111 protein-coding genes and 1 pseudogene (1 of these 112 only partly in view) are annotated in these 111,728 nt (G+C 69.7%); 44 read left to right on the top strand and 68 right to left on the bottom strand.

Going from position 1 to position 111,728, the window contains the following annotated elements:
- Both IG04_RS0115415 and IG04_RS0115410 read left to right on the top strand, forming a co-directional pair.
- Positions 1-2,691: the 3' portion of a right-handed parallel beta-helix repeat-containing protein gene (locus IG04_RS0115415; protein WP_030477333.1), read on the top strand. The gene continues 594 nt to the left of window position 1, outside the view; 2,691 of the gene's 3,285 nt are visible here — the last part of the coding sequence; its start codon lies beyond the left edge, outside the window; the stop codon is at positions 2,689-2,691.
- Between the two features lie 123 nt (positions 2,692-2,814).
- Positions 2,815-5,268, top strand: coding sequence for an ATP-binding protein (locus IG04_RS0115410; RefSeq protein WP_051770028.1), 2,454 nt, complete (start codon positions 2,815-2,817; stop codon positions 5,266-5,268).
- 10 nt (positions 5,269-5,278) lie between these two features.
- Here the strand turns inward: IG04_RS0115410 and IG04_RS0115405 are convergent, their stop codons facing one another.
- Entirely contained in the window at positions 5,279-5,830 is a 552-nt protein-coding gene (locus IG04_RS0115405) for a sigma-70 family RNA polymerase sigma factor (RefSeq protein WP_036014780.1), read from the bottom strand.
- A 212-nt stretch (positions 5,831-6,042) separates the two neighbouring features.
- Here IG04_RS0115405 and IG04_RS0115400 point away from each other — a divergent pair, with 212 nt between their 5' ends.
- Together IG04_RS0115400 and IG04_RS47180 are read left to right on the top strand one after the other, a co-directional pair.
- A complete protein-coding gene (locus tag IG04_RS0115400; RefSeq protein ID WP_159460461.1) occupies positions 6,043-6,927 on the top strand; it encodes a carcinine hydrolase/isopenicillin-N N-acyltransferase family protein in 885 nt (294 codons plus the stop codon).
- 154 nt (positions 6,928-7,081) lie between these two features.
- Positions 7,082-7,513 (top strand): SRPBCC family protein, encoded by a 432-nt coding sequence (locus tag IG04_RS47180; RefSeq protein WP_051769949.1) that lies wholly within the window; start codon positions 7,082-7,084, stop codon positions 7,511-7,513.
- A gap of 3 nt (positions 7,514-7,516) precedes the next feature.
- On the opposite strand, the gene IG04_RS0115390 is transcribed toward IG04_RS47180, so the two are convergent.
- Both IG04_RS0115390 and IG04_RS0115385 read right to left on the bottom strand, forming a co-directional pair.
- Positions 7,517-8,368, bottom strand: coding sequence for a cytochrome c biogenesis CcdA family protein (locus tag IG04_RS0115390; protein ID WP_030477328.1), 852 nt, complete (start codon positions 8,366-8,368; stop codon positions 7,517-7,519).
- Complete coding sequence (locus IG04_RS0115385) at positions 8,365-8,922, bottom strand: redoxin domain-containing protein (protein WP_030477327.1); 558 nt, start codon at positions 8,920-8,922, stop codon at positions 8,365-8,367. Before IG04_RS0115385 ends, IG04_RS0115390 begins: the two co-directional genes overlap by 4 nt.
- A gap of 151 nt (positions 8,923-9,073) precedes the next feature.
- Between IG04_RS0115385 and IG04_RS0115380 the strand changes: the two genes are divergently transcribed.
- The gene (locus IG04_RS0115380) at positions 9,074-9,769 is read left to right on the top strand and encodes a DUF998 domain-containing protein (protein ID WP_051769948.1); all 696 of its coding nucleotides are present in this window, start codon (positions 9,074-9,076) and stop codon (positions 9,767-9,769) included.
- Positions 9,770-9,836: 67 nt separating this feature from the next.
- On the opposite strand, the gene IG04_RS0115375 is transcribed toward IG04_RS0115380, so the two are convergent.
- The 3 genes from IG04_RS0115375 to IG04_RS0115365 form a co-directional block, all read right to left on the bottom strand.
- Positions 9,837-10,064, bottom strand: coding sequence for a DJ-1/PfpI family protein (locus tag IG04_RS0115375; protein WP_030477325.1), 228 nt, complete (start codon positions 10,062-10,064; stop codon positions 9,837-9,839).
- A 193-nt stretch (positions 10,065-10,257) separates the two neighbouring features.
- Entirely contained in the window at positions 10,258-10,662 is a 405-nt protein-coding gene (locus IG04_RS0115370) for a nuclear transport factor 2 family protein (RefSeq protein WP_030477324.1), read from the bottom strand.
- A gap of 145 nt (positions 10,663-10,807) precedes the next feature.
- Positions 10,808-11,179, bottom strand: a complete 372-nt coding sequence (locus tag IG04_RS0115365; RefSeq protein WP_030477323.1) for a winged helix-turn-helix transcriptional regulator — start codon at positions 11,177-11,179, stop codon at positions 10,808-10,810.
- Positions 11,180-11,332: 153 nt separating this feature from the next.
- Here IG04_RS0115365 and IG04_RS0115360 point away from each other — a divergent pair, with 153 nt between their 5' ends.
- Both IG04_RS0115360 and IG04_RS0115355 read left to right on the top strand, forming a co-directional pair.
- Positions 11,333-11,701, top strand: coding sequence for a winged helix-turn-helix transcriptional regulator (locus IG04_RS0115360; protein ID WP_030477322.1), 369 nt, complete (start codon positions 11,333-11,335; stop codon positions 11,699-11,701).
- A 392-nt stretch (positions 11,702-12,093) separates the two neighbouring features.
- Positions 12,094-14,640 carry an excinuclease ABC subunit UvrA gene (locus IG04_RS0115355; RefSeq protein ID WP_245816172.1) on the top strand — a complete coding sequence of 849 codons (2,547 nt, stop codon included), beginning with the start codon at positions 12,094-12,096 and terminating at the stop codon, positions 14,638-14,640.
- Positions 14,641-14,650: 10 nt separating this feature from the next.
- On the opposite strand, the gene IG04_RS0115350 is transcribed toward IG04_RS0115355, so the two are convergent.
- Both IG04_RS0115350 and IG04_RS47175 read right to left on the bottom strand, forming a co-directional pair.
- Positions 14,651-15,085: a MarR family winged helix-turn-helix transcriptional regulator gene (locus IG04_RS0115350; RefSeq protein WP_030477320.1), complete on the bottom strand. Its 435-nt coding sequence runs from the start codon at positions 15,083-15,085 to the stop codon at positions 14,651-14,653.
- A 121-nt stretch (positions 15,086-15,206) separates the two neighbouring features.
- Complete coding sequence (locus tag IG04_RS47175) at positions 15,207-15,776, bottom strand: hypothetical protein (protein ID WP_030477319.1); 570 nt, start codon at positions 15,774-15,776, stop codon at positions 15,207-15,209.
- Here IG04_RS47175 and IG04_RS0115340 point away from each other — a divergent pair.
- Positions 15,699-16,028, top strand: coding sequence for a FadR/GntR family transcriptional regulator (locus tag IG04_RS0115340; RefSeq protein ID WP_051769947.1), 330 nt, complete (start codon positions 15,699-15,701; stop codon positions 16,026-16,028). The genes IG04_RS47175 and IG04_RS0115340 overlap by 78 nt on opposite strands.
- A 44-nt stretch (positions 16,029-16,072) precedes the next feature.
- Here the strand turns inward: IG04_RS0115340 and IG04_RS0115335 are convergent, their stop codons facing one another.
- The 3 genes from IG04_RS0115335 to IG04_RS0115325 all read right to left on the bottom strand — a co-directional run bounded on the left by IG04_RS0115335 (position 16,073) and on the right by IG04_RS0115325 (position 19,789).
- Positions 16,073-16,507 carry a DoxX family membrane protein gene (locus tag IG04_RS0115335; protein ID WP_030477317.1) on the bottom strand — a complete coding sequence of 145 codons (435 nt, stop codon included), beginning with the start codon at positions 16,505-16,507 and terminating at the stop codon, positions 16,073-16,075.
- A gap of 24 nt (positions 16,508-16,531) precedes the next feature.
- Positions 16,532-17,008, bottom strand: coding sequence for an SRPBCC family protein (locus IG04_RS0115330; RefSeq protein ID WP_036014774.1), 477 nt, complete (start codon positions 17,006-17,008; stop codon positions 16,532-16,534).
- A 90-nt stretch (positions 17,009-17,098) separates the two neighbouring features.
- Positions 17,099-19,789: a helix-turn-helix transcriptional regulator gene (locus tag IG04_RS0115325; protein WP_030477315.1), complete on the bottom strand. Its 2,691-nt coding sequence runs from the start codon at positions 19,787-19,789 to the stop codon at positions 17,099-17,101.
- A 155-nt stretch (positions 19,790-19,944) separates the two neighbouring features.
- Here IG04_RS0115325 and IG04_RS0115320 point away from each other — a divergent pair, with 155 nt between their 5' ends.
- Genes IG04_RS0115320 through IG04_RS0115310 form a run of 3 tightly spaced genes read left to right on the top strand, consistent with a single transcriptional unit; the run spans position 19,945 to position 22,688 of the window.
- Positions 19,945-21,363 carry an MFS transporter gene (locus IG04_RS0115320; protein ID WP_030477314.1) on the top strand — a complete coding sequence of 473 codons (1,419 nt, stop codon included), beginning with the start codon at positions 19,945-19,947 and terminating at the stop codon, positions 21,361-21,363.
- Between the two features lie 28 nt (positions 21,364-21,391).
- Positions 21,392-22,258 carry an SDR family oxidoreductase gene (locus tag IG04_RS0115315; RefSeq protein ID WP_030477313.1) on the top strand — a complete coding sequence of 289 codons (867 nt, stop codon included), beginning with the start codon at positions 21,392-21,394 and terminating at the stop codon, positions 22,256-22,258.
- Between the two features lie 13 nt (positions 22,259-22,271).
- Complete coding sequence (locus IG04_RS0115310) at positions 22,272-22,688, top strand: Dabb family protein (protein ID WP_030477312.1); 417 nt, start codon at positions 22,272-22,274, stop codon at positions 22,686-22,688.
- A gap of 161 nt (positions 22,689-22,849) precedes the next feature.
- Here IG04_RS0115310 and IG04_RS0115305 read toward each other — a convergent pair whose 3' ends face one another.
- Positions 22,850-24,313, bottom strand: a complete 1,464-nt coding sequence (locus tag IG04_RS0115305) for a M1 family aminopeptidase (RefSeq protein ID WP_036014680.1) — start codon at positions 24,311-24,313, stop codon at positions 22,850-22,852.
- A 236-nt stretch (positions 24,314-24,549) separates the two neighbouring features.
- Here IG04_RS0115305 and IG04_RS0115300 point away from each other — a divergent pair, with 236 nt between their 5' ends.
- Positions 24,550-25,971, top strand: a complete 1,422-nt coding sequence (locus tag IG04_RS0115300) for a M1 family metallopeptidase (protein WP_030477310.1) — start codon at positions 24,550-24,552, stop codon at positions 25,969-25,971.
- Between the two features lie 45 nt (positions 25,972-26,016).
- Here the strand turns inward: IG04_RS0115300 and IG04_RS0115295 are convergent, their stop codons facing one another.
- Genes IG04_RS0115295 through IG04_RS0115285 form a run of 3 tightly spaced genes read right to left on the bottom strand, consistent with a single transcriptional unit; the run spans position 26,017 to position 28,952 of the window.
- Entirely contained in the window at positions 26,017-26,952 is a 936-nt protein-coding gene (locus IG04_RS0115295) for a LysR family transcriptional regulator (RefSeq protein WP_030477309.1), read from the bottom strand.
- A 15-nt stretch (positions 26,953-26,967) separates the two neighbouring features.
- A complete protein-coding gene (locus IG04_RS0115290; protein ID WP_036014676.1) occupies positions 26,968-28,269 on the bottom strand; it encodes a purine-cytosine permease family protein in 1,302 nt (433 codons plus the stop codon).
- Positions 28,270-28,271: 2 nt separating this feature from the next.
- Positions 28,272-28,952: a tRNA-dependent cyclodipeptide synthase gene (locus tag IG04_RS0115285; protein ID WP_030477307.1), complete on the bottom strand. Its 681-nt coding sequence runs from the start codon at positions 28,950-28,952 to the stop codon at positions 28,272-28,274.
- Between the two features lie 187 nt (positions 28,953-29,139).
- On the opposite strand from IG04_RS0115285, the gene IG04_RS0115280 reads away from it, so the two are divergent.
- The 4 genes from IG04_RS0115280 to IG04_RS0115265 all read left to right on the top strand — a co-directional run bounded on the left by IG04_RS0115280 (position 29,140) and on the right by IG04_RS0115265 (position 32,239).
- Positions 29,140-30,072, top strand: coding sequence for a LysR family transcriptional regulator (locus IG04_RS0115280; protein WP_030477306.1), 933 nt, complete (start codon positions 29,140-29,142; stop codon positions 30,070-30,072).
- Between the two features lie 91 nt (positions 30,073-30,163).
- Positions 30,164-30,511 carry a rhodanese-like domain-containing protein gene (locus IG04_RS0115275; RefSeq protein ID WP_030477305.1) on the top strand — a complete coding sequence of 116 codons (348 nt, stop codon included), beginning with the start codon at positions 30,164-30,166 and terminating at the stop codon, positions 30,509-30,511.
- Between the two features lie 47 nt (positions 30,512-30,558).
- Positions 30,559-31,020, top strand: a complete 462-nt coding sequence (locus IG04_RS0115270; protein ID WP_030477304.1) for a thioredoxin family protein — start codon at positions 30,559-30,561, stop codon at positions 31,018-31,020.
- Between the two features lie 70 nt (positions 31,021-31,090).
- The gene (locus tag IG04_RS0115265; RefSeq protein ID WP_030477303.1) at positions 31,091-32,239 is read left to right on the top strand and encodes an MFS transporter; all 1,149 of its coding nucleotides are present in this window, start codon (positions 31,091-31,093) and stop codon (positions 32,237-32,239) included.
- A 6-nt stretch (positions 32,240-32,245) separates the two neighbouring features.
- On the opposite strand, the gene IG04_RS0115260 is transcribed toward IG04_RS0115265, so the two are convergent.
- Positions 32,246-32,872 carry an isochorismatase family protein gene (locus IG04_RS0115260; RefSeq protein ID WP_030477302.1) on the bottom strand — a complete coding sequence of 209 codons (627 nt, stop codon included), beginning with the start codon at positions 32,870-32,872 and terminating at the stop codon, positions 32,246-32,248.
- A 104-nt stretch (positions 32,873-32,976) separates the two neighbouring features.
- On the opposite strand from IG04_RS0115260, the gene IG04_RS0115255 reads away from it, so the two are divergent.
- Complete coding sequence (locus IG04_RS0115255) at positions 32,977-34,062, top strand: GlxA family transcriptional regulator (RefSeq protein ID WP_084401236.1); 1,086 nt, start codon at positions 32,977-32,979, stop codon at positions 34,060-34,062.
- Here the strand turns inward: IG04_RS0115255 and IG04_RS0115250 are convergent.
- From IG04_RS0115250 to IG04_RS0115240, 3 genes are all read right to left on the bottom strand, one after another.
- A complete protein-coding gene (locus IG04_RS0115250) occupies positions 33,970-34,815 on the bottom strand; it encodes a universal stress protein (protein WP_159460463.1) in 846 nt (281 codons plus the stop codon). The genes IG04_RS0115255 and IG04_RS0115250 overlap by 93 nt on opposite strands.
- Positions 34,816-34,878: 63 nt before the next feature.
- Positions 34,879-35,754 carry a slipin family protein gene (locus IG04_RS0115245; RefSeq protein WP_036014673.1) on the bottom strand — a complete coding sequence of 292 codons (876 nt, stop codon included), beginning with the start codon at positions 35,752-35,754 and terminating at the stop codon, positions 34,879-34,881.
- Positions 35,755-35,870: 116 nt separating this feature from the next.
- Positions 35,871-36,275 carry a MarR family winged helix-turn-helix transcriptional regulator gene (locus IG04_RS0115240; protein ID WP_030477298.1) on the bottom strand — a complete coding sequence of 135 codons (405 nt, stop codon included), beginning with the start codon at positions 36,273-36,275 and terminating at the stop codon, positions 35,871-35,873.
- A gap of 111 nt (positions 36,276-36,386) precedes the next feature.
- Between IG04_RS0115240 and IG04_RS0115235 the strand changes: the two genes are divergently transcribed.
- Positions 36,387-36,665 carry a DUF3040 domain-containing protein gene (locus IG04_RS0115235; protein ID WP_030477297.1) on the top strand — a complete coding sequence of 93 codons (279 nt, stop codon included), beginning with the start codon at positions 36,387-36,389 and terminating at the stop codon, positions 36,663-36,665.
- A 130-nt stretch (positions 36,666-36,795) separates the two neighbouring features.
- Here the strand turns inward: IG04_RS0115235 and IG04_RS43985 are convergent, their stop codons facing one another.
- The 3 genes from IG04_RS43985 to IG04_RS0115215 all read right to left on the bottom strand — a co-directional run bounded on the left by IG04_RS43985 (position 36,796) and on the right by IG04_RS0115215 (position 39,031).
- On the bottom strand, positions 36,796-37,305 hold the full coding sequence (locus IG04_RS43985; RefSeq protein ID WP_159460464.1) for a CHRD domain-containing protein: 510 nt from the start codon (positions 37,303-37,305) through the stop codon (positions 36,796-36,798).
- Between the two features lie 86 nt (positions 37,306-37,391).
- The gene (locus tag IG04_RS0115220) at positions 37,392-38,597 is read right to left on the bottom strand and encodes an NAD(P)/FAD-dependent oxidoreductase (RefSeq protein ID WP_030477295.1); all 1,206 of its coding nucleotides are present in this window, start codon (positions 38,595-38,597) and stop codon (positions 37,392-37,394) included.
- Positions 38,594-39,031 carry a membrane protein gene (locus IG04_RS0115215; RefSeq protein ID WP_030477294.1) on the bottom strand — a complete coding sequence of 146 codons (438 nt, stop codon included), beginning with the start codon at positions 39,029-39,031 and terminating at the stop codon, positions 38,594-38,596. The genes IG04_RS0115220 and IG04_RS0115215 overlap by 4 nt, the downstream gene beginning before the upstream one ends.
- A 141-nt stretch (positions 39,032-39,172) precedes the next feature.
- Here IG04_RS0115215 and IG04_RS0115210 point away from each other — a divergent pair, with 141 nt between their 5' ends.
- Entirely contained in the window at positions 39,173-40,378 is a 1,206-nt protein-coding gene (locus IG04_RS0115210; protein ID WP_030477293.1) for an acyltransferase family protein, read from the top strand.
- On the opposite strand, the gene IG04_RS0115205 is transcribed toward IG04_RS0115210, so the two are convergent.
- From IG04_RS0115205 to IG04_RS0115195, 3 genes are read right to left on the bottom strand one after another with little or no spacing between them, the layout of a single operon-like run.
- A complete protein-coding gene (locus IG04_RS0115205; protein WP_030477292.1) occupies positions 40,371-40,841 on the bottom strand; it encodes a hypothetical protein in 471 nt (156 codons plus the stop codon). The two genes, IG04_RS0115210 and IG04_RS0115205, sit on opposite strands and share 8 nt — an antisense overlap.
- Complete coding sequence (locus IG04_RS0115200) at positions 40,838-42,238, bottom strand: sensor histidine kinase (RefSeq protein WP_030477291.1); 1,401 nt, start codon at positions 42,236-42,238, stop codon at positions 40,838-40,840. Before IG04_RS0115200 ends, IG04_RS0115205 begins: the two co-directional genes overlap by 4 nt.
- The gene (locus IG04_RS0115195) at positions 42,235-42,909 is read right to left on the bottom strand and encodes a response regulator transcription factor (protein WP_030477290.1); all 675 of its coding nucleotides are present in this window, start codon (positions 42,907-42,909) and stop codon (positions 42,235-42,237) included. Before IG04_RS0115195 ends, IG04_RS0115200 begins: the two co-directional genes overlap by 4 nt.
- A 114-nt stretch (positions 42,910-43,023) precedes the next feature.
- Here IG04_RS0115195 and IG04_RS0115190 point away from each other — a divergent pair, with 114 nt between their 5' ends.
- The gene (locus tag IG04_RS0115190; RefSeq protein WP_030477289.1) at positions 43,024-43,767 is read left to right on the top strand and encodes an SGNH/GDSL hydrolase family protein; all 744 of its coding nucleotides are present in this window, start codon (positions 43,024-43,026) and stop codon (positions 43,765-43,767) included.
- 147 nt (positions 43,768-43,914) lie between these two features.
- Positions 43,915-45,555, top strand: a complete 1,641-nt coding sequence (locus IG04_RS0115185; protein ID WP_084401245.1) for a SpoIIE family protein phosphatase — start codon at positions 43,915-43,917, stop codon at positions 45,553-45,555.
- A 6-nt stretch (positions 45,556-45,561) separates the two neighbouring features.
- Here IG04_RS0115185 and IG04_RS0115180 read toward each other — a convergent pair whose 3' ends face one another.
- Positions 45,562-46,002 carry an ATP-binding protein gene (locus IG04_RS0115180; protein WP_051769943.1) on the bottom strand — a complete coding sequence of 147 codons (441 nt, stop codon included), beginning with the start codon at positions 46,000-46,002 and terminating at the stop codon, positions 45,562-45,564.
- 361 nt (positions 46,003-46,363) lie between these two features.
- On the opposite strand from IG04_RS0115180, the gene IG04_RS0115175 reads away from it, so the two are divergent.
- A complete protein-coding gene (locus tag IG04_RS0115175; RefSeq protein WP_030477286.1) occupies positions 46,364-47,173 on the top strand; it encodes an SAM-dependent methyltransferase in 810 nt (269 codons plus the stop codon).
- A 107-nt stretch (positions 47,174-47,280) separates the two neighbouring features.
- Entirely contained in the window at positions 47,281-47,649 is a 369-nt protein-coding gene (locus IG04_RS0115170; RefSeq protein WP_030477285.1) for an STAS domain-containing protein, read from the top strand.
- A 34-nt stretch (positions 47,650-47,683) separates the two neighbouring features.
- Here IG04_RS0115170 and IG04_RS0115165 read toward each other — a convergent pair whose 3' ends face one another.
- The 6 genes from IG04_RS0115165 to IG04_RS0115140 all read right to left on the bottom strand — a co-directional run bounded on the left by IG04_RS0115165 (position 47,684) and on the right by IG04_RS0115140 (position 53,230).
- A complete protein-coding gene (locus IG04_RS0115165) occupies positions 47,684-49,468 on the bottom strand; it encodes a glycoside hydrolase family 15 protein (protein ID WP_030477284.1) in 1,785 nt (594 codons plus the stop codon).
- Entirely contained in the window at positions 49,465-50,526 is a 1,062-nt protein-coding gene (locus IG04_RS0115160) for a glucose 1-dehydrogenase (protein WP_030477283.1), read from the bottom strand. The genes IG04_RS0115165 and IG04_RS0115160 overlap by 4 nt, the downstream gene beginning before the upstream one ends.
- Complete coding sequence (locus IG04_RS43980) at positions 50,526-51,107, bottom strand: copper chaperone PCu(A)C (protein WP_051769941.1); 582 nt, start codon at positions 51,105-51,107, stop codon at positions 50,526-50,528. Before IG04_RS43980 ends, IG04_RS0115160 begins: the two co-directional genes overlap by 1 nt.
- Entirely contained in the window at positions 51,104-51,307 is a 204-nt protein-coding gene (locus IG04_RS0115150) for a hypothetical protein (protein ID WP_030477281.1), read from the bottom strand. The genes IG04_RS43980 and IG04_RS0115150 overlap by 4 nt, the downstream gene beginning before the upstream one ends.
- A 142-nt stretch (positions 51,308-51,449) precedes the next feature.
- Entirely contained in the window at positions 51,450-52,145 is a 696-nt protein-coding gene (locus IG04_RS0115145) for an ABC transporter ATP-binding protein (protein WP_030477280.1), read from the bottom strand.
- On the bottom strand, positions 52,142-53,230 hold the full coding sequence (locus IG04_RS0115140) for an ABC transporter permease (RefSeq protein WP_030477279.1): 1,089 nt from the start codon (positions 53,228-53,230) through the stop codon (positions 52,142-52,144). Before IG04_RS0115140 ends, IG04_RS0115145 begins: the two co-directional genes overlap by 4 nt.
- 171 nt (positions 53,231-53,401) lie before the next feature.
- Between IG04_RS0115140 and IG04_RS0115135 the strand changes: the two genes are divergently transcribed.
- Genes IG04_RS0115135 through IG04_RS0115125 form a run of 3 tightly spaced genes read left to right on the top strand, consistent with a single transcriptional unit; the run spans position 53,402 to position 55,663 of the window.
- The gene (locus tag IG04_RS0115135) at positions 53,402-54,610 is read left to right on the top strand and encodes a sensor histidine kinase (RefSeq protein WP_030477278.1); all 1,209 of its coding nucleotides are present in this window, start codon (positions 53,402-53,404) and stop codon (positions 54,608-54,610) included.
- Positions 54,607-55,242 (top strand): response regulator, encoded by a 636-nt coding sequence (locus IG04_RS0115130; RefSeq protein ID WP_030477277.1) that lies wholly within the window; start codon positions 54,607-54,609, stop codon positions 55,240-55,242. Before IG04_RS0115135 ends, IG04_RS0115130 begins: the two co-directional genes overlap by 4 nt.
- Positions 55,243-55,273: 31 nt before the next feature.
- Positions 55,274-55,663 (top strand): MerR family transcriptional regulator, encoded by a 390-nt coding sequence (locus IG04_RS0115125; RefSeq protein ID WP_338043533.1) that lies wholly within the window; start codon positions 55,274-55,276, stop codon positions 55,661-55,663.
- A 6-nt stretch (positions 55,664-55,669) separates the two neighbouring features.
- Here the strand turns inward: IG04_RS0115125 and IG04_RS0115120 are convergent, their stop codons facing one another.
- Together IG04_RS0115120 and IG04_RS0115115 are read right to left on the bottom strand one after the other, a co-directional pair.
- Positions 55,670-56,587: an NADP-dependent oxidoreductase gene (locus IG04_RS0115120; protein ID WP_030477275.1), complete on the bottom strand. Its 918-nt coding sequence runs from the start codon at positions 56,585-56,587 to the stop codon at positions 55,670-55,672.
- 89 nt (positions 56,588-56,676) lie between these two features.
- On the bottom strand, positions 56,677-57,114 hold the full coding sequence (locus IG04_RS0115115) for an Lrp/AsnC family transcriptional regulator (RefSeq protein ID WP_030477274.1): 438 nt from the start codon (positions 57,112-57,114) through the stop codon (positions 56,677-56,679).
- 160 nt (positions 57,115-57,274) lie between these two features.
- Here IG04_RS0115115 and pdhA point away from each other — a divergent pair, with 160 nt between their 5' ends.
- From pdhA to IG04_RS0115100, 3 genes are read left to right on the top strand one after another with little or no spacing between them, the layout of a single operon-like run.
- Complete coding sequence (gene pdhA / locus IG04_RS0115110; RefSeq protein ID WP_030477273.1) at positions 57,275-58,351, top strand: pyruvate dehydrogenase (acetyl-transferring) E1 component subunit alpha; 1,077 nt, start codon at positions 57,275-57,277, stop codon at positions 58,349-58,351.
- Positions 58,351-59,349 carry an alpha-ketoacid dehydrogenase subunit beta gene (locus IG04_RS0115105; protein ID WP_030477272.1) on the top strand — a complete coding sequence of 333 codons (999 nt, stop codon included), beginning with the start codon at positions 58,351-58,353 and terminating at the stop codon, positions 59,347-59,349. The genes pdhA and IG04_RS0115105 overlap by 1 nt, the downstream gene beginning before the upstream one ends.
- Positions 59,346-60,587 carry a dihydrolipoamide acetyltransferase family protein gene (locus IG04_RS0115100; protein ID WP_030477271.1) on the top strand — a complete coding sequence of 414 codons (1,242 nt, stop codon included), beginning with the start codon at positions 59,346-59,348 and terminating at the stop codon, positions 60,585-60,587. The genes IG04_RS0115105 and IG04_RS0115100 overlap by 4 nt, the downstream gene beginning before the upstream one ends.
- Before the next feature lie 72 nt (positions 60,588-60,659).
- On the opposite strand, the gene IG04_RS0115095 is transcribed toward IG04_RS0115100, so the two are convergent.
- The 12 genes from IG04_RS0115095 to IG04_RS0115040 all read right to left on the bottom strand — a co-directional run bounded on the left by IG04_RS0115095 (position 60,660) and on the right by IG04_RS0115040 (position 71,736).
- The gene (locus IG04_RS0115095) at positions 60,660-61,676 is read right to left on the bottom strand and encodes a hypothetical protein (protein WP_245816173.1); all 1,017 of its coding nucleotides are present in this window, start codon (positions 61,674-61,676) and stop codon (positions 60,660-60,662) included.
- A 29-nt stretch (positions 61,677-61,705) separates the two neighbouring features.
- Positions 61,706-62,260 (bottom strand): RNA polymerase sigma factor, encoded by a 555-nt coding sequence (locus IG04_RS0115090; protein ID WP_030477269.1) that lies wholly within the window; start codon positions 62,258-62,260, stop codon positions 61,706-61,708.
- Between the two features lie 121 nt (positions 62,261-62,381).
- On the bottom strand, positions 62,382-63,074 hold the full coding sequence (locus IG04_RS0115085; protein ID WP_030477268.1) for a GntR family transcriptional regulator: 693 nt from the start codon (positions 63,072-63,074) through the stop codon (positions 62,382-62,384).
- A gap of 34 nt (positions 63,075-63,108) precedes the next feature.
- Positions 63,109-63,867: a DeoR/GlpR family DNA-binding transcription regulator gene (locus IG04_RS0115080; RefSeq protein ID WP_030477267.1), complete on the bottom strand. Its 759-nt coding sequence runs from the start codon at positions 63,865-63,867 to the stop codon at positions 63,109-63,111.
- A 53-nt stretch (positions 63,868-63,920) separates the two neighbouring features.
- A complete protein-coding gene (locus tag IG04_RS0115075) occupies positions 63,921-64,847 on the bottom strand; it encodes a carbohydrate kinase family protein (RefSeq protein WP_036014667.1) in 927 nt (308 codons plus the stop codon).
- Entirely contained in the window at positions 64,847-66,133 is a 1,287-nt protein-coding gene (gene melA / locus IG04_RS0115070) for an alpha-galactosidase (protein WP_030477265.1), read from the bottom strand. Before melA ends, IG04_RS0115075 begins: the two co-directional genes overlap by 1 nt.
- 3 nt (positions 66,134-66,136) lie before the next feature.
- On the bottom strand, positions 66,137-66,958 hold the full coding sequence (locus IG04_RS0115065) for a class II fructose-bisphosphate aldolase (protein ID WP_030477264.1): 822 nt from the start codon (positions 66,956-66,958) through the stop codon (positions 66,137-66,139).
- 3 nt (positions 66,959-66,961) lie between these two features.
- Positions 66,962-67,849 carry a 1-phosphofructokinase family hexose kinase gene (locus IG04_RS0115060; RefSeq protein WP_245816174.1) on the bottom strand — a complete coding sequence of 296 codons (888 nt, stop codon included), beginning with the start codon at positions 67,847-67,849 and terminating at the stop codon, positions 66,962-66,964.
- Positions 67,846-68,757 (bottom strand): SIS domain-containing protein, encoded by a 912-nt coding sequence (locus IG04_RS0115055; RefSeq protein WP_051769939.1) that lies wholly within the window; start codon positions 68,755-68,757, stop codon positions 67,846-67,848. Before IG04_RS0115055 ends, IG04_RS0115060 begins: the two co-directional genes overlap by 4 nt.
- A gap of 23 nt (positions 68,758-68,780) precedes the next feature.
- The gene (locus tag IG04_RS0115050; RefSeq protein WP_030477261.1) at positions 68,781-69,587 is read right to left on the bottom strand and encodes a carbohydrate ABC transporter permease; all 807 of its coding nucleotides are present in this window, start codon (positions 69,585-69,587) and stop codon (positions 68,781-68,783) included.
- Positions 69,584-70,471, bottom strand: a complete 888-nt coding sequence (locus IG04_RS0115045) for a carbohydrate ABC transporter permease (RefSeq protein ID WP_030477260.1) — start codon at positions 70,469-70,471, stop codon at positions 69,584-69,586. The genes IG04_RS0115050 and IG04_RS0115045 overlap by 4 nt, the downstream gene beginning before the upstream one ends.
- Positions 70,468-71,736 (bottom strand): ABC transporter substrate-binding protein, encoded by a 1,269-nt coding sequence (locus tag IG04_RS0115040; RefSeq protein ID WP_051769936.1) that lies wholly within the window; start codon positions 71,734-71,736, stop codon positions 70,468-70,470. Before IG04_RS0115040 ends, IG04_RS0115045 begins: the two co-directional genes overlap by 4 nt.
- Positions 71,737-71,909: 173 nt before the next feature.
- Between IG04_RS0115040 and IG04_RS0115035 the strand changes: the two genes are divergently transcribed.
- On the top strand, positions 71,910-72,758 hold the full coding sequence (locus tag IG04_RS0115035; RefSeq protein ID WP_030477258.1) for an endo alpha-1,4 polygalactosaminidase: 849 nt from the start codon (positions 71,910-71,912) through the stop codon (positions 72,756-72,758).
- A gap of 46 nt (positions 72,759-72,804) precedes the next feature.
- Here IG04_RS0115035 and IG04_RS0115030 read toward each other — a convergent pair whose 3' ends face one another.
- Complete coding sequence (locus tag IG04_RS0115030) at positions 72,805-74,025, bottom strand: extracellular catalytic domain type 2 short-chain-length polyhydroxyalkanoate depolymerase (RefSeq protein ID WP_084401247.1); 1,221 nt, start codon at positions 74,023-74,025, stop codon at positions 72,805-72,807.
- Positions 74,026-74,158: 133 nt separating this feature from the next.
- Here IG04_RS0115030 and IG04_RS0115025 point away from each other — a divergent pair, with 133 nt between their 5' ends.
- The 3 genes from IG04_RS0115025 (at position 74,159) to IG04_RS0115015 (ending at position 77,273) form a co-directional block, all read left to right on the top strand.
- The gene (locus tag IG04_RS0115025) at positions 74,159-74,989 is read left to right on the top strand and encodes a PhzF family phenazine biosynthesis protein (protein WP_030477256.1); all 831 of its coding nucleotides are present in this window, start codon (positions 74,159-74,161) and stop codon (positions 74,987-74,989) included.
- A gap of 185 nt (positions 74,990-75,174) precedes the next feature.
- The gene (locus IG04_RS0115020; protein ID WP_051769932.1) at positions 75,175-75,945 is read left to right on the top strand and encodes an MHYT domain-containing protein; all 771 of its coding nucleotides are present in this window, start codon (positions 75,175-75,177) and stop codon (positions 75,943-75,945) included.
- A gap of 170 nt (positions 75,946-76,115) precedes the next feature.
- Positions 76,116-77,273: an RNA-guided endonuclease InsQ/TnpB family protein gene (locus tag IG04_RS0115015; RefSeq protein WP_211257765.1), complete on the top strand. Its 1,158-nt coding sequence runs from the start codon at positions 76,116-76,118 to the stop codon at positions 77,271-77,273.
- Here the strand turns inward: IG04_RS0115015 and IG04_RS45230 are convergent.
- Together IG04_RS45230 and IG04_RS0115005 are read right to left on the bottom strand one after the other, a co-directional pair.
- Positions 77,245-77,571, bottom strand: a complete 327-nt coding sequence (locus tag IG04_RS45230; RefSeq protein WP_245816175.1) for a Smr/MutS family protein — start codon at positions 77,569-77,571, stop codon at positions 77,245-77,247. The genes IG04_RS0115015 and IG04_RS45230 overlap by 29 nt on opposite strands.
- The gene (locus IG04_RS0115005; protein ID WP_030477252.1) at positions 77,568-78,764 is read right to left on the bottom strand and encodes an MFS transporter; all 1,197 of its coding nucleotides are present in this window, start codon (positions 78,762-78,764) and stop codon (positions 77,568-77,570) included. Before IG04_RS0115005 ends, IG04_RS45230 begins: the two co-directional genes overlap by 4 nt.
- A gap of 73 nt (positions 78,765-78,837) precedes the next feature.
- Here IG04_RS0115005 and IG04_RS43975 point away from each other — a divergent pair, with 73 nt between their 5' ends.
- Positions 78,838-79,278: a helix-turn-helix domain-containing protein gene (locus IG04_RS43975; RefSeq protein ID WP_159460465.1), complete on the top strand. Its 441-nt coding sequence runs from the start codon at positions 78,838-78,840 to the stop codon at positions 79,276-79,278.
- On the opposite strand, the gene IG04_RS0114995 is transcribed toward IG04_RS43975, so the two are convergent.
- Positions 79,279-79,632, bottom strand: coding sequence for an STAS domain-containing protein (locus tag IG04_RS0114995; RefSeq protein ID WP_051769928.1), 354 nt, complete (start codon positions 79,630-79,632; stop codon positions 79,279-79,281).
- A 1-nt stretch (position 79,633) separates the two neighbouring features.
- Positions 79,634-80,251, bottom strand: coding sequence for a DsbA family oxidoreductase (locus IG04_RS0114990; protein WP_030477249.1), 618 nt, complete (start codon positions 80,249-80,251; stop codon positions 79,634-79,636).
- 73 nt (positions 80,252-80,324) lie between these two features.
- Between IG04_RS0114990 and IG04_RS0114985 the strand changes: the two genes are divergently transcribed.
- Entirely contained in the window at positions 80,325-81,338 is a 1,014-nt protein-coding gene (locus tag IG04_RS0114985; RefSeq protein ID WP_030477248.1) for a GTP-binding protein, read from the top strand.
- On the opposite strand, the gene IG04_RS0114980 is transcribed toward IG04_RS0114985, so the two are convergent.
- Positions 81,307-82,428 (bottom strand): glycosyltransferase 87 family protein, encoded by a 1,122-nt coding sequence (locus tag IG04_RS0114980; RefSeq protein ID WP_144065355.1) that lies wholly within the window; start codon positions 82,426-82,428, stop codon positions 81,307-81,309. The two genes, IG04_RS0114985 and IG04_RS0114980, sit on opposite strands and share 32 nt — an antisense overlap.
- 146 nt (positions 82,429-82,574) lie before the next feature.
- Between IG04_RS0114980 and IG04_RS0114975 the strand changes: the two genes are divergently transcribed.
- Positions 82,575-84,908: an ATP-binding protein gene (locus IG04_RS0114975; protein ID WP_030477246.1), complete on the top strand. Its 2,334-nt coding sequence runs from the start codon at positions 82,575-82,577 to the stop codon at positions 84,906-84,908.
- A gap of 16 nt (positions 84,909-84,924) precedes the next feature.
- Here the strand turns inward: IG04_RS0114975 and IG04_RS0114970 are convergent, their stop codons facing one another.
- Positions 84,925-85,110 carry a hypothetical protein gene (locus IG04_RS0114970; protein WP_030477245.1) on the bottom strand — a complete coding sequence of 62 codons (186 nt, stop codon included), beginning with the start codon at positions 85,108-85,110 and terminating at the stop codon, positions 84,925-84,927.
- Between the two features lie 197 nt (positions 85,111-85,307).
- Between IG04_RS0114970 and IG04_RS0114965 the strand changes: the two genes are divergently transcribed.
- Both IG04_RS0114965 and IG04_RS47170 read left to right on the top strand, forming a co-directional pair.
- Positions 85,308-86,336, top strand: coding sequence for a DUF1996 domain-containing protein (locus tag IG04_RS0114965; protein WP_211257764.1), 1,029 nt, complete (start codon positions 85,308-85,310; stop codon positions 86,334-86,336).
- On the top strand, positions 86,336-86,851 hold the full coding sequence (locus IG04_RS47170) for a DUF305 domain-containing protein (RefSeq protein ID WP_051769924.1): 516 nt from the start codon (positions 86,336-86,338) through the stop codon (positions 86,849-86,851). Before IG04_RS0114965 ends, IG04_RS47170 begins: the two co-directional genes overlap by 1 nt.
- Positions 86,852-86,903: 52 nt before the next feature.
- Here the strand turns inward: IG04_RS47170 and IG04_RS0114955 are convergent, their stop codons facing one another.
- The 8 genes from IG04_RS0114955 to IG04_RS0114920 form a co-directional block, all read right to left on the bottom strand.
- On the bottom strand, positions 86,904-87,194 hold the full coding sequence (locus IG04_RS0114955) for a DUF4342 domain-containing protein (RefSeq protein ID WP_051769922.1): 291 nt from the start codon (positions 87,192-87,194) through the stop codon (positions 86,904-86,906).
- Positions 87,195-87,338: 144 nt separating this feature from the next.
- A complete protein-coding gene (gene tnpB, locus IG04_RS0114950; protein ID WP_051769920.1) occupies positions 87,339-88,682 on the bottom strand; it encodes an IS607 family element RNA-guided endonuclease TnpB in 1,344 nt (447 codons plus the stop codon).
- Positions 88,679-89,254 (bottom strand): IS607 family transposase, encoded by a 576-nt coding sequence (locus IG04_RS0114945; protein WP_030477240.1) that lies wholly within the window; start codon positions 89,252-89,254, stop codon positions 88,679-88,681. Before IG04_RS0114945 ends, tnpB begins: the two co-directional genes overlap by 4 nt.
- A 67-nt stretch (positions 89,255-89,321) precedes the next feature.
- Entirely contained in the window at positions 89,322-92,246 is a 2,925-nt protein-coding gene (locus IG04_RS0114940; RefSeq protein WP_030477239.1) for a CBM35 domain-containing protein, read from the bottom strand.
- A 53-nt stretch (positions 92,247-92,299) separates the two neighbouring features.
- Positions 92,300-93,172 carry a carbohydrate ABC transporter permease gene (locus tag IG04_RS0114935; protein WP_211257763.1) on the bottom strand — a complete coding sequence of 291 codons (873 nt, stop codon included), beginning with the start codon at positions 93,170-93,172 and terminating at the stop codon, positions 92,300-92,302.
- Positions 93,157-94,116, bottom strand: coding sequence for a carbohydrate ABC transporter permease (locus IG04_RS0114930; protein WP_245816176.1), 960 nt, complete (start codon positions 94,114-94,116; stop codon positions 93,157-93,159). Before IG04_RS0114930 ends, IG04_RS0114935 begins: the two co-directional genes overlap by 16 nt.
- 3 nt (positions 94,117-94,119) lie before the next feature.
- Positions 94,120-95,481 carry an ABC transporter substrate-binding protein gene (locus tag IG04_RS0114925; RefSeq protein WP_030477236.1) on the bottom strand — a complete coding sequence of 454 codons (1,362 nt, stop codon included), beginning with the start codon at positions 95,479-95,481 and terminating at the stop codon, positions 94,120-94,122.
- A 16-nt stretch (positions 95,482-95,497) separates the two neighbouring features.
- Complete coding sequence (locus IG04_RS0114920; protein ID WP_030477235.1) at positions 95,498-97,129, bottom strand: glycoside hydrolase family 13 protein; 1,632 nt, start codon at positions 97,127-97,129, stop codon at positions 95,498-95,500.
- Positions 97,130-97,280: 151 nt separating this feature from the next.
- On the opposite strand from IG04_RS0114920, the gene IG04_RS0114915 reads away from it, so the two are divergent.
- Positions 97,281-98,306, top strand: coding sequence for a LacI family DNA-binding transcriptional regulator (locus IG04_RS0114915; RefSeq protein ID WP_030477234.1), 1,026 nt, complete (start codon positions 97,281-97,283; stop codon positions 98,304-98,306).
- 3 nt (positions 98,307-98,309) lie between these two features.
- Here IG04_RS0114915 and IG04_RS0114910 read toward each other — a convergent pair whose 3' ends face one another.
- The 4 genes from IG04_RS0114910 to IG04_RS0114895 are packed head-to-tail and all read right to left on the bottom strand — an operon-like array spanning position 98,310 to position 102,988.
- Complete coding sequence (locus IG04_RS0114910; protein ID WP_030477233.1) at positions 98,310-99,215, bottom strand: carbohydrate ABC transporter permease; 906 nt, start codon at positions 99,213-99,215, stop codon at positions 98,310-98,312.
- The gene (locus IG04_RS0114905) at positions 99,212-100,507 is read right to left on the bottom strand and encodes an ABC transporter permease subunit (protein ID WP_144065356.1); all 1,296 of its coding nucleotides are present in this window, start codon (positions 100,505-100,507) and stop codon (positions 99,212-99,214) included. The genes IG04_RS0114910 and IG04_RS0114905 overlap by 4 nt, the downstream gene beginning before the upstream one ends.
- Positions 100,504-101,784, bottom strand: a complete 1,281-nt coding sequence (locus IG04_RS0114900; protein ID WP_030477231.1) for an ABC transporter substrate-binding protein — start codon at positions 101,782-101,784, stop codon at positions 100,504-100,506. The genes IG04_RS0114905 and IG04_RS0114900 overlap by 4 nt, the downstream gene beginning before the upstream one ends.
- A gap of 10 nt (positions 101,785-101,794) precedes the next feature.
- Positions 101,795-102,988, bottom strand: coding sequence for an ABC transporter ATP-binding protein (locus tag IG04_RS0114895; protein ID WP_030477230.1), 1,194 nt, complete (start codon positions 102,986-102,988; stop codon positions 101,795-101,797).
- 133 nt (positions 102,989-103,121) lie between these two features.
- Here IG04_RS0114895 and IG04_RS0114890 point away from each other — a divergent pair, with 133 nt between their 5' ends.
- Positions 103,122-103,805 carry a response regulator transcription factor gene (locus IG04_RS0114890; protein WP_030477229.1) on the top strand — a complete coding sequence of 228 codons (684 nt, stop codon included), beginning with the start codon at positions 103,122-103,124 and terminating at the stop codon, positions 103,803-103,805.
- Positions 103,802-105,016 (top strand): sensor histidine kinase, encoded by a 1,215-nt coding sequence (locus tag IG04_RS0114885; protein WP_030477228.1) that lies wholly within the window; start codon positions 103,802-103,804, stop codon positions 105,014-105,016. The genes IG04_RS0114890 and IG04_RS0114885 overlap by 4 nt, the downstream gene beginning before the upstream one ends.
- 9 nt (positions 105,017-105,025) lie before the next feature.
- On the opposite strand, the gene IG04_RS0114880 is transcribed toward IG04_RS0114885, so the two are convergent.
- A complete protein-coding gene (locus tag IG04_RS0114880; protein ID WP_030477227.1) occupies positions 105,026-105,322 on the bottom strand; it encodes a YiaA/YiaB family inner membrane protein in 297 nt (98 codons plus the stop codon).
- A 129-nt stretch (positions 105,323-105,451) separates the two neighbouring features.
- A pseudogene (locus tag IG04_RS48110) lies at positions 105,452-105,621 on the bottom strand (trehalase-like domain-containing protein); the annotation flags it as partial.
- A gap of 260 nt (positions 105,622-105,881) precedes the next feature.
- Here IG04_RS48110 and IG04_RS0114875 point away from each other — a divergent pair.
- Together IG04_RS0114875 and IG04_RS0114870 are read left to right on the top strand one after the other, a co-directional pair.
- Positions 105,882-107,315 (top strand): sigma-70 family RNA polymerase sigma factor, encoded by a 1,434-nt coding sequence (locus IG04_RS0114875; RefSeq protein ID WP_144065358.1) that lies wholly within the window; start codon positions 105,882-105,884, stop codon positions 107,313-107,315.
- A 47-nt stretch (positions 107,316-107,362) separates the two neighbouring features.
- Positions 107,363-107,836, top strand: a complete 474-nt coding sequence (locus IG04_RS0114870) for a hypothetical protein (RefSeq protein ID WP_030477225.1) — start codon at positions 107,363-107,365, stop codon at positions 107,834-107,836.
- Here IG04_RS0114870 and IG04_RS0114865 read toward each other — a convergent pair.
- Positions 107,822-110,539 carry an AfsR/SARP family transcriptional regulator gene (locus IG04_RS0114865; protein ID WP_030477224.1) on the bottom strand — a complete coding sequence of 906 codons (2,718 nt, stop codon included), beginning with the start codon at positions 110,537-110,539 and terminating at the stop codon, positions 107,822-107,824. The two genes, IG04_RS0114870 and IG04_RS0114865, sit on opposite strands and share 15 nt — an antisense overlap.
- 155 nt (positions 110,540-110,694) lie before the next feature.
- On the opposite strand from IG04_RS0114865, the gene IG04_RS0114860 reads away from it, so the two are divergent.
- Positions 110,695-111,711, top strand: a complete 1,017-nt coding sequence (locus tag IG04_RS0114860; RefSeq protein ID WP_030477223.1) for a LacI family DNA-binding transcriptional regulator — start codon at positions 110,695-110,697, stop codon at positions 111,709-111,711.
- Positions 111,712-111,728 lie beyond the last annotated feature (17 nt).

The following is a 111,728-nucleotide window of genomic DNA, read 5'->3' as shown; positions in this document are numbered from 1 at the left end:
TCGTCCACCGATCGGCCGGGCATCGCGCTCGAGGAGGACAGCTCTACCAGGGTGATCGACACCACCGTGCGGGACACCGCGACCGGTGTCTTCGTGAGCACCCACGCCTCACCGGTGCTGGAGGAGTGCCGGATCACCAACACCACCGGTGACGGGATCACCGTGGCCGGTGGCGCGGACCCCGTCGTGCGCCGCTGCCGTACCGCGAAGACGGGCGGCGCCGGTGTGCGGGTCACCGGGCGGGCCCGCGGCTCCTTCGAGGAGTGCGAGGTGGCCGACGCGTCCGGACCCGGTATTCACGTCGACGAGGCGAGCGGCCCGACGTTCACCCGCACCGTCGTACGCGGCGGGGCATCGGTGGGACTGCTGGTCACCGGCGGCGCGACGGCCGAGTTCGACCGGCTGGAGGTCCGCGACGTCGCGGGCACCGGGGTGCGCATCGAGTCGGCGGCCAACCCGATGCTGCGCCGCGCGACGCTGGACGGCTGCAAGGCCCACGGCATCGAGGTCACCGGCAACGGCCGCGGCCGGCTGGAGGACTGCGACGTGCGGGAGGCCGGCAGGTCCGGGCTCAGCGTCTCGGAGGGCGGCAGCCCCTACGTCAGTGCGCTCCGGGTGCACCAGTCCGGCGAGGCGGGCGTGCTGATCGGCCCCGGCGGCGTCGGTTCGCTGCGGGACTGCGAGATCGGCGAGGCGCGCGGGGACGGCGTGGTCGTCTGTGACGGCGGCGAGCTGATGCTCTCCCGGTCCAAGGTGCGCCGTTCCCGCGGCCACGGAGTGCTGGTGTCGGCCGGTGCGCGGGCGAAGCTCACCAACGACGAGCTGAGCGGCAACGCCGGGGACGGTGTGCGCGTCGACTCGGCCGACGCCGTGAGCCTGGTGGACTGCGCGGCGTCGGACAACAAGGGCGGCGGCCTGCGGGTGACCGTGCCCAGTGCCCGGATCTCGGTGGAGAACCTCACCAGCAACGGCAACGGCGCGGCGGACACCGACGGCAGCACGGCGAGCGCGGAGGCCGTGCCGGACAACGCTCGGGAAGGGAACCGGCCCGAGGAGAACGCGGGTGAGGCGGCACCGCTCGCGAAACTGGAGGCACTGGTCGGCCTGACCGCGGTGAAGCACCAGGTGAAGACCCTGGTCAACCTGAACAAGATGGCGCGCCGACGACAGCAGGCCGGCCTGGTCGCACCGCCGACCAGCAGGCACCTGATCTTCGCCGGGCCGCCCGGCACCGGCAAGACGACCGTCGCGCGGCTCTACGGCAGCATCCTCGCCGAGCTGGGGGTGCTGCGCGACGGCCACCTCGTCGAGGTCGCGAGGGCCGACCTGGTCGCGCAGATCGTCGGCGGCACGGCGATCAAGACCACCGAGACCTTCACCAAAGCGCTCGGCGGCGTGTTGTTCATCGACGAGGCGTACACGCTGACCTCACAGGGCAAGGGCGTCGGGCACGACTTCGGCCGGGAGGCCGTGGACACCCTGGTGAAGCTGATGGAGGACCACCGCGACGACGCGGTGGTGATCGTCGCGGGCTACTCGCCGGAGATGACCGCGTTCCTGCAGTCCAACCCCGGTCTCGCGTCACGCTTCACCCGCACGATCGAGTTCGAGAACTACGCCACCGACGAGCTGGTGACGATCGTCGAGCAGATGTGCGCCGGCCACCAGTACCAGGTGCCGGAGGAGACCAGGAACGCACTGTCCGTCCACTTCGGACAGATGGCGCGCGGCGACGACTTCGGCAACGGCCGCGCCGCGCGCAAGGTGTTCGAGGAGATGGTGGACCGGCAGGCGTTCCGTCTCGCGAACGAGCCGGACGCGGACGACCAGAGCCTGTCGCTGCTGCTGCCCGCCGACGTTCCCGGCGGCATGAAGACCGGCGACGACGCCGCCCTGGTGACGCTGCGGTCACGGCTCGACTCGATGATCGGCCTCGCCGGGGTGAAGGAGGCGATCAGCGATCTGGTGAACCTGATCGCCACCGCGCGGCAGCGGCGCCAGGCCGGGCTGCCGGTACCCGCGATCGGCAACCACCTCGTGTTCGCCGGCGCACCGGGTACCGGCAAGACGACGGTGGCGCGGCTCTACGGCGAACTGCTCGCCGCGCTGGGCGTGCTGCAGAAGGGTCACCTGGTCGAGGTCGCCCGCGCGGACCTCGTCGGCAGGTACATCGGCCACACCGCGCACCTGACGACGGAAGCGTTCGAGAGCGCACGCGGCGGCGTGTTGTTCATCGACGAGGCGTACGCCCTGACGCCGGAGCACGGCCACGGCGGCGACTTCGGCCAGGAGGCCGTCGACACCCTGGTGAAGCTGATGGAGGACCACCGCGACGACACGGTGGTCATCGTCGCCGGCTACTCCGCCGAGATGCGGAAGTTCCTGCGCTCCAACCCCGGCCTGGAGTCCCGCTTCTCCCGGCACATCGAGTTCGAGAACTACAACACCGACGACCTGGTGACGATCGTGCACCGGATGGCCTCGTCCAACGGATACGAGTGCGCGCCGGAAACCGTCGCCGCACTGCGGGAGCACTTCGGTGGCGTGCACCGTGACGCGACGTTCGGCAATGCCCGCTACGCCCGGCAGGTGATGGAGACCATGATGACCCGTCAGGCCGGACGTCTCAGCAGGACGGGCACGCCGACCGTGCAGGAGCTGCGCCTGCTGGTACCCGCGGACCTGCCCTGACCCTGTCCCGCAAGGAGTCCGACGTCGCCAGGACACCGTCGTCGCCGTGGCTACCGGCCAGTCGAGACGGACCAGGAGACGAGCACCACCGTTCGTGGCAGGATGCCCCCCAACATCGATGACATGGTGTCCGGGGTCAGCACCTTGCCGCGGAAGGAGTTCGGCTGCGTGGGTGCGACGGCGTTCGGTGACTTCCTGCGTTTCTACCGGCTGCGCGCCTCGTTGACGCAGGAGGAACTGGCCGAGCGGACCGGGGTCAGCGTGCGCGCGATCAGTGACATGGAACGCGGCCGGGCCAGGGGTCCGCAGCGGCGAACCGTGGAGTTGCTGGCAGGCGGGTTGACGCTGACCGACGACGAGGCGGTGGAGTTCGCCGGGCTGGCTCAGGCGGGGCGACGCTCCGCTCCCCCGGACGACAAGCCCGAACCGCCCGAGACGCCCCTGGCCGGCACGGCGTGCGCACTGCCGCCGGTACTGACCGAACTGACGGGGCGGCAGCAGGAGCAACGAACGCTGGACGGGTTCGCTCTGGAGGCGGAGTCGTCAGCGCGGTCGCGGACCACGGTCATCCACGGCCCGCCGGGCGCGGGCAAGACGGCGCTGGCGGTGGACGCGGGGCATCGGCTGGCCGGGCGGTTCGCCGGCGGCTGTCTGTTCGTCGACCTGCACGGCATGGACGACGAGCCGATGTCACCACACTGCGCGATGCAGCGCCTGGTGCGCGGGCTCGGGGTGGACGAACGGAAGATCCCTGCCGACCCGGATGACCGGCTCGCTCTCTACCGGTCGTTGCTGCAGCACCGGTCGGTGCTGCTGGTGCTGGACAACGCCGCGAACGAAGCGCAGGTGCGGCCGCTGCTCGCCACCGGCCCAGGGTCGATGGTGGTGGTGACGAGCCGCAACACGCTGGTAGGGCTGGACGCGCGACATCGGGTCACGCTCGAGCTCCTGGACGTCGACGGCGCGGTGGAGCTGCTCGGCGTGATCGTCGGCGTGCGCCGGGTGGAGGCCGAGCCACAGGCGGCGCGGCGGGTGGCGGCGTCCTGCGGCGGAGTGCCGCTGGCGTTGCTGATCGCGGGCAACCGGCTGGCGAGCCGGACGCAGTGGACGATCGCTCATCTGGCCGGCCAGCTGGCCGACGAGAGACGTCGGTTGTCGGTGCTCACAGCCGGCGATCTGCAGGTGCGGGCGGCCTTCGAGATCTCCTACCACCAGCTGCACCCGGCGGCGGCGGGCATGTTCCGCCGGCTCGCCCTCGTACCGGGTGACGACACCTCCGTCGAGCTCGCCGCGGTCGTGTCCGGACTACCGGTCGATCAGGCGGAGCTGGCCCTGGAGGAGCTGGCCGACGCCAGCCTGGTAGGGCTCGGCGACACCCCGGACCGCTACACCAGGCACGATCTGCTCAGGGTGTTCGCGAGGGAGCGGCTGGAGCTGGACGAGAGTGCCGAGGACGTGCGGGCTGCCTCGGCGCGGATGCGGGACTGGCTGCTCTCGGTCGCCACGAAAGCCGCGCTGTGCTTCGACCACGACCGCCTGGAGGCCACCACCGCGGTGGACGGGCCGGACCCGGTGTACGACCGCGACTCGGCGAACCGCTGGCTTTCCAGGGAGCTGTCGAGCTGGCACGGCGCGCTGCGGGCCGCGGCCGAGTGCGGCGAGCACCGCAAGGTTCTGGAGCTGGCCCAGGCTCTGCACTGGTACTCGGACCTCCGTGGCACCGGGTCGCTGTGGCGAGAGGTGTTCACCGCGGGTGCCGCGGCGGCGAGGGAACTGGGCGACGTCCGCGCGGAGGCCGAGCAGCTGAACTACGTGTGCTGGGCGCTCTACAGCCTGTGTGGAAAACCGCGCGAGGCACTGGCGGCGCACCATCTCGCGGTGGCGGCGGCAACCCAGGTCGGCGACCCGTTGCTGGAGGCGTGGGCCCTGTACTACCGGTCGGCCATCGAACGACGGCTGACCTCACCACAGGAAGGTGTCCAGGTAGCGCGAAGATCCGTCGAGCTGTTCGAGCGGGCCGGCTACTCGATCGGCCACTATCTCGCGCTGTCCCTGCTGGGCTCGATCCTGCACTCGGCCGGCGAGTTCGACGAGGCCGTCGCGGTGCATCGGCGCAGCGTCGCCCACTACCGCGCCACGGCGGCCGCGCCGGGCAACGACGAGCTGCTGTCGATGGTTCTCACTCGCCTCGCCGAAAGCCTCACGGCGTGCGGCGACGTGGCCGCCGCGCTGGATCTGCTGGACGAGGCCGAAGGGCTGTTCGGCAAGCACGGGGTGAGCGCCGGCGTGGCACGGGTGCGGCACCTGCGCGGCTGTGCGCTGATCAAGGCGGGCCGCCTCACGGAGGCCAGGGACCATCTGCTGGCCGCACTGCGTGACGCGCGCTTCTCCGAAACCAGGGTGGACACCATGGTCCTGCTGGCGGAACTGTCCGACGAGTGCGGCGAGACCGCGCAGGCCAGGGAACATCGTGTGCGCGCGCTCGCCGAATGCGGGCGGTACGACACACCGGCCATCCGCCGCACAGCCGGCCGGCTCGCCGGCGAACTGGGCCTCGTCGTACCCGAGTCGGCCTGACCGGAACCGCTCAGCAGCCCGCTGCCGTCACGCCGTGGCCCGCGAGCGCTTCGGACATGGCGATCGTCGCCTTGTGCACGCGCGACTTCATGGTTCCCACCGGAATACCGACAGCCGCCGCCGCGCGCTGCCGCGTGCAGTCGAGCCGGTAGACCTGTTCCAGAGCCTGGCGCTGCATCGGCGTCAGCTTCGCCAGGCTCTCGTCGACCAGGCACCGGTCGACGACCTCGTCGGCGAAGTCGGCTCCGCCGGGGAGCAGGTCGAAGTCGTCGTCACCGAACACGACCGGCCGGGCGTTGTCCCGCCGGGCCAGATCGACGATCAGGTTGCGGGCCACGGTGAACAACCACGGCCGTACCGCGGCGTCCCTCACCGCCAGCAGCGTCTCGCTGTTGCGCCACGCGCGGAACATGCACTCCTGCACGACGTCTTCCGCCCGATGGGGGTCGCCGGGCAGCAGACGGCGGGCGAACCTCAGCAACGGGCCACGGTGCTCGGCGTGCAACGTCACCAGGAACGCGTTCATGGAAGCCGACGGAGCGCGGTCGGCCAACACGGTCACGGCGCCCACCTGACGGGCGGTGCTGTGGTCGCCACGGTGACCTCCCTGTGTCGATTCGGCCATTCGAACCACAAGTTGCACTGCCAGGTGAGCCCGCGGCCATGCGGAAGGACCGGCAGAACCACCGCCCGCGGTGTTCTGCAAGTCCTTCGGTATGGCCGCGCGAGGACGTCCGGTGTTGCATCGGCCTGGCAAACATGGGAGGTGACCAGGTGATCGGTGGTACCGGCTGCTCCACGACGTTCCGCGCCTTCGCCGAGGAACGTCCCGGCGCGAGGTGGCGCGAGCACGTCGGTCGCCACTGGCCGCGGCTCAGGCCCGAGATCGCCGACGACCTGCTGGCGGTGTCGTGGCGCGCGGCCGTGCTGGACTTCGAACTTCCCCACCTGGCGCCGATCTACGCGGACCTGGCCGAGGAGTCAGGCGTGCGTGACCGCGTGTTCGCCGCGTACCTCACCCACGTGGACTTGCCGCTCGCCGTCGTGAGCGGCAGGCAGGCCACCGCCGGGCGAGCGCTCGTGCGCAACCTGGAACTCGGCCTCGACCGGTACGAGTCGACGCTGTGGCTGAGCAGGTTCGGTTCGCGCCGCGTGCTGGGCACGACCTCAGGACTGTGGGGCCTGCTGGACGGGATGAACGAGGACGGGCTCGCGGTGTCGCTCACCTCGGGCGGCACGCTCCGGCACGACCTGGGCCTCAGCGGCCCGCTCCTGGTACGGCACCTGCTGGAGCACTGCGCGACGGTCGCCGATGTCGACCAGGCGATGCGCGGCTGGCGGACATCGACCACCCACGACCTCGCCGTGCTGGACGCCGGGAACAACCGCGCCGCCTACCGGGTCGCGCCGCGCACCCCCACCCGTCGCGGCCTCACCCAGCACTGGGACTCCACGGCCGAGGGATTGGCGGCGATGCTGCGTCCGCCCCGCTTCCGGACCGACTACGCCACCGGCAGCGGCACGCTCCACACCGCCGTCTACCGCCCGGCCGAGGGTACGGCCACGTTTCTCTGGCCGGACGGCTCCCGGACGTGGGGTTTCGGCGACTTCGAACCCGCCGAGATCGCGATCGAGTACCGGCAGCGCCAGCACTGGTGACTGTGCCCGCACCTCCACGGCGACCTCGCCGTCTCCGGGCAGGCGCAATCATCTGGCCCAGGCGCGTCGCCCGGAGATGGGCGATGATTCGGGGCAGACGCGCGGTGCGCCGACGCCGGTACGCCGCGGCCCTGCTTCACCGCGGAGGTGCCGCATGCCGGTTGACGTCCGGCCCGAAGTCCTCGTGCGCCGAGCGCGTTCCGACGTCGCCGCGTTCATGTTCGACCCGGCCAACGATCTCAAGTGGACCGGCGGGATCACCTCCAGCCGACCCGCACAGCCCGGGTCGCTCGTGGAGGGCGCGGCCGTGGAGCGCACGGCCCGGTTCCTGGGACGTGAGTTCGTCTACGGCTATGTCGTGACCGCACACGATCCAGACCGGCTGGTCGAGCTGAAGGTCGACCGGCCGTTCCCGATGACAGTGCGCTACGAACTGGCGGACGCACCGGCCGGCACGCTTGTCGCGATACGTGCCAGTGGTGCGCCGGGCAGGTTCTTCGGCTGGGCGACGCCGTTCATGGCGCGCCAGGTGCGCAAGAGCATCACCGCCGACCTTGAGCGGTTGCGTGCCTGTCTGGAGTCGTGAGGATCATGTCTCGCGGTTGTGGGCCTTGCGGCGGCGCACCAGGAGCGTGCCACCGGCGAGCAATGCCACCAGCGCGATCAGCGGTGGCAGTGGCCCGATGGCGGTGAGCCAGGTGACCAGGGTGTTCTGCACTGTCCCGGCCGCGTCGACGACGGGGTCCGCGGGGTCTGCGCCGCCGAGGAACAGCCGGAGTTCGTAGACCCCGTAGTAGGTGACGTACAGACCGACGAGAACCAGCAGCGCGCCGCCGATCCGGGAGATGTGCGGGAGCAGGCCGCGGGCGCGGGTGATCACGGCGGTGCTGGCCAGCGCGGTGGCCACCGCGAGAGCGGTCACGACGAGTCCCATGCCTGCGGCGTAGGCGACGAACGCGGCAACGCCTTCTCCGATGTCGCCGCCACGTAGCGAGGTGCCCGCCACGGCGAGAAAGGGACCGATGGTGCAGGACAGAGAAGCGATCGCATACGCGATGCCGTAGCCGAACATCGATCCGAGTGTGTGGTTCGGTGCGCCTTTGCGCGGCTTGGGGACCAGCAGGGCGATCTCCCGGCCGGCCAGCAGCAGGGCGCCCAGCACGAGCAGGGCCACGCCGATCACAACGGTGACGAACGGCAGATAACGCTGCACCGAGGCGAACACCGGTGCGACCACGACGCCGAACAGTCCGAACACCGTCACGAAGCCCAATGTCATCAGAGCGCTGGAACCGACCGCGCGGGCGAGCAGTTGCGCTCGGGTGCGGTCGGCCGAGCCGGTGACGACGAGGGTGAGGTAGGCCGGCAGCATGGCGAAACCGCACGGGTTGACCGTGGCAACCATGCCGGCGACCACGGCCACGAGCAGGGTCTCGGTCATGTGAGTTTGTTCAGCCGGTCGCGGAGGTCCTGCTCGGACAGCTGACTGGTGACGACCTCGACCTTGCCTGCCTTGTCGATGAAGGCGTAGGCGGGCTGGGCGGTCACGCCGAACCGCTTCCACACCGCGGCGTCCGTGTCCGCGATGTGCTGGAACGACTTGAGGTCGTACCTGTCCACGAAGCCCTGCATGGCGGGCACCTGGTCCAACGCGGCCACGCCGACGAACGTCACGGAGGAGCCGAGTTCCTTGGCCGCCTTGGACATACCGGGGGCCTCGCGCTGGCACTTGGGGCACCACGGCGCCCAGAACCACAGCACCACCGGCTTGCCTGCCAGCGCCGCGCCGGAGATCTCGGCACCGTCCACGGTCCTGGCGGTGAACCGCAGCTGTTCCGGCGCATCGGCGACTGGTCCGCTCGACGCGGTGGCCGGAGACGACGCGGAAGTGGACGGGGGCATGGGCGCCGTGGTGGGGGCAGAGCTGGGTTGCGCACCACACCCCACCAGGAACGTCATGGCGAACGCGGCGACGACCGCGCGCATGGAGAACATTCCGCTACCTTCCGTCGGCTACTGCTGGTTGAGATACTGCCCCGCCGCGCCGGGCGAAAGATGTTACGAAGTGCTGACGGTGGGAGTCTCGCGGCGGAGCGACCGAGCCGGGCACGCGGTCGCGGGTGACCGGCGCGATTGAGGAGCGAGAATGGTGCGACCGGGCGAGCTGCGACGGGAACCGTTGATCACCGCGGCGGTGCTGTGGGCGTTGGGAAGTACCTGGTACCTGATCTCAGAGGCTGTCGCGGCGTCCGCATTCCCGAACTACAGCTATACGCACAACTACATCAGCGATCTCGGCGCCGTGCGGGAGAACCCCCTCGACGGGCGACGGATCGACTCTCCCCTGGCGGAGGTCATGAACCTCGGCTTCCTGCACCAGGGCCTTTTCTTCCTGCTCGGAGCGATGTTCCTGGCCCGGGCTCTACCCGCCGGCCGCGGGCGTTCGGCTTTCCTGGCACTGGCAGTCGTGCACGCGGTCGGCAACGGCCTGGTCGGCACCTTCCACAGCGGTCACGCCGACGACGGTGCCGCGGTCTTGCATCCCATCGGAGCGGTGATGGCGATCCTCGGCGGCAACCTCGCCACCATCGCCGCGGCTCTCCTGCTCCGCGGCCACGCCCGAGCCCGCTTCGCCCGGATCGCGGGCTTCGCGTTAGGCGGCATCGGCCTCACCTCACTGCTCGCACTCGGCCTCGCCACCGCCTCCGGGACGTCCATGCTGTTCGACGACGGCACATGGGAACGCGGCTCCGTCTACGCGATCACCACCTGGCAACTCGTCGCCGCGACAGTCGTCCTCACCGCCAGATGTGCGCGGACTCGGCGCGAGCAAGACGCCTGATCGGCTACCCAGGGTCAACTTCGGCAACGTCACAACCGAGCCTCGGATCCCTTGTCGCACTGCACTCCTACCTGCGCAGGCCTGGCACGATCAGCACGTCGGCGTCCTGCGGTGACCATCCGCGCGGCGCCTCGATCCGCAGACCCCTCGACGCGGTGACCATGGTCGGCTTGGTGGTCGACACCAGCGTCGTCCGGATGGCACCGCCCATGAGGCCGGCGATGGACAGCACGTCGAAAGGCGCGATGGAGTCCAGTTCCTCCACGCCCTCGTAGAGCAGAATCTGCACACGCACCGGAGAGCGGAACGACCGGAGGTGTGTCCAACTAGGACTGAAGGTCTCCCCGACCGGTCACTCCAGACCGATCTCGGCCAGCCACTGGCTCGTGCTCCTGGGCACCAGGCCGAGCAGCCGCCGAGTGACGCGACCGTCCTCAGAACATGCCGGCCGACAGGGTTTCCGCTGTCAGCCGGCATCTCCGCACAACTCAGGCAGCGCCCCAGAAGGCGTCCTCGGACTCCGGGTCGGAGGAGAACAGCCACACCTCGGCGATCCGGTCGCCCTCGACGCGCAGCAGGTCGACGCCGTCCTGGCCCATCGTCGCGTCCTCGCGCTTGCCGCTGAAGTGGATCGGCACCGCGACCACCGTGCCGTTGACCATCAGCGGACCGGTCAGCGAGAGCTCGAACGTCCCTTCGCTGGCGGTCATCATGCCGCCGAGCAGCTGACCGACCGCTGCGCCGCCGCGGTGCGTACCGGAGAACTGGTTGGCACCCGGCTGGTGCCACACGACGTCCTCGGCGAACAAGCCGGCGACCGCGGGAAAGTCCTTGGCGGCCAACGCATCGAAGTACTTGCCCACAACCGCCAGCGGTCCGGTCGACTCAGTCATCGGAGATCCTCTCGAGAATTCGTTGCGATGGCCTAATAGTCACTATTGGTGCCCAGTTACCTCAACGTAACTGAGGACCGTTTGTGACACACGTCACAATGAACGGCGGCCACCTTCTCCCGAAAGTCCTTTGAGGACTGACAGGTCAACGGGCGGCATCGAACGCCTCGCGCGCCGCGAGGACCTCTTCGGCGTGCCGCTCCGCCCAGTCACCCAGTTCTCGCATCGGCGCATGCAGGGTGCACCCCAGCTCAGTCAGTTCGTACACGACCCTGGGCGGCACCTCAGCGTACGCGTGGCGCAGGACGAGCCCGTCGCGTTCCAGGTCGCGCAACGTCTCGGTGAGCACCTTCGCGCTGACGCCCTCGACCAGCGTCCGCAGGTCGCCGAACCGCAGTCCGCTGCCACGGCCGAGCGCGATCACCACCAGTGCCGACCACTTGTTGTCCAGCCGCGCCAGCGAGGTGCGAGTCGACCAGATCGCCGCGGACGCGGACCACTCGGAGTTCTGCGACATGGGACACATCCGTTCATCGGCTACGTTGAGGCGACCAGCCCGCTGCGGCGAGTATGGGTACTCCTGCCCGTACCTTGCCGGAATTGGCTCCACGAACCTATAGTTAATTGCGGTAACCTGCTGTCTGAACGCAACCGAGAAGGGGGTGCGGCCGTGCCCCAGCACCCCGCGTTCAACGTACTCACGGCGACCTGCCCGTCACGAACCTCGCTGGCCCGCATCGCGAACAAGTGGACCGCGATGATCGTCTCCGCGCTGGGCGGCGGCAGGCTCCGGTTCTCCGCTCTTCGCTCCACTGTGGACGGAATCAGCGGCAAGGTGCTCACGGACACGCTGCGAGACCTGGAACGCGACGGACTCGTCAGCCGTCATGTGTACGCCGAGGTGCCGCCCCGGGTCGAGTACGAGCTGACCCCGTTGGGGCGCACCTTGCGCACTCCGCTGCGGGCACTGAACCGCTGGGCGGAGGAGCACATCGAACAGGTGCTCGCGGCACGTGAGGCCTACGACACTCGCAGCTGAACCGCCGCCCGGCGGGACCTCATGCCGAGGGACCGTCCGGTTGGGACCATCGGGTCATCATGAACTCCTTTCCGCCGGCCCGACGTAACCTATCGGCGTAACTCGCCTGGGCGGAGCAGATCCGAGGCCGTCCGCTTGCTGCCCGCGGACGGCCGGCCCTTCGGCACGCAGCCTTCGTTCGAGAACGCCGCCTGTGCGTTCGGACGTGACCGGAGGCAAGCTGGTGCCATGCGAAAGATGTCCGAAGTGGTGATTCGGCAACGGCCGGTGAGAGCTTTCACACGATCCAGGTCCGCCAGGCCGCAGGGTTCGGCCGTCCACTGAGTATAGTTTCCTTGGAATCAAGTTCTGCGGAATACTCATGGCCAGCCAGCCGGAAGGAAGTGATGCTGATGGACGACGGCGATCAGCCTGTGGCGATCGAGGTGCACGGTGCGCGGGTGCACAACCTGCGGAACGTCGACGTCACGGTGCCGCTGCGCAAGCTTGTCGCGCTGGCCGGGGTGTCGGGGTCCGGCAAGTCGTCGCTGGCGATGGGAGTCCTGTACGCGGAAGGGTCCCGGCGGTACATCGAGGCGCTGTCGACCTACACCCGCCGGCGGATGTCGCAGGCCCCGCGAGCAGCCGTCGACAGCGTCAGGCACGTCCCGGCCGCGCTGGCTCTGCGGCAGCGCCCTGGTGTTCCCGGCGTGCGCAGCACGTTCGGCACGTCGACCGAGCTGCTGAACGTCCTGCGCTTGCTGTACTCCAGGCTTGGTTCGCACTGCTGCCCGAACGGTCACCGCCGGCAGCCGACGATCGACGTCGCCCTCAACCTCAACCTGACCTGCCCGGTGTGCGACGTCTCGTTCTATCCGCCGGGCGCGGAGTCGCTGGCCTTCAACTCCGATGGCGCGTGCCCGCACTGCACGGGTACCGGGGTCGTCCGTGAGATCGACGAGGAACGCCTGGTCCCCGACACCTCTCTCACCATCGCGCAAGGGGCGGTGGCTCCGTGGTCCATGTTCGGCCTGACGGTGACGCCACAGGTCATCGCGGAGTTCGGGGTACGCGCCGACGTGCCCTACGCGGATCTGACCGCCGAAGAGCGCGACATCGTGATGCACGGTCCGGCGGAGAAGCGGCACATCAGCGTCCCGTCCAAGAACGGCAAGCTCTTCGAGCTCAACTTCACCTACCGCAACGCCCGGCAGGCCGTCCAGGAAGCACTGGACAACGCCACCAGCGAGCGTGGCCTGAACCGGGTGAACAGGTTCATCAGTACCCAGGGGTGCCCCACCTGCCACGGCACGCGACTCAGCGAACAGGCACGAGCGTCCCAGGTCGACGGGATCAACCTCGCCGGCGCCACCGCCAAGACCCTCGACGAGCTCGTCTCGTGGGTGCCCGGGATCGAGAGCACCCTGCCGCAGGACATGGTCCCGATGGCGAGGAGCATCGTCGCCCAGCTGCTGCGGACCGCGCGCCGCCTGGTCGACCTGGGCCTCGGCTACCTCAGCCTCGACCGGGCGTCCTCGACGTTGTCCACCGGTGAGCGGCAACGTGTCCAGCTCGCACGCGCGGTGCGCAACGAGACGACGGGTGTGCTCTACGTGCTGGACGAGCCCTCCATCGGCCTGCATCCGTCCAATGTGGATGGACTGCTCGGCGTCATGCGTGACCTGCTGAAGGACGGGAACTCCGTGGTGCTCGTCGACCACGACGTCCAGGTCCTGCGCGAGGCCGACTGGCTCATCGAGATCGGCCCCGGCTCCGGCGCCGAAGGCGGGCGCGTCCTCGCCACCGGCGACGTGGCCACCCTCGCCGAGCACCCGCGGTCCCTGCTGGGCGGCTTCCTCGTCGGGCGTGAACCGGTCGTCGTGCGGCCGCAGCCGGGCAGCGACGAGGTGTTCGACCGCGGCCGCATCCACCTCTCCACGCACCCTTTGCACACGGTTCACGCCCTGGAGCTCGACCTCCCGCGGGGCCGCCTGACCGCGGTGACCGGTGTGTCCGGGTCGGGAAAGACCACGCTCATCCTCGAAAGCCTCGTCCCGGCGCTCGAAGCGGCCATCTCCGGCCGCTGGCTTCCCAGCTGGGTCAAGGCAATCGGTGCTGAGGGAATCGCCCGGGTCAACGTCGTCGACGCCACTCCCATCGGCGTGAACGTCCGCTCCACCGTCGCCACCTACAGCGGTGTCCTCGACGAGCTCCGGCGTGCCTACGCGGCCACCCCGGCGGCACAGGAGCGCGGGTTGACCACGAGCGACTTCTCCTACAACACCGGATCGCTGCGGTGTCCCCGCTGCGAAGGCACCGGCCAGGTGTCACTCGACGTGCAGTTCCTCCCCGACGTCGACATCGTCTGCCCGCAATGCCAAGGTTCCCGCTACGCCCCGGCCGCGAACGAGTACCGGCGCGGTCCGGGCGCGGACGGGATCTCCCTGCCCGACCTGCTCGCCCTCACCGTCAGGCAGGCGCTCGAACAGGTCCGGGACATGCGCCGGGTCCGCACCCGGCTGGAGACGCTCGTCGACCTGGGGCTGGGCTATCTCACCCTCGGTGAAGCCACGACCACGCTCTCCGGCGGTGAAGCGCAGCGACTGAAACTCGCGTCAGAACTCGACCGGAACCAAGCCGACGCACTCTTCGTCCTCGACGAACCCAGCGTCGGTCTGCACCCACTCGACATCCGGACGCTCCTGTCGGTGATCGGGCGCCTCACCGACAAGGGCGCCACCGTCATCGTCATCGAGCACGACCTCGACATGGTCGCCAACGCCGACTACGTCGTCGACATGGGCCCTGGCGGCGGGACGGCCGGGGGCACCATCGTCGCCTCCGGAACGCCTCGGATCCTCGCCCGCGAACCCGGCAGCCTCACCGCCCGGTACCTCCGCGACCACCTCGCCGCCGCGCAGGACGGCCGAGTGTCGCGGACAACTTCCGCGCAACGCTGAACACTCGAGGTCAAGCGCTCGCGCGGTACGCGGCGCGAAGGTCGGCGAGGGTCTTGGCCAGCTGCTTGAGCGACCGCTCCGGGAGCACCGAACCGACCCGGATCTCCAGCTCGTCGTCGAAGACCTTCGCGGCCTTGGCCACCACGCGCCGGCCGGAGGCCGTGAGCTCCACAATGGACGAGCGCCGGTCGTCCGGATTGGCACGGCGCCGGCAGTATCCGGCGGCCTCGACCCGGTCGACGACCTTGCTGGTGCCACCGACCGTGATCCCGAACTCCTCCGCCAGGTCCTGCACACGACAACCGGCACGCTCATCGAGCAGCCGCATGACCTCGAACCAGGTGAGCTGCAGGTCGCACTCCGCACGCAGGCGCGTCTCGACGGCACCCCACAGCTCGATCTGAAAACGAACCAGATCGCTGAACACCAGCCTCAGATCCGCCACAGCTTCCCCGCGCCTTCTTTCCGGTCTCGCGAGATAACGTCCACGGAAGCATATTCCATCGAACGCGAAGAGCCCGCTGACCTGGAGTTCATCCAGAATCAGCGGGCCCATGGCGTGCCGCTTAAGAGCCCTTCACCGAGAACGAGTCGAAGGTGGCCGTGCCCGAGATGCTCGCGGCATGTGACGTCCAGATCATTCCCGCGTCCTGGGTGGTGGCGACACCGGGCACGGTGACCGGATTGCCGATCCGGTGCCACACCACTCCGTCGTTCGACCAGGATCCGGTGTAGACGCTGCCGTCGCGGACCAGGACGTTGTTGGTGACCGTGATGAACCGTGAGCCTTCGTCCAGGTAGAACCCGAAGGAGTAAAGGGCAGCGGGGGCCATGCTGTCCCGGCAGAAGTTGCCGTCGATCGTCGAGCCGGGCATGGCCGACAGGGTGTAGATACAGGCCCCGTCGTTCATCAGGGTCATCACGTTGTACAGGTAGTTCTGGCTGATGTGCACGTCTTTCAACGTGGTGGGCGTCTGGTAGGGCGGGAAGTACCGGTAGGTGCCACGGGCGGCGTACTCGGGGCTGCCCGCAACGCCACCGCCGCCGACATCGCCGAGGTGGCCGCGCTCCTCACACTGCTCGACAGCCAGGTCGACCGACAGGAACTCTTCGTCGAGACCGACGTCGCCTTCCACGACCGCATCATGCGAGCCTCCGGCAACCGGCTGTCGAGGTCGATCGTGCGCACCGTCCACGCCGAAGCGCGCAAGAGCTATCGCTACTCCGGTGACCCGACGTCGACCGAGTGCCAGGTCAGCAACGACGAACATCGCGCCGTCTTCGAACACATCAGGGACAGGGACGAGGCCGGAGCGGAACAGGCCATGTCACAACACATCCTGTCGGCCTGGAGCCGTCGCCGCCCGAAGGACCGCTCCCCTGACTGAACGGCGATCGTCTCCGGCATCGTCCGTGTGATCGGCACCGGCGGCTACGACCTCGACAGGGACGGCGACGGCATCGCGTTCGAGTAGGCCGGCCGCAACATCGGCACGAACGCGTGCCGGTAGACCCAGGCCAGGTAGATCTCGACCACCGCGAGCACCACGGCGATCACCGCACCGCTGGGCTCCAGCAGCACGTGCAACCCGAAGATCCCGACCACCAGCGGCGCCAGCAGTGCCAGCGCGAGCGGCGCGAACCTGTTGACCAGCAACATGATCCCGGCCACCAGCTCGACAACCTTGATGACGGGCATGATGAACCCGCTTTCGCCGAGCGCGGTGGCGAACGCCACCGCCTCGGCCGACATGCCGTCGGTGGACTGCGACCCGATCCCGAACAATCCGGTGAACCCGGAGAACGCGAACAGCGCACCGAACAACACCCGCACGACAACGTTGATGTACTTGAATGCCTTCGTCATACGGACAAGCATCGAACCTCCAGATTACTGGAGGTAAAGATCCGTTCGCTCAGGGCGGAACGCCCTGTTCTCCGCGGCCTTCCTGAGGTGACGGAGCCAGACTGCGAGAGATTCGCCGAGGGCGGCCCGCATGCCGTCGACGTCGGCGAGCACCGGGTCTCCGTCCCAGGACTCCTCCGTGCGGACGTGCACCGACGACCCGATCACGTCGCACGTCCACAGGTGGATGCCGGTGATTCCGCTGACGGTTCCGCCCCAGAGGATCCGGCGGGGTTCCCGCAGCTGGTACACAGTGGACTCGATGTCGAGACCGGCCGTGCTCCACCGGAAGACGCTGTCTGTCCGGAGAGGACTGTCAGCGGCGGCGGAGGTGATGTCGGGTTGCCAGTCCGGCCACGAGGGCACGTCGGTGAGCAGCCGCCACACGCGCTGCAGCGGCGCGGCGACGACGGTGTCGCAGTGCACCACCACGGGTGCCTTCACGTCGATTTCGGTGATCATTCGCAGACCTTTCGGGAACGGGAGCGGCAGCCTGTCCGCGACCATGGTCATGCGAACGCGCCTCCGCTCGCGTCGGCAGGAATCACCTAGTCACCCGAGGTCGGGCATGTCCCTGAGCTGTCTGCGTGAGGTGACACCGAGCTTGCGGAAGATGCTGCGCAGGTGGGCGTCCACCGTGCGCGGGCTGAGGAACAGGCGCCCGGCCACCTCCTTCGTCGTCGCGCCCGCCGCGACCTGGCGCGCGATGTGCATCTCCTGCATGGTCAGCCGGTCATAGGTGTGCTCGGAACGGTTGCGGGCCACCTCGCCGGTCGCGCGCAGCTCGTCGGCGGCCCGCCGGGCGAACGCTTCCAGCCCGATCTCCGACAGCTGTTCGTGCGCGGTACGCAGGTGTTCGCGTGCGTCGCGACGGCGGCCCGTGCGGCGCAGCCACTCCCCGTACCGCAGGTGTGCCCGCGCGAGTTGCAGGACCAGCGGGCTACCCGTCAGGTGCTCGAGCGCCTCCCGGTAGTCGTCTTCCAGGTCACTGACCAACGCCCGCGTTCCTGCCGCGACACCAAGGGCGAAACCGGTTGCCGCAGGCTCCGTGCGCTCCAGCAGGGACTCCAGCGCTGATTTCGCGACGGCGTTCTCGCCGCACCGGATCGCGGCCTCCACCAGTTCTGGCAGGGCGATGCCGGTGAGGAAGAGGTCGCCGCCCGCCACGGCGCGGGTGGCCGCGTCCAGGGCGGCCGGGTAGTCGGCCAGGCCGTTGTACAGCACGGCCGTCGCCCAGTGGGCGTTCGCGGTCAGCTGGCCGGCAGGCCTGCTCATCACCTCGGCGACCAGGTCGAGCACCTCCTGGCGGCGGCCACGCATCGCGGCCAGGTGCACTCTCGGGTAGAGCTGCGGCAGGTCACCGACGGCGTCGGCGATCGCCTCCTCCTCGGCTATCGCGGCCATCGCCTGCCCGAAGTCGCCGGTGAACACGGCGGACAGGGCCGTCTGCGCCAGGCCGAGCCGGATCGTCATCGGTGATCCCGTGTCCCGCCCGGTCCGCACCAGCCAGTCGACGACCGTCGCGTGCAGGTCGATGTCCCACAGCTCGCCGGCGAGCACCGTGGCCAACGCGGGCGCCCGCATCCACCCGGCGGTCCCGTCGGTGTCGTCGCCGGTGAGAACCCGCCGCAGCGCCGGTATCCCGGCATGGTGCCCCTCGGTGTTCAACAGCACGAGTGCGTCGAGGAGATCCGGCGGTCCCGATGCCGGCAGCGCCACCCTGGCCGCGTCGAGCACCCGGTCCATCACTCCCGCGGCCCGTCCGACGAGGAGCCCCATCTCCAGTGCCGCCACGAAGCACTCGCGCGAGCGTTCCGGATCGGTGGCGGCGAGCCGCTGTGCTGCCCGGAGGATGAGCTCCGGCCCGCGGATGGCCCCGTCCGCGCCCTGGACGAAGGCGATCTGCCCGCGCAGCAGGTCGGTGGACGCGTGCTGGAGATCGTCCAGTGACTCGGTGTCGAGGCTGGTCAACAGCGCCGCCGCCGCGTCGGCCTGGCCGGCCGCGAGAGTGGCTCGCGCGGCCGCGAGCGTGCGCTCGGTCTGTTTGCCGGGATCGAGTGACAGCTCCGCCGCACGTTCGAGGAACGCGGCTGCGGCCGCCACTCCCCCACGCGCCTGCGCGCGCGAGGCCGACGACTCCAGTTGCGCCGCGACCTGTTCGTCCCGCCCGGTGGCGGCTTGCGCGCGGTGCCAGGCCTGCCGGTCCGGCGCGGCGACGGGGTCGGTGGCGTCGGCCAGTGCCCGATGCGCCACCTGACGCCGCTCCGGTTCGGCCGCGCGGTAGGCGGCCGAACGTGCCAGCGGGTGGCAGAACCGTGCGCGCGTGCCGAACCGCACGAGCCCGGACGTCTCGGCGACGGCGCTCGTCGCGGGCACGTCGATGCCCAGCAGCCGCGCGGCCGTCCACAGCAGACTCAGGTCGCCGGTGGGATCGGCACTCGCGAGGGTCAGCAGCAGCCGCGCGTCCGCGGGCAGTTCCGCCAGCCTGGTGCGGAAGCTCCGCTCGATCCGGCTCGCGACCGGTGACGGCGTCGGCAGCGCGAAGCCACCCGCCTTCGGCAGCTCGATCAGGGCCAGCGGGTTTCCGCGTGCCTCGGCGAGCAGGCGGTCACGCACCCGCTCGTCGAGCGTCACGGTCTTCTCCTGCGCCAGCAACGCGCGCGCCTGCGCGTCGCTCAGGCCGCCGACGGTCAAGCCGGGCAGTTCGTCCAGTCCGCGGAGGACGCCGGAGTCGCGAGCCGCGAACACCATCGCGATCGGCTCGGCCGCGACGCGTCTCGCCAGGAACGTCAACGCCCCCACCGAAGCGGCGTCCATCCAGTGCGCGTCGTCGACGACGCACAGCAGCGGACGTTCCGTTGCGGCGGCCGCCAGCAGTTCGAGCGCGGCGAGGCCGACGCGGAACGGGTCCGGTGTGCCGTCGGCCAGCCCGAACGCGACCAGGAGGGAGTCGCGGTAGGGGGCCGCCAGCGAGTCGAGACGCGTCAGGACCGGCACGCACAGCTGGTGCAGTGCCGCGAACGGCAGCTCCCCCTCGAACTCCGACCCGGACGCGCGGATCACCTGGAACTTCTCCGATGCCGCGTGCTCGGCGTGGTCCAGCAGAGCGCTCTTGCCGATGCCCGGCTCGCCGCGCAGGACGAGCACACCGCCCTCGCCCTTCTCCGCTGTGCCGACGAGGGCGAGGACGCGCGTGATCTCGTCGTGCCGGCCGACGAGCGAGCGGGAGGACGTCGTGGGCATGGTCCGAACCATAGGGGCGACGTCACCACCGCAGGACACCGGTACGAGTAGGTGATTGTCACCGACGCGAGTGGAGCCGGTTCACGAAATGGTCATGGCATCCGCCACGCGGAACCGAGACACCGACCGGAAGCCCTCTGCAGAAGGACGAGACGATGAGCGACAACACCGCAGCCACGACAGTGGGCGCAGGCCCGCGGATACCGCGCGGGGTGGCGATGGCCGGCCTGGCGAGCGCCATGTTCCTGGTCATTCTCGACGCCGCCATGGTGAACCTCGCGGGATCCACGATCCGCGAGGGCCTCGGGCTCACGGCCGCCGAGCTCACGGTCGTCGTGGACAGCTATCTGGTGGCGTTCGCCGGTCTGTTGCTGCTCGGCGGCCGTCTCGCCGACGTACTCGGTGGCCGGAAGGTGTTCCTGACCGGAATGGCCGTCTACCTCGCGGCGACGGCGTTCTGTGCGCTGGCCACCAGCAGCGGGATGCTGGTCGCCGGACGAATCGCGCAGGGCATCGGGGCCGCGATCCTGATGCCTGCCGCGCTCTCGCTCGTGCTCGCCCTCTACTCGTCTCCCGCGGAACGTACTCGGGCGATGGGCATCTGGGGCGCGGTCGCCGGTACCGGCAGTCTCCTCGGCGTCTTTCTCGGTGGCACGCTGACCCAGCTGCTGGGCTGGCAGTCGGTGTTCCTCACGCCGGTGCCGTTCGGTGTGGCCGGAGCGATCCTCGTGTGGCGCTCGGTGCCCGCGGTCCCCGGCAGGCCCGGCCGGTTCGACGCGCTCGGCGCTATCACCATCACCCTCGGGATCTCCGGTCTGGCGCTGGGCATGGTCTCCGCCTCCGATACCGGGTTCGGCGCGCCCAGCACGATCGTCGGCCTCGCGGTCGGCCTTGCCTCACTGGTGGCGTTCGTGCTCGTGGAGCGGCGTTCCACGCATCCGCTGGTCCCGCTCGGCGTCTTCCGCCGCACGCCGGTGATCACGGCGAACGTCGTGATGTTGCTGACCGGCGGCACGCTGACGAGCCTGTTCTTCTTCCTTCCGCAGTACCAGCAGGACGTGCTCGGGATGACCCCGTTGTCGGCGGGGATGACCCAGATCCCCATCGCCCTCATGATCATCGTCGGCAGCGTCGTCGCGCCACTGCTGGCCAAGCGCATCGGGCTGCCCCACGCGTTACCGGTCGGCCTGGCCGTGCTGCTCGCCGGCTTTCTGTGGCTGGCGATGGATCCGACGACCAGTGGTTTCTCGGTGAGCCTGCTGGCCGCGTTCGTGCTGATCGGGCTCGGACTCGGACTCGGGCTCGTCAACGCCACGGCGATGGGTGTCCGCGACAGCGAGGCCGGTGAGTCGGGCCTGCTCAGCGGGCTGGTCAACGCCGCGCAGCAACTGGGCGGCGCGGTCGGGCTGGCCGCGCTCGCCGGGATCGCCATCGGCGCCGCGGGCACGCACGGGGACATCTCGTTCACGACCGCGTTCTTCGGCGAGGCCGCGCTCGTCGTCATCGCCCTCGCACTGTCGCTCTTCTCCGCCGCCGGGAAACGGCAGGCCCCGGCCGTCGCCGGCACGCACTGACCTCCTCCACCGAAAGGGACGTACCACGATGAACACCCCCACCGTGCTCGTGACCGCCGCGACCGGAACCGTCGGTTCCGCACTGGTCCCCGCACTGCGCAGCCGCGGCGTCACCGTCCGCGCCATGACCCGCGACCCCGGCCGCGTCTTCCCCGGTGCCGAGACCGTCGTCGCCGACCTGCGGGAGCCGGAATCGCTTGTCGCCGCACTGAAGGGCGTCGACGCTGCCTTCCTCAACAGCCCCTCGGCACTCGACGCCGCCGCGCTCCAGATCCGGTTCGCCGACCTCGCCCGCGACGCCGGCGTGCACCGGCTCGTCCTGCTCTCCCAGTACGAGGCGCGCGCTGACTCGCCGGTGCGGTTCCTGCGCTGGCACGCGGAAGTCGAGGCCCACGTGGAGAAGCTCGGGCTCGATCACACCGTGCTGCGTCCCAACCTCTATCTGCAGGCGCTCCTCGCCTTCGCCGGCCCGATCGCGCAGGGCTGGTTCGCCGCACCCGTCGGCGACGCCGCCGTCAGTGCCATCGACACCAGGGACATCGCCGACGCAGCCGCCGCCGTGCTGACCGGCACGGGACACAGCGGCCGCACCTACACGCTGACCGGCCCCCGCGCCGTGACCCACCACGAGATCGCCGCAGCGCTCGCCGGCGCGACCGGGCGGGACGTCACCTTCCACGACACCCCTGCGGACCAGTTCGCCGCCGCACTGACCGGCCTGCTCCCGCCCTGGCAGCTCGACGGCCTCGTCGAGGACTACGCCCACTACGCCCGAGGCGAAGCCGCCGAGGTGCACACGTCCGTCACCGACCTCACCGGACAGCCCGCACGCGACGTCACCGACTTCGCCCGCGACCACGCCACCGCGTTCGCTGCCGCCGCGAACGCAAGCTGAAAGGGAAAGTCCGATGATCTACCACTGCATTCGTTTCACCCTCAAGCCCGGCGTCTCGGAGGAGGACAGGGTGGCCGGTCTCGCGCAGATGCGTGAGCACAGCAACGCCATCCCGTCCATCAGGGCGCGCGTCGTCGGCCCCGATTTCGGCGGCGAGTTCGACTATGGCGCGGTATCCCTGATCGAGGACCTCCAGGGTTACGAGGAGTACATGAACCACCCCGCGCACCTGGCCATGGACCGCGCCGGGTTGCCGCTGGTCGACAAGTTCGTGTCGTTCGACATCACCGACGATCCGGACCCGGAGATCGGCGCGAGGATCGCCGAGATCCACCGGCGCCGCTACGAGAACATGCCCGACATCGCCGGCCTGGTCTCCGATCTCGGCGAGTACTCCGGCAGCGCCGCCCCCGGCAAGCACGGACACTGACCGCGAACCGGCTTTGGCCGGCGTGTTCCCGATTCATTCAAGGACTGCGTGTGCGGATGCAGGTTGGGAAACGGCGCTGCCTGGCTACCAGCAGGGCATACAAATGCCCGCCCACCACAAGAACGACACCAAACCCCCGGCAGCCGGGTCAAGGATCAAGGTCACCGATGTCCTGACGCGAAGCGCTCGCTGTTGGCGGTGATGACGTCGTAGGACTCCGGTTTTGCCTTGCGCCCTGCGACAACTGGACCGTTGGGTCCGGCAGCGGGCCGTTCCGGGGCGTAGAGCCAGGCGTGGAACAGCCCGTCGAGATCGACGCCGGAGATGCGCTCGGCGAGCTCGGTGAACGCGGCGGTGGTCGCGGCCGTGTCGGGCTTCTGCTCGGCGGCCCAGGTGCGCAGGATCCGGAAGAACGGCTCGTCGCCGATCTTGACGCGTAGCGCCTGCAGGGCGAGTGCGCCGCGGGTGTATATCGGGAACGCCAGGTTGCTGTCCGGGTCCGGGTTGGTGGGTGGCTGCCGCCAGACCCGGTCATTCGCCAGGTGCTGGTCGTAGTAGTACTGGGCGAGTTCGGTCGCGGTGCCCAGTCCTTCTCGTTCCGCCCACAGGAATTCGGCATAGGTGGCGAACCCTTCGGCCAGCCAGCTGGTCTGTAAGTCGATCGAGTTCACCGCGTTCGCATACCACTGGTGGGCGATCTCGTGCGCGACCATCGACGCGTTCGCACCGCCCTCGAAGGCACGACCCGCGTAGATCGGCCTGGTCGCGGTGGAGACGACGGCGTAGAAACTGGAGTCGACCAGGCCGCCCTGGGCGCGGAACGGGTACGGCCCGAACCAGTCGGACAGGGCGTCGACGATCTCCGGGGTGCGTTCGACCGAGGCACGGGCCGGGGCGTTGGTCGCGCCGAGGTCGGTGCTGTACGCGTTGGTGACCGGTTGGCCGTTCGCCGCGGTAGTGGATTTCAGTTCGTACTGGCCGATCGCCAGCAGCGCCGCTGCTGTCGGTTGCGGACGCTCACCCCGCCAGGACCACTCGTCACCGCCGGGAACCGGGAGCGGCCCGCCGTACTGCAGGGCACCGTTGGATACCACCTCCACCCCGGTGGGTACGACGGCCACGAGGTCGAAGGTGGCTTGGTCGGCCTTGTCGAAGGCGCTGGGATACCACCAGGCCGAGCTCTCCACCGCGAGCGCTCCGGTCGGGGTGCGCTGCCAACCCCAGCCATCCCCGATGTCTCCCGGGTGCCTGTCGGGGTTGTCGCGATAGCGCACGACCACGACCAGGTCCTCGCCTTCGCCGACCGGCTTCTTCGGCGTGATGCTGAGCCGGCCGTTGTTCCTGGCGACCGTGGCCGGCTCGTTGTTCACCGAGACCGAGGACACGTCGAGCAGGAAATGCAGGTCGAACCCCGACAGGGCGCGGGTGGCCGTACCCAGGATCGTGGTGACCCCGGAAAGGGCGTCCGAATCGGGCCGGTAGGTGAGGTTCACGGAATAGTGCCCGATGTCGATGCCGTCATCGGCCCCTGTCCCGGCGTCCGCTGCCGTCGCGTTCGCCGTTGAGACGAACAACATCAACGCGGCAGTCGCCGCTGTCGCCCGCAAGGCGCGCGCCTTAGTCATTCCTGGTTCCTTCCGCAGGGTCAAGGACCGATGACCGCACGGTAGACAGCGCCCTGTTGACGCGAGATAAGCGTCAGTCCCCCGGTAGCCCGGAGACTTTCCAGCGGTCCTGCAACACGGAACTCAAGCGCGGACACCGTGCCGGATAACGCCCGGACATGAAGAACTGGCATTGGTACGACCGAACCGCGCGCGCACAGACTGAGGATCCCTGCCACTGCCCTGAGAGGTTTCCGATGGCTGTGCGGATTCGGCGAAAGTACTCGTCGGCCACCCTGTTGCTCTGCGGTCTGCCGCTGTGCTGTTCACTCCTGAGCCCAGCCGTGGCACACGCCGGCGACACGATCGGCTCCGACGGTTACGTGCACGTCGCGCCCAACGGTGTTGTGCTCGGCGTCGACCCCTACTACCCCACCGACGGCAACGGTGGTTACGACGTCGGCGACTACACCGTCGACCTGTCCTACGACCCGGCCTCACGTTTCCTCAGCGCCAAGGCCCTCGTCACGGCCACCACCACGCAACGCCTCAGCCGGTTCAATCTGGACCTGCGCGGCCTCACCGTGACCGCGGTGAAGGTCAACGGTGTGCCCGCGTCGTTCGTCCGGGCGAAAGCCCACGAGCTGGTGATCACGCCCGTCACCGAACTGGCGGCGGACACGTCGTTCACCGTGGAGGTCGTCTACTGCGGTCGCCCCGAGCCGGAGTACGTCCCTGGCCGGGGCGCCACCGGTTGGCGCACAACGCGTTCGGGCGGTGCGGTCGCGGCCGGCGCGCCCCATTCGGCGACCACGTGGTTCCCGGTGAACGACACCTCGGTGGACAAGGCGACCTTCCACCTCAACGCCACGGTTCCCACCGGGTGGAGTGTGGCGTCGACCGGAGTGCGCAAGTCCGTCCACAATGGAACCCACAGCTGGGTGGAGGAGGTGCCGGTCACCCCTTCCGCCACGATGATCGCCATCGACCGGTTCGCCGTCCGCGAGTCCACGCTCCCCGCGGGCACGACGGTGCTGGATGCCTTCGGGCCGGGCGCCGACACCGCACTTGCCAGGACTCTGCCCGCCGCGATGGAGTTCCTGACCGGCAAGCTGGGCGACTATCCCCTGCCTGCCACCGGTGGTGTGTACCTGCAGGACTGGTTCTACTACTCGCATCCCTCGCAGGGCCGTCCGGTACACGGCGGCTTCGCGGGCGAGTCGGCGCTGGTGCAGGCCTTGGCATCGCAGTGGTGGGGCAACCACCTCGCCATCAAGATGTGGAAGGACCAGCCGTTGGTCGACTCGTTCGCCCGGTACACGGTGTGGATGTGGGACGAGGCGAAAGGCGGGACCGCCGTCGAGCAGCATTACCAGGACGCGCTGCGCCGGGCGGGTTCGGACGCCTGGTTCTGGGGACGCAAGCTGGCTGATCCGGGAATGGGACGGGAGTTCTCGGTCACCGACAAGGGCGTCCTGATGGTGCACGCGCTGCGCAAGCACATCGGTGACGAGGCGTTCTTCACCATGCTGCGGGACTACCCCTCGATCTCGGCGCTGCTCAACCAGGGCTGGTACGACTGGGAGCTCTATACGGCAGCGGTGGCTGACAAGGACCTCACCGCGTTCTATGAGGCCTGGGTTCACGGAACGACCCTGCCACCGGCAGAGCTTCGCTGACGGCGGCGGTGTGTCCCTCCGGTTCCGGTGGGACACACCGCTTCGTCAAGCCAGGTAACGGGAGTAGACCGGCGAGGCCTCGCACTCGATCCGGTAGGCCAGCGCGGCGTCCACGAGGACGTCGCGGGCCACCCGCGCGAACTCGCTCTCCCGGTGCCACACGAGCAGGAACCTGCGTGACAGCGCGTCGTCCGCGAGCAGCCGGGCGGCGACCTGCTGGTGCCCTTCGCACGCCGCCTGCGACAACCCGACGGCACCGTTGCGCACCGCGGCCACGGTCATCCCGAACGACTCCGAAACGTACTGCACCCGGGGAGTGAAACCCTTGCGGCGGCACGATCTGTGGAAGTACTCGTGGAAACGCGACGAGTCGGGTGGGGGCAGCACCCACGGCTCGTCGGCCAGCTGTTCCAGGCCGATCACCTTGTGCCGGGCCAGCGGATGGTCCTCGCGCAGCAGCACCAGCGTCCTGTCGTGCGCCACCACCGCGAAGTCCACCGACGCGGGCGCGACCGCCTCGAACCCGGGATAGTCCTTGACCACGCCCACTTCCAGCCGCCGCTGCACCACCATCTCCACGACGAGGTCCCGGCATTCGCTGTCGAACAACGACGCGGCCGGACCGTGCGGCCGGTGGCTGTCGACGATGGCGGGCAGGTGGCACAGGACCGGCGAGCACACTCCTCCCACCCGCACGAACTCGGAGGGGCTGGTGCGGACCTCGATGTCCCGCGCCAGCCCCTCCATCATCGGCAGTACCGCGCTGATCCGGTCGAGCAGCAGTTCACCGGTGGGTGTCGGCATGACCGACGCGGTGCTGGAGCCGCGGTCGAACAGCCGTTGCCCCAGCGCGTTCTCGAGGCGCTTGAGGCTGCCGCTGACGGCGGGCTGGCTGATCCCGAGCCGCACCGCCGCTTCGGACAGGCTGCCGGTCTCGCCGATCGCCCGCACGAGCTTCAGGTGGTGGACGTCGAGCTCCATGCCGTCACTTCCCCATCAGCGGTGAGTGTCGACCCGGGATCGCGGCGCCGGCCGCATGATCCCGACCGTTTTGCCGATCGCAGCGTACAACGCGAACGCGACCACGACGGAGTTGATCGTCGGAATGCCGAACGGCACCAGGAAACCGACCGCGGTTCCGGCCGCCCAGCACACCAGCGATGCCGGGACCCAGTCCGGCGGAACGGCCGGCAGCTCCCCTCTCGCGCGCGAGGAGTCCAGCTCCGCGCGCCAGGTGCGCACCACGAAGTACTCGGCGATCATGATGCCCGCGACCGGTGGTGTGATCACCCCGATCCAGGTGAGGAACACGGTGAAGTGGCTGAGGATGCCCAGAGCGGACAGCAGGGTTCCCAGGGCGCCCAGCCACAGCGTCGCGGTCGATCGGCTGATCCTCCTGCCCAGCAGCACGTCGACGGTGTTCACCAGGCCGAGGGACGCCGAGTAGAGGTTCCAGTCGTTGATCTTCAGGATCGCCGTGATCATGATCAGCGTGCCGATCACGCCCGAGCTGGACATGATCATGCCGACCACGTCGGAGCTGAGGGCGGCGTGCGCGAGCAGCACCCCGGTCAGGCCGATCAGGTACTCGCCGAGGGTGACGCTGATCAGCGTCTGCTTCACGACGTCGGAGGGACGCCGGTTGAACCTCGTCATGTCGGGGGTCATGACGGCGCCCATGATGAACGCGCCCGCGACCAGCGTGGTGCCCTGGGCCAGGCTCAGCGCCGGGCCGGGCGGGGCCATGCCGACCAGGTCCGCAAGGTCGTGCCGGTGCAGCTCGGAGACGATCGTCCAGCCGGTCAGCAGCAGGAACGCGGGCACGGTGAGATAGGCCGTCCACGCCATGGTGTGGAAGCCCGCCACGACGATCACGGTCACCACGATGCCGCCGAGGATCGCCCACGCCCAGACCGGCGGACCGCCCATCAGCCGGTGCAGGCCGTGCGCGAACACGTCGTTCTGCACGCCGAACCAGCCGGCGAGGCTGAGCGTCACGAGCAGGCCGACCAACGCGGAACCGCGTGCCCCGAACCCGGCCCAGCGGGCCAGCACCGACGTCGACACGTTCTCCCGCACGCCCGCGATCCCCATCAGGATCGTGACGATCTCGAGCATCACCGACCCGAGCGTGATCGCGAGGACCGCGTCCCAGAACGTCATCCCGAGCCCGAGCGTGGCGCCGAGGAGGAACTGGTGGAACGCCGAAACCTGCCCGAACCGTTGCACGGCAACGGAGACCCACGACCTCCTGGCCTCGTCGGGGAGCCTGCTCAGCGAATAGTCGTCGTGTGCCACCGTCAGACCGCCTCTTCGCGAGGTGTCAGCACGACGAAACCCTGTGCTGGGTTCGGCAGCCAGGCCAGTTCCCTGGCGTACAGGCGTTCCAGGAACGCCACCCTCTGGTGGTAGGCGAACACCGAGCTGTCGACGCCCGCGATCGCCGGGGTGTCGATGAACATGGGCAGCTCCGCGAGGAAGTACCGGACGGCGCACCGCAGCTGTTCCCCGGTAGGCACCTGGCCGTCCGGCAGGCGGCGGTCGAGCACCCAGCGCGTGGCCTCCAGGCACTCCGCGGCGAAGGCGTCGTCGGTCAGGAACCACGCACCCGCGTCGCGCAGCAACTCCCGGTACCTGTCGTTGCGGGCCAGAGCGGCGCCGTCGAGCAGGTGCTCCTCCGGCTCCGGCACGCCGGCGTCGCGCAGGGCGCGGCAGATCTTGTTCACCACGTACTGGCCCTGCCGTCCGGCCTTGCGCTGCGCGCGGCCGGGTTCGTAGCCCAGTGCCTCCAGCGTGTACACGGCCGCATGATCGGGCACGAAGAAATGGAAACGCTCGAATTCCCGCATCGCCCAGCGGGCGAGTGCGGTGATGCGTTCCACCGAAAAATAACTGTTGAACGGGCTCACACCGACGCACACATGCCTGCCGCTTCGCAAAGGGGTGGCACAGTGCTCGGTCAGCGGAGTTGTCAGCAACACCGTCGACTCCGAAAGTTATATTCACAGGGGCAGGGAAATCCGGATTCGACCACTATCGGCAGAAGCAGAACCGGCGGGTACTGCCGGAACGTCATGCCGTCGCCTTATGCGCCCAACGCCCGAACGTCCTGCTCCGTTCGGCGCCGAACTGCTGACAGAACGCGTTCGGGCGTGTCTGATGAGTGACATGGAGCTCCAGGTCCGCCATCTGCGGGTGCTCGTCGCCATCGCACGAGCGGGCAGTCTCAACCGGGCGGCCGGCGAGCTGCGCCTGGCCCAGCCCGCCCTCAGCCACCAGCTGCGCCGCATCGAGCAGCTGGTGGGTGAACGGCTCTTCGACCGCGGCCCGCGCGGCGTGCGCCCGACCCGGATCGGAGAGCTGGTGCTCGCCCGCGCCGCGGCGATCATCCCGGCGTTCGACGAGCTGGACCGGGACTTCCGCCTGCAGCAGCCGTCCCCCGGCGGCCTGCGGATCGGCTGGAACGACAGCAGCCTCGTGCCCGGCCTGTTCGGGTGCGTCGAGCGGCTGCTGCCGGGCCATGAGCTCACCAGCCGCGCGGACCTGTCGCACAGCAGGCTGGTCACGCAGGTCGCCGGCGGGTGCGTCGACCTCGCGGTGGCGATGATCTGCGGTCCGCGGACGCTGGCCGTGCCGGACGGGGTGCGCGCCGAGCGGGTGGTCGTGGAGCCCTCGTTCGTGGCGCTGCCTGCCCGGCACCCGCTGGCCGCCTCGCCCGTCGTCGAGCTGGGCGAGCTGGCTCAGGAGCAGTGGATCGTGTCCAGCTGCGGCGACGGCTGCCGGGTCGTGTTCCGCGAGATGTGCCTGGCGCACGGGTTCACCCCGCGCATCGCGCACGACGTCGACGCGCTGCGGCACCGCCTGGTGTCCGGCGAGCACGGGGTGTGCCTGGTGCAGCCGACCACGCCGGAACCTCCCGGCATGGTGATCCGGCCGCTGGCCGGTGATCCGATGAAGGTGCAGCACGTCCTGCTTTGGCGCGCGGACCACCCGCTCGGCGACCGGTTCGCGGCCGTGCACCTTGCCGCCGTGGCCGTCTACGAACAGCTCGTCGCGCAGAACGACCGCTATCGCGGATGGATGGATAACGGCGTGGCATAGCGCGCTGACAGTGGGCATGGATCCCCGGCCCGGCCACACTCGGAATCGGCGCGAATTACTGCGCGAACCGTGCTGGAAAGGGATCGCTTCGATGTTGCCGTTGATCTCCCGAGAGGAACTCCACAAAGGAATCGACGCGGGCACCCTGGTGGTGGTCGACACCATGCCCGCGGGCTACTACGAGAGGGAACACCTGCCCGGCGCGGTGAACATTCCCGGATTTCCCTACGAGCAGGCGGCCGAGTTCACCGACCGGCATGCACCCGACGTCCTGCCGGACAAGGCCGCCGAGATCGTCGTCTACTGCGCCAACGTGCCTTGTCGCAACAGCGAGCTCGTAGGGGCCCGGCTGGTTCAACTGGGGTACTCGAACGTGCGCAAATACCGTGAGGGCATCGAGGACTGGGTCGGTGCCGGCCTCGCCACCATCTCCGGTTGAGCACCTGCGGTTGCCCGGAATTTTCCCTGCCTATCAAGGAGTTCTCAATGTCCCTGCTCAGGAACTGGCTACGCGCGGGCGTCGCAGCCATGGTCGTCATGGCCTCGGTGCTGCTGGCCGCACCCGCCCAGGCCGCACCGCCGGCCGGCTCGAACATCCAGATCAGCGCGGAGCACGTCATCACGGTGACGTCCGCGAACCACGCCCAGGTGATGGAGCAGTCCAGGACCAAGCTGGTCATCCTGGACTTCGGCGCCACCTGGTGCCCGCCCTGCCGTCAGCTCAAGCCGGTGCTCGAGAAGCTGGCCGCGGAGTACAACGGCCGGATCCTGGTCGGCATGGTCGACGTGGACGCCAGCCGTGACCTCTCGTCCCAGTACCGCATCCGGTACCTGCCCACGCTGGTGCCGGTGCGCAACACCGCGGAGCTCCCGGGCTCCCGCATGATCGGGTTCAAGGGCGAGGCCGCGCTGCGGACGTGGATCGACGCCCAGCTGGCCAAGGGCTGACCCCGGTCCGCCGCCCCGGCACGGGTGTCCTGCTCCCGTGCCGGGGCGGTTCCCACGCGAGAGGAATCCCTTGTCCCAGAACAGGCTGCCGTGGCGAGCGCTGCTCGCACTGACCCTGACGGTGCTACTTGGCTGCCTTTGCGAGGTGCTGCCCGCGGGGTTGCTCCTGGGCATGTCCGAGGACCTCGGGGTCTCACCGTCCGCCGCCGGACAGCTGGTCACCGTCTACGCGGTCACCACCGCGGTCACCGCGATCCCGCTGACCGCGATGACCTCCCGGCTGCCGCGCAAGCGCGTGCTGGTGGCGCTGGTGCTCGGGTTCGTCGTGACGAACCTCGTGATCGCGCTGTCTCCCGGCTATGGCGTCATTCTGGGCGCACGGGTGGTGTCCGGCGCCATCACCGGCGTGATGTGGTCACTGGTGGCGGTGTACGCGATGCGGATCGCGCCGCCAGGACAGGCCGGACGCGCGCTGGCGATCGCGATGGCGGGCACACCCGTCGGATTCGCGGCGGGAGTGCCCGCCGGCACGGCACTCGGTGAACTGGTCGGCTGGCGTTGGTCGTTCGCGGCCATGGCGGCGATCGCGGTGCCGTTGCTGTGCTGGATCCTGCTCGTGGTACCGGCGGTCACGACCGAGCCTGCCCGGCCGGCGCGACATGCCCTGCCGGTGCTGCGTCCGATTCTGGTCATGGTGTTCGTGTACTCGTTGGCACACAACATGCTTTACACGTACGTCGGTCCGGTCCTCGCTCGACTGGCACAGGCAGACCTGCTGACCACGGCGTTGCTCGTCTTCGGTATCGCTGCCGTGGGCGGAATTCTCGCCGTTGGATCCACATTGGACCGCAATCCCCGTGGAGTGCTGGGCTGGTGCCCGTTGCTGACCGCCGCCGGCATGGTTCTACTGGCGATGTCCGACGACGTGGCCACCACCCTGATGGCGTGCGCGGTATGGGGCCTGGCGTTCGGCGGCGCACCCACGGCGTTCCAGGCAGTCACGGCTCTGATCGCGGGACGAGACGCGGATCGAGCCCAATCACTGACCATCGCGGCCTGGAACGGCGCGGTGGCAGGGGGTGCCGCGGTGGGAGGAGTGGTGCTGGACACCGCGGCACCCGCATTGATCTGGACGGCCGCGGCGCTGCTGGTGGTGCCGTTCTGGGCGGCGACCCGCCTTCCCGCCGCCGTGGGGCGCGGCGCGTCCACAGGCTCCTGACACCCGTCACACGAACGCGGTTCGTCCCTGGATGGCGGAAGTACCGAGGTCGCTCTTGGGCAGCGCCTCGCCGGCCTTCACCGCGGTGACCCACGCATCGGTGGTCGCCACCGCGGCGAAGTTCGAGTGCAGCAGGACGAGCAGTGCCCCGTGCAGCTGCTCGGCCGACACCTTGCCCGCCTCGTTGGCGAGGTGGATGGCACCCGTGGCGTCGGAGAGGATCTCGGCGGCCAGGCCGAGTTCCTCGGCAGCCGCAGCGGTCGCGATGTCGCAGTTGTTCGTCATGTAGCCGACGATCGTGATCGTGTCGATGCCGCGCTCGGCAAGCCACTGCGCCACGTCGGTGCCGGCGAAGACACTGGACTTGCCCTTCGTCACCCGCTTCCAGGACGGGGTCGCACGCTTCTCGACCTCTGGATGCAGCGACCAGCCAGGAGAGCCGGCCGCGAACACGGGCGCGCCCTCAGGGAGTTCGTGCTGAACGACCACGACCGGCACGTCCTGCTGTTCGGCGACGTCGAGCGCACGGACGACATTCGCCAACGACTCCTCACGCGGTGGGTACTGGACCTGCAGAACGCCGTCGAAGTACTCCTGCTGGACGTCGATGACGATCAGTGCGCGGGTGGGCATGTGCTCTCCTCGATACCGGGACAACCTGTCGCCACCACCCTGTCTGTTCGGCATCCGGTAGCGTGAGTGGCACAAACGACCACTTTCGATGGATTCGGGCCAAAGTGCGTATCGCAGTCCACGCCTTCGACGGCATCACGATGTTCCACCTCGCGGCCCCGCTGCTCGTCTTCGGCGAGGTCGGCCGGCAGGGTCTGGCCGCCGGCTGGGAGACCTCGATCTGGACCGACGACGGCTGCGGCGTCCGGACCGCTGAAGGCCTCACGATCGAGAACGTCCACGGCCCTGACGTCGTGGACACCGCCGACTTCCTGGTCTTTCCGTCCTGGCCGAGCGATCTGCGCCCGGTCAGCCCCTGCCTCGCCGGCCTGATCCGCACCGCCCACGCGAAAGGCACCCGCGTCGTGGGTCTCTGCTTGGGCGCTTTCCCCTTGGCCGCCAGCGGGCTCCTTGACGGACGAAGCATCGTCACGCACTGGGCGGCCGCGCCCGTTCTCGCCCGGCTGCACCCCACGGTCACCGTCATCGACTCGGCGCTCTACCTGGACCACGGAGACGTGCTCACGTCGGCCGGCACAGCCTCGGCGATCGACGCCTGCCTGCACATGGTCCGCACGCATCTCGGGTCCGCCGCCGCCTCCACGGTGGCACGTCACCTCGTGATCGCACCGCACCGAGATGGCGACCAGGCTCAGTACATCGACCGGCCGGTGCCTGATCCGGGCGGTGTCGGCCACATCGGCCCGACCATCGACTGGGCACTCAACCGCCTCGGCCAACGACTCGACGTCGATCAGCTCGCCGCCCACGCCGGCATGAGCAGACGCAACTTCAACCGGCGTTTCACCGAGGCCACCGGGAACACGCCCGCCCGCTGGATTCTCGCGCGCCGGCTCGACGAGGGCAGACGTCTGCTCGAAACGACCACCTGGCCGATCTCTCGCATCGCCCGCAGCTGCGGCTTCGGCAGCGCGGTGACCTTCCGCCAGAACTTCGTCGCCGCGTACTCCACCACACCTACGTCGTACCGGCAGCGGTTCACCACGCCTCAGTCCCGCACAGCCGCCGCAAGCGGAGCGATCCCGCCGCCTTTGCCGTCAGGCGACGGCGACCGGGCAGCTCGCGTGGTGCAGAACGCTGTGACTGGTCGAGCCGAGCAGCAGGGTGACGAAGCCGCCATGCCCTCGTGAACCGAGTACCAGCAACTCGGCACCGGACGCCGCCGCGGTCAGCGTCGCGGCCGGCGCACCTGACAGGACTTCGTCGCACGCGTGGACGGAGGGGTACTTGGTCATGTGGGGTTCGAGCAGGCTGCTCAGGGTTTCCGACGCGGCCAGGTGGAGTCGCCGCAGGTCTGCCTGTGGCAGGCCGGCCATGATCTGCACAGTGGACGGGTCGAACACATGGATCGCGCACAGTTCCGCCTGACGACGATCCGCCTCGTCGAACGCGAAGGCCAGAGCGGCTTCCGAACCGGCAGAGCCGTCGACTCCGACCACGATCTTCCGCTCACGCGTACCGCCGCGACGGGTCCCCGGATCGGGCACAACGACGACAGGACACTGCGCGTGTCGTACGACCTGGTCGCTGACCGATCCCAGCCGCAACCCCCGGAAGCCACCGGCACCGCGCGCGCCGACCACGAGGAACAAGGCGTCGGCGGCGATGCGCGGCAACTGCTGCGCCGGATTCCCGCTCACCAGCCGCGCTGCCACCCGGACGTGTGGTGACCAGCGGTCGGCGTGTTCGAGGCCTTGGGTGAGAACCTCTCCGCCGAGGTCACTGACACCGCCATTGTCGTCAGCTGTTCCGGGCTGCTTGCGAACGTGACACAGGTCGATCGTGGCATCTCGCAGGCTGGCTTCCGCCAGCGCCCACTCCAACGCGAGCACGCTGTCCGGCGAACCGTCGAAGCCGACCACGACGCGGGGCGATCCAGTCATGACTTCCTCCATGGCCCAGGTCGTGGCCGTCTCGCGACGGTCCGAAGTGGATGGTTGCGCGGATCAACAGGTGGCGCGTTCGACGGTAGGTGGCACCGGGTCGACGTCGAGGATGCCGGGAGCAGGCGCCGGACGGGGAATCGTCCGGCCGTTGTGCGCCGAGGGCGCGTTCGAGGCTTCCGGCGGGGTCGCCCGCTCCAGGAAGCGGAGCAGCTCGACGGGGAACGGCAACACCAGCGTGGAGTTCTTCTCCGCGGCCACCTCGACCACGGTCTGCAGCAGCCGCAACTGCAGCGCGGCCGGGTGCTCGGCCATGGTCTCGGCGGCGCTGGCGAGCTTCGCCGAGGCCTGCAGCTCGCCGTCGGCGGTGATGACGCGGGCTCGCCGCTCGCGTTCGGCCTCCGCCTGCCGCGACATCGACCGCTTCATGGACTCCGGCAGGACCACGTCCTTGATCTCCACGCGGTCGATCTGCACGCCCCAGCCGAGAGCCGGGCTGTCGATCATCAGTTCCAGCCCCTGATTGAGCCGTTCCCGGTTCGACAGCAGGTCGTCCAGGTCGCTCTTGCCGATGATCGAGCGCAGCGACGTCTGCGCGACCTGGCCGACAGCAGCGTGGTAGTCCTCCACGTCCACGATCGCGCGGACCGGGTCGTCGACCTTGTAGAACACCACGGCGTCGACGCGCACGGTCACGTTGTCGCGGGTGATGCCGTCCTGCGCCGGGACCGGCATGGTGATGATCTGCATGCTGACCTTGCGCAGACGGTCGGCGAGCGGCAGGAGCAACGCGAGTCCCGGGCCGCGAACCCCGGAGCGCACGCGGCCGAACCGGAAGATGACGCCTCGCTCGTACTGGGTGATGACCCGGACGCTCGACATCAGCCCGAACAGGCCGATACCGGCGCCGGTGAGCAGCAGCACGGAGATCGCGTTCATGTCGTCCTCCCGATGTCTCGCAGACTAGTATCGTATCACGATATGTCGGGAATGACTGATCCAGAAAACGTTGCCACACAAAGGATGTCCGCGCGGTACGGCGGCGGGAACACGGGTCAGACGGGCGGCGTGAGCGCCGATCCCATCCGACGGAGTTCATCACGATGCAGCGTGCTCAGCTGCGCGAGCACCTTCTCCCCCAGTTTGGTCAACAGCACCCGCACGGCCCGTGCGTCGGTCGGATGCGCCGCCCGTGTCACGAGGCCTTCCCCCTGCGCCCTGTTGACCAGCTCCACCACGCTGTTGTGGCGCAGCTGCAGCCGGTCGGCGAGCTCGCGCACGCTGGCCCAGTCCCGATCCGGGAAACCCTTGAGCGCCAGCAACAGCTGGTACTGCTGCGGGGTGAGCCCGTGGCCGCGCACGGTCTCCTCGCTGAACCGGAGGTAGCTGCGGATCCCGAACCGGAACCGCGCCAGCGCCTCGAAGTCCCGCTTGGTCAGCGGCTCGCCCTCCGTCGTCATGAACTCATGACACCACGCCTTTCAGGTCCGCGGCCCTCCGACCCGCCCGACGACTTTGTATCGTGATACGATATGAGGGCGGGTCCTGCCGTGATCCGCGGGAGGTGCGTCGTGCTCAGTGATCGCGAACGCGAGGCGCTGTACGAGATCGAGCGCCGGTTCTGGGACGAGGATCCGATCCTCGCTCTTTCCCTCGATGCCGCCGAACGACGCCTGGCGCGCGACCGTCGCCGGTACGTCTACGCGACCACGGCCGCCGTGGCCGCTCCTCTCGGTTTGTTCATGCTGGCAGTAGGACTGCCGTCCGCCGCGCTGGTGTTCGCCGCGGTGGCCGGATGGGCATGGGTGGCGCGGCGCCGCCGGATCGACCAAGGCCGCCGCCACCCATGACCGCGTTCGTGCCCGGCGTCCCCGCCGTCGATGCCGGGCACGAACGCACCGACTTTCGTCCGAAGTCGAACTCGGGTACCGGTACTGGAGTGGGACGGCTGGTCACCGTCCCGCTCCAGAGCCGGATCGCCTAGCGGTGGAGCTGGCCGCGCACCGCGCCTGCCGGGTGATCCGGGTTGTGCACGTTGACGTAGAAGCGCTCCGGATGGCGGGCGATCTCCTGTGCGAGCGTCCGGCCGACCTGCGAACAGCTGGAACTGGAACCATCAGCCGGTGCTGCGAGATGCACCACCACAGGCCCGGCGGTGCCGGCCGCGCCGCGGTGGATGTGCGCGGCGGACGCGGCCTGGATGCGCTTGACCACGAGGGTGGCGCATACGTGGTCCCGCTTGACGCGGACGCTTGCGTGGCCACGACCGTCGGGATCACCCGGTCCGGGCACCTCGGCGGCGCCGGTGAGCCGGGCGCTGCGATGGACAGAGCCGAGCCCCAGGTCAAGGTCGAGACCAAGTCCGATGCCGATGTTCACGCCTGAACCGTGCGAGCTGTGGTCATCGGCTTGCGCCGCGGGCGCGAACCCGGCGAACAGGAACGCAGACACGGCGACCGGGGCGATCAGATTTCGGATGTGACGCTTCACCTGAACCTCCACGCAGAGCGAATGGTCTGTCACTCTCCATTCGCGACGGGAAGCGATCCGGATTGGCCGTCTGATCCGCGGAGTGCTCAGACCGCAGCGTCGGACAGATGTCGAACGTCGACCTGCCGCCGGGTCTGGATCAGGTCGCGCACGCCGCCGAGCCCCTCTTCCCAGCAGTTGACGTGCATTCCCGCCACCACCTCGCCGTCCGCGAGCCAGAAGGCGTGGAACGCCTTGCCGTCCACATCTCCCCTGGTGACGACCTGATCGTGACCACCAGGAGACACGTAGCCGGTGAACTCCATTCCGACGTCGTACTGGTCCGTGAAGAAATACGGCAGTTCGTCGTAGACGACCTCGTGTCCGAGCATCGCCCTTGCCGCGGCCTTGCCGCTCTCCACCGCGGTGGCCCAGTGCTCGACCCGCAACCGCATGCCGTACCTGGCGCTCGGGATGGCGGCGATGTCACCCGCCGCGTAGATGTCCGGATCGTCGGTGCGCAGGGACGCGTCGACCAGAATTCCACCGGCATCGATGGTGAGGCCTGCCTGTTCGGCCAGCGAGATGTTCGGGTGGGCACCGATGCCGGCCACCACGATGTCAGCGGGGATCTCCTGGCCGTCCGACGTGACCACCGCCGTGACCCGGTCACTCCCCCGCAGTTCGGCGACCTGGGTGCCGAAGCGGAAGTCGACGCCGTTGCCGCGGTGCAGGCCGGCGAAGAACCCTCCGATCCGTGGGCCCAGCGCGGCGTGCAACGGCGTCGGCGCGGGCTCGACCACCGTGACCGGGCAACCACGGCTTCGAGCGGCCGCGGCGATCTCCAGGCCGATCCACCCCGCGCCTGCGACGACCACCCGGCCACCGGCGTGCAGCGCCTCGCGCAGCCGATCCGCCTGGTCGATCCGGCGAAGGTGGTGCACGCCGGCGAGATCGGCACCGGGCACGCGCAGGCGCCGTGGACGCGAACCCGTGGCGAGCAGCAGTTTCGTGTAGCGAATCCGCTCGCCGCCGCCGATCTCGACCTCACGAGCCGCACGGTCCAGGCCTGTCACCGGACTACCGAGCCTCAGTTCGACCGAGTTGGCCTCGTACCAATGCTCTTCGTGCAGGTACACCCCGGCGCGTTCCCGCGTTCCGAGCAGGTAGTCCTTCGACAGCGGCGGACGATCGTAAGGCCGCTCATGTTCGTCGCCGAGCATCACGACCCGTCCGCCGAAGCCCTCCTCCCGGAGCGTCTGCACCGCATTCGCCGCGGCAAGACCGGCGCCGACGACGACGAGATCGGTCATGCGGTGCTCCCCTGCCGGTCACGCCGGGACCACACCGCGAGTCGAGCGAGCGCGAGCGCCGCCACGAGCAGGCCGAAGTCGCGCAGTGCGACGTCGAAGAAACCGGGACCGGTCACGAGGTTGACGATGATCCCGGCCAGCCACGCGGCGACCAGCAGGCCACCGAACCGCGGCGCGACGGCGACCACCAGACCCGCGACGATCTCGATCACTCCGACGGCGTACATCGCCTGCTGGGCCGTGCCCGGCACCAACCCGTCGATCCACGCCGCGAGGTACGGCGGCCAGTCGACGAGCAGGTTCGTGAACTTGTCGAGGCCGAACAACACCGGCGCGATGGTGAACACCGTCCGCAACAGCACGAACGCCTGATAGGCCGGGTCAGCGCGCAGAACACCGGACGCGGACCGACCGTGGGAGACCTCGGTAGCCATGACCTTCCCTTCTAAAAACAAGTTGAGCTGACTTTAGAACCACTTCCCTGATTTGGTCAACTCAAGTTGGTTTTAGAAGCGCGACACGATTGCGACGCCACGCCGACGGCATCCCGACATGGCGGCAGCACAGTCGGCGCCATGACGGAACCCCGGTCCACCAGGACCTCCCGGCCCACCACCGAGCGCAGACCTCATCTGCCGGCCTTGGACGGGTTGCGCGGGGTCGCGATCGCCGGAGTGGTGTTGTTCCATGCCGGCAACCTCGTGCCGGGCGGGTTTCTCGGCGTGGATCTCTTCTTCGCGCTGTCCGGGTACCTCATCACGGACCTGCTGCTGCGGGAGATCGGCACGAGCGGCACCGTGTCGTTGGTGGCCTTCTGGGGCAGGCGGATCCGCCGCCTGCTGCCCGCTCTCGTGACGATGCTCGCCGTTGTCACCGTCGTGGTCTGGGCGATCGCGCCGGACGACGTGGTGCGCACGACGCTCCGGGACGGCCCGTGGGTGCAGCTGAACCTGGTCAACTGGCACCTGCTCGCCGAGTCGGCCGGCTACTGGGACCGGTTCGGCACCGACCGGGTGTTCGAGCACCTGTGGAGCATCGCGGTCGAAGAGCAGTTCTACCTGGTGTGGCCGCTGGTCCTGGTGGTCCTGGCCCGGTGGGGGCGGCGGGTGGAGCACCGCGTGGCGATCAGCGCGGCTCTCGTGTCCGTGCTGTCACTGGGATTGATGGTCCTGCTGCTCGACACGGCGGACACCACCAGGGTGTACACCGGGACCGACACCAGGGCGTTCTCGCTGCTGCTCGGTGCCGCGGCCGCCACGCGGCCGGTGCGGGACGCGCTCGCCGGCGCCATCGGCCGGTGGGCTGGTGCCGTGCTGGTGCTGCTGGCACTGGGAACCGGGACGGCGTGGGTGCTCGCGGACGGCGCCGGCTCGGTGTGGCTGTTCACGGGCGGGCTCTTCGCGCACTCGCTGGCCGCCGCGCTGCTGGTCGCGCTGTGCGCGCAGGCTCCGGGAGCACTGGTCGCGAAAGCCCTTGCCTGGCAACCGTTGCAGTGGCTCGGGCAGATCTCCTACAGCCTGTACCTGTGGCACTGGCCGGTGTTCGTGCTGTTCCCGCCGGAGCGCGGCTGGGTCTGGACCGTGACGGCCTGCGCGGTGTCGGTCGGGCTGGCCGCGATGTCGAAGTACCTGGTCGAGGACCCGATCCGGTTCCGCGCCACGTGGGCACGGGGACGTCGCGGCGTGATCGCGTTCACGGCGGTGATGATCGCTCTCGCGATGTTGTGGCTGCTGATGCCCGTTCCGGCCGCACCCTCGATCGACATCACCCGGATCACCTGATCAACGGACAGGTCCGCTCCACATCGGACTCGGGGGTGGCCTGGGTGAAGCGGATCTGCACCTTCATGTCCCGCGCTCCCCCGCTCTGCACGTGGACTCCCAGCGTCGTGCACACGATCTGGCCGATTCCCCGCGGTGTCACCTCGTCGGCCGCCAACGGCACCATCAACCGGATCACGTCCGGCGCGGTGGTCACCACCACCCGTGGCGTCGAGACAGGTGCGATCTCCGTACGCAGGTCCGAACCGCCAGGTCCGAGCAGTAACAGGTTCAGGGCCTCGGAAACGGTGCCGAGCCGGCCCGTTTTACGCAGCTGCGGCTGGAGCTCACCGCGCGCGTCGACGAAGTAGAGCGTGACTCCCGGTGCCACACCGGTGGGTGCCTCGCCGCCGTCGTCCACTCCGGACGGCTGCACTCCGCACCCCGCGACCAGCAGCGCCACCACGGGCCAGATTCGCCTCACCGGACCTCCGCGTCCCGTGGCAGCAGCAGGACGAACCGCGCCCCGCCACCGTCGATGTTCTCCGCCGTGAGCGTGCCGCCGTGCAGACGGGCGTTCTCCAGCGCGATCGCCAGGCCGAGACCGCTGCCAGGGGTGCGGGTGCGCGCGGCGTCAGCCTTGTAGAAACGGTCGAACACGTGCGGCAGCACGTGTTCCGGCAGACCCGGTCCGTTGTCCGTGACCGCGACCCGCACCTGCTCACCGGAGGCCGACACGTCCACGCGCACGGGTGGTGCGCCGTGCCGCAGGGCGTTGCCGACCAGGTTGGCCACGATGACGTCCAGTCTGCGCCGGTCCAGCCGCGCGGACACCGCGCCGGGGGCCACCAGCCCGACCACGCCCAGCCAGTTGCGGGCGCGCAGGCAGTCGTGCACCGCACGGGTCACGTCGACCTCCTCCATGCGCGACTGGGCGGTGCCCGCGTCGAACCGCGAGACCTCCATCAGGTCCTCCACCAGCCGAACCAGCCTCCTGGTCTCGGTGATCGCCAGTTCCGCCGACTCCCTGGCGTCGGGCTCCATGCCGTCGGCCGTCATCGCCAGCACTTCCACCACCGCTGTCAACGTGCTCAGCGGTGTGCGCAGCTCGTGCGACACGTCGGCGGCGAATCTCCTGGCGTCGGCCTGCATCCGCCGCATCGCGGCCATGGACGTCTGCACCGACCGGGCCATCTCGTTGATCGTGACGGTGAGGTCGGCGAGCTCGTCGGCACCCTGCGGCTGCGAGCGCGCGTCGAGGTCCCCCGCCGCCAGCCGGCGCGCGGTGTCACGGAGATCCCGTACCGGGCGCAGCACGCTGCGCGCCGCGAGCAGCGCGAGCACCACCGCCAGCGGCAGCGCCAGCGCGGCGGTGAGGATCGCGGAGCCCGTCATGTCGTCGATCTCCTGCTCGACGGCGGTGAGGTCCCGCGCGGCGTACACCTCGATCCCGGACGGGGTCCGGGCACCGTCCAGCGCGGTGATCATGACGGGAGTGCCGAGCAGCAGCCAGGGCTTTCCCTCCGCCGTGATCCGTTGTGCCACCAACCGCTTCTGGTCGCGCACGGCGCTTCGCAGCGCGTCGGTGACAAGCGCGGAGACCGAACCGTCCGCGGATTGCATGTCCTGGTAGACCACCAGCGTGTTATTGCCGACCGCCGCTCGCAGACGCTCGAGCGCGCTCTGATCGGGAGGAGTGGCCAGCTCCGGTGCGACCGCCGCGATCTGGGCGGCGACCGTTTCGGTGAGCCTCTGCTGTGCCGACGTCACGAGGGCGGTGCTCGCCGACCCCGCCCCGGACCAGGCGACCGCCGCCGCGCCGAGCACGGTGACCAGCACGAACGCCACCAGCAACCGTGGCCGCAGCCCACGCGGGCTCATACCGGCCCGAACCGGTAGCCGAACCCGCGCACGGTCTGCACGTGCTCCGGAGTGCCAGGACTGGCCTCGATCTTCGCCCGCAACCGCTGCACGCAGTTGTCGACCAGCCGGGAGTCGCCGAGGTAGTCGTGCTCCCACACCTCCTGCAGCAACTGCTGCCTGCTGAACACCCTGCCCGGAGCGCCGGACAGGGTCAGCAGCAACCTCAGCTCGCTCGGTGTCAGTGCCACGGGCGCACCGCGCACCTCGACGGTCAACGCCGCGGTGTCGATTCGCAGGTCACCGAGCACCCGGACGCCTTCGGCGATGTTCGTGCTGCGCCGCAGCACCGCCCGGATCCGCGCGTCGAGAACCGTGGGCTGCACAGGTTTGACCACGTAGTCGTCCGCACCCGCCGCCAGCCCGCTGACCACGTCGAAGTCGTCGCCCCGCGCGGTCAGCATGATCACGGGCACCTCGCCCTGCGCCCGGATGCGACGGCACACCTCGAAGCCGTCGATGCCCGGCAGCATCAGATCGAGCACCACCAGGTCCGGAGTGGACGATCGGAACTCGCGCAGCCCGTCCTCCCCCGTGTCCGCGGTGCGCACGTCGTGACCGTGTCTGCTCAGCGCGAGCTCGAGCCCCCGCCGGACCAGTGGATCATCCTCGATGAGCAGAATCGCCGCCACGCCGTCGAGTATGGACACCACCTGCTCCGGATGGCCGGTGACAGCGCTCGCCTGCGACACAAACGCGACAAAGCGGCGGATCCCCTGGGACACGCCGGTGGCACCGTCGAGCCCATGACCAAGTCACGACGCATCGCGTTCGGCCTGACCACCCTGCTCCTGCTCACCACCGCCTGCACCGGTCAGTCGCCGGCAACCGACGCGCCCGCCGGGCAGGCACTGTCCAAAGTGCTCTTCGTCGGTGACTCCATCGCCGTCGGAGAGGCGTTGCCGCTGACCGCCGCGTTCAAAGCGAGTGGCGTCGACTTCCAGTCGATCGCCGCCGAAGGCGGTGGCAACGTCGTCGGGCCGTTCTCCGACAAGAACTGGCAGAAGCTGCCCGGGCAGCTCACCTCCGCCAAGTCCCCGGTGGTGATCTACCAGCTCACGACGTACGACTGGGGCAGCGACCAGGAACAGCGGGCAGGTTACGAGAAACTGCTTCAGACGGTGGCCGGAACCGGCGCGAAGCTGGTGTTCGTCACTGCGCCGCCGATCCGGCCCGACGACTTCTACCAGCCGCACATGGCCGAGCTCGAGCGCGCACCCCAGGTCGCGCGAGAGGTCGCCGAAGCATCCTCCGGCCAGGCGACGCTGCTCGACGCGGGCACGGTGTGGGGCAGCACCTACCAGCAGACCAGGGACGGCAAGCCGGACCGCAGCGCGGACGGCATCCACACCTGTCCGCAGGGAGCCGCACGCTTCACCGCATGGCTGCTGACCGAACTGGCCAACCTCCACCCCGGTTTCACCCCGGCCGACCCCCACACCTGGGCGAACACCGGCTGGTCCGCTGATCAGCACTTCAAGGGCTGCTGACCGGCACGTCCCCGTGGCTCCTGATCGCCGCCTGCGGCATGTCCACACAGGACGAACCCGAGCCGCTGGACACGCCGGCGCCACTCGGCACCCGCGCCCCGTTCGAGCGCGACGCCCACCAGGTGCAGTCCGCCGCAGGACGATCTGATGTGGTTGGCTGCGTATGTGAACGCCGCCGTCTCCGATGATCGCACGGGCGAGGACGAGGTCACGCTTCGTCCGGACGACGAGCGCGGGCTTCGGCTTCTCATGGCTCTGCTCGGCCCTGTGCTCGACGACGCGCCGCTGGGGTTCGCGGTGTTCGACGACACGATGCGCTACCTGTACGTCAACAGCTACCTCGCCGCCCTGCACGGCCTGCCGGTGAGTCACCTGCTCGGCAAGTCCATCGCCGAGGTGCACACGGTCGACTACGTCGTGGCGGTCCAGGACCGTCTGCAACGCGTGTTCGACACCGGCGAGGTGGACCACGACGCCGACCTCGACCTGTCCACCACGGGCGACGAGATCCAGCTGATGGTCAACCGGTTTCCACTGCGAGATCCGGCCGGAGCCGTCGTCGGTGTCGCCGTCACCGTCCAGGACGTCACGCAACAGCGGAAGATCGCCGCTCTGCTGGCGGAGCAGCAGTACCTGCGGGTGCAGGCCGACCTGGCTGACCAGCTCGAACAGGCACAGCGCATCGGCGGGCTCGGGTCGTGGGAGATCGACCTGCGGTCGGGCATGGTGTGGTGGTCCCGGCAGATGTGCCGGATCGCGGGGATGGATCACGTTCCCACCAGCCTGAGAGATGCCCTCGCACTGGTGCACCCCGACGATCTCACCATCGCCCGGCGGTACTACGAAGCGCTCTCGGAAGGCCGCGCCTCGCGAGCCGAATCCCGGATGATCCGCCCCGACGGCACCACCATCACCGTGCTGAGCGCGGGTGAACCGGTCAAGGACGACACAGGTGCCGTAGTGGCGTTGCGTGGCACCGCGGTCGACAAGACAGCGCAGCGAACAGCGGAGAACGCGGCACGGGTGGCTCGCGCCGACGCCGAAGCGGCGAAGTCCGCGCAACGCGTCGATCGCGACGCGCTCGTACGCCTCCAGCGTGCCCTGTTGCCCGCGTCCATCCCGACGATCACGGGGCTGAACGTGGGCGTGGCGTACGAGCCGGCCAACAACCCCGCGGGCATCGGCGGCGACTTCTACGACTGCTTCGCGATCGGCGACGGGTTGTTCGGGTTCACCATCGGGGACGTGGCCGGCCACGACGTCGGAGCGGCGACCACCATGGCCCAGGTCCGCGCCGCCGTTCGCGCCTATGCCGTGGAGGACCCCTCACCCGGCTCGGTGCTGCGCAGGCTCAACCGGCTCATGCTGAACGAACCGGAACTCGTCATGACGACGATGCTGTTCGGCACGTACCGCACCGCGGACAGGGTGCTCACCTACAGCAACGCCGGACATCCGAAACCCGTGCTGTGCAGGCGAAGCCACGCGTCCCGCCTGGACGATCGCCACGGACCGGCACTCGGCGCGATCGAACGCGCCGAGGACTACCCGGAGGCGTCGCTCCGGCTCGAGCCCGACGACGTGCTGGTCTGGTACACCGACGGCCTCGTCGAGCGGCGCAGCACCGACTTCGAGATCATGACCGGCCGGCTCTGCGGGATCCTGGCGGCCCGGATGCCGGCGTCCGCCGGTGACCTGCCCGCTGACCTCGTGGCGCAGCTCGTCCGGGAGGAGCAGGACGACGACGTCTGCGTGCTGACCATCATCTGCGGTTCAGAGGCCGGCTGACGCAGGTCATTCCGCAGCGCCGCACGACGTGGCCGCGGTCTCGTCCGTGCCACAGCGGACCGACGCGAACACGGTCTTGCCACCGCCGGGCAAGGGGTGTGTGCCCCACTCGAGTGAGAGGTTGTCGACCACTACGATCCCGCGGCCTCGTGTCTCGCCCAGTCGCGATCGTCCGTACATGGGTTGCGACTCCGAGGTGTCGTCCACCTCGACCGTGATCTCACACTTCGCGTTGGCGCGGAGGACGCGGAGCCTGCCGGTACCCGCTGTGTGGTCCAGGACGTTCGACACGAGCTCGGTCACCACGAGCAGGACGTCGTAGCGGTGGTCCTCGCCGAGATCCCGCAGTCTCGAGGTGAGCTGTCCACGCAACGCCGACATCACGATGCCGGGCTCGATGAGCAGGTCCAGCACCATGGACCTGGAGTCTTCCTCGACGGTCGTCATGTGGGTGCCTCCGCATGGCATGCACGGAATCCGCTTGGCACGGCTCGGCTGACGCTACCTGCGGCCTGGCCGTGCGGGTTTCATTGCAGCGGATAAACCTGTTTCGGGAGGAAGTTCCTCACAGTTGTCCTGCCCCGGTAGGGCTAGGGTCTGTATCGAAGTCTGGTTCGATGAGAGTCGCGCTTGAGGTGGTTTCTGGTGGTGCGGCCGGACGGCCCGCATACCGGTGTTGTATGTGGGCCGTCCGGCCGTGCCGCCAGGGGCCGCCTCGGGCCCGGCTATCGCGGATCAGACTTCGATACAGGCCCTAGACTGTTGTCAGATCAGTCACGGCTGCCGGTCGGGAACGAGGATGGTCAGCATGGAACGACCGGCGTGGGCGGGTCCGGAAGTCGACGTGAACAAGCCGAGTGCGGCCCGGATCTATGACGCGCACCTGGGCGGGTTCCACAACTTCCAGGTCGACCGGGACGCTGCCGCGAAGATCGCTTCGTTCATGCCGGAGTTACCGGACATCCTGCGCGCCAACCGATCGTTCCTGCGCCGTGCGGTCCGCCATCTCGTCGGCCAGGGCATCACGCAGTTCCTCGATCTCGGCTCCGGCATCCCCACGGTCGGCAACGTGCACGAGATCGCCTGGAAGGCGAACCCGGACTGCCGGATCCTGTACGTCGACGCCGACCCGATCGCGGTCTCGCACAGCCGCATGATCCTCAGCGGCATCGACAAGGCCACCGCCATCCAGGGCGATCTCCGTGATCCGCACAAGATTCTCTCCGACCCGGAAACCCAGCGGCTGCTCGACTTCTCGCAGCCGATCGCGGTGCTGATGTTCGCGGTGCTGCACTTCGTGCCGGACGCCGACGACCCGGGCGCGATCATCCGGGAGTACATGGGCGCGACGGTGCCCGGCAGTTGTCTGGCCATCTCCCACGCGAGCCTGGAGGGGTCGGAGCCGGAGAAGGCGGAGGAAGCGACCCAGCAGTTCCGGCGCAGCGTCACCGATTTCTCGATGCGCACCCGCGCCGAGATCACCAACCTGTTCGACGGCCTGGAACTGATCGATCCGGGCGTGGTCTACCTGCCTGAATGGAAGCCGGACCACGGCGACGAGATCAAGGACGCGAAGCGGACGTCCACGTTCGCCGGCGTGGCACGCAAGAACCGTTGAGCCACGCCTGACCTGAGCCTCCGCGCCACCACGACGCGGATGCAGGCACCACGGTTGAGCGATATGGTCGTCTCCGTCCAGAGTCCGCAGAGCAGACAGGCGGAGCCATGACATCCAACCCGCTGTTCGTCGTCGACAGAGAAGCCGTGGACGGCAATCTGATCCTGAGGGCAGCCGGTGAGATCGATGGCGACACGGTACGACTGCTCGACGATGCCGCGGCGAAAGCGATCGAAAGCGCCTCGGCACTGGTTGTCGTCGATCTGACCGACGTGACGTTCATCGGCTCCACCGGGTTGAACGAGCTGCTCGCCGTCACCGAGGACTGCCGCGCGCGTGATCTGACGCTGGTGATAGCCGCGCCGCCGGGCACGGTCGCGAGACGAATCGTCGAGATCAGCGGCTTGTGGGATCACCTGGCCGTCGCGGACAGCGTGTCCGAGGCCGTGAGCCGCCGACGCGAACACCGGCCATGAACAGCTTCACCTGATCGAAGGAATCCGCACGCGCTCACGACGCCTGGGTCTCCGTCGGCTTCCCGGACAGGCTGCGAGCGGTGTTGACGAGCCCCACCAGGCTGAACGCCTGCGGGGTGTTACCGAGATGCCGCCCGGTGATGACGTCGTACTCCTCGCTGAGCATGCCGACGTCGTTGCGCAGGTCGAGCAGCCTGCGAAACAGTGCCTCTGCCTCCTCCGCGCGCCCGAGGCCCCACAGCGCGTCGGCGAGCCAGAAGCTGCACGCCAGGAACACGCCCTCGGAGCCGGGCAGACCGTCGACACGTCCCTCGGCCTCGACGCGGTACCGCAGGACAAGACCGTCCTCGCACAGTTGCTTCTGCACCGCGTCGACGGTGCCTCGGACGCGGGCGTCGTTCCACGGCAGGAACCCGACGCGGGGCAGGAGCAACAGCGCCGCATCGACCGCCTGCGAGCCGTAGAACTGGGTGAACGTGCCCTGTTCCGCGTCGTATCCGCGCTCGCACACCTCGCGGTGAATGGTGTCGCGCACGTTCCGCCAGCGGTCGACAGGCCCCTCCAGGCCGTGGTGTTGCACTGTGTGCACGGCTCGGTCGAGTCCCGCCCACGCCATGACCTTGGAGTGCACGAAATGGCGGCGCGGACCGCGGACCTCCCACAGGCTGTTGTCCGGTTCGGCCCAGTGCCCCTCCAGGTAGTCCAGCAGCGCTCGCTGGACGTCCCAGGCGGTGTCCGTGACCTGGATCCCCGCCTGCCTGGCGAGGTGCAGACCGTCCAGGACCTCACCCCACACGTCGAGCTGGAACTGGTCCGCGGCGGCGTTGCCGATCCGCACCGGCGCCGCGCCCTCGTAGCCTGACAACCAGGGCAGGACCTGTTCCGGCAGCCGCCGGGCGCCGTCGACGCCGTACATGATCTGCAGCTTGGCCGGGTCGCCGGCGACCGCTCGCACGAGCCATTCCCGCCACGCACGGGCCTCGTCGACGAAACCGGTGCCGAGCAGTGCCTGCAGGGTGAACGTCGCGTCGCGCAGCCAGCAGTAGCGGTAGTCCCAGTTGCGCGTGCCGCCGAGCTCTTCGGGCAGCGAGGTGGTGGCCGCGGCGACGATGCCTCCTGTCGGCGCGTAGGTCAGGGCCTTGAGCAGGATCAGCGCCCGGCGCACCTCCGCGTCCCACCGTCCGTCGTACCGGCAACCGCTGATCCAGCCGCGCCAGTACCGCTCGGTGTCCCGCAGTGCCTGTTCGGCGTCCACGGGTTTCGGCGTCGGGCAGTGCGAGGGCGCGTAGGTGAGCACGAACGGGATCCGCTGACCCGCCCGGACGGTGAACTCCGCGTGTGTGCCCCTCTCGTCCAGCGAGACCGGCGAATGGAACCACACCGCGTCCGGTCCGGCGATCGCGGCGAGCTGGCCGTCGTGGGAGCGGATCCACGGCGCGACGTCGCCGTAGTCGAACCGAAGCTTCAGGTCCAGGCGCATCGGCACCGCTCCGGAGACGCCCTCCACGATGCGCACCACGTCGGCGGCCTCACCTCGTGGTGGCATGAAGTCGATGACCCGTGCGGTCCCGTCGGCGGTCTCCCATTCGGTCTCGAGCACCAGCGTCTCGCCCCGGTAGCGGCGGCGGGTGCACGGCTCGCCGTTCGCCGGCGCGAGCAGCCACCGGCCCGCCTCCTCGTTGTGCAGCAACGCCGCGAAGCAGGCGGGCGAGTCGAACCGGGGCAGGCACAGCCAGTCGACGCTGCCCCGGCGGTCGACCAGTGCCGCCGTCTGCAGATCGCCGAGCAGCGCGTAGTCCTCGATCAGCGCGGGTGTCACGAATTCTCCCCGTCCAGGGTGATGACGACCTTGACGTCGTCAGGAGTGGGCTCGAACGCCTCGGCGTACCGCGACAGCGGCACCCTGCGGGTGATCAGCGCGTCCAGCCAGGACTCGTCAGCGGCCACCAGCGCGTCGGCGGCCTGCCGGTAGTGACGCAGGTTGGCGTTGACGGACCCGAGCACGGCGTCGTTCTCGAGGACGAGGTCGCGGTTCAGAGCCGCGGCGTCCAGCCTCAGCGGCCGTCCGCCGGACGAAACCCCGGTGAGGCACACGATCCCGTACGCCGCGGTGTTGGCGAGGACGTCGAAGACGACACCACCGGCGCCGGTCGCCTCGATCACCACGTCCGGCCGGAGTCGCGCGGCCACCGCCGCGGCGTCCTCGTGGTGGTAGGTCGCTCCCAGCCTGCGCACCAGATCGGGCTTGGGTCCCTCGGTCACGCGGTCGAGAACGTGCACCTCCAGTCCCTGCTGGATCCCGAGCAGCGCGGCGAGCAACCCGATCGGCCCCGCCCCGGTTACCAGCACCCGGTGCGGTTCGAACCAGGCCCGCTGCCCCACCCGGCGAATTTGCTCCCACGCCTTGGCCACCACGCTGGTGGGCTCCACGAGGACGCCGACCCGTTCCAGCGTGGGATCGATCGTCACCGCGTAGCCGGCCTCCACCGACCACAGTTCGCTCGCATACCCGTCGATCTCCTTGATGCCGCGTTCGGTGTACTCGCCGTTGCGGCACATGTCGAACTCGTCATGCGCGCATGCCCCACAGGGGACAGGGTCGGGACGACGGACGACGCCCACCACGAGATCACCTGCGGAGAACCCGGAGTCCGGTCCCGCCGAGTGCACTCGTCCCAGCGACTCGTGCCCGATGACGAGGCGCTCGCGTCCGGGCGGCGACCAGCCGTACTCGCCGCGGACGATCTCCTTGTCCGTCCCGCACACCCCGACGGCCAGGCCCTGGACCAGCAGTTCGCCGTCGGCGGGTTTCGGGTCAGGGACCTCCGTCAGCTCCACGGTGCCCGGTCGTTTCGGGATGACAGTGAGAGCACGCATCAGCGAACCTCACCTTTCACCGTCGCCGGCGTGATCCGGGAAGGCGCCTCACTCGAGGCCGGACAGTTTTCCGGATGCCGAAGGCCGGTCGCGTCGGTCTCGACTTCGATCGGGACGTCGAGAGTGACGCTCCCGGCTCGCTCGAACTCGAACGTGACCGCGACATCGTTGCCTGCCCACAGCTTGCGGGTGAGATCCACGAACTCGAAGTGGTAGGCGCCCATGGCTCCGCTCAGCCGGGCGACCCCTCCGTCAGCCAGCAGCGGCAGGCGTTCCACCTGTTCCGCCTGACCGTCACACTGCTCGTCCCAGCGCATCACGATGTCCTTGGCCGCGTCGCTGCGCACATCGACCAACGTGTCCGTCTCCCTGGCCTGGTTGAAGATGGAGAGCTGCACGACCGCGTCGTCGCCCGGCTCGTAGCCGTCTCCTCCCGGAGGCGTCATGTGGATGTTGCGCAGCAGCACCTGGCCTACCTCGCCGTTGGCACCGACCGTGCCGCTCTGCAGCACGCGCTGCGGATCTCCACAAGACGCGAGTCCGAACATCAGCAGGACGACGAGCGCGGTCAACAGCTTCATGCGGATGCCTCCGTGTCAGCGCTGCCGTCGGCGTACTCGATCACGACCTGCTTCGTGTCCCCCACACCGGCCGCGGGCGACGGACGGTCCTCCGCTCCTCCGCTGGGTGAGCAGCCCGCCACCAGAGCGACGGCGATCACGATCGCCGCCATCACCGCGATCAACGCCATCGCCGTCCGACGCACCTGCTCGTTCCGCATCCCCGCACCTCCGCCGCGTTCGAGCCGCCCCACCTGGGAGTAGGGCTACCCGGCAGCGCGCAGGAGCACGTCGAGCGGGACACAACGATCGGATAAACCAATCCGGGAGGCGTCCATTCGCGGATCGCCTTCACCGCGCGCATCACCCGTTCGAGTGCGTTGGCTTCAGCGGGAGCCGGAGGTGTCCGTCGTGGACTTCGGCGACCTGATCGACCGAGGTCAGGTGGGCACGGTCGTGAGTGACCAGGACGGTGGCGGTCGCCTGCCGGTGCGTGAGGCGGGTGATGAGGCCGATGATCGCGGCGCCGCGGTCGTGGTCGAGGGCGCTGGTGGGTTCGTCGACCAGGAGGACGGTGGGGTCGTTCATCAGCGCGCGGGCGATGTTGACGCGCTGCCGCTGGCCGCCGGAGAGCTGGTGGGGGCGGCGTCCTGCCTCGGCGGTGAGGCCGACGTCGTCGAGTAGTTCCATCGCCCGGCCGCGGGCCTTGGCCGGAGAGCGGCCGTCGATCTGGGCCATGACCTGAAGCTGTTCGACCGCGGTCAGGGATGGCAGCAGGCTGGGTTGCTGAAAGACGATGCCGATCTTGTGGCGGCGCAGGTCGGTGAGTTCGGCACGGGTCATGCCGGTCGTGGTGATGCCGTCGATGGTGACGACGCCGGCGTCGGGAGTGATGAGGGTGGCGGCGACGGCCAGCAGGCTGGACTTGCCGGAGCCGGACGGGCCGATCACGGCGGTCAGGCTGCCCAGGGGGACGTCCAGGGTGACGCGGTCGAGAGCCGTCAGGCGGGAGTCACCGTCGGGGTAGGTGAGGGTGACGCCGGTCAGGTTCAGGCTCATCGAGCACTTCCCAAGGCGGTCAGCGGGTCGACGGCGGTGATGCGGCGGACGGACAGGGCAGCCCCCAGTGCGCCGAGCAGGATCATCACGGCGGCCGGGACGAACACGGTGGCAGGGGTCAGGACGAAGGGCACGGCCGAGCCGGAGACGACGGCGCCCAGGGTCGCGGCGAGGGCAGTGCCGGCGAGCGTGCCGCCGACGAGCAGGACGACGGCTTGCCCCAGAGCGTCCTTCAGCAGGCCGGCCGTGGTAGCCCCCAAAGCCTTGAGAACGGCGATGTCGCCACTGCGCTGGATTGTCCAGACCGTGAAGAAGGCGCCGATGACCAGCGCGGAGATGGCGAACAGGAAGCCGCGCATCAGTTGCAGGGAACCGTTTTCGGACGTGTAGGAGCCGATTGCGGACAGCGAGTCGTCCGTGGAGACGGTTTTCGTGCCCAGGACCTGATCCGTGGCCGCGACGTCGACGTCGGAGGTGGTGGTCAGGGCGATCACCGTCGCCACCGGACTGTCGCCGATGTCATTGGGGGGCGCGGTCTTCCTCCAGACGTCGAGGCTGGTCCAGATGACCGGGGTGTGGCTGAAGAAGGCGTCGCCTGCCACGGCGGCCACCGTCAGCTGGAGCCCCGCGAGGGTGAGGCTGTCGCCGGGCAGTACTCCCAGCTCCTCGGCGGCGGTGGTGGACAGCACCACCGAGCGCTCGTCGAGTTCGCCGCTGTCCGGTGCCAGGGTGGATCCGGGCAGGACGCCGAAAACGGAGACCCCGGTGCTTCGGTCACCGGCACCGGCCTTGGTGGTGGTGATGCCCAGCGGTTCGGCGCCGGTGACGCCGGGAGTCGCGGCCCACCGCTGCCACTGCGTCTCACTGACGGTCGAGTTGGCGTACGACAGGTCCTGACCGCCACCGGGCGCGGCGAAGGCGATCCGGTCGGCGGGCAGTCCGGTGATCGCGGAGACGTTCTGCCGGCCCAGCCCGGCGGTCAGTCCGGACAGCAGGCCGACCAGCAGGGTGATCAGCACGACGACGGTCCCCATCAGGGCGAAACGTCCCTTGGCGAACTTCAGGTCTCTCCAGGCAACGAACACGACTGCGGCCTGTCCTCTCTGAGGATGGATTCGGTGTGCTTCCACAGTCGCCGCCGACCGCCCTGTGGAGCATCTGCCCCGGGACAGCACTTCCCTGGCCGTAAGGCGGCACGCCGGTTCTATCTTTCGATGGAGGCGCCGCGGGACCTGTCTCCGTAGCCTGGAGTCACTGTGAACGCCGCCGCCCTGACCCCGACCAGCCGAGTGCTCGACTGGTGCCTGCACCTGCTGGTCGCCGGCCTGCTCGCGCTGGCGGGCGGCCGGGCCGTGGCCGACGGCAGGGCGCAGGCCGGACTGGTCGTGGCGGTGTCTGCGGTGTGCGCGCTGATCTACGCGGCCGGGCCGCTGCTGCCCCGCATCCGTACCTCACGCCGGGCCGCCGCCGGCTGGCTGGCGGCCCTGAGCGCGGCGTGGCTGGTGCTGATGGCCCTGACCCCGGACGGGGTGTGGGTCGCCTTCCCGCTGTACTTCCTCCAGCTCCACCTGCTGCCCCGCAGGGCAGGGCCGGCCGCCGTCGCCGTGACCACGCTCGCCGCGATCACCGCCTTCGCCGCCCACCAGGGCTCGTTCAGCCCGGCCATCGCGCTCGGCCCGGCCCTCGGCGCCGCGGTCGCGGTCGCGGTCGTCTGGGGATATCAGGCCCTCTACCGGGAGAGCGAACACCGCAGGCGCCTGATCGACGAACTCACCGCCACCCGCGCTGACCTAGCCCAAGCCCAGCACACCGCCGGGGTCCTGTCCGAACGCGAACGCCTGGCCCGCGAGATCCACGACACCCTCGCCCAGGGGCTCTCCAGCATCCAGCTGCTGTTGCGTGCCGCCGGACGGGCACTGCCAGACACCGCGGTCAACGCCGCCCGCTACGTGGAACAGGCACGCCAGGCCGCGGCGGACAACCTCGCCGAAGCCCGCCGCTTCGTCGCCGGCCACACACCGCCCGCGCTGGACGACACCACGCTGGCCGGCGCGCTGGAACGCCTGTGCGCCGGCACCAGCGCCCGGCACCAGATCACGGCGCACTTCCGGCCCACCGGCGAGCCGGTACCGCTGCCGACCGCACACGAGGTCGCCCTGCTCCGCATCGCCCAGGCCGCCCTCTCGAACACCGTCCGCCACGCCCACGCCGCCACCGTCGAGGTGACCCTCAGCTACCTCGGCGACCACATCGCACTCGACGTCGTCGACGACGGCACCGGATTCGACCTCGATCACCTTCCCGGCCGCGACCCCGAGCGCGGCGGTTTCGGACTGGCGGCCATGCGAGCTCGCACGCAGGCGCTCGGTGGCGCACTTACCATCGAATCCGCCCCCGGCCAGGGCACCGCTCTGGCCGCCCAGCTCCCCCTCGACCCGCCCGCCGAAACCGAGGGCCACTCGTGACCGACGCCCCCATCCGCCTGCTCCTGGCCGACGACCACCCCGTGGTGCGAGCCGGGCTCCGCGCCGTGCTGGAGACAGAACCCGGCCTCGACGTGGTCGCCGAGGCCGCGACCGCCGAGGCCGCGGTCGCCCGTGCCGCCGAGGGCGGCATCGACGTCGTGCTGATGGACCTGCAGTTCGGCGCCGGCATGAACGGTGCCGAAGCCACCGCCGCGATCACCAGCCGGCCGGGTGGCCCACGCGTCCTCGTCGTCACCACCTACGACACCGACGCCGACACCCTGCCCGCCATCGAAGCCGGAGCCACCGGCTACGTCCTCAAAGACGCCCCGCCCGAGGACCTGGCCGCTGCCGTGCGCACCTCCGCCGCCGGACGCACCACCCTGGCCCCCACCGTCGCCGATCGGCTCATGAACCGGCTGCGCACACCCGACACCGCTCTGACCCGGCGCGAGACCGAGGTCCTCGTCCTCGTCGCCGAAGGCCTGTCGAACCGGGCTGTCGCACAACGGCTTCACCTCACCGAAGGCACCGTCAAGTCACACCTGGCACGGATCTACACGAAGCTCGGGGTCGACTCACGCACCTCCGCCGTCGCCAACGCCACCGGCCTCGGTCTCATCCGTCGGTGACACAGAGGAACCAGGGCCTAGGCTGGGTGGGGTGACCACGACGTCTCTCGCCACGACGATGAAGATCGGCGAACTGGCCCGCCGGACGGGGGTCAGCGCCCGCTCCCTGCGGTACTACGAGCAGCAGGGCCTGGTGCACAGCACGCGGTCCGCCGGCGGGCAACGGCACTACGCGGCCACGGAGGTCGGGCGCGTCGAGATCATCCGGCGGTTGTTCGACGCGGGCCTGAACAGCAAGGTGATCGCCCGGTTGCTGCCGTGCGTGGACAGCGACGACAAGAACGTCGCCGAGGACGCTTTCACCGCGATGCTGGGGGAACGCGACCGGCTGACCGCCGGTATCACGCAGCTCGTCGAGGCCAGGGCCGTCCTCGACGAGCTGATCGAGATCAACACCCGGTACCGGGCGGGTGCCGGGTGAACGCGGTCACAGGCTCAGGTCGATGACGACTTTGCCCGTGGCGTGCAGGGACTCGACGAGTGCCAGCGCCTCCTGCGCCTGGGCGAGCGCATAGGTCCCCGTGATGTGCGGGTCCAGCCGCCCGGTGACCATGAGTTCGGCGACGCGTTCGAGACCCCGCCGGTCCAGGCGGCGGTGGACCACCACGCCGCCGAGTTCGGTCACCGACGGGTCCCCGACCGAGACGAGCTTCGCTCCCAGCGGGGCGACCTCGCGCAGTGACTCGCCGCCGACGGTGTCGGCCACGGCGTCGAAGCCGTTCGGGGCGTGCGCGCGGAGCCGGTCCACGACGTCGCCCTCGGTGTAGTCGACGAACGTCGCGCCGGTGGCCGTGACGAGGTCCCGCTTCGCCGCGCCGGCCGTGCCCGTCACGACCAGGTTCCGGTCCCGTGCGAGCTGGGCGAGCGCGATGCCGACGCCACCGCCGATCCCGTTCACCAGCAGCGACGCCCCGGCGGGCAGGCCGAGCTGGTCGAGCACGTCCAGCGCGGTGGTGCCGGCGACGGGGATGGTCGCCGCCCAGGTGTCCGGCAGCGCGTCGGGGATGCGGGCCGTGGACTCGCCCAGCAGCAGCGTCGTTTCCGCGTACGTGCCCGCACCGGTCAGCGCGAACCCGGTGACCCGGTCGCCGACGGCCAGGCCGGTCACGTCGGCACCTACCTCGAGAACGGTGCCGGCCGCTTCCATCCCCAGGACCTGAGGAAAGGGCAGATGGCCGTTCAGGGCGGCGGCGTGCCCGGACCGCAGCTTGTGGTCGAGCGGGTTGACCCCCGCGGCCGTCACGCGGACGAGAACCTCGGCGGGACCCGGCGAGGGGACCGGCCGCTCGAAGAAATCCTGCACTTCGGGACCGCCGAAAGCCTTGTAGCCCAACGCCTTGCTCATCGAGAACAGCTCCTTCACCGTCGTGCCGTGGACGGTTCGACGCTATTCGTTGACACCGGTGTCAGCTTCTACCCGATGTGACAGGCGACTCAGTTGCCGGCGTCCTCGAAGATCAGGAACGTCTTGGTCGACAGGACGCCGGGAATCGTCTGCAGCTGCTCGAGCACGACGCGCCGCAACGCGTTGTTGCCCTCCGCCCTGACGAGCAGCATCACGTCGAACTCGCCGCCCATGAGCGCCATGTGCCGCACCTCGGGGATCGCGCGGAGCTGCGTCTGCAGGTCGCGCCAGTTGTTCTGCCGCACCGTCATCGCCACGTAGGCCGACGTCGTGAGCCCGACCTTGACCGGGTCGACGCGCGCGGTGAAGCCGGTGATCACCCCGTCGGCCACCAGGCGTTCGAAGCGGGCGTAGGCGTTCGCGCGCGAGATCATCACGCGTTCGGCCAGGGCACGCCCGGACAACCGGCCGTCCGCCTCCAGTTCACGCAGGATCCGGCGGTCGATCTCGTCCAGCTCCGTGTCCACGTGTCTCGCTCCTCAGGTCAAATGCACGAGATGCCGAGCCAACTGGACCTGCTGAATCGGAGCAGTTGACCAATCGTCTCGCTCTCTCGCGCGGATATGGCCGAATGGCCACGACTCTAGGCAACATTCGGACCAACTGAAACTGCTCGCGGAGGTGCGGATGAGTGCCGGTCAGCTCAAGGCGGCCATCACCCCGGCCCGGTGGCTGGACGAGTCCGGGCGCCTGGTCCGGGGTACGCCGGCGCCCGACGCCGAGGCTCTGCTGGAGGGGTACCGCAGGCTCGTGTTCGCGCGCAGGCTGAACGAACAGGCCGGGGCGCTGGTCCGCCAGGGACGGCTGGCCGTGTACCCGTCGTCGCGTGGTCAGGAGGCCTGCCAGGTCGCGTGCGCGTCGGTGCTCGCGGACGGCGACTGGTTGTTCCCGACCTACCGCGACACCGCCGCCATCGCCGCCCGCGGGGTGGATCCGGTCGAGGTGCTCACCCTGCTGCGCGGGGACTGGCATTGCGGCTACGACCCGATGCGGCACAAGGTCGCCCCGCAGGCGACACCGCTGGCGACCCAGCTGCCGCACGCGGTCGGGGTCGGTCACGCGGCGCGCCTCAAGGGCGAGGACACGGTGGTGATGGCGCTGTGCGGAGACGGCGCGACCAGCGAAGGCGACTTCCACGAGGCCTGCAACTTCGCCGCCGTCTTCCGCGCTCCTGTGGTGTTCTTCGTGCAGAACAACAAGTACGCGATCTCGGTGCCGCTGGCCCGCCAGTCCGTCGCGCCGTCGCTCGCGGTCAAGGCGATCGGGTACGGCATGCCCGGCGTGCGCGTCGACGGCAACGACCTGCCGGCCCTGGAGAAAGTGCTCGGCGAGGCCGTCGCGCGAGCACGTGCGGGTGAGGGACCGACGCTGGTCGAGGCCGACACCTACCGGATCGAGTCCCACACCAACGCCGACGACGCCAGCCGCTACCGCACCGATGACGAGGTCGCGGACTGGCTGCCGCGTGATCCGCTCCTGCGGGTGCGGACCTACCTGACCGGGATCGGCGCGCTCGACGACGACCACGAACGGGAGATCGCCGCCGCCGCGGAGGCGATGGCGGCAGCGGTCCGGACCGGCGTCAACGCCGAGTCGACCGCCGACCCCGAGGAACTGTTCGCCCACGTCTACGCCACCCCCACGCCGCAGCTGGCCGGACAGCGTGCGGCTCTGCGGGCCGAGCTCGACTTCGAGGAGGCGTGATGAGCTCCGCGACGACCCCGAAGATGACCATGGCGCAGGCGATCAACACCGCGCTGCGGGACGCGATCGCCGAGGACGACTCCGTCGTCGTGTTCGGCGAGGACGTGGCCCAGCTGGGCGGGGTGTTCCGCGTGACCGACGGACTGCACCGGGACTTCGGTGAGAACCGGGTGTTCGACACCCCGCTGGCCGAGTCGGGAATCGTCGGCATGGCGGTGGGAATGGCCATGAACGGCATGCGCCCGGTCGTCGAGATGCAGTTCGACGCCTTCGCGTACCCGGCCTTCGAGCAGATCGTCAGCCACGTCGCGAAGATGGGCAACCGCACCCGCGGCAGGGTGCGGCTGCCCATCGTCATCCGCGTCCCCTACGCCGGCGGGATCGGCGGTGTGGAGCACCACTGCGACTCGTCCGAGGCCTACTACGCGCACACGCCTGGCCTGACCGTCGTCGCGCCGGCCACCAACGCCGACGCCTACGGCCTGCTGCGCGCGGCGATCGCCAGCCCTGACCCGGTGATCTTCCTCGAACCCAAGAAGCACTACTTCTCGAAGGAGGAGGTCGACGTGTCGGCCGCCGTCCCGCCGATCGGGCGCGCGGTCGTCCGGCGCCCCGGCAAGGACGCCACGCTGATCGCCTACGGCCCCTCGGTGCCGGTGGCACTGGCCGCCGCCGCGCAGGCCGCGACCGAGGGCCGGGACCTGGGAGTGGTCGACCTCCGGTCCATCGTCCCGTTCGACGACGAGACCGTGTGCGCCGAGGTCCGCCGGACCGGCCGGGCCGTGGTGGTCGCCGAGGCACCCGGTTTCGCCTCCGTGGCCTCCGAGATCGCGGCACGGGTGGGAGAGCGCTGTTTCCACCACCTGGAGGCGCCGGTCCGCCGGGTCACCGGGTTCGACGTGCCCTATCCCCCGCCGAAGCTGGAGCGCCACTTCCTGCCCGGCGTGGACCGGATCCTGGACGTCGTCGACACGCTGCAGTGGGAGGACGCCGCATGAGCTCCCAGGTGTTCGAGCTGCCCGACCTCGGCGAGGGACTGACCGAGGCGGTGCTGGTCCGGTGGCTGGTCAAGACCGGTGACGCGGTCGCCGTGGACGAGCCCGTCGCCGAGGTCGAGACGGCCAAGGCGATGGTCGAGGTGCCCTCCCCGTTCGGCGGTGTGGTGGCGCGGCTGCACGGAGAGGAAGGCGCCACCCTCCAGGTGGGCTCCCCGTTGATCTCGGTCGACGCCGTGCGGTTGGAGACCTACGTCGAGGAGGAACGCGCCGGTTCCGGCAACGTCCTGATCGGCTACGGAACCTCCGAGGCGAACACGTCCCGCCGTCGGCGGAAGGTCGTTCCCCGCTCCGCCGTGCGGTCGCCGGCGCGGAACGGGGAACGCCCCGCCGTGCAGTCGCCGATCGTGCGCCGCCTCGCCCGCGACAACGGCGTCGACCTCCAGGCGCTGACCGGTACCGGACCGGATGGCCTGATCACGCGCCGCGACGTCGAAGCCGCCTCCGAACCGGTGGTCGTCGTGAGCGACGTGGACCAGCGCACGGGCTTGCCGATCCGCACCCGCGTGCCGTTGACGGGCCTGCGCAAGGCGGTCACCGCGACCTTGACCCGCAGCCGCACCGAGATCCCCGAAGCGACGACCTGGGTGGACGTCGACGCGACCGCGCTGCTGGAGCTCCGCGCCGATCTGAAGGAAACCGGTGCGGCACCAGGGATCCTGGCCATGATCGCCCGCTTCGTCGTGGCAGGGCTCGCCCGCTTCCCCGAGCTGAACTCCCGGGTCGACACCGAACGCGGCGAGATCACCCACCTCGACGGCGTCAACCTCGGTCTCGCGGCGCAGACCGGCCGCGGCCTGGTGGTCCCGGCGATCAAGGACGCGCACCGCCTGAGCATGCGCGGTCTCGACGCCGAGATCCGCAGGCTCACCGCCGCCGCCCGCGAGGGAACCGCCACCGCGGCCGAACTGAGCTCGGGTTCGTTCACGCTGAACAACTACGGCGTGCTCGGGGTCGACGGCAGTGCCGCGATCATCAACCACCCCGAGGTCGCGATCCTCGGCATGGGCCGGATCCTGCCCCGGCCGTGGGTGGTCGGCGGTGACATCGTGGTGCGGCACATCGTGCAGCTGTCGCTCGTGTTCGACCACCGCGTGTGCGACGGCGGCACCGCGGGCGGCTTCCTCCGGTTCGTCGCCGACTGCGTCGAAGCTCCGGCGTCGGCGATGGCGGACCTGTGAAGGACTCCGCCGGACAGTGACAGTCCTAAGAGGACCAAGGCGCGCGCGCCTTGGTCCTCTTAGGACTGAAAATCAGATCTTGCCCACCACCACGTCGGCGAGGTTCACGCGCGACGACTTGTAGTTCGTCACCGAGGGCTTGCTGTCCGATCCCGCCGCCGGGATGACCTCGGAACGGATCGGCAGGCCGTTGTCGGCGTTGACGGTCAGCACGTGCGTACCGGTCCCGCCCTGCAGGGAGGGACCCGCGGTGAGGGTCAGCGCGGACTGGCCCTCGGCGTCGGTCTTGCCGATGGAGACGTCCTTGATCGTGGCGAGCAGCTTCAGCACGCCCGAGCGGACCTCGGCGTTGGCCGCGCCGATGAACAGCGCGTACGTGGTGTTGCTCCACAGGGTGTTGTTGACGCCGTCCTCCAGCTCCTTGCCGGTCGGGCGCGGCTTGGGCGGGTGCACCGGCAGGCCCTTCATGCGGTAGACCTCGGCGGTCGCCTCCTGGCGCTGCGCCCACGCCTTCTCCTGCTCGGCGGTGCTCTGGCCGAGCGCCCAGCCGGTGGGCGAGGCGTTGACGATCGCGTTCTTGGCCTTCTCCACGTCGCCGTTCGCGGCGAGGCGGGCCGCCGCCATCACCTTCGCGTCGAACTCGGTGGCCTGGTTCTCCCCCTTGGCGACCGAGGCCGACACGGTCTTCGCCGAGTCGCCGTGGAAGGTCTGCCCCTTGTCGGTGTAGATGGTGTAGAAGACGTACGGCGAGTTGTCCGGCGCGGTCGTCGAGCGGATGATCAGCGACGCGTCGCCGGACACTGCGCCCGCCGCCTTGACGTCGGAGGCCAGCTTCACCAGCGGGGAGTCGACCACCTGCGGGGCAGCGACCGGGGACCCGGCCGGGACGGTGCCGCCCGTCGTGCCCATCACCACCGCCGTCGCCACGGCTGCCGCGCCGACGGCGGCGATACCGGCCTTGGGCCAGGAGAACCAGCGCTTCGGTCGCACGACCGTGGCGGTGGGCTCGGCCATCGCGGTGCTCAGCGCCGTGCGAGCACGGTTGTACGCCTCAGGGCGTGGGGATGGCACGTCACGCATTTTCTTCATCAGATCCATCTCATCCATGGGGTGTCTTTTCACGTTGTCGGGACTTGCAGCAGCGCGACGACCTCTGGGGCGTCGCGCAGTGCCTTGCGCGCCTGGTGCAGCAGACGACGGGCCGTGCCCGCCGGCATGTCGAGCGCCCGTCCTGCTTCGGCGACCGTCAGGTCCTCCCAGGCGACCAGGCCCAGCACTTCGCGCTCGTCCGGCTTGAGCCGTGCCAGTGCCTGCCGCAGCAGTGCCTGCGTGTCCACGCGGGCGTCCACTTCGGGCCAGGGATCCCACTCGTTCGCCAAGCGGGTGATGTCCGAGGCCGGCTCTTCGGCCGGTTCGGACCGCCAAAGCCGCCGCAGCCTGTTCAGCGCGACGCCGTACAGCCAAGGCCGGGCCTCGGGGTACGAGCGGTCGTAACTCGCCCGCGACTCGAAGGCCGCCACCCACACCTCACCGAGCACGTCCTCGGCGGTCTGACGTCCCACTCGGCGCGCGAGGTAGTTCCCGATCGCGGTCTCGTGCCGGCTGACCACTTCGACGAAGGCATCGGTGTCTCCGCTCAGCGATCTGCCGATCAGTTCCGCGTCTGACGACATGAAGCTCCTCGGGTTTCGCTTCGCCTTACACCCCGTCTTTGCCAACGCGCGCCGAAACCGTTCAGGTTGCTTGGGGGTTGACGAAAGCGCAGGTGGAGGAGCTGCGCGAGAAGGCAGGCGGCTAGGCCTGTGCCCGCATTCGCCTGAGCAGGTGCTGCTCGGCGACGTCGAAGTACTTCCGCAGCGCCTCTTCCGCCTCGCTGACGGCACCGCGGTCGGCGAGTTCGAGGATGTCGCGGTTGAGCTGCACGTAGTTCTCGTAGAACTCGCGCTGGTCGCCCATGTGGTGGAACACCAGGCGCATCTCCGCGAGCAGCCGCCGCACCTCCTCGTCGAGGCGGGCGCTGCCTGCCAGGCCGGTGATCGCGAGGTGGAACCGCACGTTGCCGGTGGCGACGTCGCTCCAGCGCTCCGCCCGCGCCGATTCCCGCTGGAACCGCACGGCGTCGCGCACCGCCTGGCGCTTCTCCTCCGGCGCCGTGGGCCACGCGGTGAGCGCACCGCCCTCGATCACCCGCCGGGCGGCGTAGAGGTCCACGATGTCCGCCGCGTCGGGCGTGCGTACGAAGACACCTCTGCTGTGCTCGTGCACCAGCAAACGTTCGCGCGTGAGGAGCCTGAACGCTTCTCGCAGCGTGTTGCGTGCGACGCCCAGTGCGGTGCGCAGTGCTTCCTCGGACAGGCGGGTGCCCGGCGGGAGGTCGCCCTCCATGACGCGGGTCCGGACGAAGTCGGCGACGCGTTCCGCCGTGCTGACCCGGCCGAGCGCGTCGCCGTCGGCGGTCAGTGAGGCAAGCCAGTCCGCGCCCGTCATGCGATCACTTTATGGGCTCGAGGTGGTCGTCGCCTTAGGCGACGACCACCTCGACGCCCACCGCGCGCAACCGGTCCAGTTCCGCAGCGGGTGCCGAGGAATCGGTGATCACGACGTGGACGTCCGTGATCCCGGCGATGCGCGAGAACGCGCGCTTGCCCACCTTGGAGCCGTCCGCGAGCACGACCACACGGTCCGCCGTGCGCAGCAGGCAGTGGTCGGTGTGGGCCTCGACCTCGTCGTGGGTCGTGATGCCGCCGCGCGCGTCGATGCCGTCGACGCCGAGGAAGACCAGGTCCAGGCTGATGCCGGCGAGGGCCCGGTCGGCGATCGGGCCGACCAGCTCGTAGCTTTCCGGGCGCACGCCGCCGCCGGTGACGACGAGGTCGATCGTGGGGCGGGGGCACAGGTCCGAGGCGATGTTGAGGGCGTTCGTCACGACCTTCAGCTGCCTGGTGCCGGCGAGGAGGCGGGCGAGTTCGGTCGTCGTCGTGCCGCCGTTGAGGCCTACCGAGTGGACGGACTCGGTGACGAACTTCGCGGCTGCCTCGGCGATCTGGCGCTTCTCCTCGCGGCGGCCCAGCCGGTAGCGCAGCGGCAGTTCGTAGATGACCTCCGCCGCCACCGCGCCGCCGTGGGTGCGCTTGAGCAGCTTCTGCTCTTCGAGCGACTGGAGGTCCCGGCGGATCGACGCGACCGACGTGCCCAGGTCCTCCGCGAGCCCGGTCACCGTCACCGAGCCCGCGTCCGCGAGCTTCCCCAGGATCGCCGCTAGGCGCTGCTCTTGACGCACGCGATCAGCATAACGCACCGATCATGCTCGCTTTGGCACCACTTGAGGACAAATCACGCATTCTGTGTGCTCGTTATCGCTACGCTCCGCGCCAGGGCCGTCGCCTCGGCCCAGGACGGCTGTGTCGCCACTCCCCCGGCGCCGCGCGTCGACAGCGCCCCCGCCGCCGCACCGAGCGCCAGTGCCGCGCGCAGGTCGCCGTCCCGCAGCCATCCGGCCAGAAAGCCCGCGTCGAACGAGTCGCCCGCGCCGACCGTGTCCACCGGCTCCACGACCGGCGGACGGGCGGTGATCCGTTCGCCGCCGGACAACGCGACGCAGCCGTCCCTGCCCGCCTTGACGACCGGAACCGTGCCGGTGGCGGCGAACACGGGCAGCGGGTCCGCGGCGCCGGTGAGCGCCACCGCCTCGGCCTGGTTCGGCAGCACGAAAGTGCACTGCTCCAACAGATCCTCAGACAGCTTCCACCCTCCGGACGGATCGTCGTTCGTGTCGAGCGAGGTGGTGGCGCCCCGAGTGCGCGCCGTCCGGAACACCTCGGACAGGCCGGCGGCGAGGCGGGGTTGCAGGAAGTACGAGGCTGCGTGCACGTGCCGGGCCGCGACCGCCGGAACGTGCTCGGGACCGAAAGCGGCCAGGCATCCCGGCGCCGTCAGGATCGCCCGGTCTCCCCCGGCCTGGTTGAGGCACACGGTCAACGCCGTCGGCAACGACTCGTGCCGGACGCACGCGCTGATGTCCACACCCGCGGACTTCAGTGCGTCCAGCACGAAGTCACCCGCCGCGTCCCGGCCGACCATCGCGGCGAGACCGACCTCCAGCCCCAGGCGCGCGGCGCCGTGCGCGACGATCGCCGCCGAGCCGCCGAGCGCGAGAACTCCTTGGTCCACCAGCGTTTCCGCCTGCCCGTACGCAGGGGTGCCGGGGGCGCCGAACACGAGCACGTCCGGATTCGCGTCACCGATCACGAGGAGGTCCATCAGGCACTCCGCAGCGCGGCGGGCAGCAGGTCGCCGTGCGCGGCGGTCATCGCGGTGACGAGGTCGTCGATCTGGGTGACGGTGAGCGCGGCGGCCGTCGCCGGGTCGCACAGGGCCGCGTGCCGGACGTGCCGGGGGTCGCCCTCGACCGCCGCCGCCACGGTCAGGTCCACCACGTTCAGGAAGCTCCGGTTCAGGGCCGCGAGCTGGCGGGGCAGGGCGCCGACGCGGTGCGGGTGCACGCCGAGCCGGTCCAGCGTCGCGGGCACCTCCACGGCGGCTCCTTCGGGCAGGTTGGAGATGAGGCCGTGGTTCGCGACGTTCACCTGGATCGTCCGGCGCTGACCGGTCACCAGGCTGTGGATCATCTGTGGCGCGTACTCGACGGCGTCGTCGGACAGCGTCGGCGGTGCGTCGCCGGCGGCCAGCGCGGCACGGGTCTTCTCGTACGTGGCCACGTTCTCCGCGCTGATCGTCGCGTAGTCGCGGACGGGGAGACGCAGTCGCTCCACTTCGGACTGGTGCCGCAGGTACCACGGCACGTACTCGGACGAGTGCTCGCTCGTCTCCGTCGGGTAGAAACCGAAGCGGCGGTACAGGTCGACGCGCACCCGCCGTGCCAGCCCCGGATCGCCCGCGATCGCGGCGTCGAGCGCCGGGTAGAGGTCACGTCCCTCGTGCTGCCACCGCAGGATCCACGCCTGGTGGTTCACGCCGGCGGAGAGGAAGTCCACCTCGTCGTGCGGCACACCGACCAACGCGCTGAGGTCGTGGATGGTCCAGTGCACCGAGTGGCACAGGCCTGCCACCTTGAGCCAGGGCGCGACGGTCGTGAGGTACTGGATGTTCATGGCCATCGGGTTGGTGTAGTTCAGCAGCCAGGCGTCCGGGCAGACGGCGAGCACGTCCGCCGCGAGCCCGTCCAGGAACGGGAAGGTGCGCAGCCCGCGGAAGATCCCGCCGATCCCCAGGGTGTCGCCGATGGTCTGGCGCAGGCCGAACGACTCCGGCACGTCGAAGTCGGTCAGCGTCGCCGCGTGGCCGCCGATCGCGACCATGTTCACCACGACGTCGGCCCCCTCCAACGCTTCCCGGCGCGACAGCGAGGTGCGGACGTGCGCTCCACCGGCCAGCCGGGCCAGTGCCGCCGCGACCTCCAGCCTCTCGGCGTCGATGTCGTGCAGCGAGATGGTGACGTCGGCCAGTTCCGGGAACGACAGCACGTCGCGCAGGAGCTGCCGGGTGAACTCGACGGAACCCGCGCCCACGAAGGCAATGGTGACCATGGATCAGCCTTTCAGTACGCGGATGAGCCGAGCGACCTCGGCGGACACGGCCTCACGTCCGGCACCGAGGTAGCGCCGGGGGTCGACGAGAGCGGGGTCGTCGTCGAGTGCGGTCCGCACGCTGGCGGTGAAGTGCTTGTTGAGCTGCGTGGCTATGTTGATCTTCCACACCCCCGCCCGCACGGCCGCCGCGAGGTTCTCGTCGGCGACACCGGACGACCCGTGGAGTACCAGTGGCACCGGCACCGCCTTGTGCAGCAACGCGATCAGCTCGAAATCCAGCTGGGCGTCGCGGCTCAGCATCGCGTGCGAGGAACCCACGGCGACGGCGAGGAAGTCCACCGCTGTCGCCTCCACGTACGCGGCGGCGTCGTCCGGATCGGTGCGCGCACCCGGTGCGTGCACGCCGTCCTTGCCGCCGATCTCACCGAGCTCCGCCTCGACGCCGACGCCGGCCTCGTGACACCAGCGCACGACCTCCGCCGTGCGGGCCACGTTCTCGTCGTGCGGCAACGCGGAGGCGTCGAACATCACCGACCCGAACCCGAGCTCGACGGCCTCCCGCACCAGATCCTCCGAGGTGGCGTGGTCGAGGTGCACCGCGATCGGCGTGGTCGCCGCGGCGGCGACGGAGAGCGCGGCGGCGGCGATCGGGCGCAGAGAACCGTGGTAGCGCACGGCGTTCTGGCTGATCTGCAACACGACGGGTGCTCCGGTCTGCTCGGCCGCGGCGGCGATCGCCTCGGCGTGCTCGACCTGGATCACGTTGAACGCGGGCACCGGCGCGGGTCCGCCGATCATCTCGCGAAGTTTCCCCAAGGGCATGTTCTAGTCCTCTGGAACTGGTCTGGGCGTGACATCCGCCCGGTGCTGGTCGTAGAAGGCGCGGTCGAAGTCGCCGGCGAGCGGGGCGCGCACCGCCGCCGCCGACAACGCCACCGCCTCGGCGAGACGCTCCGGCCACGGCAGGTGCCACCCGGCGACCAGCGCGGCGACGGCGGCGTCACCGGCACCGGTCGGGTTCCCGGTGATCACCTCGGGCGGAGCCGCCGACCACACGCCATCGGCGGTATGGGCGGTCATCCCGCGCGGGCCGTCGGACACGAGTGCCGCCGTGGCGCCGAGAGCGAGTGGATCGTCCACTTCGGACGCTGCCGCGAGCTCGCTGCGGTTCGGCGTGATGACGGCGGGCCCGGCGGCGGCTCCGAGAGCCAGCGCCGGTCCGTCCGCGTCCAGCACCACCGGCACGGGCGCGGAGCGCACGAGCGTCGCGTAGGCGTCGTCCGGGAGCCCTTGCGGCAGTGAACCGGACAGCACCACGACGTCGGCGTTCGCGACGAGTTCCGAGTAGTGGACCAGGAATCCCGACCACTCCTCAGATGTGACGACCGGTCCCGGTTCGGCGAAGAGCGTCGCCTGACCGGAATCGGCCACGACGGTGACCGTGCGCCGGGTCTCCCCCGCGATCGGGAACATCGCGTGCGGCACATCGGATCGGCTCAGGTCCTCCCGCAGCACCGCACCCGCCGATCCGCCCGCGAACCCGGTCGCGAGCACCGGCACGCCCAGCGCCAGCAGCATTCGCGCCACGTTGACGCCCTTGCCACCCGCGCGCACGGCCACGCCGGAGACGCGGTGGGTGTCACCCGGCACGAGGGCGCCGACGCGATAGGTGACGTCAAGCGCCGCGTTGAGCGTGACGGTCAACGCCCTCACGGCGTGCCGTTCAGGATCACCGACCGGGTGAGGTTGCGCGGGGTGTCGGGGGCGAGTCCGCGCAGCAGCGCCACTTCCACGGCGAGCCTGTGCACCGCGACGAGTTCGGCGAGCGGGTCGCGATCCCGGGCGATCCACTGCCCGCCCGCCCCGGCGACGTCGAGGCCGAGGCCCTCGGGAGGGGTGCCGAGCACCCAGACCAGGGAGCTCTCGTCGGTGATGGCGATCGGCCCGTGCCGGTACTCGGCGGCCGGGTACGACTCGGCCCAGCTCAGCGACGCCTCCCGCATCTTGAGCGCCGCTTCGGCGGCGAGACCGGTCGTCCAGGGGGCGCCGCCGAGGAACGTGAACTGGTTGCGCTCCACCAGGTCCGCGCCCAGCGGTTCGGCCAGGGCCTGCTCCGCGTCGAGGATCGCGCGGTCGAGCCGTTCGCCCAGATGAGCGCGCAGCAGCACGAGCGCGGTGGTGGCGAACCGCGTCTGCACGACCGAGCGCTCGTCGGCGAACTCCAGCGCGACCACGTGATCGGCCAGCTCGGTCACCGGGGTGCCGGGGGTGCCGACGATGGCCGTCGACGGCACGTTCAGCCGCCGCAGCACGTCGATCACCTCGGTGGTGGTGCCCGACCGGGTCAGCGCCACGACCCGGTCGTAGGTGCGGCCGAACGGGAACTCGGACGCGGCGAACGCGTCGGTCTCCCCCAGCCCCGCGTCCTCGCGCAGCCGGGCGTAGGCCTGGGCCATGAACCACGACGTGCCGCAGCCGACGACCGCGACGCGTTCGCCGTGCGCGGGAAGAGCGGCCACGACCCCGGGTTCGGTGACGAGGGCGACCGCCCGGCGCCAGCAGGCCGGCTGGGACGCGATCTCGGCCGTGGTGTGCAGCTGCGCGGCGGAGGTGCTGTGCATGGCGGATTCCTTTGGTTGTTCAGTCACTTGATGCCCGCTGCGGCCACCGACCGCACGAAGAACCGCTGGGCGAAGAAGAAGACGAGCAGGACGGGCAGCTGGCTGAGCACCGTGCCGGCCATGAGCTTCGGCCAGTTCGTGGTGTGCGCGCCCTGGAAGCTCTGCAGTCCCAGTTGGACGGTCATGGTGTCCGGGCTCTGCACGACGATGAGCGGCCACAGGAAGTCGTTCCAGGTCTGCAGGAACGTGAGCACGGCGAGGGTCGCGAGCGTGGGCCGCATCAACGGCAGCAGCACCTGCAGCAGGGTCCGCAGCCTGCTCGCCCCGTCGATCCGCGCGGCCTCCTCCAGCTCGCGGGGCAGCGTGGTGAAGAACTGCCGCATCAGGAACACGCCGAACGCGGTGGCCAGGTTGGGAGCGATCAGCGCGCCGAGCGTGTCGACCAGTCCCAGCGACCGCATCATGATCAGCAACGGCAGCATGACGATCTGGAACGGCACCATCAGCGTCGCCAGCATCAGGAAGAACGCGACCCTGCCGCCGAAGAACCGGATGCGCGCGAAGGCGTACCCCGCCAGCGAGCAGAGCAGCAGGTTGCCTGCCACGCAGACGACGGAGACGACGAAGCTGTTGACCAGCCACGAACCCAGTGGCGCGTCCCGCATCGCCGCGAGGTAGTTCTCCCACTCGATCCCGCTGGGCAGGCCGGGAGGGAACCGCCGCGACTCCTGCTGGGTGGACACCGACACCAGCAGCATCCAGACCAGCGGCGTGACCATCACGGCGGAGAGCGGCAGCAGGACCAGGTGCAGTGCGCTGGGCCTTCTCATCGAACCTCGTAGTGGGACCGGCGGTTGAACCGCAGCTGCAGGAGGGTGAAGGCGGCGATCAGCACGAAGACGGCGCAGCCGATGGCCGCCGCGTAGCCGCCGTCGAAGCTCACGAAGGCCTCGTTGTAGAGGTGGTAGACGAGCACGGTGGTCGCGCGCAGCGGCCCGCCCTTGGTCGTCACGTACACGGCGTCGAAGAGCTGCAGGCCGTTGATCGTGAGCCACACCAGCAGGAAGCCGGTGGCGGGTGACACCAGCGGCAGCTCGACGTGCCAGAACGACCGGACTCGGCCGCAACCATCCAAAGAGGACGCCTCAATCAGGTCCTTCGGCACGTTCTGCAGCGCCGCCAGGTAGATGATGACCGCGAACCCGAGCCAGCCCCACACCGTCATCGCCACCACGGCGAACAGGGCCTGGCCGGGATCGGCGAAGAAGCCCTGCTTCGGCAGGCCCACGGCGTCCAGCGCCGCGTTGACCAGCCCGAACTGCGGGTTCGCCAGCCAGCTGAACATGATGCCGGTCGCGACCGTCGAGGTCACCAGCGGCACGGACACGGCGAGCCGGTACAGCATGACGCCGCGGATCCTCTGGTTCAGCATCACCGCGATCGGCAACGCGAGTGCGAGCGTGACCGGCACGAACAGCGCGACATAGACGATCGTGCGGCGGGCAGCGTCCCAGAACAGCGGGTCGGCGACGAGCTTCGCGTAGTTGTCGCCACCCGCGAACGTCCCGGGCGAGGTGAGGTCAGTGTGCTGGAAGGAGAGCAAGAACGACCACACGACGGGCACGAGCCCGAACACCCCGATCAGCACCACGGCGGGGGCGGCGAACCCCCACCCTGCCGCGTGGTCGGCGAGCCTGCGCCGGTCGAGCGTCACGAGCCCGCCAGTGCCTGGTCGACCTCGCCGCGTGCCTGGTCGAGCGCGGCCCGGGGTTCGGCCTGACCGAGCAGGACCGACTGCACGGCGGTGCCCAGCACCTGCGAGATCTTCGGGTACTGCGGGATGTTCGGCCGGGACTTCGTCACGTTCTTCGCGAGGTTGTCGACGAACACCTTGGTACCGGGGTACCTCGCCTCGAACTCGGCGTAGCCGGAGAGGTCCACTTCGGACTGCCGGATCGGCAGGTGGCCGGTCTCCATCGCGAACTCGAGGTGGATCTCCGCGGACAGCAGCCACTTCAGGAACGGCAGGGCGTTCGCGCGGCCGTTCTCACCGAACACGACGAACGTGTCCGGGCCCGCGATCGTCGCGTGGGTGACCTTGCCCGGCAGGATCTGCACGCCGTACGACACGTCCTCGTTGATCGATCCGAGGTCCCACGGCCCGGTCCACAGCATGCCGATCCGGCCCGAGTTGAAGAGGTTGAGGTACTGCTGGTCGCCCGCGTCCAGGTATACCGACTTGTCCGTGACGGCCATGTCGCGCAACAGCTGCATGGCCTGCGTGCCGGCGTCCGAGGCGAACGCTGCCTTCTTCCCGTCCGCGGACAGCAGGTCGCCGCCGGCCTGCCAGAGCAGCGCGAGGAACCGCCACACCGTGTCCTCGGTGCCGTCGTTGACGTACGCCCAGCCGAACCGGCCGTCACCGCTGAGCTTGCGCGCGGCCGACCGGAAGTCCTCCCAGGTCCACGACTCGGTGGGGTGGGCGATCTTGGCCTCGTCGAACAGCTTCTTGTTGTAGACGAGCGAGAGGTTGTCGACGAGCGCGGGAACGCCGTAGATCTTGCCGTCGACCGTGGCGGCCTCGCGGCCCGCCGGGAAGAGGTCGTCCCAGTCGAACGCCGTGTCGCCGCGCAGCAGGTCCGTGAGGTCCTGCGTCTGCGGGCGGCCGGTGAGCCCGGTGATCGAGGAGCCGTACTGGTAGGCGACCTCCGGCGGGTTGCCCGAAGCGAACGATGCCAGCGTCTTCTGCAGCGCGTTGTCGTTGCCACCGTTGAACACCAGCTCGACCTGCTGGCCGGGGTGCGTGGTGTTCCAGCGCGCGGCGAGCTTGTCGAACGCCGCGGCCTCCTTGTCGGTGTAGCCGTGCCACACCTTCACCTTGCCGTCGCTGCCGGAGCCCGTTCCGCAGCCCGCCGTCATGACGAGTGCGGCGCCCATCATCAGCACCGTCCGGCGACTCAGCCCTCTGCCGTGTGCCATGTCGACTCCTCAGGGGTGGGTGCGGCTCTGTGGTCGGGGACCCTAAGCGGAAATCGCTCAAACAAGCAAGCATTCTGACCGATTGAGATTGCTTTCTGGCCTTGAGGGTACGTTCTCGCTACAGTCGCTCAGACCCAATCACCGCTCGTGAGCGATCAAGGAGTCTGGCGCTGATGACCTCCCCTGCGCGCGCCCTCACCGGAACCGCCCTCGCCGCACTCGCCCTCGCGGCCTGCGTCACCGGGCCACTGGCCTCGTCCAGTCAGGCCGGCGGCATCTCGGCCGCGGCCGTCGAACTGCCCCCTGCCGGCGCGGTGCTCGACTACCAGCTCGGTACCGCGTACACGCCACCGCGGGGCGTGACCATGGTGACCCGCGACAGCACCGCCTCACCCGCCGCCGGCCTCTACAACATCTGCTACGTCAACGGGTTCCAGTCCCAGCCCGCGGACCGCGACGTCTGGCTGAACCAGCGCGGCCACCTGGTGCTCAAGGACTCGTCCGGAAAGCCGATCATCGACCCGAACTGGCCCGACGAGTTCCTGCTCGACACGTCGACCTCCGCGAAGCGCACCGAGCTCGCCTCGATCATCGGCCGCACCATCGACCAGTGCGCCGCCAAGGGATTCAAGGCCGTCGAGGTGGACAACCTCGACTCCTACCTGCGTTCCCGCGGCAAGCTGAGCGTGAACAACAACCTCGCCTACGCGAAGCTGCTCGCCGACCGCACGCACGCCAAGGGCCTGGCGATCGGCCAGAAGAACTCCGCCGAAGAGGCCTCCCGCGGACGCTCCGAAGTCGGCTTCGACTTCGCGGTCTCCGAGGAGTGCCACCGGTGGGAGGAGTGTTCGTCCTACTCGGACGTGTACGGCTCACGCGTGATGGACATCGAGTACACCGATGACCTGCGCGGCACGTTCGAGGACGTGTGCAACGACCCGGACACCCCGGCCACCACGACGTTGCGCGACCGCTACCTCGTCGGGCCGGGCCAGTCCGGGTACGCGTTCGACCACTGCTGACGGGACCGGGGTGGCGGTGCGCGCCGCCGCCCCGGAGCTCAGCCGGTCAGCACTTCACCCAGTGGTTCGGCGAGGTCTGCCGGATGGTGCTGGTGGTGAAGGTGTTCCACAGCCCGAGCGGCTGGCCGGAGCCCAGCGCGTAGGTCTGGCCGAGCGTGACGTAGGCGCGGGCGGCGACCGTGTGGGCGTAGTTGCTGGCGGTGACGCACTCAGAGACCGGCGGCGTCGTGGTCGTTGTGGTGGGCGGTGGTCCTCCGGCGCTCAACGCCTTGACCATGTTCACGACGGCGGTCATCTGCGGGCCGGTCTTCAGCGCGTACTGAGGCGACTGGTAACCCCACCAGTCCCAGCAACCGCGCGGGTTTCCGGTCATCGTGGTGGCCTGCGGGTAGAGCACGATCATGTTGTTGGTGTCGGCGTACTCGTTGAGGTACGCCTTGTCCATCAACGCGTTGCCGATCAGCCCGAAGTACTGGTAGCAACCGTGGAGCGTCACCATCAGCCTGCACGGCCCCGTCTCGCACGACCGTGGCACGTAAGCGAAACCGTCGCGGCCCATGCTGATCGACGCCGCGTTGCCGCCGGGCGCGTAGGCGTTCTGGTCGAACTGCACGAGCTTGCCGGACAACGTCGAGGCGGCCGCGTTCACCGGACCGGCCAGGTGTGCCAGCATCTCCTTCACCACGTCGGTCCCGCACTTGTTGACGTACGGCGAAGCCGTGGCACCGCAGGCATTCGGGCCGATCGGACTGATCCACGCGTGCCCGGCCGCGGTGGTGTTGTGGTAGGCGACCCGTGCGCCGAAGTCGCGGTAGTAGGTGGCGAGATCGTCGTTCACCACGCGGGCGACGGTGTCGTCAGCGGTGCCGTGGAACAGCCAGACCGGGTCGCCCGAGAGGTTCTGCGGCGGATCGACGCTGCCCGCCGCCGCGCGGTTCCTGGTCAGCTGCTCCAGTTCGGCCGGCGACTTGCGCGCTTGGAAGGTGTCCATGCACGCGAGCAGCGCGGTGTTCACGTTGTTCTGCGCGCAGTCGTAGGCGCCGGCGGAGAAGATGCCCGCGCCCTGGAACACGCTCGAATACGCGACGTGGAGCTGGTTGGCGAGGTAGCCGCCGGACGACACGCCGCTGACATAGGTACCGGTGATGTCGTACTTGGTGAGCGTGCCGGGCTGCGGTGGCGGGACCGCCGCGAGCGAGATCGACAGGGATGCCGCGGCCAGGCCGATGGCCGCCGCGAGTGCCACGAGCGCGTTCCTCAATCGCATGTGTTCGCCTCCGTCATTGCAGGCAGGACATGTGGTCGAGGTTAGGAGCCGGTAACAGGACGGCACCACGTGTGAGGTCACCACCTCGCGTGCTCGCCAGACGTCGGACCGCACCATTGACTAGCTTGGCCTCATGCGGACGTTCAGCCAGGTCGACGTGTTCACCGACGAGTTCACGAAGGGCAACGCGCTCGCCGTCGTGCACGACGCGGAGGGCCTGACCACCGAACAGATGGCGGCGTTCGCGAACTGGACGAACCTCGCCGAGACGACGTTCCTCCTGCCTCCGGAGAACCCCTCCGCCGACTATCGGCTACGGATTTTCACGGTGAGCCGCGAGCTGCCGTTCGCGGGCCACCCGACGCTCGGATCGGCTCACGCGTGGCTGGCCGCCGGGCACACCCCGCGCGACCCGGACAGGCTGGTGCAGGAGTGCGGCGCCGGGCTGGTGGAGGTGCGGCGCGACGGCTCGCGGCTGGCGTTCGCCGCCCCGCCACTCCTGCGCGGCGGGCCGGTCGAGGACCACGCGGCTCTCGCCGCGGCGCTGGCGATCGCGCCGGAGGAGATCGCCGGCGCGCAGTGGGCCGACAACGGGCCGGGCTGGGTCGCCGTGCTGCTCCACTCGGCCGCTGCCGTGCTGGCACTGCGACCCGACTACCAGCGGTTCGGTGAGTTCACGGGCATCGGGGTGGTCGGGCCGCATCCCGACGGGGGCGAGGCGGCGTTCGAGGTGCGGGCGTTCGTCAACGAGGGCGGGCGGTTCGAGGAGGACCCGGTGACGGGCAGCCTCAACGCCTCGGTCGCGCAGTGGCTCATCCCGGCGGGGATCGCCCAGCAGCGCTACGTCGCGGCTCAGGGCACCGCGCTCGGCCGCCGGGGCCGGGTGCACCTCTCGCTGGAAGACGGCTCGATCTGGGTCGGCGGGAACTCCGTGCTCGGCATCACCGGCCGGGTGGTCCTGTGACCGTCCTCTGAGGACGTCCGCCGGGTGCCGGCGCGGGTGGAACTGCCCGCCGCACAGACGCACAGTAGTCCTTTGTGGATGGTTGTGGCGCACTGCGCGTGCCCGGCCGATCGCCCTTCGTGTTAATGGATTTGATTGTCCACAACATCCTTGTGTCCAATAGATTTGAAATGTTTTCATCTCTCATGGACATGGGGACCTACACGCCGCTCGCCGCCTACGCCGTGGCGTTCCTTGGCTCCGTCCTGGGTCTCCTGTCCGCGGAACGGGCGCGGCACGCGTCCAGGACGACGCGCAACTGGTGGATCGGCGTCGCCGCGGTGTCGATCGGCGGGCTCGGCATCTGGGGCATGCACTTCACCGCGATGCTCGGCACGTGGATGGGCGCGAACGTCGCCTACGACATCCCCATCACGTTGCTGAGCATGATCGTCGCCATCGTGGTCGTCGCCGCCGGCCTGTTCCTCGTGCGGCGCTACGGCATCAACGGCGACACGCGCTTCTGGCCACTCGCCGCGGGCGGGCTCGTCACCGGCCTCGGCGTCGCCGCGATGCACTACACCGGCATGTCCGCGATCGTGATCAACGCCGACGTCAGCTACAACCCCGGCCTGGTGGCGCTGTCCGTCCTCATCGCCGTGGTCGCCTCGACCGTCGCGCTGTGGTTCACGCGCAAGGTCAGCGGCCTGCTCGCCGTCATCGGCGCCGCCCTGGTGATGGGCGTCGCCGTCACGGGCATGCACTACACCGGCATGTACGCCATGAAAATGGCACACGACCACAGCGCGTCGATCGTCGTCGGCAACTCGCACGAGCTGATCACGTCGTTGATCATCGGCGGCGCCGGCGTCAGCGTGATCATCATCTTCCTGCTCGCGCTCACCTCGTCCGACGAGGAGAGCCGCGAGGAGGCCGAACTGCTCGACCGCGTCATGCGGCGCACCAGCCGGGGCTGAGCCCTACTTCAGGTGCACCAGCACCATTCCGTCGTTGCCGGGCGCGATCTCGACGCGGCGGTAGAGCTTCTTCACCTGACGGTTTGTCGGCGGAAGCCCGGCCGTTCACGGCCGGGAGGAAGCCGATGCGCCGATGTCGACCGAACACGCGTTCGATAGGATCGTCTGTGGTGAAGCTGGTGGTGCGGGTGAAACTGCTGCCGACGCCTGTCCAGGTGGCGGCGCTGGCGGCGACCTTGCATGCCTGCAACGAGGCTGCGGAGTACGCGTCGAGGGTGGCGTTCGAGCGGAACGTGAAGTCCCGTAACGAGTTGCAGAAGCTCTGCTACCACGACGTCAAGGACCGGTTCGGTCTGTCGGCGCAGCCCGCGGTGCGGGTGGTGAAGAAAGTCGTCGATGCCTACACCACCCTGCGGGCCTCGATCAGGGCTGGAAACCTCGGCGCGGAGAAGTCCCGGCGCCGCGTCAAGGCCGAGTCGAAGCCGATCTCGTTTCGCCGGTGGGCGGCGCAGCCGTTCGACGACCGCTGCCTGTCATGGCGGCTGGACGCGCGGACGGTCAGCATCTGGACAACCGCGGGCAGGGTGAAGGACCTCCGGTTCGCCTGCTCGCCGGAACAGTTGACGACACTGCGTGCTCACCGTCAGGGCGAGTCGGACCTGCTGTTCTGCGACGGCATGTGGTTTCTGATCGCCACCTGCGAGGTGCCCGAGCCGGAGGTGTTCGAGCCTGCCGACTGGATCGGTGTCGACCGGGGTATCACCAACCTGGCCACCACCTCGGACCTGGACAACTTCCAGGGCCGCCGCCTGCAACGCTATCGCCGCTGGCACGCCCGCAAACGCGCCGAGTTGCAGGTCCGGCGCACCAAGTCCGCCCACCGTCGCCTGAAGAAGCGAGCCCGTCGGGAAGCTCGACACGCGACGCACGTCAACCACAAGATCGCCAAGGACATCGTGGCTGTTGCCGCACGCACCGGCCGCGGAATCGCCCTGGAGGAACTCCACGGCATCCGCGACCGGGTACGGCCGCACCGGCACCAGCGAGCCACCCAGTCCAGCTGGCCGTTCCATCAGCTCGAACAGCACATCACCTACAAAGCCCGCCGGGCCGGTGTGCCGGTGCTGCTGGTGGACGCCCGCTACACCTCGCAGATGTGCCCCAGGTGCAAGCACACGTCCCGTTCGGACCGGCCCACCAGGGACCGGTTCTGTTGTCGCCGGTGCGGTCTCGCTGGACCCGCCGACGTCGTCGCCGCCGTGAACATCCGTGATCGGGCACGGCGCGCGTGGGTACTTGTCAACGTGCCCTTACCGACGGTTGCCTGAGCAGCTGCAGGTAGATGCGGCCCGCACACCACAACCAGTGGTGGACGAGGAACGCGACTCGGCTTGAAGGAATCGGGCGCACGCTCGGCCCCTTCAGGGTCGAGAAGTTGACGTGCGGCTGCTTCAGCATCGCGAGCACCCGGCTCCTGAGCTTGCCGGCCCCCTTGCCCGTGATGATCTCGACCAGCGGCACCTGCTGCCCGGCCGCGCGGAACAGCGCGTTGCGGACGGCCTGGGCGATGTCCTGGTCGCTGCGGAAGATCGGGTGCAGGTCCACGGTCAGCTTGTCCAGGCTCACACCACGCATTCTGCCTGAGCCGCGCGGGGCATCACCGCGAGTCCCGCCAACGCGCCGCCCGCGGTGACCACACAGGCGACCACCACGGCGGCGGACAGCGACACCGTCTGTGCCAGCAGCGGCCCGGCCAGCGCGCCGATCAACGTCGCCAGCGCCTCCGCGGTCAGGAACACCGCGCTGATCCGGCCGAGTGCCTCGTTCGGCACGGCGCGTTGCAACGCCGTTTGTGATGTCACGAGCGTCATGGAGCCGAACACGCCGATCGCGACACCAGCGGGTAACGCGACGACCAGCGAGGTCGAGCTGAAGAGCAGGAGAAACGCCACGGCGGTCGCCAGCTGGCTCGCCGCGAGCAGGAACCGCGGCTGCACCCGGTCGACCAGCCTCCGGATCACCACCGCGCCGAGCAGAAAACCGATGCCGAGTGCGGACACCACGAGCCCGATCTGTTCGCTGCCACCGAGTTGCCGGATGCCGAACGGCACGAGCAACGCGCTGAGCGAGGCGTTCGCCGCGAGGAACACCGCCGTCAACGGCAGCAGTGCCATCGCGATCGGCAAGTCCCGCAACACCTTCCAGCCGGCGGCGAGATCGGCGAGCACCCGCTTGCTCACCGCCTGCGCCGTGGTGCGCGTGGTCGCCGCGATCGCGGCCGCCGAGACGAGGTAGCTCGCGACGTCGATCCAGATGAGCGTCTGGAAGCCGGCGAACGTCAGGATCACCGCGCCCAGTGGCGGCGCGACGAGGCGGACCGTGCCGTCGACGGCGGCGTTCAGCGAGTTCGCGCTGCTCAGGCCACCGCCGGTGCCGACGACGGCCGGGATGTGCGCCTGCGCGGCCGGGCGGAACAGCACGGCGCCGGTGCTCTCGGCGATCAGCGCGACGTAGACCAGCCAGAGCGAGTGCTCGGCCGTGGCGAACAACATCAGCGTGACCGCCGCGGCGCGGAACAGGTCCGCGATGATCATCACCCGCCTGCGGTCCCAGCGGTCGGCCACCACGCCCGCGAACGGGCCGAGCAGCAGCGGCGGCAGGTACTCGGCGACCAGGGTGAGACCGGTCGCGAGCAGGGAGCCGGTGAGTGCGTAGACGTGGGCCGGGATCGCGATCACCAGCAGCCACGAGCCCAGCAGGCTCACCGTTCGTCCGGTCCACAACAGCCGGAAATCGCGGACCTTCAGCGCTTCGAGCACCGCCCACCCCCAGGTAGTAGTCTTGACAGAATAAGAGCGCTGATCGAAGTGTTCTGTCAAGATAGGAGTGGTCGTGCCGAACGAGCCCATCGGGCCGAGACTGCGCGCGCTGCGGCAGGCGTCGGGCCGCACCGTCGCCTCGGTCGCCGCCGACGCCGGGCTGTCCGTGCCCTACATCGCGAACCTGGAGAACGGCAGGGGAAACCCGACGACGAACGCGCTGGGCAGGCTCGCGTCCGCGCTCGGCACCGAGCTGTCGATCGGGTTCTCGTCAGACCAGCCGGTGACGACCGGCCCGGCGCCGCAGAGCGTGGTGAAGCTGAGCAGGAGCAAGCGTTTCCGGGCGACCGCCGCCGCTCTCGCCGAGAAGTCGGGTCAGGACCCCCACGACGTGGCCGCACGGCTGATCAGCGCGTGCGTCCTGCTCACCGAGGTGCTCGGGCACGAGGCGAGCGAGCACGACTGGTGGCGGGTGCTCGACGCGCTGGTGCTCATGGCGGAGCACCCGGCGTGATCACTGATGCGGGACGGCACGCAACGCCGCGTCCAGGTCGAGGTACAGGTCGAGGGTTTCGGTCAGCGTGGTGGCCTTGAGTGCGCGCAGCACGCTGCCCCTGGGCGACACCAGGCGCAACGGGATGCCGCGGTCCTCGCCGAGCAGGTGGTACTCCACGAGCACCGAGAGGCCGGCCGACGCGAAGAACTCGACGGCGCTGAGGTCCAGCACCACGGGAAGTCCCGCGCCGAACGCCTCGGAAAGCTTGTCGCGCAACAGTTCCGCGCTGTAGGAGTCGACCTCGCCATCAGCGCGCAGCACGACCGCGCCGGAGAGGTTCTCGGACTTGACCTTCAACGGCGTCTCGTCCACCTCACGCCTCCCAGGCCTGCGTCAACGCCTGCCCGAACAGTTCGGCAGGCTGCGCACCGGCCACGGCGAGACGTCCGGCGACGACCACGAACGGGACGCCGGAGACACCGATCTCACGAGCGCGCTGCTCGTCGGCCCGCACCTCGTCGGCGTACATCGCCGGGTCATCGAGCACGGTCTTCACGTCGGCGGCGTCGAGCCCGGCTTCCGTGGCGATCTCGGTCAGTGACTCGGGTGTGAACAGCGACCGTGCCTGCCCGAAGTTGGCGTGCAGCACGGCATTGAGGACCTCGGCCTGGACGCCGCGCTCCCCCGCCAGGTGCAGCAGGCGGTGCACGTCGAAGGTGTTGCCAACCTCGCGGTCCAGCCGGTACTCGAGGCCCTCGTCGCGCGCGAGCTGGGCGACGGAGTCCTCCATCTCGCCGGCGCGCGGGCCGAACTTGGTGGCGAGCATGGCCTGCACGGACTCGACGCCCTCCTTGTGCGGATCCAGCTCGAACGCGCGATGCACCACGGTGACCTCGGCGCGGTGCTCGAACCCGGCCAGCGCCTTGTCGAAGCGCGCCTTGCCGATGTAGCACCACGGACAGATGACGTCAGCCCACAACTCGACCTGCATCGTTCGATCATGTCACGCCCGCGCTACCACGTCCGTTCAGAAACGATAATCGTTGTCATGTAGGCTGTGGGTCATGGCAGCACGGGTCGTATTGGTAGCCGGGTTCACCCGCCACGACGTGGCCGACGAGCTCTGGCGGGCATCACCGGAATCGTCGCTGGTCAGGCACGACCTGAGCAGCCTGGCCGACGGGGTGGTGCGGCGCTGGGCGGACGGCCGGCTCACGGTGCTGGAGCTCGCGCACGGATGCGTCTCGTGCACCTTGCGACTGGACCTCGTGCCGTTGCTCGAACGGCTCGGCGGACGGGTGATCGTGCAGCTCGACCCGATGCTCGAACCGGAGGCCGTCTGCTTCGCGCTGAGCGAGACCGAGGTGGAGGTGGAGGCCGTGGTGACGGTGATCGACACCGCCACCTGGCTCGACGACGCGACCGGCGCCGACTCGCTCGCCGACCGCGGCATGCGCGCGGCCGAGGGCGACGAGCGGACCGTCGCGCAGGTCGTGGTGGGACAGGCGGAGTTCGCGGACGCGCTGGTGCTGACCGGGCCGGGCGACCCGGTGCTCACCGCCGTGCTCGACCGGCTCACGCCCGACGCGCCACGCCGCCGGTTGGACGCGCTCGACGTCGTCGAGATGCTGGCGGCGATTCCCGCCGGCGCGCGCCGTGGCGAGATCGACGACGGGTTCGGCTCGCTGCTGTTCGGGCGGCCGTCGCTGGAACCGGCGCACGGCGTGTCCGTCGTCCACTTCACCGACCGGCGCCCGTTTCACCCCATGCGGTTGCACAACTGCATCGACGTGCTGCTCGACGGCGTGGTGCGCGTGCGCGGCCGGGTGTGGGTGGCGAGTCAGCCCGACGCGGCGCTGTGGCTGGAGTCCGCGGGCGGTGGGTTGCGCGTGGGCAACCTCGGGCCGTGGGAGGGCGACCGCGACCAGGAGGTCGTCGTGATCACCAGGTCCGCCGACGCCGCCGGGATCGCCGCGGCGCTGCGGTCGGCCCTGGTCACGGACGAGGAACTCGCGCTGGTCACCGAACTCGACTTCGTGGACCCGTTCACCGAGTGGCATGAGGAGATGGAACTCTGACCGCGCGGAACGCCAGCGCTCCCAACGTGATGACCGTCAGCCACACGTAGGTGTCGAACTCGTGCAGTCGGGTCACGAACACCAGGAACACGGCGGCGAAGGCGGGCCAGGCGTTGCCGCGCAACGCGAGGAACACCAGCACCGGCACGCACCACACCCAGTGGTGCAGCCAGGAGACCGGTGAGGCCAGCAGCCCGGCACCCGCGATGACGAACAGTGCGACGAGGTCGTCGCGGGTCTTCCGGGCCACGAAGACCGCGGCGGCCACGACGACCGCGGCGAGCGCCGCCCACAGCAGCGTCTCGACGCCGGGCGCGAGGCCGAAGCCGCGCAGGAGGCCCCGGATCGACTGGTTGGTCGACAGCGACATGTCGCCGATGCGGTCCGGGTTCAGCAGCGAGTGCAGCCAGTACTGCAGCGAATCCCTTGGTGTGATGAGGAATCCCGCGACCGCGAGACCGGTGAACGTGGCCACCGTCGTGATCGCCGCCCGCCAGTCGCGCCTGGCGATGAAGTAGAGCACGAAGATCGCGGGCGTCAGCTTGATCGCCGCGGCGACGCCGATCAGCACGCCCCGCCGGCGCTTGTCCTTCAGCAGCACCACGTCGATCACGACCAGCGCCAGCAGGAACAGGTTGATCTGGCCGTAGCCGTACGTCGTCCACACCGGGTCCAGCGCCAGCGCGCCGATCGCCGCGAGCAGTCCGGCCGTCCACTTGAGATCGGGACGGACCTTGCCGGCGACCGCGACGCACACCGCGGTGAGCGCGACGAAGCCGGACGCGACCACCAGCGGGTTCTGCAGCGCGCCCGGCACGAGGCTCAGGCCGCTGAACAGCATCGCCGCGATCGGCGGGTACGTGAAGGGCAGCTGGGGGTCGAGCGGCGGGCCGGTGAACCCGACGTAGAGAGGCCGGCCCTCGATCCAGGCGAGGCCGCCGAGCCGGTACACGTCCAGGTCGATCGGGTAATGACCGGACCACGCCACCAGCAGCCACACCAGGGCGGCAAGCCAGAGAGCAACGGCCAGTCGGGAAACAAATCTTCGCGGAACCAGATCGGTTTTCCGCGTCAGGGAAGCTGTTGACACCTATTCGAAATTAGCGACGGCTCACGTCGTTCACCTTGCTGAACGACCGGCAGAACCACCAGCAGAAGCGCTCTTGCCAGCAACGACGAGCGCGCTCAGACGTCTATCCGGAAGGATAACGCGCAGGAACGAAGAGGGGGTGCGCAGTGAGCACATCAGCGTTCGGGGACTTTCTCCGCTTTTACCGATCGCGTGTTCCGCTGACGCAGGAAGAACTCGCGGAACACACCGGCTTGAGCACACGGGCGATCAGCGACATGGAACGCGGCCGCACGCTCAGCCCGCAGTTCCGCACCGTGCAGCTGCTCGTCAGCGGGCTCGGGCTGCGCGACGAGGAGGCGGCGGAGTTCACCGCGCTCGCCCGCGCCAGCAGGGTCGTCTCGGTGCGGGAACGGCCGGACGCGCCGTTCGTCGTGGCGTCGTCCTCGCTGCCGCCCGTGCTCATCGAGCTCACCGGCCGGGAGGCCGAGAAGGACCTCCTGGACGGGTTCGCCGCGGAGGCATCGTCGTCTTCCCGGCTGCAGATCGCGGTGGTCCACGGCGCACCCGGTTCGGGCAAGACCGCGCTTGCCGTGGACGCGGGCCATCGGCTGGGCGGGCGGTTCGCCGACGGTTGCGTGTTCCTCGACCTGCGCGGCACCGACTCCGAACCGCTGACGCCGGAGAAGGCCGCGCACCGGCTGCTGCGTTCGTTCGGATCCGACGATCGCCAGATCCCCGCCGACCCGGACGACAAGCTGTCGCTGTACCGGTCGCGGCTGCGCGACCGGACGGTGCTGCTGGTGCTGGACAACGCGGCGAACGAGGCGCAGGTGCGTCCGCTGCTGGCGTCCAGCCCCGGCACGCTCGTCCTGCTGACCAGCCGCCGCATCCTGACCGGTCTCGACGCCCGGCACCGCCTCGCCCTGGCGTTGCTGCCGCTGGACCGTTCCGTCGAGCTGTTGCGGGCCGTGACGGGCCACGAACGGCTCGACGCCGAACCCGAGGCGGCCGAGCGGGTCGCCGAGCTGTGCGGCGGCACGCCGCTGGCGTTGCTGATCGCGGGCAACCGCCTCACGAGCAGACCTCAGTGGACGATCAGCCACCTCGCCGAGCAGCTGGAGGACGAGGGTCGCCGGCTCTCCGTGCTGCGGGCGGGCGACCTGCAGGTGCGGGCGGCGTTCGAGATCTCCTACGACCAGCTCAGCGCGGGTGCCGCCACCCTGTTCCGCAGGCTGGCCCTGGTGCCGAGTCCCGACACGACCGCGGCCCTGGCCGGTGTCCTCGTCGACGACGCCGAGGAGGCGCTGGACGAACTGGCCGACGCGAGCCTGCTCGGCATCAGCGACACACCCGGCCGCTACACCCGCCACGACCTGCTGCACGTCTTCGCCGCCGAACGGCTGGAACTGGACGAGGACCCAGCCGCCGTGCGCGAAGCACGCACACGTTTGCGCCACTGGCTGCTCGGCACCGCGACCAGGGCCGCCCTGTTCTTCGACCACGACGTGCCGGCCGAGCGGTCGGGTCCGGTGCACAACAGGGAGTCCGCGTCCCGGTGGCTCGAACTCGAGCTCGACAACTGGCGCACCGCGGTGAAAGCAGGCGTGGAAGCCGGTGAGCACGAACGCGTTCTCGCGCTGGCCCAAGCGATGCACTGGTACTCGGACATGCACGGCGTCGGCGAACTGTGGCGCGAGATCTTCGCCGCCGGAGCTCACTCGGCCCGCCGGCTGGGCAACGCCAAGGACGCCGCGCAGCAGCTGAACTACCTGTCGTGGGCGCTCTACGCGTTGTGCGGCCGGCCGCACGAAGCACTGTCCGTGCACGAGGAGGCCGCGGCGGTACCGGTCGACGACACCGTCACCGAGGCGTGGACCTGCTACTACGGCTCGGCGATCCGGCGGCGGGTCGGCGAACCGGGCAAGGCGGTGTGGCTGAGCCGCCGTTCCGTCGGCCTGTTCGAGCAGGCGGGCTACCGGATCGGCGAGAACCTCGCGCTCTCCCTGCTGGGCGTCATGCTGCACACCACCGGTGACCTCGCCGAAGCCGTCGAGGTGCAGCAACGCAGCGTGGACCGGCATCGCGAGGCCGGTGGCGACGACGAACTGCTGTCGATGCTGCTGATCCGGCTGGCGACGACGCTGGCGGCCGCGGGCCAGGTGATCGCCGCGATGGACCTGCTCGACGAGGCGGAGTCGGTGTTCCGCAAGCACTCCAACACCGCCGGAACCGCCCGCGTGCAGCACAACCGCGGCCTGGTGCTGATGGACGCGGGCCGCCACGGCGAGGCACAGGAGCAGCTGCTGGCGGCCCTCGGCGAGGTGCGGCTGTCCGACCAGCGGGTCGAGATCATGACCCGGCTCGCCGGCCTCGCCGACGCCGCGGGGGACGCGGCGCAGGCCCGCGAGTACCGGGTGCGGGCGCTGGCGGAGTGCGACCGCTACGACACACCGGCGGTGCGCGTCACGGCGGCGAAACTGGTGGCAGCACTGGGATGACGCGGCTTGTGCCGTGTTATCGCCTCTTCGGCCAGGGGATCAGCAGCATGACGCCGGCTCCGGCGCACAGCAGCCCGATGGTCGTCCACAGCTGCTGACCGGTCATGAAGCTGCCCTTGAGGTAGCCCAGCCCCTGCGCCGTCCACACCCCGCCGAGCAGGAGCAGCACGACGCCGATTCCGACCAACAGTTTTCTGCTCATGCCGGCGCAGCCTACCGCCGGCGTTTTCGCTGGTCGCCGGCCCAGCCGCAGAGCCTGTTCCGCGCGCGTCGAAAAGATCGGCGAAGTTTCCGTTATCGCCGCGCGCCCCGGACATCTCCTGGTCAGAAGACCCTGGACCGGCCACGCCGGTCCAGGGTCCTCGTCTCCCTGTGCCAGTCCTGCCCGAAAGGATCTCCATGCCTCACGTCCCCAGTTCACGGTTGCGGCGGCGCGTGTGGATCGCCGCCCTGGCCGTGGCGGGCGTCGCGGCGTCCGCGGTGACCGCGAACGCGATGTTCTTCACCCCGCCCGCACCGCCGCAGGCGAACCCGGCCTCCTCGCCTGCGGCGCCGGTGACCGCGAACACCACGACGCCCCCGCAGACCGGCACGACCGCGCCGCCGGCCGAGACGACGAAGGCCGCCGTGGTCGCGCAGCCGAAGGCCCAGGAGCCGATCCCCCCGAACGCGGTGCGCGTCGCCGAGTTCGTCGCCGAGTGCCCGTTCACGCACAGGCTGCCGGACGACCCGATCGTCCTGCCGAACCTGCCCGGCGCCTCGCACATGCACAGCTTCTTCGGCAACGCCTCCACCAACGCCCACTCGGACGTCACGAGCCTGAGCAAGGCGACCAGCACGTGCAGCCCGAAGGTCGACCTGTCGTCGTACTGGGTGCCGACGCTGCTGGTCGACGGTCAGCCCGTCGAGCCGACCGGCACGACGTTCTACTACCTCGGCGAGGGCGTGCGCGACGACGTGACCGCGCGGATCCAGCCGCTGCCGTACGGGCTGCGCATCGTCGCGGGCAACGCCAAGGCCACCGCCGCGGACAACACCACGATGTCACGCTGGTCGTGCCTGCACGCCGGTCACGTCGGGGCGTCCAAGGACTTCGTGAACTGCCCGGCGGGCACGATGATCGAGTCCTATCTGGACTTCCCGCAGTGCTGGAACGGCAAGGACCTGGACTCCGCGGACCACAAGAGCCACATGTCCTACCCGGTCGCCGGCGACTGCCCGGCGACGCACCCCGTGCCCGTGCCGAAGCTGCGCCAGGTGCTGCGGTACCCCGCGAGCGGCGACCCGGCGCGGTTCAAGCTGTCGTCCGGTCCCGGCTTCACGATGCACGGCGACTTCTTCAACGTCTGGCCGGAAGCCGAGATGGCACAGCGCGTGCGCGACTGCATCAACCGCATCGTCAAGTGCGGAGCGGACGGCCGCCCATAGTGCGAGTCCTCCTCATCGCGGCCGTCCTGGTGGCGACGGGCTGTGGAGCACCGACCGGCGACACCCCGCCGGAGGGCCTCAGCGCCACCGACCTGGCGTTCATCGACCTGGTGATCCCCCAGAACGAGTCCACGCTCGCCGCGCTCGATCTCACGGCGACCCGGCCCGGCTCCGCGCTGCGCCCGGTGGCCGCTCGGCTACAGGCCCGTTACCGGGCCGAACTGGCACAGGTGCGGGAACTGCTCGCCCGGACCGGCAGGCAGGAGAGCGACCAGCACGACGGGCACGACATGCCGGGCATGATCACGGCCGCCGAACTCGCCGCCGTCGGGTACGCCGAGGGCACCGCCTTCGACCAGCAGTTGACGGCGTTGCTGCGCACGCAATTCGAAGAGGCACGCACCGTCGCCCGCGCGGAACTGTCGTCGGGCACGAGCACACCGGTGGTGGAACTGAGCGCACGCATCGACAGCACGCGTGCGGAGTTCCTGGCGCTGCTGGAAGACGCCTCGTGAAGAGGTGCCGTCACCACTACCGGTGACGGCACCAGCCCCCTTCGGCCGCTGGCTACGCCTGCTCGGACTCGACCGTCGTCGCGGGCTGACCAGCGGGCTCCGGGCGGTTCTCCAGCTTGATCCCGCACTTGCCGACCAGCGCGACACCGGCACCGATGGTCGTGGCCACCGGAGCGGCGAACGCCGCGACCAGCCCGAGAGCCAACGGCACCTCGAGCACCACGTCGTCCTTGCTGTCACGCACGACAACACGACGGTTGATGCCCTCGTTCACCAGCCCGCGCACGGCGTCGACCACCGAGTCGACGGCGGTACGGGCGGACTCGGACGTGGATTCGCTCATGACTCTCCTAGAACTACGGATCTCCTTGACGACTCCAGCTTGCCCGCGGCCGGACGCCCTGCCATCAGGGTTTCCCCTGACCCCTACCTGATCTGCCGTTGCGAGTGAGGGAACTCTAATGAGTCCGCTGCTCACAGCCGACCGTTACCGGTCGGCGGTCCCCGTCTTGCCCACCGAGATGGTGCGGGGTTGGCGTTTCACAGCCACCTGCCAAGCTGGGCTTGGTCTTCTGGTCGGCTCCACGCCCTGTTTCGCGTCGCCCGGCCACTCCAGGTCGACGTACTGCTTGAGGTTGAGCGCGGCGTTGAGGTCCCGGTCGATGACCAAGCCGCAGGCATCGCAGGTGAAGATCCGGTCTGCAAGGCCCAGTTTGGGTTTTACTGTGCCGCAGCCAGAACACGTCTTACTCGAAGGGAACCACCGGTCGGCGACGGCGAGTTGCCCGCCGTTCCACCCGGTCTTGTAGTCGAGTTGGCGTCTGATCTCGCCGAAGGAGGCGTCGGCGATGTGCCGGGCCAGCTTGTGGTTCTTGAGCATGCTCGAGACGTTGAGGTCTTCCACGACGACGGTGCCGTAGGTGGTGGCCAAGTCGGTGGTGAGCTTGTGGATCGCGTCTTTGCGCAGATTCGCGACCCGAGTGTGGATACGGGTGACTTCGCGCCGGGCGGTTTCCCAGCGGGCCGAGGGTCGTTGCCCGGTGCGGCGGTCGGGGCCGACTCGCCGCGACAACGTGCGAGAAGCGGTTCGCAGTGCTTTCAGGGCCCTGTTGAGGTGTCGTGGGTTGGGCACCGGCTCACCGGTGGACAGCACGGCCAGAGCCTTGATGCCCAGGTCCACCCCGACAGTCGCGTCAGGTCGTGCCGGAGCACTCACATGGCGGGCGACTTCGACAGTGAACGCGCAGTACCAGCGGCCGGCGTCGCGGCGCACCGTCGCGGACAGGACTCGAGCGGTCCCGGTCTCCAGGCGGCGGGCCAGTTTGCGGGTCGACTCGTGCGTCTTGATCGCGCCGATCCTGGGCAAGGTCACATGCTTGCGGTCGGTCTCAACGCGGATCACCCCGGTGGTGAACCGTACGCTGGGTGTGGTGCGACGGCGGGCCTTGAAGCGCGGGAACCCGACCTTGCGGCCGGCCCGCTTGCCGGACTTGGAGTCCGCCCAGTTCTTCAACGAACGGGCTACACCGTCCAGGCCGGTGTTGAACGCCTCTTTGCTGCACTCACTCCACCACGGGGCGATCTCGGATTTGGCGGCGTTCCAGGCGCGACGCAACGCGGGCAGGTTCCATCCCAGCGAAGCAGTGAGGTCCTCACCATCCACGCCGTAGGAGCGTTCGGCCGTCCGTTGGCCGATGTTCGCCTTCACCTGCGCGAGCGCCCAGTTGAACGCGAACCGGGCCGCCCCCGCGTGACGTTCAAGATCACGGGCCTGCGCGGCGCTCGGGTCCAACGCGAACCGGTACGCCTGCATCACCGTGGCGGTACTCATCCAAGCTCGCTATCGGTGGCGACCGCGACCGCTTTCGCCGCTCGACGCGATGCCGAACGGCGTCCGTGCAGGCGGGCACACAACGAGGTGAGAACCTCGGTGACATCGCGAACCAAGTCATCACTGGTCTCGGTCGCATCCAGCACGACAATCCGCCGCCCACACGCCGACATCGACGCGGCCAGATGCTCGAACCCGAACCTCGTGATCCGGTCACGGTGCTCCACGACGATGACCGTAACTGCCGGGTCCGACAGGAGTTTGGTGAGCTTGCGGCGGTGGCCGTTCATATCTGACCCGACCTCGGACACCACCTGGCCCACCGACAGGCCAAGCCCCGTCGCCCCAGTCACCACTCGCCCGACCTGCCGCTCAAGGTCATCCTTCTGGTCGGCGCTGGAAACCCGGCAGTACGCCGCCACCTTGCCCACCACGGCCGGCTTCGGGTCGGCATCCACCAGGATAAGACGCCCCGCACGGCGAGCGGGCACCGGCAGAATGCCTTCCCGAAACCAGCGGTATGCCGTCTTCGGATGCACCCCCTGCTCCAGTGCCCACTCTCTCAAGTTCACCCTTGCACCCTATCGCTCCCTCGCCGGGCAACAGTCGGCTACCCCTCGAGGAACAGGGTGCTCAGAACTACCAGCCTGAGTTGCCGGTGCCGCGCTGGACGGTGTAGCGATTTTCGTCGTTGGCCATTCCCTGGCTGCCGGTGCCCTTGACGCCCGCCACGGTGACGCGGTCGAAGCGCCCGGTGCCGGACACCAGGTTGAAGTGCATGCCGTGGGAGCCGGCGTTGGAGACCGGGACGCCCTTGTCGTCGGTGAACGCGTCGGTCGCGCCGCCGGTGCCGTTGATCCTGACGTTGTCGACGGTGACGTTGGTGATCGCCTTGTTCCAGCTGAAGAGCATGCCGTGATAGCCGGCGTCGGTGATGTCGAGGTCTTTCAGCACCAGGGCTCCGGTGATGTCGGCGCGTTCCGCGAACAGCCAGACGGCGCCGGTGTGGGTGTTCCAGTCCCAGTTGCGGGTGCCGGCTCGCGTGAGCGTGGTGCGCTGTACGGCGGTGGTGCCACCGAACGGTTTGGCCTCGTGCCAGCTGGACACCATGATCCCGGCGCCGTTGAACACCGTGTCGCTGATCAGCGAGTCCTCGATGCGGTTGTCGGTGCCGCCGTAGATCGCGGCGCCGTTCGCGAGGATGGGCAGCGAGATGGTGTTGAAGGCGAACACGCTGCGGCTGACGGTGTTGTTGCGGTCCCAGGACCACATGGCCATGCCGTCGTCACCGGTGTTGCGGAACGTGCTCTGCTCCACGCGGACGTTCGCGGTGGGGCCGTTGTTGCCGTTGACGTTGAGGCCGTCGGCCATGGTGTTGCGCACCCGCAGGCCCGCGGCGAAGAAGCCGTCGGCCTGCTTGAGCCACAGGCCCGTCTTGGCGTGGTTGGTGGCGACGTTGAACACCGTGGACGCGGAGCCGGACTCCACCTCGATGAACGAGTCGGAGTTGGGTGCCTCGTCGGGGTCGCGGGTGGTGACGTCGCCGTCGAAGGTGAGGTCGGCGATCGTGGTGCCGGCGCCGGTGATGGCGAAGCCGCCACGGCGGTTGGATCCATTGAGGACGGTGTGCCAGATGCCGGCGCCGCGCACGTCCACGCCGCTGACGTTCACCAGGCTGTTCAGGTTGTACGCGCCCGCGGGCAGCCACACGCCCTTGGCCGCGGTGCCCTGGGCGGCCGCGATGGCCGCGCGGATACCGGCGCTGTCGTCGGCCCCGTCGCCGGGGTTCGCGCCGTGGGTGCGGGCGTCGACGTAGCCGGCGGGTGCGGTCGTGGCGGCGGCGACTTCGGCGTCGACCAGGTCGACAGTGATGTAGCCGGTAGCCGCGGTGTCCTTGGCCAGGCGGATCACGGTCCCCGCGGGATAGGTCTGCGGGAGCAGGATTCGCGCGTCGTCGAAGTAACGGTGCGGGCGCGCTCCGCCTGGGCCCTCGGCGAACGGGTACGCGCCGTACATCCAGCTGTACTTCGAGGTCAGGGACAGGTCGCCGACCTTGGATCCGCCCGCGTGGACGGCCAGCGGCGCGGAGGTGCCGTCGGGGACGCTCGCGCGGACGGTGAGGGCGTTGGCGGGCCGGGTCAGGGTGATCTGCACGTACTGGCCGGTGCCGGTGAGCTTGACGGCGCCGCGCCCGGAGGCCTCGGCGGCGTCGGTCGTGTACTGGCGGGCCGGGGTGAGCCTGGTGCCGGTGGTGGTGCCGGCCTCGGCCTCGTAGGTGGTGAACGGGACGGTCGCGCCTCGTGCGGCCAGGGCGGCCGAGCCGGTCACGGCGATGTTGTCGAGCTGGACGCCGGTCGCGTCGCCGTAGCCGACGATGTTCAGACCCGCCCTCAGCACGGCGGTGTGAGTGGCGGTGCGCCAGCCGCTGCCGCCGGTGAGAGACAGCTGCGCGCCTTTGACGCCGTTGACGTAGGTCGTCACGGTGCCGCTCGCGGATGCCGTGTAGCGCAAGGTGATGGTGGCGGTGCCCATGACGGTCTGGTTGATCGTCCGGATGACCCGCGCACCAGTGCCGGGCAGTGAGACCGCGCCGGTTCCGGTCGCGCCCGCCGTGGCGGCCGGCACGGCGCCTCCACCGAGGAAGCCGCTTTCCAGCTCGGCGGTGCCCTCGGGGGCAGGATTGGTGTCGTCCGCGGTGAGGGCGGCGCTGTCGAGGTTGACGTTGCCGTTGTCCGCGCTGCCGTAGGACACCGCGACGGTGTTGGACCCCACGACGGTGGTGGCCGTGACGTTCGCGGTGGCCCACTCGCTCCACGACGCGGTCGCGGGCAGCGACACCTGTTGCGCCGCACCGTTGACCGTGACGGTCATGGTGCGCGGCGAGCCGGTTCCGTTGGCGTAGCGCAGAGCCAGGCTCGACCTCGTCGCGGTACCGGCGACGGTGAACGTCACCGCCGCGCCGCGATTGGCGTCGACGAACCCGCCGACGTAGCCGCTACCGGTGTGCCCGCCGTGCTCGGACTCGGCTCGCGCGCCACCGGAGAGCGTCCCGGACTCGGCCTCCACGACCCCGGCCGCGGGTACCACGGGCTCCACCGACAGGCTGTCGATGTTGACGTTTCCGTTGTCGCCACTGCCATAGCGCACGGCGAGGGTGTTGGCGCCCGCGTTCAGGGTGACGTTCTGGCTCACCGTTCCCCACGACGCCCAGCCCGCGGTGGCCGGGAGCGAGAGCTGCCGGGTGCCGCCGTTGACGGCCAGGGTGACGGTGCGGGTGCCGCCGGTTCCGTTGGCGTAGCGCAGGATCAGCCGGTTCGCACCCGCCGCTGACCCACTCGTGGTGACGGTGACCGCGGCGGCTCCGCGGTTCGCGTCGGTGAACCCGCCGGCGTACCCGCTTCCGGTGTACCCGGGGTGTTCGGTCTCGGCGCGGGCGCCGCCCGAGAGGGCGGCGGACTCGGCCTGGTAGGTGGCAGGTGCGGCCGAAACCGGCCCGGTGGCGGCGATTGCGCCCGCCACGACGGCAGCGGCCAGCACCAAGGCCGCAGGGATTCGTGTCAACATCGTTGTTGTACTCCTGGGCGAGGATTCGGGACAGGGGCCTAGTGGCCACGCCACTAGCCTTTGACCGCTCCTTCGAGCGCACCGCTCTGCAGGAACAGCCGTTGGAACACCAGGAACAGCGCCACCGGGATGACCGACGAGATGGCGAGCGCGGCGAGGAACACGTCGAGCTCGACGTAGCGCTGCAACGCGGGCAGCCGCACGGACAGCGGCTGCACCGCCGGGTCGGGCAGCACCAGCAGCGGCCAGAGGAAGTCCTTCCAGCTGGCCACCACCGCGAACACGGACACCACGCCCAGGATCGGGCGGGAGAGCGGCAGCACCACCGACCAGAACACCCGCACGGGCCCGGCGCCGTCGACCCGTGCGGCCTCCAGCACCTCGCGCGGCAGGTTCGCGAAGAACCGTTGCACCAGAACGACGTTGAAGGCGCTGGCGCCCGCGGGCAGCCACACCGCCCAGAACGTGTTGATCATCCCGGCGCGCACGACAGTCAGGTACAGCGGCACCAGCAGCACGATCGCCGGGACGAACAGCGTGCCGAGTACGACGGCGGTGATCAGCCGACCGTAGCGGGGCCGCAGGATCGCCAGCGCGTAGCCGGCCGTGGTGGCCACGACGAGCTGCACCAGCCACGACCCGGCGGCGATCACCACGGTGTTGAGGAAGTACTTGTCGATCTCCACCCTGGTCCACGCGGTGAGCAGGTTGGCCAGGTCGACGCCGGTGGGGAAGAGCGACAACGGTGTGCGCAGCGTGTCCTGGGTCGGCGTGACCGCCGCCTTGGCCAGCCACAGCATCGGCCCGAGACCGGTGAGCAGCAGCGCTCCCAGCAGCAGGCCCTGCACCACGCGCAACGTCCGGCGGATCGCCGGTGTCGCCCGTTCCGACGGGGAGATCAGCCCGCGCTTCACGACGCGCTCCACGACTTGGTCACCCGCAGGTAGAGGGCCGAGAGCACGGCCAGCACGGCGGCGAGCATGATGCTCAGCGCGGTCGCGGCGCCGTAGTCACCGCCGAGGCTGCTGGCGAAGGCGTAGTCGTAGATCAGCAGCAGGACGGTCATCGTCGAGTTGGCCGGGCCGCCGCCGGTGAACAGAAACGGTTCGAGGAACACCTGCGCAGTACCGATGATCTGCAGGATGAACGTCACCAGCAGCACGCCACGCAACCGCGGCAGCGTCACGTGCCAGATCTTGCGCCAGATCCCGGCGCCGTCGATCTCGGCGGCCTCGTACTGCTCGGCGGGCACACCGGCCAGCGCGGCCAGGTAGATGATCACCGTGCCGCCCGCGGCCGCCCACGTCGCCTCCAGCACCAGCGCGGGCATGGCGCTGCCGGGGTTCTGCAGCCACTGCCACGGTCCCAGCCCGGCCCAGCCGAGCACGGTGTTGAACACCCCGGACGGACTGGCGTCGTAGAAGAACTTCCACAGCAGCACCGCGACCACCGGTGGCACCACCACCGGCAGGTAGGCCAGCGCACTGAAGAGGCCGCGGCGGGCCCGGACCTCGCTGATCAGCACGGCGGCGACCAGCGGGATCGGGTAGCCGAACACCAGTGCCAGCACCGCGAACCACAGCGTGTTGCCGACCGCGGTCCACAGTAGAGGATCGCCGAGTACCTGAGCGAAGTTGTCCAGGCCGACGAACCGCACCGGCCCGACGAGGTTGGTCTGCTGGAAGCTCATCACCACCGACTGCGCGATCGGCGCCCATGAGAACACCCCGAACACCAGCAGCAACGGCAGCAGGAACAGCAGGGTGGTCAGCCCGCCGCGGCGGACCCAGGTGGACGGTGTGCGGCGGCGGAGTGCCGGTGGAGGCGGTACGACGACCGCCGCCACGGGAGCCTGGGACTGGAGGACCACCGCTCAGCCCCGGCCGATCGTGTTCTGCGCCTCGGCGTCGGCGGCCTCGAGCAGCGCGGCGATGTCGGCGCCGCGGTCGGTGAGCAGCTTCTGCACGGTCGTGTCCAGGATCTTGTAGACCTCCTGGGTGGACTTCGTCGGCTCGGTGACCAGCGGCTGGTCGAACATCGCGTCGGTGTAGGGCTTCATCTGCCCCAGCGGCACGTTCACGTACTGCCTGACCCACTCCTGCTGCTTGTCGTAGGTGGCGCGGTCCACCACCGGCAGCGCGGGCACCCCGACGGGCTGCTTGGTCTCGGACAGCGTCTTCGCGTCGGCGACGGCGGCGTCCTGGGCGGTGAGCTTGCCCATGTAATAGAAGTCGATCCACTTCACGGCGGCGTTCTTGCCACGGTCGCCCGCGTTCGGGCTGACGACGGCGAGCGTGCCGCCACCGAGCACACCGGCCTCGGGCTTGTCCGCCAGCGGCAGCGCGGCGACGCCGTAGTCGGCGGGCTTGAGGCCGTTCTGGGTGAGCAGGTTGCCGTAGTTGCCGCCGCCGGAGACGTACATCCCGATGCGGCCGGCGGCGAAGTCCTGGTTGATGCCCGCCCAGTCGTAGAGGAAGTTGGCGCCCATCGAGTTGTCGTCCCACCGCATGGCACGCAACGCGCTGAGGACCTCGGTCATCTCCGGGGTGTCGATGGTGGCCTCGGCCTTCTCGCCGTCGACCTTCTCGGTGCGCCCGCCGAAGGCGTAGTCCAGCGTGGTGAGGATCCACCCGCCGGTGTTGCCCTGGGTCATCTGCGCGTAGCCGGCCTGGCCGGTGCGTTCGGTGATCTGCTTGGCGGCACTGCGGATCGCGGCCCACGTCGCCGGCGGCTTGTCGGGGTCGAGCCCGGCCTGGGTGAACAGGGTGCGGTTGTAGTGCAGGGCCTGGCCGTAGGCGGCGATCGGGACCGCCCACTGCTTGCCGTCGGCCGCCTGGCCCGCCTTGGCGACGGCCGGGTTGAGCGACGAGGCGTAGGGCAGCGCGGCGACCTGGCCGCTGATGTCGGCGATCTGGCCGCGTTCGATGAGACCGCGGCCGTCGGTGAACGGCACCGTCAGCACGTCCGGCACGGTGCCGCCCGCGAGCTGCGCGGTGAACGTCGCCGCCGTCCAGGTGTACTCCTGGGGCAACACGTCGATGTCGGGGTTGGCCTGTTCGAACTGCGCGACGCGGGCGTTGAACGCCTCGACCGCCTTGGCCTCCAGCCCGGCGTCCATGGCCACGGTGAGGACGACCTTGCCGTCGGCGGTGACCTCGTCGGGGGTGGAGCCGCACGCGGTCAGTGCCAGCGACAGCACGAGAGCGGCGGCGACTCTTGCACGGTGGGACTTCATTGTCTCTCCAGGGGAACTACGCGCGCAGCCACGCGGCGGCGTCGGTGGGCAGGCATGCCCCGTCGAGGGGGGCGCTGGTGAGCAGGACTTCCCGGTGCGGGGGCAGCGGGAGCGGGTCGGGGCCGAAGTTGACCGCGCACACCACGTCGTCGCGGCGGAAGGCGATCGCCTCCGGTCCCAGGTCGACCCAGGCGAAGGACTCCCCGCGCAGGCCCGTCTCGGCGCGGCGCAGCGCCAGCGCGGACCGGTACAGCGCGAGCATCGACGCGGGGTCGTCGTGCTGCGCCTGCACCGACCGGCTGCCCCAGCCGGCGGGCTGTGGCAACCAGGGCGGCTGCCCGTCGTCCGGCCCGAAGCCGTGCGAGCTGCCTTCCCAGGTCCACGGCAACGGAACTCGGCAGCCGTCGCGGCCGGGGTCGATGCCGTCGGAACGGAAGTGCATCGGGTCCTGCAACACCTCCAGCGGCAGGTCCTCGACCTCGGGCAGGCCCAGCTCGTCGCCCTGGTAGAGGTAGAGCGCGCCGGGCAGGGCCGCGGTCAGCAGCGCCGCCGCCCGTGCCCGCCGCTCCCCCAGCGCCAGGTCGGTGGGCTCGCCGAAACGCTTGGCCAGGAACGAGAACGACGTCTCGGCGCGGCCGTAGCGGGTCACCGGCCTGGTCACGTCGTGGTTGGACAGCACCCACGTCGCGGGCGCGCCTACCGGGGCGTGGGCGTCCAAAGTGGACGCGATGGACTCGCGCAGTTCCTTGGCGTCCCAGGGACGGCCCATGAAGTCGAAGTTGAACGCCGAGTGCATCTCGTCGGCGCGCAGGTAGCGCGCGAAGCGCTTCTGGTCGTCCAGCCACACCTCGCCGACCAGCACCCGCGGCTCGGCGTAGGAGTCGGCGACGGCACGCCAGCCCCGGTAGATGTCGTGCAGCTCGTCGCGGTCGATGAACGGGTGCTCGCCCGCGGCGTAGGTCTCCGGCACCTCGGGCAGTTCCGGGTCCTTGACCGGCATGGACGCCGAGTCGACGCGGATGCCCGCCACGCCGCGATCGAACCAGAACCGCAGCACGTCCTCGTGCTCGCGCCGCACCTCGGGGTGGTTCCAGTTGAGGTCGGGCTGCTCGGGGGCGAACAGGTGCAGGTACCACTGGCCGGGCCGGCCGCCCGCCTCGGTGACGCGGGTCCACGTGCCGCCCGCGAAGCTCGACCGCCAGTTCGTCGGCGGCAGTTCGCCGTGCTCGCCCTTGCCCTCGCGGAACCAGAAGCGCTCGCGCTCGGGCGATCCGGGACCCGCCGCCAGCGCGGCCTGGAACCAGGTGTGGTCGCTGGAGACGTGGTTGGGCACCACGTCGACGATCGTGCGGATGCCGAGCGCGGCGGCGTCGGCGATGAGCGCCTCGGCGTCGGCCAGGGTGCCGAAGGCGGGGTCGATGGCTCGGTAGTCGGCGACGTCGTAGCCGCCGTCCGCCATCGGCGAGAGGTACCAGGGGGTGAACCAGATCGCGTCGACCCCCAGGTCACGCAGGTGGCCGAGCCGGGCACGCACCCCGCCGAGGTCGCCGATCCCGTCGCCGCCCGAGTCGGCGAAGCTGCGGGGATAGATCTGGTAGATCACCGCGTCGCGCCACCAGGGCGCGGGCGGCGGCAGGTCCGTCGTCACGGTGCGATTCCCCTCGTTCGGTCCCGACGCACGGCAGGCCGCCGATCGTCACTGATCAGATTAGGTGTAGCGTTAAATCTCTGTGGCGTGGGACGCTAGCCTGCGGGCACAGAGGGTGTCAACGACGGAAATCGGAGGGGCAGCACCAGCGATGCGGGTCACCTTGAAGGACATCGCGGAGGCGGCGGGCGTCAGCGTGATGACCGTGTCGAACGTGATCAACGGTAAGAGCGCGCGGGTCTCGGCGGAGACCGTCGAGCGGGTGCGCCGGATCATCGACGAACGCGGGTACGTGCCCAGCGCGTCGGCCCGCAGCCTCGCGGCCAACCAGTCCCGGCTGGTCGGGCTGCTGGTGCCGGCCGCCAGCGAGGACAGCCTGGCGATCAGCCCGCACAACATCGCGATCATCGGCCAGATCGAGCGCAGGCTCCGCAAGCGCGGCTACCACCTGCTGCTGCGCGGGGTCTCCGACACGGCCGAGATCGGCGAGGCGCTGCGCTCGTGGAGCCTGGACGGCGCGGTGCTGCTGGGTTTCCTCGACGAGGAGATCGCCGGCCTGCACCGCCGGGTCACCGGCGCGACCCCGGTGCTGGCGATCGACAGCTACGCCGCCGGCCCGCTGACGACGGGGGTGCGTTCCGACGACTTCACCGGTGCCCGCCTGGCGGCCGCGCACCTGCTTTCCCTGGGACACCGCAGGATCGTCTTCGCCGGTCCGTCGTTCACCGACGTCGGTGTCGTGCACGAACGCTTCCTGGGCTTCCAGCAAGCTTTCGAGGACATAGGTCTATCCATTGCGGACTGTCCTGTCGAGACACTGAACACCACGCACGAGAACGGCGTCGCGCTGGGCAGGTGCTGGCTCGGCGCGCACCCGGACGCGACCGCCGTGTTCGCCACCGCGGACATCCTGGCGATCGGCATCATCGAGGGCATGCTGGAGGCCGGGATCGGCGTCCCGGACCGGGTGTCGGTGGTGGGCTTCGACGACCTGGACATCAGCGCGTACATCACGCCGAAACTCACCACCATCGCCCAGGACATCGTCGGCAAGGCCACCCACGCCGTCGACCGCCTGCTCACCCTCGTCGAAGGTGGCGAGCGGTCGGCCGACCCCCTCGTCCTGGACGTGCGCCTGGTGACCCGCAACTCGACGGCACCCCCGTCGTCGCGCTAGCAGCTATTTCGTCGACCCCGCCAGCACTCCCTGCACGAAGTACTTCTGGAACACCAGGAACACCGCGAGCGGCACGATCATCGACAGGAACGCGCCCGTCGAGAGCATGTCGATGTTCGTGCCGAACTGCCGCAGCTGGGCCCGCAGCGCCACCGTGATCGGTGCCGAGTCCTGGTCCGCGAACACCAGCGCCACCAGCAGGTCGTTCCACACCCAGAGGAACTGGAAGATCGTCAGCGAGGCGATCGCCGGCTTGGCCACCGGCAGGATCACCCGCTTGAAGATCACCCACTCCGTCGCGCCGTCCATCCGCGCGGCCTCGATCAGGTCGCGCGGGATGCCGGTGAAGAAGTTGCGCAGCAGGAAGATGGCGAACGGCAGCCCGAACGCGACGTGGAACAGCACCACGCCGGTGATCGTGCCGAACAGCCCCAGCGCGCCGAACAGCTTCGCCACCGGGATGAGCGCGACCTGGATCGGCATGACCAGCAACCCGACGACGACCACGGTCAGCGTCTCGCGGCCGGGGAACTCGATCCACGCCAGCGCGTACGAGGCCAGCGACGCCATCACGACGACCAGAACCGTTGCGGGGACGGCGATGTAGAAGGTGTTCAGGAACGACTGCCACACCGCCTGGTTCGCGACGAGCTCGGCGTAGTTGGCCAGCGTCAGCTCGGCGGGCTTGGTGAACACCGTCCACCAGCCGTTCGCGGTGTTGGCCGACTCGTCGCGCAACGACGCGATCAGCAGGCCGAACACCGGCACCAGCCAGAACACCGCCACCAGGGCGAGCACGACCTGCACGACACCGTTGCCGAGCCGGGCGACGAGCCGCGTCAGCACACCCCGCCTGGGCGCGCCGGACACCGGCACGTCGATGCGGACCTCTTCGGCCACCAGGGTCATGACCGCTCCCGTCGGAATCGGCGGATGTTGAACAGCATCGCCGGGGCCACCAGCAGGAACAGGATCACCGCGAGCGCGCTGCCCGCCCCCTGGTCGCCACCCGTGCCGAAGGACACCTGCCACATCTGCAGGGCCAGCACGTTGGCCTCGGACTGCACCGAGCCCGGCGCGATGACGAACACCAGCTCGAAGATCTTCAGCACGTTGATCACGAGTGTCACGAACACCACCAGCAGCACCGGGGAGAGCAGCGGGATGGTGACGCGCTTGAACACCTGCCACTCGGTCGCGCCGTCGACCCGCGCGGCCTCCAGCGCGTCCCGCGGGATCGCCGAGAGGCCCGCCGCGATGAACGTGATCGCGAACCCGGTCATGATCCAGATCCAGGAGGAGATGATCACCGGGGTGATCAGCGACGCCCCGAGCCAGGTCAGGCCGCGGAACGGCAGCGTGAAGTTCTCCGCCGGCAGCCGCACGGTCACGTCGCCCGCGCCGAGGTCGGGGAACGTGAACCTGCCGTCGTCACCGGTCGTCGTGCGGGCGACGACCCGGCCGTCCCGCACGGCCTCCACCGCGATGCCGGGCAGGCCGCGCTCGGTCGGGTCGACCGCGCCGGCCCTGCCGCCGAGCGACACGTCGAGCCACAGCACGCCGCGCAGCTCACCGGTGCCCGCGGCCGGCGGGGAGGCCGGGAGCGCCTGCGGCGGCACGTCCTGCGGCGAGTATCCGATGAGCGGCAACGAGATCGTGTCGCCCGCCTGGGCCGGCCGGATCGAGGCGAAGCCCGCTTCCGTTGCGGCGTAACCGTCACGGGGCCGTGCGCCGGGGTACTGCGACGCCGGGCTGAACATGTCGTGCACGCCGACGACGACCGCGTTCACGACGCCCTGGTTCGGCGCCTCGTCGTACACGAGCCGGAAGATGATGCCCGAGGCGAACAGCGAGATCGCCATCGGCATGAACAGCACCAGCCGGAACGCCGTGGCCCAGCGGATGCGTTCGGTCAGCACCGCGAGGATGAGGCCGATGCCGGTGACGGCCGCCGGAGCGACCACCACCCAGATCACGTTGTTGCGGAACGCGGTCAGCGTCCGCGGGTCGGTGAAGGTGTCGACGTAGTTGCGCAGACCGACGAACTCGTCCCCGCTCGCGTCGAAGAAGCTGCGGATCAGCGAGAACACCAGCGGGTAGAGCACCAGCGCCGCGAGCAGGACCAGCGCGGGGAGCAGGAACGGGATCGCCTGCCGGGGCGAGCGCCCCGGCGCGGCGTCCACGTTCACCCGAAGCCTCATTTGGCGAAGGCCTTCGCCGCGTTGGCTTCCAGGCGCGCCATGATGCCGTCGACGTTCTTCGGGTCGGCCAGGAAGTCCTGCAGGTCCTTCCACTCCCCCGCGCCCTTCGTGCCACCGAACGCGGCCGGCGCGAGGTCGGACATGTCGAACCGGACGTTGTCGCCCGCGTCGACGATCCGCTTGGCGAGCTCCTGGGTCACGGCGTCGGGGTACGCGGTCTCCGGGATGTCCTTGTTGGGCGAGAGGAATCCGCCCAGCCCGGCCCACACCTTGCCGGACTCGGGCGAGGCCAGGAACTTCATCAGCTCGGCGGTGGCCTTGTCGTCCTTGAACTGCACGGCCATGTCACCACCGGCGACCACGGCGTCCTTGCTGCCCGCGACGGACGGGAACGGGAAGAACTTGGCGTCCTCGCCGACCTTCGCCTTGGTGTTGGTGGTGATGATGCTGGCGACGAAGTCCGCCTCGAACACCATCGCGGCCGTGGAGGGCTCGCCGAAGACGTTGGTGACGGACTTCGGGAACTCGGTCTGCAGCGCGCCGCCCGCGATCAGCGTCGGGTCGCCCCAGAGCTTCGCCAGTTCCTCCAGCGCCTTGCGCACGGTCGGGTCGGTCCACGGGATCTCGTGCTTCGCGAGCTTGTCGTAGTTGTCCGGGCCCGCGGTGCGCAGGTAGACGTTCTCGAACCAGTCGGTGAGCGTCCAGCCGTCCGCGCCGCCGACCGACACCGCGGCGAGCCCGGTCTCGGAGATCGCCTTGCTGGTCTTGATCAGGTCGTCCCACGTGGCCGGCGGGGTGGCGCCGACCTGCTGGAAGGCCTTCTCGCTGTACCAGAACGCGGACTTGTTGGCGGTCTTGAAGGCGAAGCCGTAGAGCTTGCCGTCGACGCTGCCGAGCTGCTTCCACACCGCCGCGTTGTGGTCGGTGACGGCCTTCTCGACGTCGGCGTTCACCGGCTTCAACGCCCCGGCCCTGGCGAACTGCGCGACGAGACCGGGCTGGGCGATCAGGGCGACGTTCGGTGGTGTGCCGCCCGAGATTCTGGTCTGCACCACCGTCGGCAGCTCGTCACCGGCGGGTGTGTACTTGACCTCGGCGCCCGTCTTGTCGGTGAACACCTTCAGCACCTGCTCGAAGCTCTTCTGCTCGTCGCCGGTCCACGGGCCGACGACCTCGACGGTCTGGCCCTTGAGGTCCTCGGTGGTCCCGGTTCCCGCCGCCCCGCCGGAGCACGCGGCGGCGGTGAGCGCGAGCAACGCGATCCATTGCTTCCTCATTGAAGCTCTCCTACTTCCAGATCGAGGACCCGGTGGCCGGGTCGAAGAAGTGCAGCCGGGAGGTGTCCACCCAGGCGGCGACGGGTTGTCCTTCGTAGATGCGGGTGCGCGGGCTGAACCGTCCGACGAGGACGGTTCCCTTGCCGGCCTTGGGCAGGTCGTCGGTGCCGGCGTCCTTCGCGAGCTCGCGGGTGTCGTCGGTGACGACGGGCGGGACGTCGACCGGGAAGTGCACGAGGACGTCCGAGCCCATGGCCTCGACCAGGTCGGCGACGGAGTGGAGGATTTCGCCTTCGCGGGCGTCAGCGAGGGCCGTGTCCTCCATGTCCTCGGGGCGGATGCCGACCACGACGTCGCGGCCGACGTACTGCCTGAGCGCGGGCCGTTGCTGCAGCACGGACTCCGGCAGCAGCAGCGCGTCGGAGCCCAGCGAGACCCAGAAGCGGCCGTCGGAGTCCTCGTCGAGCTTCGCGGACACGAGGTTCATGCCCGGCGAGCCGATGAACCCGGCGACGAACAGGTTGACGGGCCGGTCGTAGAGCTCCTGGGGCGGCCCGACCTGTTGCAGCACACCGCGGCGCATCACGGCCACGCGGTCGCCGAGCGTCATGGCCTCGGTCTGGTCGTGCGTGACGTACACGGTCGTCACGCCGATCTCGCGCTGGATCCGCGCGATCTGCGCCCGCATCTGCACGCGCAGCTTGGCGTCCAGATTGGACAGTGGCTCGTCCATCAGGAACGCCTGCGGGGCGCGCACGATCGCCCGGCCCATCGCGACGCGCTGGCGTTGCCCGCCGGAGAGGTTGCGGGGCTTGCGGTCGAGGTGCTCGGTCAGTTCGAGGACGTCGGCGACCTCGCGGACGCGGTGGTCGATCTCCTTCTTCGCGAGCTTGCGCAGTGTGAGGCCGAACGCGATGTTGTCGTAGACGTTCAGGTGCGGGTAGAGCGCGTACGACTGGAACACCATCGCCACGTCGCGGTCACGTGACGGCACGTCGTTGACGACGTTCTCGCCGATGTGGATCGTGCCCTCGGTGATCTGCTCGAGCCCGGCGATCATCCGCAGCGCCGTCGTCTTGCCGCAGCCCGACGGGCCCACGAGCACCAGGAACTCACCGTCGCGGATCTCCAGGTTGAGGTCGGTGACCGCACGGGTGCCGTCACCGTAGGCCTTGCCCAGCCCCGTCAGAACGACTTCTGCCACGCCAACTCCCTGCTCCGGTGTGACTGCAGACCGTAGGCCCGCCATCCCTAAGGGAGATTTAAGGACGAAACACGATCTCGATAAGCTCGTGACACCTCTCCCAATCGACGGGTTCGGTGCTTACGCTGCGTGCATGTCGAAGGTGCTGGTGGTCGAGGACGACCCGGTGGTCCAGGCGGCGCTGGTGCACGCGCTGACCGACCTCGGTCACGTCGTGCAGGCCGTCGGCACCGCCGTGGCCGCACTGCGCGAGGCGGGGACTTCCGAACTGGACCTGGTGATACTCGACCTCGGGCTGCCGGACCTGGACGGCGTCGCGGCGCTGCGGATGCTGCGCGGGGTGAGCAACGTGCCGGTCATCGTGGCGACCGCGCGGGGTGCCGAGGCCTCGGTCGTGAGCACGCTGAACGCGGGCGCGGACGACTACATCGTGAAGCCGTTCTCGGCCGAGCACCTGGCCGCGCGGATCAACGCGTTGCTGCGCCGCACGGGTGGTTCGTCGGTGCCGTCCGAGGTCGTGGAACTCGGTGGGTTGCGCATCGATCTCGCCCAGCGGGCGGCGACGCTCGGCGACTCCGCTCTCGCGCTGAGCAGGCGGGAGTTCGACCTGCTGGCTTACCTGGCGCAACGGCCGGGGCGGGTGATCTCACGGCGAGAGCTCATCCAGGCCGTGTGGGGCAATCCGTACGTGGGCGACGACAAGACGATCGACGTCCACGCGTCCTGGTTGCGGCGCAAGCTCGGCGAGACCGCGGCGCATCCCCGTTACCTGCACACGGTCCGGGGCGTCGGGTTCAAGCTGGCGGCGCCCGAATGAGGGCGGTCATCACCCGCGCCCTGCTGCTCGCCGCCGGCCTGGTCGCCCTGGTTTTCGTGGCCACGGCTGGGTTTCTGACCTACTCGCACGCTGTGACCACCGCCGCCGAAGCCGATCGGCGTGATGCGGCTGTCGTCGCCGGGGTGCTGGCGGTGTCCGCGGATCCCGACGCCATCCGGGGAACGATCGCGCGCACGGCCGCCGGTGCCGGGGGCCGGTTGTCCGTGGTGCTGAGGGACGGCACGCGCCTCGGGGCCGGTGGTGGCGCGCCGGCCGCTTCCGTTGACGGGGCCGTGGTTTCGGTGGTGCCGGCCGCCGTGCCGTTCCCGTTCTTCGCGGTGTTCCTGGTCGTCGGGGTCGCGCTGGTGGCCTTGGGCGCGGCGGTGTGGTTGGGCCACAGGCCTTTCACGCCCGTGCTGGCGGCGCTGCGGGAGCTGACCACGTCGGTCGGGCGGCGGGTGCGGTTGCGCGGGCCGCGCGAACTGGAGGCGCTGGCGGAGTCGATCGACGAGGCCTCGTCGCGGACGTCGCAGCTGCTCGCGAAGGAACGCGAGATGATCGCGGACGTGTCGCACCGGCTGCGGACCCCGCTGGCGGCCCTGCGACTCGACGCCGACGCGGTGGGGGCCGGGCCCGTCGCCGACCGGATCCGCAGCGCTGTCAGCACACTGGGGCACGACGTCGACCGGATCATCCAGTCCCTGCAACCCTCCGAGGGCGAGCAGGCCGGTACGTGCGACGTGGCGTCGGTCGTGCAGACCCGGATGGTGTTCTGGTCCGCGCACGCCGCCGACCAGGGCCGGATGTGCGAGATCGACGTGGGCGAGCCCTGCTGGGTGCCGCTGGCGCCCGACGCGCTGGGCGCCGTGGTGGACACGTTGCTGGAGAACGTCTTCCGGCACACGCCTCCCGCCGCGCCGGTCGGGGTGTCGGTGGTGCGGCACGGCGGGTGGGTGACGCTGGTGGTCGAGGACGGCGGCACCGGGGTGGCCGATCCGTCCTCGGCGTTGCACCGGGGCAGCAGCGGTGGCGGGTCGACCGGGCTGGGCCTGGACATCGCCCGTGCCGCCGCGGAGGCGACCGGCGGGACGATCCACCTGGAGCGCGGGCGGCTGGGCGGCGCCAGGGTGCGGTTGCGGTTCGGGGAGGCCGACAGCCACCACGAGCCGGCGAGCCCGCGCGCGTGGCGGCTGTGGCACGGCCACCCCTGACCCCCTCGGTCAGGGAACGTCGATCTTGAACGGGTCGTGGTCGGTGAGCAGCTTGTCCAGCCGGGCTCTGTCCACCCGGCTGGTGATGTAGGTGTCCTCCTGCCGGTCCCTGAGCACCTTCGCCAGCGTGAACGCCGAGGTGACGGTGTAGAGCATCGCGATGCCCAGGAACGCGCGCACCCACCCGTCGACGGGCAGGAACACGACTCCGATGCCGACTGCGGTCAGCGAGAGCCCGAACGAGAGGACCGCCTGCACGTAGAACGCGGCGGTCGTCGGTGTGTGCGAGGGCGTGGCAGAGGTCATGATCCGAGAGTCCAGCGTCGCCCCCTGGCTGTCATGAGTACGGCTACTCATGTCCGGGTCACGTTCCGTCCAAGGAAAGCGCCTGCCTCGTCCTTCGACCGAACGCACCAATCCGCCGGACAAGCTGTCGGTAACCTGAAGACCGGTCCAGCGGGTTCGCACGGACATCGCGCCGGATTCGTACCGTTGGCCCAGCGGAAGCTGGTTCCTTTGGCGCCGCACCGAAAATGTCCGTCGCCGCCGATCAGTTTCGCGAACAAAGCGGGCGAGTCCGGTGCCGGCTGGCACAACCAGGTCACGTCCGCGTCCGCACCGGAACCAGCTGGGTCGGGAAGTCCACGCAGGGAAGGTAAGTAAGCGCCAGGGCCATCAGTCCTGTGTTGGGCAAGACTTGGACGAGTCCTAAACCTCTTTTATTACATCGGGTTCGGATGCGTGGATTGTTCGCGTTGAGTCATGTCGATAGGGTCCGCGTATCAGCACAGGGCATCACGTTAAGAGGCTTTCTTTGATCGGGCAGCGTGGACGACCGTCGTCGGATGCCGACCTGATCGATGCCGTGAGAGACGGCAGGGTCGAGGAGTACGGCAAGCTCTACGAACGGCACGTGCGCTCGGCGACCATCCTGGCGATGCAGCTGTCCACGTCGTCCTCGGACGCCGACGACCTGGTGGCGGAGGCGTTCGCCAAGGTCCTCGCCGCGTTGCGCGGCGGCGGTGGTCCCGGAGCCTCGTTCCGGCCGTACCTGCTGACGGCCGTGCGGCACGCGGCGTATGACCGCACCCGCAAGGAAAAGCGGCTCGAGCTCGCGGGGGACATCGAGGAGGTTCCCGGCGCCACCAAGGCGACCAGCGTGCCGTTCCGCGACAAGGCGGTGGAGGACCTCGACCAGGCGATGGCCGCGACGGCGTTCGCGACGCTGCCCGAACGGTGGCAGACGGTCCTGTGGCACACCGCGATCGAGGGCCAGTCGCCCGGTGAGATCGCGCCGTTGCTCGGCTTGACCGCGAACGGCGTCTCCGCGATGGCGTTCCGTGCGCGCGAAGGCCTGCGCAAGGCGTTCCTGCAGGCGCACATCAACCAGGAGCCGACGGAGAAGTGCCGTGCCACGGTGACGAAGCTCGGCGCCTGGACGCGCGGCGGGCTCAAGGGCCGTGACGCCGTCCAGCTGGACGCGCACATGGACGACTGCGCCGAATGCCGCAAGCTCGCCGGCGAACTGTCCGACGTCAACGGCGCGCTGCGCGGACTCGTCGCCCCCATCGTGCTCGGCACGGGCACCGCCGGCTACCTCGCCGCCGCCGCGACCGCGACCAAGGGCGCCGCGGTGACCGTCAGCCTGACCTCGTGGCTGGGTGTCGCCGCCTCCGCCGCGGCCGTCGTGGTCGTCGCCGCCTCCGGAGTCGTCAGCACCGACGGCGGGCCGTCCTCGACGATCCCCGGCGCCGCGCCGGCGATCGGCACGAGCACCTCGGAGGGTGTGGCGCAGCCCGGTCAGCCCGGCTCGACCCAGAGCTCCGGCAGCGTGCCGGCGGGCACCTCCGCCGGTTCGGCGGCACCGGGCGCGGGGACGAGCGGCTCAGCCGGACCGGCGACCACGACGAACAACAACACGGTCGCTCCCGGGGCGGCCAAGCTGTCCGGGGCGGCGCCCAGCAGCGTCGCCATGACCACCGAGGGCCCGCCCAACGAGATGAACATCAGCATCACCAACAACGGCACGGCACCGACCACGGTGCCAACGTTGACACTGACCATGCCCGACAAGATCAAGACGGTCGGGCCGGGCAACACCTCGGCGGACATGATCGGGTGCCCCGCGGGCAAGGGCACCGTGACGTGCGAGGGCGGCCAGACGCTGGCGCCCGGCCAGACGATCACGTTCCGGGCCCGGCTGCAGGCTGATCCCAAGGCCGGGGACGGGGTCATCACCGGGGTGGCGGGGCCGGTGCAGGTGAGCATCCCGGTCACGATCGCCCAGGCGCAGGCCTGAGTCCACTTCGGACGGCGAGATCGGCCCGGGCACCGCACCATGGGCGGGTGGAGGAGCTCACGGCGGCGTTGACCGAGCTGGAGGCACCGTTCCGCACGCTCGTCGACGATTCGGAGTGGGCGCACGCGAGCGTGGAGGGCCTGGTCCTCGACCTCGGCACCTGGTGGTCCGCCGACGCCCGGACCAGGCTGCAGCCGCAGGTGACGTTCAGCGACGCCTTCAGCGAGGCGAGCCGCCACAACGGCGGGACCTACGTCGAGGGGTACGTCTGGACGGGCGGGCTGGCCGTCGCGGCCGCGTGGTGCGGGCTCGGCGGCGCGGTCGTCTACGGGCCACGGGCCGAGGCCTATCTCGGCGTGGGGCTGTCACCGCACTTCTGCCGCCGGATCCAGCAGCGCAACGGCACAGCCGCGGTGCTCATGAGCAAGCACCCCAGGCTGTTGCCGTTGCTGCGGGACGGACTGCCTCGTGGAGCGGCGGTGCCCGGCGGCAGGCCGGGCCCCCGCTCACTCAGAACCTAGCGCCGCGAACCTCTCGTCCGCCTCTTTCCGGTGCCGGTCCGCCTCGGCGGGATCCGCGACCGCGCGGGCGAGGTGCTTGTGCGCGTTCGCGGCCTCACGCCGGTCGTCGATGCGTTCAGCCAGTTCCAATGCCTCACGCAACGGCGCGATGGCCTCGGCAGGACGCCCGGCCGCCGTCAGTACCTCACCGAGGTAGTTGAGCACCACGGTCTCCGTCGTCACGTCGCCGATCGCGCGCACGGCGGCCAACGCCGATTCCAGCGCCTCCAACGCTTCGGCGTGCCTGCCCATGGCGTGCAGGATCATGCCCAGCGCGCTCCGGGTGTCCGCCTCGTCGCGACGGCTGCCCATCTCCCGCATCAACGCGAGCGCCGACGTGCACGCCTGCAGCGCCTCGTCGTACCGGCCCAGCGCGCTGTAGATGTTGCTGACGTTGCTCATCGCCTGCGACTCGAGGTGCCGGTCGCCGAGCTGACGTGCCACGGTGATGGCCTGTTCGAGCAGGTCGGCGGCCTCGGCGTGACGGCCGAGGGTCCGGTAGACCAGCGAGAGGTTGTTCAGCGTGCCCGCCACGCCCTGCAGGTCGCCCAGCTCGCGGAGCATCTCGATCGCGCGCTCGTTGTAGTGGATGGCCGTCGGGTACTGCGCGGTCTGCCAGAACACCATCGCGTAGTTCTTCGTGGTGATCGCGAGCGCCACCGGCTCGTCCTTCGCGGCCTCCAGCGCCAGTTCGTTGATCGTGGCCCAGTCACGCGTGTGGCCGCGCACCATGCAGAAGAACGTCAACGCGCGCGCGAGCTGCCACGTGTGTGTGCGCCAGTCACCGTCGAGTGACAGCGCCACGGCTGCCACGAGCGTCTGGCGTTCGGTCTCCAGCCACTCGACCGCGTGGTCGTAGTCGCGCAGCACCAGCCGCGACGCCGGCCGGTAGGTGATGTCGACCTCGTACCTGCGCGCGGCGGGCGACATCAGCCGCGTCGCCTGGTTCGCCGTGTCCAGGAAGTGGTCGAGCAGCCTGGTCAGCGGCGCGCGGGTGCTGTCGACCTTGGACTGCGCGTACTGCCGGAGCAGGTCGTGCATCCGGTACCGGCCGAGCGTCGCCGACTCCAGCAGGTGCACGTCGACGAGGTCTTCGAGCATCCCGTCGGTCTCCAGCAGGTCGAGCTCGCCCAGCGCCGCGGCCTGGTGAACGTCGAGGTCGGTGCCGTGGTGCAGGCCCAGCAGACCGAAGAGCCGCTGGTGAGCGGCGGGGAGCTGGCTGAACGACAACGCGAAGACCGCGTCCAGTTCGGATAATCGTCCCTCGCGCAGCCGCGTCGCGAGGTGGGCGGTGGTCCAGGTGGGACGGCTGCGGAGCCGTCCGGCGGCCAGGCGCACGGCCAGCGGCAGCCGTCCGCACAGCTCCACGACCTCGCGAGCCGCGGCGTCGTTGCCGCGATCGTCGCCGACGATCGTGGCGAACAGCTGCAACGCCTCCGCCTCGGACAGCACGTCCAGCGTGAGCGTCGAGGTGCCTTCCAGCTCGACCAGCCGGGCACGGGACGTGACCAGCACCAGCGAGCCCGGCACGCCCGGCAGCAGCGGACGGACCTGGTCTGCGCTCACCGCGTTGTCGAGCACGACCAGCAACCTGCGCCGGGACAGCTCGGCCCGCCACATGGCGGCCCGTTCGTCCAGGCCGACCGGGATCTCCTCCAGGCCGAGCGCGCGCAACAACACGTCGAGCGCGTCTGTCGGTTCCACGGGCGCACGGCCCGCGGTGTGCGCGTGCAGGTCGATGAACAGCTGACCGTCCGGATACTCCAGGCGGTGCGCCAAGTGCACGGCGAGCGTCGTCTTGCCCACGCCCGGCATGCCGTCGATCGCGGAGATCACGACGGCTGATCTGCCGGTGACCGCCCTGGTCAGCCGGTCCATCTCGGCGGTGCGGCCGGTGAAGTCCGCGACGTCGCGGGGCAGCGTGTTCAGGGCCGGTCGCGGCTGGTCGCCGCGCAACAGCCGTGCGTGCAGTTCGCGCAGTTCGCCGCCCGGATCGGTGCCGAGTTCGTCGGCGAGCAGCACCCGCACGTCGTCGAACACCTGCAGCGCCTCGGCCGGCCGGTTGGCCCGCTGCAGCGCGTGCATGAGCTGCAGCCACAGCTGTTCCCGCAACGGGAACTGCTTCGTCAGCCGTCGCAACTCGGGGATCAGCCGCTCGCCCTGACCGAGCTCGATCGACAGCCGCGCGTGCTGCTCGGCGACGGTGAGCCGGCGTTCCTGCAGCAGCGTGAGCTCGGCCTCGAGCCGCGGCCCCACGGTGAGGCCGTCCAGCGCCGGGCCACGCCACAGCGCCAGCGCTTCCGCGTACTTCCCGGCCGCCGCCCGGTGATCGCCCCGCTTCAACGCCTCGTCGCCGGCCGCGCACAGCTCTTCGAAGACGCCGACGTCGACCTCTCCGTCCGGCACCTTGAGCCGGTATCCACCTGGAACGGTGACGAGGTCGTCCAGCACGAGCTTGCGCAGGGCGGCGACATAGGTTCGGATGTTCGATTCAGGAGCCGCGGGTGGAGATTCCCACACCGCCTCGCTCAGATGTTCAAAACTGACCGTCTTGTTGGCGTGCAGTGCCAACGCCGCGAGCAACGCCCTTTGCCGGGGCCCGCCCAGCCGCAGTTCCACGCCCCCACGCCAGATCTGCAGCGGCCCAAGAAGCCGATACCGCACTAGCCCTCCTCGGGGGGCATGGTGCCAGAACTCGGAGGTGCTGTGCGGAATTTGTGCGGACGATCTTGGAAACTTGGCGCACGCCGCCGTGACGAGGGGGAACGAAGATGGACCTGAACAGATCATGGTCCGGCCAGGCAGCCTAGAATGGCCGGATGACCGAGACGGCGAAGCGACGTCCCGGCCCCCGGATCGAAGAGGTCGCGCGGGTCGCCGGAGTGTCCAAGTCGACCGTCTCGCGCGTGATCAACGACGAGCAGTACGTCAGCGCGAAGGCCCGGGAGGCCGTCCACGCCGCCATCGCGCAGCTGGGCTACTCCCCCAACCAGGCCGCGCGCTCCCTCGCCGGCAACCGGGCCAACGCCATCGCCCTGGTCGTCTCGGAACCGACCGGCCGCGTGCTGTCCGACCCGTTCTTCGCGGGTGTGCTGCGGGGCATCCACTCCGAGCTCGCCGGCCGCCACATGCAGCTGCTGCTGATGATGAGCCAGCCGGCCGACACCGGTGACCTCGTCACCTACCTGAGCAGCGGGCACGTCGACGGCGCGTTGCTGGTCAGCCTGCACGGCGACGACCCGCTGGTGCCGATGCTCGCCGAGATCGGACTGCCCGTGGTGTCCGGCGGGCGGCCGCTGGGCACCACGGTCCCGTTCGTCGACGCCGACAACTTCACCGGCGCCCTGGAGGCCGCGCGGCACCTGGCGTCGCTGGGCCGCAAGCGCATCGCCACCGTCGCCGGGCCGAAGGACATGGCCGTCGGCGCAGATCGCCTGAGTGGGTTCAAGCGCGGCCTGAGCGAGGCCAGGCTGTCCGCGGACCTGGTGGAGCACGGCGACTTCACGCCGGAGAGCGGCGCGAAGGCCATGGAACTGTTGCTGTGCAAGGCTCCCGACCTCGACGCGGTGTTCGTGGCCGCGGACATCATGGCGCTGGGCGCGTTGCAGGTGCTGCACGCGCAGGGCAAGCGCGTGCCCGAGGACGTGGCCGTGGTCGGGTTCGACGACTCGGTGTTCGCCGCGACCGCCACCCCGCCGCTGACGACGATCCGGCAGGACGTCGAGGAACTCGGGCGCACGATGACGTGGCGGCTGCTCGCGGAACTGGCGGGCGAGCACGGCCTGCCCCCGTCGCTGCTGCTGCCCACCTCGCTCGTGGTGCGCTCCAGCGCCTGACCAGGTCGCCCGAAAGG

Source organism: Lentzea albidocapillata, assembly GCF_000719115.1.
GTDB classification, from domain to species: Bacteria; Actinomycetota; Actinomycetes; order Mycobacteriales; family Pseudonocardiaceae; genus Lentzea; species Lentzea albidocapillata.
This window is presented reverse-complemented; position numbering and strand designations above follow the sequence as displayed.

What these genes read in the sequence shown, in the direction of transcription:
- IG04_RS0115410 (WP_051770028.1), top strand. Translation starts at nt 2,815, where the DNA reads ATGGTGTCCGGGGTCAGCACCTTGCCGCGGAAGGAGTTCGGCTGCGTG.
- IG04_RS47180 (WP_051769949.1), top strand. Translation starts at nt 7,082, where the DNA reads ATGCCGGTTGACGTCCGGCCCGAAGTCCTCGTGCGCCGAGCGCGTTCC.
- IG04_RS0115390 (WP_030477328.1), bottom strand. Translation starts at nt 8,368, where the DNA reads ATGACCGAGACCCTGCTCGTGGCCGTGGTCGCCGGCATGGTTGCCACG.
- IG04_RS0115385 (WP_030477327.1), bottom strand. Translation starts at nt 8,922, where the DNA reads ATGTTCTCCATGCGCGCGGTCGTCGCCGCGTTCGCCATGACGTTCCTG.
- IG04_RS0115380 (WP_051769948.1), top strand. Translation starts at nt 9,074, where the DNA reads ATGGTGCGACCGGGCGAGCTGCGACGGGAACCGTTGATCACCGCGGCG.
- IG04_RS0115370 (WP_030477324.1), bottom strand. Translation starts at nt 10,662, where the DNA reads ATGACTGAGTCGACCGGACCGCTGGCGGTTGTGGGCAAGTACTTCGAT.
- IG04_RS0115365 (WP_030477323.1), bottom strand. Translation starts at nt 11,179, where the DNA reads ATGTCGCAGAACTCCGAGTGGTCCGCGTCCGCGGCGATCTGGTCGACT.
- IG04_RS0115355 (WP_245816172.1), top strand. Translation starts at nt 12,094, where the DNA reads ATGGACGACGGCGATCAGCCTGTGGCGATCGAGGTGCACGGTGCGCGG.
- IG04_RS0115335 (WP_030477317.1), bottom strand. Translation starts at nt 16,507, where the DNA reads ATGACGAAGGCATTCAAGTACATCAACGTTGTCGTGCGGGTGTTGTTC.
- IG04_RS0115330 (WP_036014774.1), bottom strand. Translation starts at nt 17,008, where the DNA reads ATGATCACCGAAATCGACGTGAAGGCACCCGTGGTGGTGCACTGCGAC.
- IG04_RS0115325 (WP_030477315.1), bottom strand. Translation starts at nt 19,789, where the DNA reads ATGCCCACGACGTCCTCCCGCTCGCTCGTCGGCCGGCACGACGAGATC.
- IG04_RS0115320 (WP_030477314.1), top strand. Translation starts at nt 19,945, where the DNA reads ATGAGCGACAACACCGCAGCCACGACAGTGGGCGCAGGCCCGCGGATA.
- IG04_RS0115315 (WP_030477313.1), top strand. Translation starts at nt 21,392, where the DNA reads ATGAACACCCCCACCGTGCTCGTGACCGCCGCGACCGGAACCGTCGGT.
- IG04_RS0115310 (WP_030477312.1), top strand. Translation starts at nt 22,272, where the DNA reads ATGATCTACCACTGCATTCGTTTCACCCTCAAGCCCGGCGTCTCGGAG.
- IG04_RS0115305 (WP_036014680.1), bottom strand. Translation starts at nt 24,313, where the DNA reads ATGACTAAGGCGCGCGCCTTGCGGGCGACAGCGGCGACTGCCGCGTTG.
- IG04_RS0115300 (WP_030477310.1), top strand. Translation starts at nt 24,550, where the DNA reads ATGGCTGTGCGGATTCGGCGAAAGTACTCGTCGGCCACCCTGTTGCTC.
- IG04_RS0115295 (WP_030477309.1), bottom strand. Translation starts at nt 26,952, where the DNA reads ATGGAGCTCGACGTCCACCACCTGAAGCTCGTGCGGGCGATCGGCGAG.
- IG04_RS0115280 (WP_030477306.1), top strand. Translation starts at nt 29,140, where the DNA reads ATGGAGCTCCAGGTCCGCCATCTGCGGGTGCTCGTCGCCATCGCACGA.
- IG04_RS0115275 (WP_030477305.1), top strand. Translation starts at nt 30,164, where the DNA reads ATGTTGCCGTTGATCTCCCGAGAGGAACTCCACAAAGGAATCGACGCG.
- IG04_RS0115270 (WP_030477304.1), top strand. Translation starts at nt 30,559, where the DNA reads ATGTCCCTGCTCAGGAACTGGCTACGCGCGGGCGTCGCAGCCATGGTC.
- IG04_RS0115260 (WP_030477302.1), bottom strand. Translation starts at nt 32,872, where the DNA reads ATGCCCACCCGCGCACTGATCGTCATCGACGTCCAGCAGGAGTACTTC.
- IG04_RS0115250 (WP_159460463.1), bottom strand. Translation starts at nt 34,815, where the DNA reads ATGACTGGATCGCCCCGCGTCGTGGTCGGCTTCGACGGTTCGCCGGAC.
- IG04_RS0115245 (WP_036014673.1), bottom strand. Translation starts at nt 35,754, where the DNA reads ATGAACGCGATCTCCGTGCTGCTGCTCACCGGCGCCGGTATCGGCCTG.
- IG04_RS0115240 (WP_030477298.1), bottom strand. Translation starts at nt 36,275, where the DNA reads ATGACGACGGAGGGCGAGCCGCTGACCAAGCGGGACTTCGAGGCGCTG.
- IG04_RS0115220 (WP_030477295.1), bottom strand. Translation starts at nt 38,597, where the DNA reads ATGACCGATCTCGTCGTCGTCGGCGCCGGTCTTGCCGCGGCGAATGCG.
- IG04_RS0115215 (WP_030477294.1), bottom strand. Translation starts at nt 39,031, where the DNA reads ATGGCTACCGAGGTCTCCCACGGTCGGTCCGCGTCCGGTGTTCTGCGC.
- IG04_RS0115210 (WP_030477293.1), top strand. Translation starts at nt 39,173, where the DNA reads ATGACGGAACCCCGGTCCACCAGGACCTCCCGGCCCACCACCGAGCGC.
- IG04_RS0115200 (WP_030477291.1), bottom strand. Translation starts at nt 42,238, where the DNA reads ATGAGCCCGCGTGGGCTGCGGCCACGGTTGCTGGTGGCGTTCGTGCTG.
- IG04_RS0115190 (WP_030477289.1), top strand. Translation starts at nt 43,024, where the DNA reads ATGACCAAGTCACGACGCATCGCGTTCGGCCTGACCACCCTGCTCCTG.
- IG04_RS0115185 (WP_084401245.1), top strand. Translation starts at nt 43,915, where the DNA reads ATGTGGTTGGCTGCGTATGTGAACGCCGCCGTCTCCGATGATCGCACG.
- IG04_RS0115180 (WP_051769943.1), bottom strand. Translation starts at nt 46,002, where the DNA reads ATGACGACCGTCGAGGAAGACTCCAGGTCCATGGTGCTGGACCTGCTC.
- IG04_RS0115175 (WP_030477286.1), top strand. Translation starts at nt 46,364, where the DNA reads ATGGAACGACCGGCGTGGGCGGGTCCGGAAGTCGACGTGAACAAGCCG.
- IG04_RS0115170 (WP_030477285.1), top strand. Translation starts at nt 47,281, where the DNA reads ATGACATCCAACCCGCTGTTCGTCGTCGACAGAGAAGCCGTGGACGGC.
- IG04_RS0115160 (WP_030477283.1), bottom strand. Translation starts at nt 50,526, where the DNA reads ATGCGTGCTCTCACTGTCATCCCGAAACGACCGGGCACCGTGGAGCTG.
- IG04_RS43980 (WP_051769941.1), bottom strand. Translation starts at nt 51,107, where the DNA reads ATGAAGCTGTTGACCGCGCTCGTCGTCCTGCTGATGTTCGGACTCGCG.
- IG04_RS0115150 (WP_030477281.1), bottom strand. Translation starts at nt 51,307, where the DNA reads ATGCGGAACGAGCAGGTGCGTCGGACGGCGATGGCGTTGATCGCGGTG.
- IG04_RS0115145 (WP_030477280.1), bottom strand. Translation starts at nt 52,145, where the DNA reads ATGAGCCTGAACCTGACCGGCGTCACCCTCACCTACCCCGACGGTGAC.
- IG04_RS0115120 (WP_030477275.1), bottom strand. Translation starts at nt 56,587, where the DNA reads ATGAGCAAGGCGTTGGGCTACAAGGCTTTCGGCGGTCCCGAAGTGCAG.
- pdhA (WP_030477273.1), top strand. Translation starts at nt 57,275, where the DNA reads ATGAGTGCCGGTCAGCTCAAGGCGGCCATCACCCCGGCCCGGTGGCTG.
- IG04_RS0115105 (WP_030477272.1), top strand. Translation starts at nt 58,351, where the DNA reads ATGAGCTCCGCGACGACCCCGAAGATGACCATGGCGCAGGCGATCAAC.
- IG04_RS0115100 (WP_030477271.1), top strand. Translation starts at nt 59,346, where the DNA reads ATGAGCTCCCAGGTGTTCGAGCTGCCCGACCTCGGCGAGGGACTGACC.
- IG04_RS0115095 (WP_245816173.1), bottom strand. Translation starts at nt 61,676, where the DNA reads ATGAAGAAAATGCGTGACGTGCCATCCCCACGCCCTGAGGCGTACAAC.
- IG04_RS0115090 (WP_030477269.1), bottom strand. Translation starts at nt 62,260, where the DNA reads ATGTCGTCAGACGCGGAACTGATCGGCAGATCGCTGAGCGGAGACACC.
- IG04_RS0115085 (WP_030477268.1), bottom strand. Translation starts at nt 63,074, where the DNA reads ATGACGGGCGCGGACTGGCTTGCCTCACTGACCGCCGACGGCGACGCG.
- IG04_RS0115075 (WP_036014667.1), bottom strand. Translation starts at nt 64,847, where the DNA reads ATGGACCTCCTCGTGATCGGTGACGCGAATCCGGACGTGCTCGTGTTC.
- melA (WP_030477265.1), bottom strand. Translation starts at nt 66,133, where the DNA reads ATGGTCACCATTGCCTTCGTGGGCGCGGGTTCCGTCGAGTTCACCCGG.
- IG04_RS0115065 (WP_030477264.1), bottom strand. Translation starts at nt 66,958, where the DNA reads ATGCCCTTGGGGAAACTTCGCGAGATGATCGGCGGACCCGCGCCGGTG.
- IG04_RS0115055 (WP_051769939.1), bottom strand. Translation starts at nt 68,757, where the DNA reads ATGCACAGCACCTCCGCCGCGCAGCTGCACACCACGGCCGAGATCGCG.
- IG04_RS0115050 (WP_030477261.1), bottom strand. Translation starts at nt 69,587, where the DNA reads ATGAGAAGGCCCAGCGCACTGCACCTGGTCCTGCTGCCGCTCTCCGCC.
- IG04_RS0115040 (WP_051769936.1), bottom strand. Translation starts at nt 71,736, where the DNA reads ATGGCACACGGCAGAGGGCTGAGTCGCCGGACGGTGCTGATGATGGGC.
- IG04_RS0115035 (WP_030477258.1), top strand. Translation starts at nt 71,910, where the DNA reads ATGACCTCCCCTGCGCGCGCCCTCACCGGAACCGCCCTCGCCGCACTC.
- IG04_RS0115030 (WP_084401247.1), bottom strand. Translation starts at nt 74,025, where the DNA reads ATGCGATTGAGGAACGCGCTCGTGGCACTCGCGGCGGCCATCGGCCTG.
- IG04_RS0115025 (WP_030477256.1), top strand. Translation starts at nt 74,159, where the DNA reads ATGCGGACGTTCAGCCAGGTCGACGTGTTCACCGACGAGTTCACGAAG.
- IG04_RS0115020 (WP_051769932.1), top strand. Translation starts at nt 75,175, where the DNA reads ATGGACATGGGGACCTACACGCCGCTCGCCGCCTACGCCGTGGCGTTC.
- IG04_RS0114990 (WP_030477249.1), bottom strand. Translation starts at nt 80,251, where the DNA reads ATGCAGGTCGAGTTGTGGGCTGACGTCATCTGTCCGTGGTGCTACATC.
- IG04_RS0114985 (WP_030477248.1), top strand. Translation starts at nt 80,325, where the DNA reads ATGGCAGCACGGGTCGTATTGGTAGCCGGGTTCACCCGCCACGACGTG.
- IG04_RS0114970 (WP_030477245.1), bottom strand. Translation starts at nt 85,110, where the DNA reads ATGAGCAGAAAACTGTTGGTCGGAATCGGCGTCGTGCTGCTCCTGCTC.
- IG04_RS0114965 (WP_211257764.1), top strand. Translation starts at nt 85,308, where the DNA reads ATGCCTCACGTCCCCAGTTCACGGTTGCGGCGGCGCGTGTGGATCGCC.
- IG04_RS0114955 (WP_051769922.1), bottom strand. Translation starts at nt 87,194, where the DNA reads ATGAGCGAATCCACGTCCGAGTCCGCCCGTACCGCCGTCGACTCGGTG.
- tnpB (WP_051769920.1), bottom strand. Translation starts at nt 88,682, where the DNA reads ATGAGTACCGCCACGGTGATGCAGGCGTACCGGTTCGCGTTGGACCCG.
- IG04_RS0114940 (WP_030477239.1), bottom strand. Translation starts at nt 92,246, where the DNA reads ATGTTGACACGAATCCCTGCGGCCTTGGTGCTGGCCGCTGCCGTCGTG.
- IG04_RS0114925 (WP_030477236.1), bottom strand. Translation starts at nt 95,481, where the DNA reads ATGAAGTCCCACCGTGCAAGAGTCGCCGCCGCTCTCGTGCTGTCGCTG.
- IG04_RS0114915 (WP_030477234.1), top strand. Translation starts at nt 97,281, where the DNA reads ATGCGGGTCACCTTGAAGGACATCGCGGAGGCGGCGGGCGTCAGCGTG.
- IG04_RS0114910 (WP_030477233.1), bottom strand. Translation starts at nt 99,215, where the DNA reads ATGACCCTGGTGGCCGAAGAGGTCCGCATCGACGTGCCGGTGTCCGGC.
- IG04_RS0114905 (WP_144065356.1), bottom strand. Translation starts at nt 100,507, where the DNA reads ATGAGGCTTCGGGTGAACGTGGACGCCGCGCCGGGGCGCTCGCCCCGG.
- IG04_RS0114900 (WP_030477231.1), bottom strand. Translation starts at nt 101,784, where the DNA reads ATGAGGAAGCAATGGATCGCGTTGCTCGCGCTCACCGCCGCCGCGTGC.
- IG04_RS0114890 (WP_030477229.1), top strand. Translation starts at nt 103,122, where the DNA reads ATGTCGAAGGTGCTGGTGGTCGAGGACGACCCGGTGGTCCAGGCGGCG.
- IG04_RS0114885 (WP_030477228.1), top strand. Translation starts at nt 103,802, where the DNA reads ATGAGGGCGGTCATCACCCGCGCCCTGCTGCTCGCCGCCGGCCTGGTC.
- IG04_RS0114880 (WP_030477227.1), bottom strand. Translation starts at nt 105,322, where the DNA reads ATGACCTCTGCCACGCCCTCGCACACACCGACGACCGCCGCGTTCTAC.
- IG04_RS0114860 (WP_030477223.1), top strand. Translation starts at nt 110,695, where the DNA reads ATGACCGAGACGGCGAAGCGACGTCCCGGCCCCCGGATCGAAGAGGTC.